Raw genomic sequence first — 115,343 nt, forward strand, 5'->3', positions numbered from 1 at the left:
TGATGATTTCATAGACGAAGCTTTATCATATGCAAAGCGAAATTTAGAGCAATCCAAAGAAACTTAGAGCAATTCTATGAAGATATTGTACTATTTTTTCATATTTAGTTTACAGAGCCGTATAATCTTTTTCGTCTCATTATATCTAATATTTTTAATCTTTTCAATATTATACTATATAACCTTTACTCATCTTCTTCACATTACTTTATCTCATAAAATACATAGTATTACACTAAGTATAACATAATAATACAGTTCTCTTGTCTAAAAATTCTAGAACAAGAGAACTGTATTATCTATGAAAGTATATCCTTAGTTTTAAATTTATATAAACCTATTACAAAAGCTATAACAAATAATACTATACTGAAGGGATAAATAAGCATACTTGATTCAAATAATCCTCCTCCAGAAGTAGCCATTGCAGGATAGGTCCAAGGGTAAAATATCCAATACTTAGTATTAGCCACAAGGAGTGCAGGAAGAGTAAGACCTATTCCTAATCCTAATGGTACTCCTACATGAGAGAAGCTTATACTTATAATATAAATTATTATCATAATAGGAAAAGATACTATATAGGATAAAAGAGGCTGTCCAATAATCATATCATAGGGAATAGGCCCTGGGGCTTTCACCATCTTTCCTGCTATTAATACACTTACTATGAAAACAAGTATATTTATGAAAACTATACCGCTACCTAAGATAAACTTGCTTATATACATATCCTTTCGTTTAACAGGAAGGGTTAAAGCATATTTCCATCCCCCATTATCATTTTCTACTTTTCCCATAATAGACATAATCAAAGTAATCAATATAGGCAGTAATAGGAAGGAATAGAAAATAACACTTTGTGTATATATTTGGCTCCATATATTTTGGCCTTTTTCTGTAAATAGGTCATAATATCTTAAAAAGTTAGAAGCCCCTTGAAAGACTACAAATGCAGGAGCCAAAGCGGCAATCCATAAAACTTTTGAATGTTTTAATTTTAATATTTCTATTTGTAACATTTTTAACATTATATCTTCTCCTTTATTCCAAAATATCTTTTCTTTTAAAATTAACCACACCAATAAAAAGAAATAGCAGCCCAAAAATTATACCGCCTTGTATTGCTATAGAATTATTTTCTCCTTTCAGTGGTATAGAGTAAAGCATGTGGGCATAGGGAATAAATCTTGCAATAAGTTGAGATTGAGCTAAAAATAAAGATACAATAATCCCCACGAAACCTTGAGCTAGTGAAGCTATAATATTGTTAGTTCGAGAGCTTAACCAAAGTTGTAAACTGATTACTCCTAGAAGAGCAACAAATTGATATATGCCATATTTAAAAAATAAATATATATCTAAGGAGTCAGGAAAATTTAATATTTTTCCCACAAGTATTAGCCCTAAAATATTTAATATAATCATAAGGATACTAAAGATTACTACAGTAATCCATTTAGAAAAATATAATTTATTCTTGCCAATAGGCAAAGTTAAAGTATATTTTAGACCTCCATCTTTATAGTCTACATAATATAATAGTGAGCATATTGTTGTAATGGCCAATGGAAAAGTAATAAACCAAAGAGCTGATAAATGATTTTCTAATAATAAGATTTCCCATGTGTCTAAAAGAACCTGTTTTTTTATAAGATAGTCATATCTTAAATAAACATCTACAAAAGCCAAAAAACTAGTACCCAAAGAAAGCAATACAGCTATGCTCCATGTAAATCCTCTTTTCTGCTTGAGAAATTCATTTTTAATACTGGATAGAAAAACTTTCATTATTTTATTCCTCCTGTTAACTCTAAGAAAATATTCTCTAAACTTTTATTTTCTTCACTAATATGTGAAACTTCAAAGCCTTGAAAAACTAATTCTTTATTGATCAGCCCAGGATTTAAGTCTTCTTTTTTCAAGAATAATCTATCATTCTTTTTATCTACTTCATAATTTTTATCTAATAGATACCTTTCTGCCTCTGATATAGGAGAAACTCCTATACATATTTCAGACTGATTTTTATTTTTAAGTTCTCTAAGAGGTCCTTCAAAAAGGAGTTCTCCTTTATTAATAATTCCTACTTGTGTAGCCATTAACTCTACTTCACTTAAAATATGACTGGATATTAGTACAGTTACCCCCAGCATTTCCGGAAGACTAATTATTAAATCTCTTATCTCATGTATTCCAGAAGGATCTAGCCCATTGGTAGGCTCATCTAATATCAATAATTCCTTATTTCCCAACAGTGCTTGAGCTATTCCAAGTCTTTGTTTCATTCCTAAAGAGAACTTCTTGACTCTTTCATTTTTCCATTTCGTTAAATCTACAATTTTTAGTACCTTATCTATCTCTTTTTTATCTGCATCTAATATTTTTCTAGTTATTTCTAGATTTTCTTTAGCAGTTAAATTGCCATAGTAAGATGGAGATTCTACCATAGATCCCACTTTTCTTAATAGATTTATAGAATGACTCTCCATAGGTTTACCAAATAAATAGGATTTTCCTTCAGTGGGCTTTATAAGTCCTAGAAGCATTCTTATTGTAGTAGATTTTCCAGCACCGTTAGGTCCTAAAAATCCATAAATCTGCCCTTTTTCTACTTTCAAATTAATTTTATTAACGGCGGTAAAATTACTAAATTGTTTCGTTAAATTTTTCGTTTCTATAACATATTCATTCATACTTAAAACCCCTTTTTATTTTTTTGTTAATTCAACTCTATCATTCGGACCTTAAGTATATTTTTAGTCTTCCTTAATTAATCCTTAAATCTGTATAAAAAAATAAGCCTTATTTAATTTATAAGACTTATTTTATAAGACTATAGTTATTTTGGTTCCTTGCCCTAGCTGGCTAGTAACTTGAATAGTACCTCCATGAGCTTCAATAATCTCTTTGGATATAATCATGCCTCGTCCAGAACCTTTTTTATTTTCTTTTAAAAGTTTATCATTATAATTTCTATCAAATAGATGATCAAGTTTTTCTTTAGGTATACCCATACCATTATCCTCAATTAAAATGCAAACTCCATTATCATTAGAAGTCGATATATCAATAATAGTATCTTTAGTATTGTGTATTAGTGCATTATATACTAGATTATTTATTGCCCTAGAAAAAAGATGGGTATCTAAGTCGATGAAAACAGGATTTTCTTTATAAGAAAAATTTACTTTCCTATTCTCATATAATGGATGGTTTAAAATATTAACAATAATTTCTACCATAAAATCATTTAAATTAACTTTTTGCCTTTTTAAAGGAATTAAACTATTTTGCAGTTTATAGGTTAGTTTTAAATCATTTAATAAATTCTCTATATAATCTGTTTTCTCTAATATTATTTTCAAATAATTATCCTTTTCCTCATTAGAAGACATATAATTATCATCTAATAATATTTCTCCATAACCCTTAATAGATGAAAGAGGAGTCTTTACATCATGACAAAAATTTTCTATCCAGTTTTCTCGTATCTTATTTAGATTTTCTTTTTCCATTTTATTTTCTTTTAGTTTGAGACTGAGATTATTTATGCTAGAACAAATATCCTTATATATGCCTTTTTCAGGATAGTAAACATTATAATCCCCACTAGCTAAAATTTTAATGCCATTAATTATTTTAAATAAAGGATTTGTAAGCTTTCGACCAAATAAATAACTTATTAAAATAGTTATGAATAAAGTACTAAATAATGTTACAAATATTGCTTGTTTATATGATTTAAATATCTTAGAAAAATTAAAATAGATTATATATCTTGCTACTAAATCATATGGCAGCCCTATTATATAACTATATTTTAAATCATTATTCTTAATCATGCCTATAAAAATACTGGAATCTCCTATAACACCATTATATTTATAAGCATGTACAATCTCCACAGGAGAATAGTGTGTAGGAGCATTATCAGGTTTAAGATCACTGTATACTTCATATCCATTGTTATCCAGTATTTGCACCCATCCATTATTCTTTTTTAATATTTCAATTCCTTCTTCTGATACATTAGGATTATCATCTTTAAATTCTATGAATTGTAAGAAATCTGAAGCAAATTCTTCTGCTCCCATGGGAGTTGAGTAGATTTCATTGGTATCCCTAGCATTTCTAGAAAGCGTATATTGTCCATATAAAAAATAATTTAAGGAGGAGAAAACTAGCAAGAGAACCATCATATTGACAATAGTTATGGTTATGATAAAGCGTAAGGTTATTTTCCAGTTCATCCACCTATACCTCCTTAGTATTTAATTTGTATCCAAGTCCTTTTATAGTTAATAAATACTTAGGAGAGCTGGGAATATCTTCAACTTTTTCTCTTATTTTTCTTATATGGACCATAATAGTATTGTCATCACCGAAGTAGGGTTCTTCCCATATGGCTTCATATAAAGTCTTTTTACTTAATATATGGTTTGGATATTTTGCCAAATATAATAAAAGTTGATATTCTTTTGCTGTTAAGGACAAAACCTGCCCATTTTTTGATACTTCTTTTTTTCCTTCATTTATGGATATTTGCCCAAATTCAATTATATTATTTTCTATAGTATTTAAATATGCTTTCCGTCTAAGTTGTGCCTTTATTCTATAGGCTACTTCTTTAGGGCTAAATGGTTTAGTAATATAATCATCTCCACCCAAACTTAAACCCAATAATTTATCTATATCATCATTTTTTGCGGATAAAAATAATATTGGGCATAAAGTGATCTCTCTTAAAGATTGGCATACTTGAAATCCATCAATATCTGGAAGCATTATATCTAGAACGATTATATCTGGATTTATTTTTTTACACAGTTCAATGCCCTCATATCCAGATAAAGATTTGTATATCTCTTTAAATCCCTCTTTAATCAATGTTGTCTCTAACAAATCTAATATATCCTTCTCATCATCTACTAAAAGTATTTTTTCTGTTCCTAAAGAATTTATTCCAATCAATTCAATTATCCTTTCTAATACAAATATATTTTAAAATATAGTTATATAAAACAGAGTTTATATCTTCAGTATATATTATTAAAACCTTAAATAAAAGCACAAAAAATCTGATAGAGTATTTCCCTATCAGGCTTTAAATGAATTATTGAATATTTTAATCTAAAGCATCTATAATATACATCCTTCTAAAAAGTCCTTAAAATGATTTCTATTTTAAGAAGCTCTTGGGAATGTTGGATTGCTTGGTGTAAAATCCGGGTCATTGTTTATATATTCTTGAATATATTTTTCTACCTCTACACCTATATTTCTTAGACCTTCATTACCAAACATTACATTGTATTCCAATACATATAATCTATCATCAACTACTGCTACATCAAACCCTGCATGGTTTATGTTTAACTCCCTTGCTATATCCTCCACTAACTTAATTGCTTCTTCTGGCACATTATCATAATCATAAGATGCACCCTTTGCAATATTGTTATGAAATTGGCCTTCTCCTGCAATTCTCCAATAGGAACCTATTACTTGATTTCCTACATAGACTATTCTAATATCTCTGTCTATAGGAAGTCTTTCCTGAATATATAAAATTTCATTATTATCTATATAATATCTAAGTTGTTTCCTATCTTCTACAAGAAAAACTCCTCTTCCCATAGAATTCTTTATTTCCTTAGCAACTAATGGATAACTAAATTCTTCCTCTATTGTTTCTATATTTATATTGTCCTTACCTAATATTTGTGTATAAGGTACATTTTTAGGGAATATAGCTTGTAAAGCCCTAGTTGTCTCAATCTTATTATGCCCAAGTTGGTATGTGCTGATATTTGGAAATATCTTTTTTTTCAGTCCATAGACCAATGTATTCACTTGCCAGTATTCAGGAAATAATATATAATCTGCTTCTTTTATCTTCTCTATTTCCTTGAACATATTTTCAGGTTTAATATAAGTAACTTTGGAAATGCCTATCGTTCTAAAAGGGTTAAATGTGATTAATTTCATTAGACCATCCTCTCTAATATTTGACAAAAATATTTTACTCCGAAAAGATGGTTTTAGCAATATTTTTTTATTGGAAAAATATAAATAATATCCAATAATTACTTTTTTCTCATCTTTCTAATAAAAATTCTATATAGCCATATCAATATGCCATAAGCTAATATTATAATTAATAAGTTCATTATCCTCTCATTCATAGTTCCATCTGCAAATATTACAGGACCTATTCCAAAGAATGATATAAATAAAAATAGGATTATAAATGCTATATGACCTATTACTTTTAACATAATAATCACTCCTTAAAAATAAATAATCACTCTTAGAGTATTATTTATACCCTTAAAGAGTGATTATTATTTAATATTTCTTAAGCTGCAAACTGACTATTATAAAGCTCTGCATAGAATCCACTTTTTTGTAAAAGCTCCTCATGGCTACCTTGCTCTACAATATCTCCATCTTTCATAACAAGTATCAAATCTGCATCTCTTATAGTTGAAAGCCTATGGGCAATTATAAAGCTAGTTCTTCCTTTCATAAGATTCTCCATAGCTTTCTGTATCAATACTTCTGTCCTAGTATCTACAGAAGAAGTTGCTTCATCTAAAATAAGAATCTTAGGATCTGAAAGGATTGCCCTTGCTATGGTTAAAAGTTGCTTTTGTCCTTGAGATATATTATTAGCTTCTTCATTTATTACCATATTATATCCATCTGGCAAAGTCTGTATAAATCTATGGGCATATGCAGATTTGGAAGCTCTTATTACTTCATCCTCTGTAGCATCTAATCTACCATATCTTATATTATCCATTATGCTTCCGCTAAATAACCATGTATCTTGAAGAACCATGCCAAAATTATCTCTTAGATCTTCTCTCGTAAAATCATTTATATCATAACCATCTATGAGTATTCTACCTTCATTTAAATCATAAAATCTCATTAGAAGTTTAACTATAGTAGTCTTACCTGCTCCTGTAGGTCCTACTATAGCAACCTTCTGTCCTGGTTTTATATCTGCTGAGAAATTATTGATTATTATCTTGTCTTCATTATATCCAAACTTAACATTCTCAAATGTTACGCTTCCCTCAACTTCTTCTAGTTTAACAGGTACTTCTGATTCCTTAATTTCTTCATCTTCTCCTAAGAACTCAAATACTCTTTCTGCTGCAGCAACTGTAGATTGCAGTACATTGGATATTTGTGCAACCTGTGCTATAGGCTGAGTAAAACTTCTTATATACTGAATAAATGAAAGTATATCTCCTACTTCTATGGTCTTTCTAATAGCATACCATCCACCTAGAATTGAAACTGCTACATAGCCTATATTCCCAATAAAAGTCATAATTGGCATCATCATTCCAGAAAGAAATTGTGCTTTCCAAGCAGAATTATAAAGTTCTCCATTAATCTTACTAAATTCTTCAATTACTTCGTCTTCTGCATTGAAAGCTTTCATTATATTATGACCACCATAAACTTCTTCTATATGACCATTAACTTGACCAAGAGACTTTTGCTGTGCTCTAAAGTATTTTTGAGATTTCTTAACTACTGTCATGACCAAAATCATAGAAATAGGCAATATCAGTACAGCTGCAATAGTCATTTGCCAAGATATAGAGAGCATCATAATAAGAATACCAACTAAAGTAGTAGCTGAAGTTATTATATTACTCATACTTTGGTTTAATGATTGGCTCACTGTATCTACATCATTTGTGACCCTTGATAATACATCACCATGGGATACACCATCAAAATATTTAAGAGGGAGTCTATTAACCTTTTCAGATATTTCCTTCCTTAAATTATAACTTACCTTCTGTGCTACGCCTGTAACAATAAGTCCTTGTATAAAGGAAAACAATGCAGATATTATATATAGCCCTATTAAAAGTAGAATTATATTCAATATATACTGAAAGTCTATTCCTCCGCCTTCTACTCCGGATATCTTTGATATAATTCCTTCAAATATTTCAGTTGTAGCCTTACCAAGTATTTTAGGTCCTACTATGGAAAAAGCAGTACTTCCAATAGCAAATATCATAACTATAATTAGTTTTAATTTATAGGGTCTTAAATAGTTAAGAAGCTTTGAGAAAGTCCCTTTGAAATCCTTAGGTTTTTCAAATCTACCTCCCATTCCCCCCATTGGGCCATGACCCATTGGTCCTCCTCGCCTCTGATTTTTTACATTTCTTTCACTCATATTGCTAATTCCTCCTCTGATAGCTGGGACAAGGCAATTTGTCTATAAACATCACAATTCTTTAAAAGTTCACTGTGAGTTCCTATACCAACTATTCTTCCTTCATCTAAGACTACAATATTTTCAGCATTCATTATAGTGTTAATTCTCTGTGCAACTATTAGTATAGTTCTATCTTGAATTTCTTCACCCATTGCCTTTCTTAAAGCAGCATCTGTTTTAAAATCTAGAGCTGAAAAACTATCATCAAAGATAAATATTTCTGGTTTTTTAACTAATGCTCTAGCAATTGAAAGTCTTTGTCTTTGACCTCCAGAGACATTAGTTCCTCCTTGAGATATTTCAGAGTAAATTTTATTCTCCTTTTCATCTATAAATTCTTTGGCCTGTGATATTTCTATAGCCTTTAAGACATTTTCATCATCAACACCAGCATTCCTACCATATTTTAAATTACTTTCTATAGTTCCTGTGAATAAAATACCCTTTTGAGGAACATATCCTATTCTTTCTCTTAAATCATGGAGTTTTATATTTCTTATGTCTATACCATCAAGAAGAATCTCTCCCTCTGTAACATCATAAAATCTTGGTATTAAATTTATAAGAGTTGACTTTCCACTTCCTGTACTTCCAATAAAGGCTGTAGTTTCTCCAGGTTTTGCCGCAAAAGATATATCTTTAAGAACATATTCTTCTGCTCCAGGGTATTTAAAACTTACATTCTTAAACTCCAATAATCCCTTTATATCTTTATTCAATTCTTTAGAATTTATAGGATCTTTAATTGTAAGCTCCTTATCCAATACTTCTGAAATCCTCTGTGCTGATACGGAAGCTCTTGGAAGTATTATTGAGATCATTGATATCATAAGGAAGGACATGATTATCTGCATTGTATATTGCATAAATGCCATCATATCTCCAACTTGTATTACACCATTATCTATTTCATGTGCTCCTACCCATATGATTAATAGCATAATGACATTCATAATAAGCATCATAGTAGGCATCATCATAGTCATTACCCTTGATACAAAAAGATTAGTCCTTGTTAAATCATTATTTGCATTGTCAAATTTCTTTTCTTCAAATCTTTGAGTATTAAAAGCTCTAATTACCATCAATCCATTGAGTGATTCTCTCATTACAAGATTAACCTTATCTACAAGCTTCTGTAGCTTCTTAAATCTTGGCATAGCTATGGTAAAGAGAACTATAACTAGTGTAAGGATAGCTATAACTCCTACTGCAATTATCCAAGCCATTGAGGTATTTGTTCTAAGAGCTCTTATAATTCCACCTACTCCTAGAATAGGAGCATAAAATACTATCCTAAGCATCATCATACTAAACATTTGTACCTGCTGTATATCATTTGTACTTCTGGTTATCAATGAAGCAGTTGAAAAATCATCAAATTCTCCATTGGAGAATGCAGTTACTTGTCTAAATACCTTATCCCGTAAATTTCTGCCTAGACTAGCAGATACCCTAGCAGATATAAATCCAACACCTATGGATGCTACCATGCTTAAAAGTGCAATTAGTAGCATTATTCCGCCTATATATAGAATATAATTAGATTGAAACTTATTCATATTTAATCCTATAACCTCATACTCTGATTTAACATAGTTAATAGCGGATTGGTTTATCATAGTTTCTGGTAGGTTTTTAAATTGTTCTTCAATATCACTTTTCATAGCATCAAACTGTTCCTCTGGTAAATTCTTTAATACCATAAAAGGATCTGTTCCCTCTGGAAGATTGGCAAAAGGATTCTTCTCTTTATTTTCTGCAGCGATTCCTTGAGGAGCTTCATTTTCAATTCCCCATATAATAAGCATTGATTTACCTAAAAAGGAATTCATCTCCTCTATGTCTTCCTTAGATTTCGTATTTAAAATATATAAATCTTGTTTTTCTAAAGCAGGATATTTCTCTAAATAATCCTTATATTCTTTTTCTGATAAATTTTCTTTGTTTATAAGTCTGTAGCTACTATCTACAAAAACTTTTTCATTATTACTTAAAAATATTTTAATCTTTTCCATTTCTGAAGCCCTAATTACTTCAGGTGCTACATCTTTTATTCCACTTTGCTGTATTCCTACATTTACTATACTTGACATATAGTCAGGAAGAGCTAATTCAGTACTGGCTTGAAATAAAAGCAACACTATAATAATTACTATGGATATAGTAAATGGCTTAAATTCTTTAAATAACTTTAACATATTTCCCTCCTAAGTCCAATTTATTATTTCTCACTACTTACCTGAAGATTATCTCTAACTTGCAATAATAATCTTCTTAGAATTACTTTCTCCTCTACTGTAAAACTTCCAAAACATTCTTTTTCTAAGTTCCACATCACATCTTTGGCTTTTTTACAAATCTTTTTTCCTTTTTCGGTAATATAAACTCTAGATATTCTTTGATCATCTGTATCTTGTCTACGCTCCACTAAATTTGCCTTCTCCATCCTCTTCAGCATTACCGTTATGGTAGCAGGAGCTACTTTTAATTTATCTGCTAATTCTTTTTGGCTCTGTCCGCCTTCTTTACTTAATATAAAAAGCATAGGGGGTTGCCCTGGATATATTCCTATTTCATCAAGTAGCATGTGAGTACGAATATGGTGGAATCTCAACACTTCCAAGAAAGCAAAATATAAGGAATCTTTATCTATATTCTCCATTTCTCTACCTCCATTTTAGTTAGTCGGCTAAGCATATTATTCATAATACTACTATAATCCTTAATTGTCAATATGTATTTTGTCATATTAAATATATCTTTTTAATATTAGCCGACTAATTAGATTCTTAATCTCATACAATTTTTTGTGATGAATTAAAATCAGCTCAATGACCAAAACCTCCCGCATAAACAGGAGGTTTTTTTAATCCGATACTTGTTCTAATTTATATAGTTCAACAGCCCATATTCCGTCAATTCCTTTTTTAATTGGCTGCACAAGCCTTAGTTCTATGAACTTATTATGACCTTCAAACTCATATCTTATAACTTTGTTATCAATATTATGTTCTATTTTAATTCTATTAGCGTCCTCACTGGAATGCCCTATTGAATCTATAAACTCTAAGGATATAGATAAATAACTGTTTTCCCCTCCATCATCTATAGCTTTTTGTAATTCCTCTAATTTTTCCATGTCAAGTTTAACTGGTATCCATTTTACTTCTGCTGGATTGTTATCAAACTTTCCATCTGAGGCAAATACATACTCACAAATGTTATCTCCCCAAGTAGCTTCTATGCTAAATACTCTACCCGTTGTCCCTATATCACTATCTGATGCAGGGGGATTTTTAAATTTATAAATCCCATTAGTATGATGATTTACAGAAACATCCACAATTGGCAATAGAGATTCTATATAACTTTCTGTTAAATAAGCCATCTTTACTACTACATTATCAGGTTTGGAATCTCCAAAATCAACTGTAATTTCTTCTTCTGGCACTAATCTATGGAGACCTGTTAATATACTTGGCTCACTACTCCAAGCTGCTTGATAGAAAGAAGCTCTATCATAAATCATACCATTCCATTTCGTCTTGAGTATTGTATACACTTCTATTGCTTCAAGGTCTGTTTCGTTAGTGATTATAATTGATGGCGGTTTTGTAGGGATACTAGTCGTTATAGTTTCTTCTTCTATTTTACTAGTAGGATTATAATTATCTTTTCTAACTCCTGAACCTAAATATAATCCTCCAAGTATAACAGCTAAAAGTAAAATCCCTGAGATAAATATAACCATTTTAGACTTTTTATTATAGTTCATAATGGCTATAAGTCTATCCTTTAACATGTTTTTATCCTCACTCATTGTCGCTTGTAGCCTTCCTGAGGAACTTTGGATCTCAGATACTATGGAAATCAGAGTATCTCCATATTCTTGCTTTTCCTTATTGCTTAAATTCTTGATCACAGCCTCATCACAGGATAATTCACATATATGATTAATTTCCTTTCCAATGAAGTGTACCATTGGATTGAACCAATGAATAGATTTAGCTATCATGATAACCCATTTTATCATTATATCAAAACGTCTTAGATGGATAAGTTCATGGAGCAATATATTCTTTAGCTGCTTTTCATTATATTCTCTATCTGGAATTATAATCCTTGGTTTGAATATTCCGATAAGCATGGGAGTACTCACTAATGGATTTCGTAATAAACGAATTTTATTTTTTCCATTAATTAAAGAATTTAATAGTAGATTTTCTTCATCTGTAGCATCTTTGTTTTTTGGCTTTAGATGATTTAAAAATCTTAGATAACCTATTGTATTAATAGTTAAAGTAATTATTGCTCCTAATAGATATATGTAAAATATATGATAACTAAGTCTCTGAAACATGTCCTTAAAGTCTCTATTATGATCGGCATCAAAATTATAAACTCCACTTTTTACATTCTCTTTTACATTGGGAGTCTCAAAGAAATTATTTTGTTTAAAGCTTTCGTTACTAATTGATTGTATTTCTTTTTTAGAAGGTAATTGTGTTTGTATACTCTTATTGTAGAAGACCCTATTCATAATACTTTCTTCAAGGGAAAATGGTAAGATTAGTCTAAATACCACTACAATCCAAACATAATATTGGATAGACTTAGATAGCCTATTCTTTATAAAAGGTTTAATTGCAAATAATATCAATGCTAAAATACTTCCTGATAAAGAAAGAGATAGAATTAGTCTAAGTACATCATTCATCATTTTCACCTACTTTAAACATCTTCTGTAACTCTTCAATATCCTTTTTATTAAGTTTTTTATTATCTAATAGAGATGCTACTAAGTTCTTTGCGCTACCATTATATAATTTATCAATTAAATCTTGAGTCGTATATTCATTATATTCTTCCTCTGTGACTAACGGCTTATAATAAAATACTTCCCTTTTTGTTGCTTGAACTACATCTTTTTTTACAAGTCTACGAAGCAAAGTTTTTATTGTAGAACTTTCCCAATCAGTGCTTTCTTCAAGAGACTTTCTTATATCGGTAATATTGAGCTCCAGACCTGCATCCCATAATACACGCATTACTACAGCTTCAGAATCAGTTATTCTTGATATCATCTTCACCCCTCCAGTTTACATTTGTAACCTTTATTATAGTTTACGCCTGTAACCTATAATTGTCAATATAGATAAGTTGAAATGTTACTGAATTGTAAACTATTTTGTTACTGAATTGTAAACCGCTCTTCGACAATTTCCCCTATAATATTACTACATAGAGGGGGTTGACATAATGAAGAAAATATTAAGTTTCATTCTTTTACTATTTATTACAATTAGCCTAATTAACTATATTAAAAAAGATACTGCTCCTATCTATTCGGATAATTTAATCCTAGAGGAAGAAATGGATACTCCATTGCAAACCAGTATAACAAGAACAAAAAGAAAAGATTTAGGTGAGGTTGAAACTATAATTGAATATGGTGACTATTCTTCACTTGCTGCACATTATCCTATATTTGGTATAGACTCAATCGATAGTACCATTAAAGATATGGTACAAGGTTATATTGACAATTTCTATAGAGAAGTTGAGAATAACATCTCCAATAGGAAGTTGAAATCCGAGTTAAATATAGATTTTGACATGTATATTACACAGGATGATATAGTAAGCTTAAAGTTTTCAATTATGGAGAGTATGAGCTACAATGCTCATCCTAATAATTCAATTCAAACCTTTGTAATCAATTTAGGAAAAGAAGAGTTTGTTTCATTAGATGACATATTTAAAGGTGAATATTTATCAATGTTATCTGAAATAATTATTAATCATTTCAGTGATGATGAAGAGTATAAGGAGTATATAGAAACAGATCTCTTTAAAGAAAAACTAGCTTCTGCTAAAGACAACTTAGATAAGTTTGTTGTACAAGAAAATAGCATAATCCTATTTTTCGAGAAATATGAGCTGTTTGCAGGGTCATTTGGGGAACAAGAAGTAGAGATCTCATATAGGGATTTAAGAGGTTTTTTAAAAAAAGAACTTGAAGATTTAGTTGAGGAACCATTAGATCCAATTGTAGAGGAAAATGACATTGAGAAGCCTAAAGAAATTATAGAGGAAGAAACTAGGATAATTGATCCAGAGAAGCCAATGGTAGCCCTTACATTTGATGATGGACCAAATGGGAAAACTACTATACCTATATTGGATACCTTAGAAAAATATAATTCAGTGGGAACATTCTTTGTATTAGGAAATAGAGTATCCCATAATAAAGAGATTCTAGAAAGAATGATTGCAGAAGGAAGTGAAGTTGGTAATCATACCTATAACCATAAAAAATTAACAAGTCTATCAACAAAAGATGTGGAATGGCAAATAAAATCTACACAGGATATAATATTTGATACTATTTCCATCACACCAAAAGTAATGAGACCAACCTATGGAGCTTATGATGACACTCTGAAATCAACTTTGGATATGCCAATGATCCTCTGGTCAATAGACACCTTAGACTGGAAGTACCGGGATACAAATAGAGTTGTGAAAAGTATCTTAGATAATGTAACTGATGGGGATATAATACTAATGCATGATCTTTATGAAAGCACTGCAAATGCAGTAGAAAAAGTTGTCCCTGAATTAATAGATAGAGGATTCCAGTTAGTCACAGTTAGCGAATTATATGAAGCTAGAGGTAAGACATTGGAAAGTGGTAAAACATATAATCATGTTCATAAAAATAGATAAGGTATTTATAATTAGTGGCATTATATTATTTACTTTTATAGTTTCACAGAGAAGGGTCTTGAACCCTTCTCTTATATTTTAGGATAAAAGCAATCTATGAACTTATCTTCCTTGATATCAGATGGTAATGGAGTTTATAAGGTTAATAATAGAGACAGTTAATAATGGACGACTTTAGCCTTGGGTATACTCTAACAGTCTTTTCTGTTATTGTGAGGAGATCTATAAATATTATAAATATATAACATAAAAACCTTGACTAATTTCCCTCCATGTTATATATTTATAACATAGAGGTTATAAATATATAACATGGAGGAGATAATTATGGAAAAGAAAAAAATTAATTTAGTCACACAATACACATTAAAATCATTGCTAATACTTGGGATATTGATTTTATATGTTGTAAGCAGGGAAAATTTTGGTTTCAAACAATATGAACCTATTATCTCAAAGTTCTATTATATAGGATTAATATTTTATGGCCTTATTGGGTTAATAAGAAAAGAGGAAAAGATTGATGAATCAGCAGAAAGAATATTAGGCAGAGTAAATCAAATATGCTTAAATGTTACTATTACAGGACTAATAATATTAATGATTCTCGTAGGAGCTCCGATGTACAAAGAAGTAAATCTTTCTAGGGATATGATTGGATTATTTATGTTAATTTTATTATTTATAATCACCAGTCTAAAACCAGTTTTATTTCACCATTTTGACAGGAAGGGACTCTAAGATGCCCACTTTAAAAACCAATTTAAAAGAATACAGAGAAAATAAAAATATGAAACAAAGTGAACTTGCAGAATTAGTTGGTGTTCGCCGTGAAACAATCGTGCATTTAGAAAACGGAAAATATAACCCTTCCTTAAAACTTGCTATGGATATTGCAAAGATATTTGGAGTTACTGTAGAAAAGTTATTTGAATTTGTAGACTAAAATTATCATATAAGCAATATATACTTTTCTATTCAATAATTTCTCACGACTGCCTTTTTTCACTATTCTCCCATGATCTATTATCATAATTACACCTATATCCTCATAAGGATATAGGTGTAATTATTGCATTGGCTTTATATCAAATTCAATAATTCCTCCCTTTGGGTTATTATTCTCAGCTTTAATATTTCCACCATGTTTTTCTACTATAGTCTTGGCTATATACATACCTAAGCCAGAATGTCCCGTTGTAAATGAACGAGATTTATCTCCCCTATAAAATTTATTGAAAATATTTTTTAAATCTTCATTACTAAAACCCTTTCCAGTATCCATGATGGAAAATTTTATTTTATCATCTTTACATAAGATATTTAGCTTTATAGACTCACCCTTCTCTGTATATCTAATGCTATTGGACATAATATTATCTAATACTTGCTCTATTGATTTAATATCAAATTTATCTATAAATCTTTTTTCTCTTAAATCTATAATATCTACTTTAAAGTAAACTCCTTTTTCTTGGCATAATAGGTTGTAATCCTTTTCCTTTAACTCTAAAAATTCTATAATATTAATCTCTATAGGTTGTAAAGTAAAATTGGGATTTTCAATATTAGATATTTTATTCATATCCTCTAATAAGGCTAAAGCCCTTTCATTATTTCTTTTAATTACTTCTATATAATCCTTAAACTTATCTCCCTCAATGGCACCATCTATTAATGCTTCTGAATAGGTATTTATAATAGTAAGGGGAGTTTTTAAATCATGAGCAATATTTGCTATATTCTCTTGTCTCTTCTCCTCTAAATCCCATTGTTTTATTAAAGAATCTTTAAGATTAATCCTCATATCTTCAAAAGCATCACAAAGTCTTCCAAGTTCATTATTTTCTTTATAATCTATAGAGAAATCTAAGTCCTTATTCTTAATTTTTTCTGATCCTTCCATCAATAGATTAATAGGTTTTACTAGATTTTTAGCCAATTTTTTGGAGTAAAATATTGTAAAAACCACTATATATAAAAAGGGAATAAATATCATCAAATTATTCAATTTATATAGTAAATAATTATTTATCTTTGGAGTGCTCCTAAGCTGGTATTTTAATATAATTGCACCTTTAATATCATTATCCTTATTAAAAATAGGTACAACTTTAGCAAAGTTATTATTTCCCAATCTTAAAACAGAATTTAAATTTTCATATAGTTTTCTTTTATTTTTAATTAAAGGATTTTTAATACTTCCATATATTAAATTCCCCTCATTATCTAAAACTTGATATAATATTCCTTCACTTGGTACGATTCTATTCATTTGGCCCTCAAATTTTTTATCTAAAACAGCTTCATATTTTTCGTTAATCTCATAGATAATCCTAGACAATTGATTTTCGTAATAATTAGCTGGGTATTGAATATAATCAAAGGTTTTAAACCATATTATAAAGCTTATTATAGATAGGATAAGACTTAAAACAATTATCTTTATAAAAGCTACTATAAATTGATATTTCAAACTCTTATCTTTCATGATTTTACATCCCATTTATAGCCAATACCCCAAACGGTAGCTATATATTGATTATCTTCTTCAATAGCCGAGATTTTAGATCTAATCTTTTTGATATGTTCTGTAACAGTAGAGGTGCATCCCATGCCATCAAATCCCCAGACTCTTTCATATATTTGTTCTTTTGAAAAAACTTGTCCTGGATAAAGAGCTAGGAGTTCTACTATTTCAAACTCTTTTTTAGTAAGATTTAAGTCTTCATCATTAATTTTTACAGTCATTCCCTTTATATCTATCTTTAAGTTTTTAAATTGTAAACAATTTTCAAGTCCTTTATTCACATATCTTTTTTCTCGTCTTAGGTGAGCCTTAACTCTTATAACCAGCTCTTTTAGACTAAAAGGCTTTGTTATATAATCATCTCCACCGATAGCTAAACCCTTTATTTTGTCAGCTTCTGAATCTTTTGCGGATAAAAATAAAATGGGACAAATCACATTGTCACGAATTGCATTACATACGTTAAAGCCATCTATATCAGGCATCATAATATCTAGGATTATTAAATCGGGCTTCTTTTTAGATAATTCAATTCCATCAAATCCATTATATGCAGTTAATACATTATAGCCATTACTTTCCAATACGTCTTTTATTACCATAACAATATCTGGTTCGTCATCGATAATAAGAATTGTTTCCATGATTGCCTCCAATTTTAATATATAAATTTATATAATAAGAAAGACAGAGTATACAATATATATATATGTGCAGGATAAAATATATAAAATAAATGCTTCATAGATTTGCCTTTTTCTCCATTATATAAAAATATAAAAATTAATGCAAAAGCACTCATCCACTCATAATAATCAGTAAACATAAGCTTTAAGCTAATGGGTCTAATATAAGCTAGAGGTAAACCTAACATCCAAGCTAATACAAATATTCCATAAGATATACCTTGCAGTTTTCTGTTTTCTCTAAATATATATAGTATAATGCCCGCTATAATTAAATGTAATCCTCCTTCAACTAATAATGGAGAAGGAATAAGAGTAGATACTAGTAAATAAGCATATGGCATCATTGCTTTTGGCAAGAAATAAAAACTATAGCTTATTATAAATGGTAATAAGATTAAGCCAATACCTTTGAACAACTTTTTCTCTCTTATGCAGTCTATTCCTATAAACATAATAATTAAAATTACAAAGGTTGAAAATATACCATTAGCAGGATAGAATCCATCCCCTCTTTGCAGCTGAGGAAAAATCTGAATTAAATATTTTACAATTCCCATAAAGACAGACATTAAATATATTCTTGTAAAGTATTTTTTCTTATTCGACGTATGAGTATAACCTTCCACCATTGTAAACAAAAACAATCCTGCTGCCAATCTCCCAATCCACGAAAATATAACTGGAACTTTACCTGTAAATTCAAAAAAATAATGAATATGATCAAGTAACATAAATATAAGAGCTAAAAATTTAATTTCAAATCCTGTAAGTCCTTTTTTAGTTTTTTCTAAAGTCATTTTAATTCCTCCTTATAAATTCTATATATAATCTACCATCCAATTATAAAGAATTTATAAAGTTTATATAAAAAATGCTTCTAAAGAATCCTTTTTTAGCCACTGTATAAGCAACTTGCACGAAATTAGAGATTTCGGCAATCTGCTTAAAACTCAATTAAGTCAAATTCTAAAATAAAAAATAGAAAAAAGGAATTAATGAAAATGGATATATTATTGATTAGAAAAATTATTTTTTATGTGAGGTCTATATTGACGAAGGTTTTGGAGTCCATAAAAATAATGGGCAGAAAGTTTTAATTCTTGATTATTATATACCTTGTATCAAGCGTTTTTCGAAATAATATGAATTCAAATAGTCTTGGACTTTAATTTAAAATTGGACCTCTTAGAATCCTATCACTGCTAGTTTACTCTTATGTCAGGCATAATTTAAAAAACCTCCACTATTAAGTTAGTGAAGGCTTCTTATATTGAGTAAAATCTACGGCATTGGATTATCAAATGCAGTAATTGTAATATTGGCCTGAGGTCCTGTTATTGAGAGTCCGACACTGGCACCAGTGAAATTAACAATCCTTAGGGTAGAAGGAGCAGCACCTACTTCAATTATTGCCGAAGATGAAATAATTCCAGTTACTATTGGACTTACAAAAGCTCCATATTCCGATCCATCTATCTCAAGGGCAAAAACAGGGGTTTGGATTCCATCTACTCCATCAATTGCAATGGACCAGTTTATTAAATATGTTCTATTAGGAGAAAGTGTGAATTCACCTGTTGCAGAATTATACGAAATATTATTTGAATAATACTCAAAATTAAATAATATTGGGTCTCCATCTGATATTATTATTTGAGGACTTGTTGAACTGCTCACTAAGGCCTCCATTATTCCTCCTGACAATCCTGCTGGTCCTGTTGGTCCCTGCGGCCCTATTGGTCCCTGTGGACCCACTGGTCCCTGTGGTCCTACTGGCCCCTGTGTCCCTTCTGGCCCTTGTGGTCCTACTGGTCCCTGTGGTCCTACTGACCCCTGTGGTCCTTCTGGTCCCTGTGGTCCTGCTGGCCCTTGTGCCCCCTGCGGTCCCTGTGGTCCTACTGGCCCTTGTGGTCCTGCTGGTCCTTGCGGTCCTTCTGGCCCTTGTGACCCTTGTGGCCCCTGCGGTCCTTCTGGCCCTTGTGACCCCTGTGGACCTGTTGGTCCTGAATGGCAACAAGTACACGGTAAACATGCCCAAAACCAATTATTACACGGACAAGGTTTTCTATATATATTGGAACGATTCGAACGATAATTATTATAAGACCTTGGTATAACATAGGAACTTGATTCTATATCCATATTTTCATGGCAGGACGATTGATTGTTTAAAGTCGTATTTTCTTCAAAATACATAATTAGATACTCCCTCTCTCTTATTTTATCATGACATAAGATTATATTGAGATTGAAAGCTAAACAAAATCAATTTGTTACAATCTTAATAACAATATATGTTAAATTATTTTTCTATGTGACATAAAGTTTATCTGTGAATTACACTTGTGATCCAAGTATATAAATCTCTATTCTTTCGATTTTTATATCCATCTTTGCAGCACTCATTATCTCTATGAAAGATACACCAACTATATTTCTTATTGATTTAATATCATTTTTCGTTGCATTTAGCCTATTACTTATGAATATCCATAATAATGTAAAATAAAGGAGTATGTTAAATAACATACTCCTTCTTACAACTTTATAAGATTGTTTTATTAAATACTCTCGTTGGCAAATTGGCTTTGATATAAATTATAGTAATATCCTTTTCTTTCTAGCAGTTCTTCATGACTACCTTTTTCAACTATCTCTCCATGGTCTATTACCATAATTATATCTGCATCTTTAATTGTAGAAAGTCTATGAGCAATAATAAAAGTTGTTCTATTCTCCATTAGTTTTACCATTGCCTCTTGAATTTTTAATTCTGTTCTAGTATCTACAGAGGATGTTGCTTCGTCCAGTATCAGTATAGAAGGATTAGATAATATTGCCCTTGATATAGCCAATAGCTGTCTTTGTCCTTGGCTTAAATTGGTTCCTCCTTCATTTAGATATGTCTCATATCCACTTGGCAGTTTATTTATAAAATCATCAATTCTTGCGAGTATCGCTGCCTTTTCTATCTCCTCATCTGTAGCATCTAATTTCCCGTATTTTATATTTTCCTTTATAGTTCCCGAGAATAGATAAGTATCTTGCAGCACCATACCGAATATTCTTCTTAAAGTATCCTTTTGATAATCTTTAATATTCACTCCATCTATTAATATCTCACCTTTATCTATATCGTAAAATCCAGTTAAAAGATTGACTATGGTAGTCTTTCCTGCACCGGTAGGTCCCACTAATGCGATATTGGTTCCAGGCTCTACTTGGAAAGATATATTTTTTAAAACTGGTTCGTTCTTTTCATATTCAAATGCAACATTTTTAAATTCTACTTCTCCTCTTATTTCTTTTCCCACTATTGCATTAGGAGAATCTTCCCTTTCTTCCTCTTCATCTAGTATTTCAAAAACTCTTTCAGCTCCTGCTATACCTGATTGTAATGTATTAAATGTATTTGCTAATTCATTTAATGGTCTTGTAAATTGCTTTGAATAAGAAATAAAACTAGCTATAACCCCTACAGAAATAGTTCCTTTTACAGCTAATGCTCCTCCAAATATAGCTATAACTCCAAATCCAAAATTATTTATTACATTCATAAGGGGCATAATATATCCCGACCAAATCTGTGCCTTTACTCCTACATCTCTTAAAATATCATTTTGTTCTTTAAATTCATCTATTACTTTCTCTTCATTGTTGAAGGCTTTTACTACGTGAATCCCTGCTATTGATTCTTCAATATGCCCATTTAATCTACCCAATGTTTTTTGTTGCTCTCTAAATAATAGCTTTGTTTTACTAGCAATCACTTTAGTCATAAAATATACCATGGGTACAGTTATTAAGCTAGCCATAGTCATAAGGGGACTTAAATAGATCATCATGACTAAAGAACCTATTATATTCACTACTGATACCATAAGCTGCACCGTTGTTTGAGATATAGTAGTACTTACATTGTCAATATCATTAGTTAATCTGCTCATAATCTCCCCATGAGTATGGATATCGAAGAACCTAATGGGCAAGGACTGAAGCTTTTCAAATAATTTTTCCCTTAAATTATATACAATTCTTTGGGCTATCCCTGCAACAATATATTCTTGCAAGAATGTAAGGACATTATCCAGTATATATACAGATAATAATATCAATATAATAAATCTTAAGTTTTCAAATTCTACTAAGGACTTTCCCGGAAATATAGCATCTATAGCCTTCCCTATTAAGAAAGGAACAGATATACCTAATAGTCCAGAAGCAAGTATTAATAAAAAAGTTATAAAAAGCTCCTTCTTTTCCACTTTGAAAAAACTCCATAATCTACTCAAGGTATGACTTATATCTTTTGCCTTTTCTGCAGACACTCTAGCAGGGCCTGCAATGCCTGCGGGGCCTGTTCTTCTCTGTCTAGGATCCAAAATCTTCTGCCCCCTTTCCTAATTGAGAATAATAAATATCTTTATATACTTCACAATTTCTCATAAGTTCTTGATGTGCTCCTTGACCAACTATCTTTCCTCTATCCAGTACAAGAATTTTATCTGCATCCATTACAGATGTTATTCTCTGAGCAATTAATATGGTAGTAGTATCCTTTAGATACTCCTTCAATCCTTGCCTTATCTTCCTCTCAGTAATTAAATCTACTGCTGATGTACTATCATCTAAAATCAATATACTTGGCTTTTTTATAAGAGCTCTGGCTATTGATATTCTCTGCTTTTGTCCTCCTGATAGATTTACTCCACCTTGCCCTAAGTAAGTATTATATCCTTCATTGAAGGAGAGAATAAAATCATGAGCATTAGCTATTTTTGCAACCTTTTCTATATCTTCAATTGTTGCATTTTCATCTCCCCATCTAATATTATCTTTTATGGTACCTGTAAATAATAGAACTTTTTGGGGAACTATGCCAACTTTCTCTCGTAAATCGGAGATATCTATATCCTTTACGTCCATACCATCAATTTTTATCTTTCCTTTATCTACATCATAAAATCTTGGTATCAAGTTAATTAAAGTAGATTTACCTGAACCAGTTGAACCAATAATTGCCAAAGTTTCTCCTGGATTTATAAAAAAGTTTATGTCCTCTAATACATATCTACTAGAGCTATAATATTTAAAATATACATTTTCAAATTCCAATCTTCCCTTTACATTATTAAATATAATGGGATTTTCTTTAACAGTTATAGTATTCTCTGCTTCAAATACCTCTCCTATTCTCTCAGCAGAAGCTCTAGCCCTGATAAATATATTCAATATCCTTGTCATCATTATAAGGGAAAATAGGACTTGAGTCATATAATTTACAAAGGCCATTATCTTTCCAACTTCCATTTGTCCACTATTTACCCTCAGACCTCCAAACCATAGAACTAGAACAATTCCTATATTAACCACTAAAGTCACAACAGGATTAAATACTGCAACTACTCTCATACCTTTGAGAGTAATATCTTTCAAATCATCATTTACCTTTCTAAAACGAATTTTTTCATATTCAAATCTATTAAATGCCTTCACGACTCTAATCCCAGCTAGATATTCTCTCATCACTCCATTGACTCTATCCAAGGATTTTTGGATTTTGGTAAATATTGGGTAGGATACCTTTAAATTTAATGAAATAATAATAACAACAATTGGAACAACTCCCAATAATATAAGAGCCATTTTAGGATTCAATAAAAATGCCATTATCACAGAACCTATTCCAAGAACTGGAGCCTTTACGAATATTCTCATCATACCATGGGAAAAGTTTTGTATCTGATTTACATCATTAGTAAGTCTAGTAATTAAAGAAGCATCTTGAAAACCATCTATATTATCAAAGGAAAATCCTTGTATTTTAATATATAAGTCCTCTCGAAGGTCAGCTCCGAAACTTTGACTTACTTTGGAGGAAACAATATTTCTAATGACTGCAAAAGTAGCTCCTAAGGCAGTCATAAAAAACATCAATCCTCCTAATTTAAAAACATAGTTCATATCTCCTCTTTTTACGCCATTATCAATTATCTTTGACATAATAGTAGGTTGAATTAAGTCTCCTGTGGTTTCAAGGATTATAAATGTAAGAGCTATTAGAAATTGCTTTTTATATTTTTTTATATACTTTCCTAAATAACTTATATTCATCTCTATTGCCACTCCCCAACTAGTCTTTATTCTATTATAATATTTAGGCACTCGAAATACAATTAAAAACTGAGTTATTAATAACTCAGTTTTCTATAATTATATATGCCTCAATGCATCTATAGGGTTTAACCTACTTGCTTTTCTAGCTGGCATAAATCCAAATATTATACCTACTATTGCCGAGAAACTCACTGCTAGTATTACTGTTGACATCGTAATTGTTAAACTAAACCCTATATAAATAGAAGCAATATATGCTATAGACATTCCCACTATAAGACCAATTATTCCACCAAAAACTGATAGGAAAATTGCTTCAATAATGAATTGTAGTTGGATACTATTAGGCTCTGCACCTAAAGCCTTTCTTAAACCTATTTCGAAGGTACGCTCTGTAACAGATACTAACATCATATTCATTATCCCAATGCCTCCTACAACTAAAGATATTGAAGCAATGCCTGCAAGAAGAAGTGACATCATGCCAGTAATATCTCCTATAGTAGATATTATATCCTCCATATTGAATATAAAGTAAGAGTTATCTTTATAATTAAATGATTGATTTAAAACTTGTTTTAAATCCTTCATAATAATATCAGATTTATTACTATCAGCCATATATACGTCTACATTAGTTATATTTCTATTACCTAATGTTTTCATAGCTGTAGTATAAGGAATAATAATCGTATCATTAGTTGAAGAAAAAGCAAACTCACTACCTGTATCTAATACTCCAACTATAGTAAAAATTAAACCATTTATAAGTATACTTTCACCTATTGGATCTTTTCCTAGGAATAGTTCCTTATTTATGTCACTTCCTATTATAGCAACTCGGCTGCTATTCTCTATGTCTAATATGTTTAATTCTCTACCATTTTTCACAAGTTTTTTATCTGTTTTAAAATGAACTTCATTTTTTCCTTCCACGGTAATATCTGTTTTTGTAATACCATTCCCTGCAATAGAGGTTTTCCCTGTTATTGTAGGAGATAGCCCCTTAATATTTTCTATTTTTGTTAATGATTCTAGATCTCTTTCATTAAGTCCTTGCTTTAAAGGCGTCCCCATAGCTTGTATAGTTATTTTATCAGCACCTAAAGATGACACCTGTTTGGTCACCTCATTTGTAGCTCCTTGAACTATGGTTATCAATGCTATGATGGAAGCAACCCCAATTATTATCCCAAGAATAGTTAAAAAGGAACGCATTTTATTATTTATGATGTTGCTCCAAGACATCTTTATACTATCTTTAAGCATTGTTTTCACCACCTTCAGATATTCTTCCATCGATAATGTTTAATACTCTGTTGCCATAGCTGGCGATATGCTTATCATGAGTAATCATTACAATTGTCCTTCCCTCTTCATTTAATTCTTTGAATAGTTCCATTATCTGTGCTCCTGTTTTTTGATCTAATGCTCCAGTAGGCTCATCAGCTAATAATATTGATGGCTCTGTTACAACTGATCTAGCTATGGCAACCCTCTGTTGCTGTCCCCCTGAAAGTTGAGTTGGCAAATTTGGTAGCTTATCTCCCAACCCTACTCTTTCTAAGATTTTCTTTGCTCTTTTTCGTCTCTCATCAGATGGAACACCTGCATAGATTAGAGGCAATTCTACATTTTGAAGAGTAGACAGTCTTGGCAGCAATTGGAAAGATTGAAATATAAATCCTATTTCTTTATTTCTAACTCTTGCTAATTCTTTTTGGCTCAGATTTGCAACTTTCTGTCCAGCTAAAATATAGTTGCCAGAAGTAGGTGTATCTAAGCAGCCTATTATATTCATTAACGTTGATTTCCCAGATCCCGATGGACCAAGAACAGATACAAACTCACCTTTCTTTATCGTGAAGCTTACTTTGTTAAGAGCCAAAAATTTCTCATCACCTAAATAATAGGCCTTATCTAAATCTGTTATTTTTAATATTTCATTCATTAATTATCGCCCCCTGAGCGCATTGCTCTAATTCCTCCTGGAGGTCCAAAGTCATTTGTTACTTTCTTAGCTACAAATACTTTATCTCCAATATTTATACCCGATTTGACCTCTACATTGACTCCATCAGTGATTCCTAACTGAATATCTACATCCTCCATAGTCTCATCTTTTTTCCTACTTACATATGAGCTATTGTCATCTCTAAATCTTATCGCAGTCATAGGAAGTATAGCTGCATTATTTACACTTTCATTTAATACTTTAGCTTCTGCACTCATACCTACTCGAATATCTCCATCATTTTTAATTGAAATAGTTGTATTAAAGAAAGTAACTCCATTCATATACACGCCTTCCTTAGCCACATCTGTAACAGTTCCTTCGAAATCTTTATTTAGAGCATGAATAGTTATATTTACTTTTGTGTCTTTTTTTATAGCATTTAAGTCGTACTCATCTACCTTTACTTTTAGCTGTAAGTCTTTGTAGTCCACAATTTCAGCAATCTTAGCTCCTGGGATCAGCTGTTCATCTTCTTCAACAAAAATATCAAGAACTTCCCCATCTATTTCAGATTTTATATTTACTCCATTACTAGTCCTGTATAGGACATCATCTTTTTTGACTATATCTCCTTTTTTAACTTCAAACTCCTTTATCCGCATAGCTTGATCTGAAAATATGGTTTGTCTATTTTTCGCTTCTATGCTGCCTGAGAAGCTGTAGTATGTGCTGATATCTCCTGCTTTTACTTCTACTTCATCTCCTGCAATCTGTCTAGGTGTTCTTATCTTTGATAAGACAAGTATTGTAATTGCTGCGATTACTGCAATTCCTAAAACCCATTTAATTCCTTTGTTTTTTCGTTTCATTCTAATATTACACCTCCATGGTATTTTATATATCAATATTAAATCAGATATATGAACTTAAAATGAACTAATATAATATATCTTAAAGTAACAAAAATGACATTTGACCTCTTCCTCTAATATTATTCTAGAATTATTTTTTTTAATACGGACGAATTTACATATTTCCCTAACTTTATTTTTGTTTTACACTACTTTTAAGACGTCATATGCAATAATATTAAAACTTTTTTTAATTTTATGTTGACAATATCACTTTACCGTATTATAATAGTTTTTAAATTTAAAATAGTCTAAAAGTTAAGACGGAGACAAAAATACTTTAACTTTACTAAAGAGAGCTGATGGTTGGTGAGAATCAGTGTAAAAAAAGTATATATAATCACTCCCAAACTGCCTTATTAAAACCAATTGGAAGTAAATGAGGTCGGTGGCCACCGTTATATGGCTAGGGTTCAAGGAATTTACCTTCGACCTGAAGAGATAAGCTATGAAAATAGCTTATAAATTAGAGTGGTACCACGGGAAATTATCTCGTCTCTACGGATATCTTTATATCCTAGAGACGAGTTTTTTTATTTTTAGAAGTCTGGCCAGACCTTATAAAAACATAAATTATTTCAAAATAGGAGGAATAAGGATGGATGGTTTATTAGCTATAACGATAGTTCTGTTAGTATATGCTCTTGGAGACTTTGTATCTTACAAAACTAAGTCAATTGTATCTATGATGTTTGTTGCCTCTGTAGTGTTTATGGTGAGTTTTTGGTTTGGTCTTCCGAAGACTATCTTTGAGGATGCCCAGCTCTTGGGCTTTGGCTCACTTATGATTGCTTTTTTAATTACCCATATGGGCACTTTGATGAGCTTTAAAGATCTTAAAAAACAATGGAAAACTGTTCTAATATCAATAAGTGCAGTAATTGGGATAGGTGTATTTTTATTCTTTGTAGGTACTCCTATCATAGGTAAGGAGTACGCAGTAGCTTCTGCACCCCCTATATCTGGTGGAGTCGTGGCAGCTATCATAATGGGAGATGCTGCAAAAGCTAAGGGTCTTGAAGCAATAGCTGTATTCGCGACATTATTAGTGGTAGTTCAAGGTTTCTTTGGATACCCTGTAGCATCTTTCCTACTTAATAAAGAGGCTAAAAAGCTAATTAAAGTTTTTAGAGAAAATAGCTCAGAAGTTGCTTCAACATTAGATGATACTATAAGTGATATGGTAATGACTAAAAACAAATTAATACCTTCATTGCCAAAGGATTTGCAGACTAGCTTCGTATTGCTAGCAAAACTAGCTTTAGTAGCATTATTAGGTTTTAAATTATCAGATTTTACAAATGGCCTTATACATAAATATGTTATGTGCCTATTAGTTGGTATAGCTGGAAGAGAATTAGGATTTCTAGAAGAAAATATTATGACTAAAGCAAATGCCTTTGGACTTGCGTTGTTAGGACTTATGGCTATAGTAGTAGGAAATTTGTCAAAAGCTACCCCAGAGATGCTATTATCTATTTTGTTCCCCATGGTAATAAGTTTATTATTGGGACTTGTAGGTATAGCTATAGCTTCTATCCTAGTTGGTAAAATACTTGGTTATTCTATAGAAATGTCCATAGCCATAGGAACTTCTGCCTTATTTGGTTTCCCAGGAACCTATATTCTTTCCAATGAAGTTGCAAATGCTAACGGAAAAACAGATGAGGAAAGACAATTTTTATTAAATGAAATACTTCCCAAAATGCTAGTTGCTGGATTTATGACAGTTACAATTGCTTCAGTAGTACTGGCAGGTTTTATGGCAAAATTAATGTAATAAAAAATATAAAAGGAGTGGTTATTTTGACTGATAAAATATTATATAGGAACTTCAGATTAATAGATGGTACTGGAAAAATTCCAGTTGAAGATGCATACTTTATAGTGGAAAATAAAAAGATTGTTAAAGTTGGGAAAATAGAAGATTTAAAGAACTCAGATAAAGTTAAAGAAGTAGATCTATCTGGTAAAACTGTAATGCCTGGTCTAATAAACAGTCATGTTCATATTACAATGGAGCCAGTTGGTGATCCTGTTTCTATTATGCTAAAAGAATCTGACGCAAAGACTGCTTTAAGGGGTACAGCCAATCTTAAAAAACACTTACTATCTGGTACTACATTTTTCAGAGACTTAGGTGCATCTAATGGTATAGATTTTGACTTGAGGGATGCGGTAAATGAAGGTCTAATCGAAGGCTCCCAATTTGTAACATCGGGCAGATGTTTAACTATGACAGGTGGACATGGATGGTTTATCGGTAGAGAGGCTGATGGCGTAGATGAGCTTAGAAAGGCTGCAAGAGAACAGCTTAAAGCTGGAGCAGATCTTATTAAGATTATGGCCACTGGAGGAGTTATGACAAAAGGAGTAGAACCTGGTTCTCCTCAGCTTTCTATGGAAGAAATGGAGGCTGCTATAATTGAAGCACATAAAGCAGGAAAGAAAACAGCTACTCATGCTCAGGGAACCCAGGGTATCAAAAATGCAGTCTTAGCTGGAATAGACTCAGTTGAACATGGTATATTTCTTGATGATGAAGTTATTGAATTAATGGTTAGTAAAGGAGTTTACCTAGTTCCTACTTTAGTTGCACCTTATTTTATAGTCAAAAATGGTGTAGAAGCTGGTATTCCTAAGTTCGCCGTAGATAAATCAAATTATGTAATGAAATATCATTGGGAAAGCTTTAGAAAAGCATATAAGGCTGGTGTTAAAATTGCCATGGGCACAGATGCTGGTACACCTTTTAATCTTCATGATGGGGCTCCTCATGAATTAAAGTTAATGGTTGAATGCGGTATGAGTCCAATGGATGCAATTGTAGCATCTACAAAGTCAAGTGCAGATTTATTAGGAGTTCTTGATGATTATGGAACTCTAGAAGAAGGAAAACATGCAGATTTTCTAATACTTAATGAAAATCCATTAGATAATTTAGATACCTTATTTAATCTTGATTCAGTTTATAAGCTTGGTAAGAAGGTGAGATAGTACTTCTCTATAAATCGTAAAAAATTGTCTATCAAAACATTATTAAGTTAGCTTTTTTGAAAGTCTAAATCGTATTTGAAAGAATGATTTATGAGAACTTTTCTATGAACTATAACAAAATCCCTAGACAATTTTATTTGTCTAGGGATTTTATTATTTTAACATTAATTCTTCTAATTTTAATGGTTCAACATACTCTCCATCTTTATAAGCCCTCATATTTCCACCAGATATTTCATCTATTAGGGCTATATGATTATCATCTCCAACTCTACCAAATTCAAATTTGATATCATATAACTCCATGTCCTTTTTAGCTAACTCATCTTTGACTACCTGGCTAATCTTCTTAGTTAAATCAGCTAAGACTTTATACTCCTCTTTAGTCATTATACCTAACATATCTAATCCCTCGTCAGTTATTAAAGGATCATTTCTATCATCATCCTTTAAAGTAACTTCTACATAGGCGTCCAGTGGCTGCCCCTCTGTTGCATACATTCCATATCTTCTCATAAAGCTACCTACTGCTCTATATCTACAGATTACTTCCACTCCTTTACCAAACATCTTTGCAGGTAATACTGTCATAGTAGCATTTTCTATATCTGCATCTACGTAATGAGTTGGTATCCCCATATTATTTAATTTCTCGAAGAAGAATTTAGTTAATCTAAGCCCTGCTTTACCTGCTCCTTCTATACTTAATCCTACAGTATTAGCTCCTGGATCAAATACTCCATCTGTTCCTGTCACATCATCCTTAAATTTTAATAGATAGTTTCCATTTTCTAATTCATAAACATCTTTAGTTTTTCCTTTATAGACCAAGTTCATAATTTTAGCTCCTTTATATAAAGTTTTTCTAATATTAATATAATCTATAATACATATATTTATCAAGTTTTTTTATTTATTTTATTTCTATGCATTTATAGTTTTCTTCCCATTTACCTTGAAAATGAAATATACTAAGGCTCCTATTGCTACAGCTGCTCCTACAGGATAAGATATTGTAGTAGATAGCTTAAACCCTTCAGGTGCTTGTAGAATATAAGTAGCAGATACTGCAGACATGAATGTTGCTGGTATACTAGTAATCCAATGACTCTTGCCATTTTTAACTAAATAAGCTGCTGCTGCCCATAGCACTATCATGGCTAGAGTTTGATTTGACCATGCAAAATATCTCCAAATAATATTAAAATCTATCCTCGTTAATCCAAATCCTACGCCTAGTAAAGGTATTGCTAATATTAATCTATTTTTTATTGGGCCTTGCTCATACTTAATTGCATCTGCAATAGTAAGTCTTGCAGATCTAAAAGCAGTATCTCCAGATGTAATAGGACAAGCCACAACTCCTAACATGGCTAATACCCCGCCTATTGAACCAAGAAGGCCTTTTGATATAGTATTAACAACACCAGCAGCTCCGCCACCATTAGTTAAGGCATCTTGTAGTCCTGGAATTCCATTAAAGAATGCCATACCTGCTGCTGCCCAAATCATTGCTATTATACCTTCAGCTATCATTGAACCATAGAATATTCTTCTACCATAGCTTTCCTTAGTCATACATCTTGCCATCATTGGTGACTGAGTAGCATGAAATCCAGATATAGCACCACATGCAATTGTAGTAAATAATATTGCCCATATTGGTAAGCCAGCTGGATGTAAGTTGGTTAATGTAAAGGCAGGTACTTGATATCCATCAATCACTAGCTTGCCACCAATACCAAATGCCATTACTAACAGAGATAGACCGAATATCGAATAAAGTTTACCTATTAACTTATCTATGGGCAAAATAGTGGCTAAAAAATAATACACTAATACAATTATAAGCCATATATTGAAACTTCCGAGTCCAAATAACTTTAGGTTAGTTAGTAGATTTGCAGGACCTGTCATAAATACTGTTCCCACTAAAATAAGTAGAATGACTGAAAAAACTCTCATTACCTTTCTTGCACCTTCTCCTAGGTAAATACCTACTATTTCTGATATAGATTGACCATCATGTCTTAGAGAAAGCATTCCTGAGAAATAGTCATGTACTCCACCAGCAAATATACATCCGAAAGCGATCCATAGAAATGCTGCTGGCCCAAATAATGCACCTTGTATTGCTCCAAAGATAGGTCCTAAACCAGCAATATTAAGTAATTGAATCAAGAAAATTCTAGGCCAGCTCATAGGCATAAAATCCACTCCATCTTTAAGTCTTGTTGATGGTGTTTCTCTACTATCATCTGCTCCAAAGTGTTTATCAACTACCTTTCCATACAGAAAATATCCTGCTATAAGTATAATAATTCCAAGAATAAATTGTATCATAAAAAAACCTCCTTTATATTTACTTAATATATTAATATGCTAAAAGGAGGTTATTTATGGGTACTTTAGATAACTTCCATAGAAAAAGAGATGGATTTCTCCACCTCTTTTTAAAACCTAATATGAAACTTATTAAATTAAATTCTTATGCTCTTACTGTTTTTCTTGATTTTATCTTAATAAGGAAAAACATTATAGCTGCAACAGCTATAGCTGCTCCTACAGGATAAGCTATTGTAGTCGATAATTTAAATCCCTCTGGCGCTTGTAGTATATAAGTTGCAGATACTGCAGTCATAAATGTTGCTGGTATAGTTGTTAACCAGTGGCTCTTATTATTTTTAACTAAATAGGCTGATGCCGTCCATAAAACGATCATTGCCAAGGTCTGATTTGACCACGCAAAGTATCTCCAAATAATATTAAAGTCAATTCTTGTTAGTCCAAATGCCACGACAAACAAAGGTAAAGCCAAAGCTAATCTTTTCTTTATAGGCCCTTGCTCATAGTTCATAGCATCTGCAATAGTAAGTCTTGCAGATCTAAAAGCAGTATCTCCTGAAGTTATAGGGCAAGCTATAACTCCTAACATGGCTAATACACCACCTATTGGCCCTAATAAAGTTATAGAAATAGTGTTTACCACTCCTCCAGGTCCTCCGTTGCTTAAAGCTTCAGCTAATCCTGGAAGTCCATTGAAAAATACCATACCTGCTGCTGCCCAAATCATTGCTATTACACCTTCAGCTATCATTGAACCATAGAATATTCTTCTACCATAGCTTTCCTTAGTCATACATCTTGCCATCATTGGTGACTGAGTAGCATGGAATCCAGATATCGCGCCACAAGCTATAGTAGTAAATAGAATTGACCATATTGGCAAACCAGCTGGATGTAAGCTAGATGTAGTAAATGCTGGTAATTGATATCCCTTTACTAATATCATTGCACCAATCCCAAAAGCCATTGTAAGTAGAGCCACTCCGAATAAAGGATAAATTTTACCAATTATTTTGTCAACTGGTAATATTGTAGCTAGGAAGTAATATATGAATACTATTGCCAGCCAAATATCGGCATTACCTAAACCAAATAACTCTATGCTACCCATTAATGTAGCTGGACCTGTCATAAATACTGTACCAACTAAAACAAGTAATATAACTGAGAATACTCTCATTACCTTTCTTGCACCTTCACCCAGATAAATACCAGTGATCTCTGAAATACTTTTTCCATCATGTCTTAATGATAACATTCCTGAATAATAGTCATGTACTGCACCAGCAAATACAGAACCTAAAGCAATCCATACAAATGCCATTGGTCCAAATAATGCCCCTTGAATAGCTCCGTAAATAGGTCCTAATCCAGCTATATTAAGTAATTGAATTAGGAAAATCTTAGTCCAGCTCATAGGTACAAAGTCTATGCCATCCTCTAACCTTGTAGCTGGAGTTTCTTTATTATCATCAATTCCAAAATGCTTGTCTACCACTTTTCCATAGACAAAATAGCCTGCTATAAGTATGATAATTCCAATTATGAATTGTGTCATTAAAAAAACCTCCTTATTAATATTCATTCATTATAATAGTATATCAATTGAATATTAATAAGGAGATTTTCTAGATAAGACGTCATATTTAGTATTTAAAATGCAAATTTAGAAGTTAAGATGCATCCTAGTCTATATTCATAACTTCCTTAAATCCTTTTGCATAACTTCTGCTTACTGGAATTATCTCTTTATATCCTTTTAGATTTATATTGTAAGTAGAGTTGAACCAAGGTTCTATTGACTCTATATAATTTAAGTTTACTATATAAGATTTATGAGATCTAAAAAATATTGAAGAATCAAGTCTATCCATTAATTCATTTAGAGTACAATTAGTTTCAAATTTCCCCTTATTACTGACTATCACAGTATTTTTATCCTCTATTGTTGCATATATAATATCTTTAGTTTCTATTGGAATAAGTTTATTTTTATAATAAAGACATATTCTCTGTGGCGCTACTTTTGTATTAGTTCTTATGTCTTGAATCAACCTACTCAAATTATTATAATCAATTTCTTCGCTATTGTTTCTGGTTGAAGTTATCTTCTCTAATGTTTTTTGTAATCTTTCCTCTGATATGGGTTTTAATAAATAATCTATTGCATTTACTTCAAAGGCCTCCACAGCAAATTGATCATACGCTGTTACAAAGATTATTATTGGATTATACCCTTCTTCTGATAATCTTCTAGCAACATCTATTCCGCTTATTTGAGGCATCTGGATATCTAAAAAAACAATATCTGGCCTAAGCATTTTAATTAATTCTAGAGCTTCTATACCGTTAGAAGCCTCTCCTACTACCTCCATACCTTCAATGCTACTTAAAATATATAACAATTCTTGACGAGCAGGCATTTCATCATCTACAATTAAACATCTTTGCAAATTAACCATCTCCTTAGAATTTAGGAATTACCATAGTAGCTGTAGTTCCTTTGTTAATTTCAGATTCAAGAATCAGTCCGTATTCTTTACCATATTTATTTCTTAACCTCTCATTAACATTTTTAAGTCCTATGCTCTCCTTATTATCGTTTTCTTTAAATAAACAATCTAAGTCTTCCTTAGATATGCCAACTCCATCATCTTTCACCACTAATTTAGTTTCTTTACCATTATCTCTTGCAATTATTTCAACTCTTCCCCCCTCAATCTTGCCTAAAACTCCATGCTTAATTGCATTTTCTACTATTGGCTGAAGGAGTAAGGGTGGAAGTTTACACTCAATATTCTCTGGTATATCATATATAATATCTAATTTATCACCAAATCTTGCCTTTTCAATTTCAATATACGAATTTATATGTTCTATCTCTTTATATAAATCTACTACTTCAATATCTTGTTGTAAATTAGTTCTGAAATAATTACCAAGATGTATCAGAAGTTTACGGGCATTATCAGGCTGCGTTCTAGTTAAAGACACTATAGTATTAATGGCATTAAATAAAAAATGTGGATTTATCTGAGCCTGTAATGCCTTTAGTTCAGATCTTGATAATAATTCTCGCTGATAATCTATCTTACTTAGTTCTATCTGAGTAGAAAACATCTGGGCTAAACCTAAGGCTAACTCTATATCTACCTTAGTTATAGAATTTTCTTGTCCCTTATATAGCTTAAGTGTACCTATAACTTTGTCATCTTCTTTTATTGGAACAATTATAGCTGATTTTAACGGACAGTTACTATTATTACACCCAATTTCTTCTCTTGTATTTGCCACCACATACTTTTTAGCTAATAAAGCCTCTTTTGTTAGATTAGTCTGTATAGTGCTGCCAACCAAATGATGATCTTCTCCTATCCCAACATGAGCTAATATTTTTTCTGTATCGGTAAATGCAACAGCTTTTATTTTGCTCATATCATAAATTATATTTGCTGTATCCCTTGCTGTATCTTCATTATATCCTTTTCTAAAATATGCTAATGTTCTATCAGCAATTTTAAGAGTTAATTGGGCTTGATAAACAGCTTCATTCTCTATCTCTTTAAAGATACTATCTGTTATAGCAATAAATGCAGCTATACCTATTCCATTTCCAACAATCATCGGAATTCCAATTATTTTAACTAAATCTAATGCTTCAGAAAAAGGTCTTGCAACTAAGAGTATTATTATCATTTGTATTACTTCAGCTATAGCTCCAGATATTAAGGCAAAAGTTATTCTATAAGGACTACTTTCAAATTTCTTTTTCAATAATCCTGCCATGGCACCTTCAGATAAAGTCGATATTCCACAAGCAATAGCAGTAAAACCACCTATATCTATTAAAAACCTATGGCCTCCTGCAATAATACCAGACAAAATCCCAACCAAAGGTCCTCCAAGTAGTCCCCCAACAAAAACACCAATAACTCTAGAATTAACTATTGCCCCCTGTAAATGTATCCCTGTATAAGTACCTATTATCCCAAAGATTCCAAAGATAATGGATAACAATATTTTATCTTTAATATCAATATTTTCTTTTGAAACAAGTTTCCTAAATAATCCAATTTTCGAAAGAAAAAGTGCTAAAATTAATATAATACCAACTCTACTTGATAAGTTTTTAAGTAAAATTACTAACACAAAAACACCTCTTTAAATGTTTACTTCCATACAAGTATATCATATGGTCTTTGCGAGATGCCATAAAAAAAGTTGGGTTACTTGACCCAACTTTTGGCTTGCTTATTTAAAACCAAGGAAGCACCTTTATTATCATAGATACCACTATTGTTGTAACTCCCATAGAGGTTACATTTCCAATAGTTGGATGATAATCTTCTGGTAGTTTATCACAGAAATACTCTGCTAAAGGTGGTCCTATTATACCTCCTAATATACCTGCAGTAACAGCTACTCCCACCGATGAACCAAACATCAAAACACAAGCTGGTCCAACACTTACTACTGGTACATAGGTTCCGTACCATCCTTTTTCAACATATTTGTTAAAGTATAAAAATACTCCTACTGATGAGCCAACAAACTGGGATAATATAATTGCTGGGATTGCACCTGAAGCATAGGCACCATGGTTTATATTTAATATCCAGTCTAAACAAGCTCCTATTATGACAAATAATCCAGCTATTTCATTTCCATAAAATTGAGCTTCAGAGAAATCTGCTAAAACTCTTCTTACGGACCATAATGGCTTCTCCATTTCCTTTAGAGTTTCTTCTTGTGATTTCACTGGTCTATTTAATGTCTTGGATGGTACTTTTTTCATCCATGGCAGTGCCTTAGCTATACCACAAACTAATATTCCTGTTATTGCCATAGTAAATACATTTGAAACCACTCCAGGTACTCCTAGCACAGGTATAATATTATTTGTTATCCAAAAAGCCACTGGGAACCCCATAACTCCTCCGAGAATAGAGCCTGTGAGTAAAGCCTTTATACTTGGGCCATATAATAACATTATAGCTGGTGGAGCTCCTACTACTGTAATAAATGTTGGTAACCAAGTATATTCTCCATTTTCAAAGAAAGATGTAAAATTTAGAACAAATATTGCAATGAATAGTGATAATAGCTGAGATGCTAATACCCAAGGCCATAAATTTGAACCATAAGAAACATTGAAACCTGCTAACTTAGAATTTTTAACATCTAATCTCCAAGCTACAAATCCTCCTATAATTACTCCTAGGGAAGCAAAAACTCCTGCATAAAATTGAGCTTCTGTAAAGTTCATTATATACCAAATAAGTTTATAAAATGGATTATGACTTGCATTAGCCACTATTGTGTTATAGTCTAGCCAGCTACTTTGAGCATTTATACTGCTTAGAATAAAATATATTAAAAAACCTATTCCCAGTGATATAATAAGACCCGCTAAAGAACCTGCACTATATTGTTTCTTATTATTCTTAATATTTTCCATATTTATCCTCCAATCTAGAAGTTTATTATATAAGAAATATAAAACTCTATCATTCTTTCAATTGATTCAATTTTTATCCTTTCATTCTTCTGATGGCACATATTTTCCTCACCAGGTCCTAGTATTACAAAAGGAATATCGTGATAAGGGATAAGTTGTGAAGCGTCAGTATAAAAATTTATGCCCTTAAGTTTTACTGGATAAGATAATTTTTCATATACAGATACTATCTCTTTTATAAAGTTATCGTTTTCATCCATTGTTAAAGGAGGTCTATTATTCTCCACATCTACTTCTATGATCATACCTTGGTTTTCATTTTCCATGCCTTTAGCAATTTTATTAGCATTATCTATAATTTCTTCATGAATAAAACCTGGAATAGTTCTTATATCTAAAGTAGCATTTGCATTTTCAGGTATAATATTAGTTTTTACTCCTCCATTAATTGTAGTAGTTGCATAACTAGAATTTCCTAGTAAAGGATGCTTCTTATCTAAATCTAAAGTATTCTTAAGTTTATTTATATACTCGTATAATTTTTCTATAGCATTTATTCCTAGTTCAGGCTTAGAACCATGAGAAGATTTCCCTTTTATACGGATATTTAGCCATAAAGTTCCTTTTTCACAGATACCGATTTCTTCATCAGAAGGTTCTGTGATAAAAACTTTTGATATATCTTGCAATAATCCTTTATCTCTTAAAGCTCGTACACCTAATCCTCCTGATTCTTCGTCAGCTGTAAATACAAACTTTAAGGTATAGGGTGGAATTATATTGTTTTCTAGAAAATACAATGCTGTTAATATCATTGCAGTAACTCCACCCTTCATATCAGAAGTACCTCTACCATACATATAGCCATTTTCAATTACTCCATCAAAAGGAGGATATATCCAGCTAGCTTCATCTGATACTGGTACAGTGTCTATATGCCCTATAAATCCAATTTTTTCATGACTTTTTCCCTCTATTTCTATTACTAAAGATCCTCTATTATTTCCATGATCTACTATTTTATATTCTATATCCTGAGGGAAAAACTTTAGAATTTCATTTACTGCATCCATTTCATTACCAGGTAGATTAGTAGTATTTATATTAATTAATCTTTTTAATATTTCTGTTATTCTGTCCATTAATTTAGCTCCCCTCTACTAAATCCACTATTATCTTCTATATGAGAACATTACTAAGTCTCCTACTCCTATTCTCTTAACCATACCAAATTTACTTACAAATCCACCTGCTCCACTGCCACGTCTCACTGCTCTGTTTTCAAAACCTACTACTTCTCCATTTACTATAGTATAGACTGCTGTTTTTACTTCTCTATTGATAACAGTTATATTAGCTAAAGCACCTTTACCTAAATGACCTATTTTTTCAGTCCACCAAGCATTACCTGTTCTTTTAGCTACCAATCTTGCTGGATTAGAAGTCATAGTGGCAACTGAACTACTTAAGTTTAAAACTCCCATTTCTGCTAATTCTAATATCGCTGGAATATTATCTCTTGTATCTCCGAAACCTTTCATTGTGGCATCATTTTGTCCATCAGATATAAGAACATCCACTATTCCTTTTTCTAAAGCTTCATAAGCTAGTTGTTGAGATTTTTTAGGTAGAATAAGTCCTTCTCTACTTCCTCCACCTTCTCTTAACATTGTAGTTACAAACTCTCCAGTTATATTTTCATTTTTACATAAGTCTAATACTGTCTTCATACCTTCTGCTGCTTCCATATGAGTACCGCATCCCGCAGCTGTTGTGTGACCTAGATGAAGTGGTCTTCCTTTAGATAATTCAAATAATCTAATAGCATGATCTGAGTCCTGAGTATGAGTCATATATAGTAGCTTAGACTTAGAAGTTATTTCAAATATCTTCTCTATATTTTCATCAGACATTATAAAATGTCCCATGTGGTCTTTAATTCCTACTACTAAAGGTGCTGTAGTATTAGTGATTGCATTTCTTGTCATTCTTGATGAAGCTGTTTCTACATCTAATTCACCTTTATATAACTTTATTAGTTCATCTACTGATAACATGGTAGATAATACACTTGCTGCCCCTTGATATAAACCAATGTTTACTGGTAATCCTCTATCTACTTCAGCTCCTAATAAAGCTGGTGCCATAAAAGTATTTCCTGCTCCAGGAGAAAGTCCCATTGTTACTCCATTAGCTACAGCGCCATAGATTGGGTCTGTACTCACTTCAAACAAATCTCCTAAGTGAAGGTGCATATCTACTATTCCTGGCACAACTAAAAGTCCTTCACAGTTTATTACCATATCTCCTTTTTCCACATAAATGTCATTCCCTACTTCTACAATTTCATCATTTAGTATAGCAACATCTTGTACTTCTTCAATTTCATTTTTAGGGTCTACTACTAGTCCCCCTTTTAGAATAATTCTCCCTGTCTTTTCTAAATCCTTAAAAGGATCTGATAAAGTATCATTTTTAACTGAAGCTAACACATCTTTTAACATACCTACTGTTGTTTTATACATGTCTTTTCCTCCTTGTTAACTTTTTGTTTAATATTATTATATAATTAATGCTTTATATACACACTGTCTCTAAGGTATAAAAAAGAAGACTATACTTTAGTCTTCATGTACAAAGAATATTGATTACTCATATCCATTAGTTTTAGGCAAAACTCGATTTTAAACTTACCTTCCCTGCTATTTAAATCTAAATTTACTATTTCACAGATTTTACTAAACCTATATTTAATAGTATTATAATGGATAAACATCTCCTCTGACGTTTGCTTTAAATTCCAATCGTTTTTTACGATAGATCTTAATGTTTTGATATATTCTGAATTATTTTCTATATCATAATCAATAAGATTCTGTAAATATTTACCGCAGAATTTATTTGCATCATCTTCTAAAGAAAGGTTGTAGAGCATTTTATAAACTCCTAAATCTGAGTAAATATGAGTATTATCCCTCTCATAGACTGTTCTACCTATTCTTACGGCTTTTTGAGCCTCCACAAAACTAATATATACGTCTATAATAGATTCCTGATAAGTCCCAATACCTATAGAAACTGTAAAACTGCTATTTTCCTTAATCTCTTTTCTTAACTCCTCTGCAACATTTTTCAAATTCTTTATAAAATCATCTATGGACTTTTTATTTGGTTCCACTAGAAACACTATATTATCACTATACACTGTATAAAAACACTGCTTAAAATTTCTTTTCATCTTACCGTTAGCTAAGCGAAATATCTTATTTTTTTCTTCTTCTAACTCCTGAGTGTTTTTTAGTGATATAAACTTCTCTTTAAAATTATCTATATCTACAATTAAGCAAATGAGTCCATTCTCTATTTTCCAACCATATAATGCGGCCCTATTATTAGCTTCCTCTACAGTCTTTATATTATTTAAAATTAAGTCTTGAATAAATTCATCTCTATACTTTTGCTCTATCTGATGATTTGATATCTCCTTTTGTATATTTAGCTTAAGAACTGTACTAGCATGCTCTATAGAAATATTATCTAAATCACTAAGAATGTCCTTCCCATTTTTTTCAACGACTATATAACCATAAATAGAACTACCAATTTGAACGGGATAATTATAGTATTTATCGAGGTTATCCTTGAGTCCCATATTGTATATATCTTCTTTAAATTCATGGGAATTACCTCGTATATAGTTTCGATTGAAAATTAAATCTATAAAAGCTATATCCTTATCTAATATCTTGTACAATGTATCCATTATATCACTGGTACTCTTTCCTTGTATAACCATCTGAGTAAAGGATTTATGAATATTTTCAGACATCATTAATTTTTTAGCCTGGGAATTGACTATACTTGAAAGAACTGGATTTATAATATCAGTAAAAGCATACCATTTAGGTATGTATATAATAGGGAAGTTTAATCCATCCCCTACTTCTTTTACTTCTTTAGGCAATTCTTCAATAAATCTACCTACCTTTATTCCCAGGGATGCTGCTCCATGCTCATTTAACTTAATGACTAAGTCTCTTAATTCCAATGGATTATCTCGCATTATATATCCCGTAGTAATTAAAAACTCTCCGCCCTTCATCCAATTATATATATCAGGAGCGTCCATAACACTAACTGTACTTACATTCCTATCTAAGCCTCCTGCTCCTGCTAATACTTTAAAATCTTGAAACTGCTCCATTAAATTTTTAACTTTCATATCTGTATAATCCACTCCTTATATTAAGATTATCACCAATGGAGTAATTAATAATATATAATTATACAATTATTTTATATTTCTGTAAAAAAAGTCTTTATCAAAATCTCAGAACCTTTTTTAAGTCCATTGAGGTTACCAAAAAATAATTTACTAGAACTTTCCTATAGACTATAGAACAAGTTAAAATACATAGACTAAGTAGCCTATGTATTTTAATAATAAAACTTCTGAAGTTTTAAATTACTATCTATTCTCTATTTCTTCTGTTAATGAAATTATTTCATCTATTATGTTACCTATATGCTCTATAGTGTTTAGTAAAGGTTTATCTGTGGTTATATCCACCCCTGCCATTTGAGCTAGCTCTACTGGAGTCTTAGTTCCTCCTGCTTTTAGAACTTCTTTCCAATCATCCAATGCAACTTTGCCTTCATTTAAAACTCTCTTACTTACTTCTGTTGCAATTGTCAGCCCTGCACTATAAGTATATGGATATAATCCCATATAATAATGTGGCTGTCTCATCCAAGTAAGCTCTGCACCCTCATTAATCTTTACAGTATCTCCCCAGAATTTTTCTAGAGTTTCTTTCTTTAATTTATTTAATGTAGCAGCTTGAACAGAGCCACCAGCATCGATTATCTTATAAACTTCTCTTTGATAATGAGCTTCCAATAAATGAGTTACAAAATTATGATAATAGGTACGAGATATCATAGATGATAATACCCATCTCTTCATTCTCAGATTATCCATGGTTTCCATCAAATAATTTGCCATAAGCATTTCATTCATAGTAGATGGTGCTTCAACAAAATATGTTGATGGTCTTGTGTCAAATATATTTTGATTTTGTTGAGCCAAATAAAAATGTCCTGCATGTCCTAATTCATGAGCCAATACAAAAACTTCTCTCATTCTTTCAGTCCAAGAAATCAATATAAATGGATGAGCACCGTATGGACTCGAACAGAATGCTCCTGTAGACTTTCCTTTGTTTTGTACAAAATCTATCCATCTTTCATCATAAGCTCTTTTAATTACTTCTAGATAATCATCTCCAAGAACAGATAACGCTCCTTCAATATATTTTTTAGATTCCTCTACAGATATTTCTGGCTCAAAATCAGGATCTACATTTAATTTTAGATCTGCAAAAGTCATTTCCTCTATACCATGAATCTCTTGAAGTAATTTTGCGAACTTTCTCATATGTGGTGCTAAATGCTCCATTATTAAATCAATCTGTCTATTATATAAATCTCTAGTTACTTCTTGAGGAAACAATAGGCTATCGATTACTGAATCAAATCCCCTTAAAGTAGCCATTGTTTTTTCCTTTTGTACTTGAGTTTGATAAGCTCCTGCTATAGTATGTTGATATTCTCTCAATTTCTTAGAAAAAGCTTCAAAGGCGGCCCGTCTTATCTTTGTATCATGCTCATATTCCCACTCGTCTTCAAATAACCCAAAACTTAAAGGATATTCCTTTCCATCTACTGTAAACGTACCAAAATCCATATCTGCTAATTTTGTCCTATTATATATTTGATATGGTGAATTTAAAGTGCTAGAAAGAGCAGATAAAGCTTTCTCTACTTCTGGATGGAGAGCATGCTCTTTTTTCCTCATAATCTCTCTAAGATAGCCTGCATTTTCCACTGACTGCTCTATTGCTTCTTTAATTACATCTTCACTTACCTCTATAATTTCAGATTCTACAAAACTTAGTCTGCTTTCAATATCAGAAGATATGTTGGATAATTTCATCCGTCTTTCTTGATTCTCTACATTTGTTTGATCAACTGCAACTGCAAGATAAGAATATGAGCCTGTAAGAGTAGTTAGCTGATATACTTTTCTCAGTCTATTTAAACATTCGTTAATTGCTTCTGCTGTATTTAATTTACCCTTAAATTTGTCTTCAACTTCTGCTGTAAATTTTTGTGCTTCTTTTACAGTTTGCTCAAACTCCTCTTCTGTCTTAAAAATTGCCGTCAAATCCCAAGTAAATTTTTCATCCACATCTTTTCTTTCCAATAAAACCTTTGGCATCTTACCCCTCCTTAGAATTAATTCGAGTATCTAAGTAAATTATAATACTAATGTATGAATATTACAACAATTGCACTATTAAGTTTTACTTAATTAAAAAATAATATAAAGATATGAATATAGATAATACAAGGAATATAGTACCGTACAAAGGATTAAAGGAAATTATTATAACTGATATTATTAATAGTAAACCGATTATGGAACAGGCTCGAGTATACCTTATATATCCTTCTGTTGGTTCAGGCTCTCCATTATATCTCCATCTATATCCCCAAGATGCCACTTCTTCTGGATTAATTATAGAGTAAATTAAAATTATCAAAAGAGGCAGAGTTGTAATTCCATAAATAAGAAACTCTATCATATTTCCATCTCCTTCGTTAAAATGGCTATCTTTCCAGTATCATCTTAATCTCTTCTTCTACGGATTGCATTTCTCTTTGCATTATATCTAAATTTCTATTTAAATCTGATAATATACTTTCTACTCTACTGTATGCATTCTCTACATTTGATATGGATTCATTTATCTTTGATTGCACAAACCAATCAGCAAAAAGTCCATCAAAGAAAAAGTCAGCAAATGTAGCAAAAGAGCCGATATTAACCTCAATATCTGTAAATTCATTTACATCTGCTAGTTCTTTTTGGAACCTCTTTAAGTATTGCTGTACATCGTAAGAAATCTTATTCGCATCTTCTATTTTAGAATGTTTTATGATATCTGTAAAAAATCCACCGCCTAGCATATCCCATACTCCCCAGCCATGAGCAGATTCCAAAGGTTGCTTCATATCTAGTAGGGCGGTTAATGCATTTTCTCCAGCATGTATAGCTTCTTTCACCTCTTTTATATCTAGCTTTAATTCATTTATTTTATTTAATAAATCACGAAGTTTTCCTCCTCTATGAGTATCTTCATTGATTATCATATCTTGCTTTTTCTTTATTAATTGCTGATACTCCTCTTTTACCTCTGAGTAATTAATTAAATTCTTATTATATTTCTCTATTTCGTTTTCTAGCTCCTTTATAGCTAAAATACATTCGTCATATTGCATTTTGGCCCCTAAATATTCTTTTCTTTCTTCATCAAGTTTATCTTCTTTTTTTCCGATGATATTCAAGAAAAATGAGCTTAAACTCATACCTTCCAGCTTCAATACATCCTTTTCTTCTTTTTGTAATATATTTCTTAATTCTTCTAGATTTTGCTTTTTCTTTCTTAGTTCTTCCATAGCCATAGACCTTAATGACTCAAGTTTTTCTTTAGTTCTAAGCCTTTCTCTTAGGTCATAAATATCTTCATTGATTTCTCTATACATCAGTATCCCTCCCAATACTTTATTGATTTAATTATAACATAAAGAAACTACGATTCTCCTATATCTTTACTTATTTTAAACATAATAACACTCCCCTATTGGTAGCAAATTTTATTTTTTAATCTAGCTACCTTAAGGGGAATATTATTTTGGATTCTCAATTACTTTTTCATATTATATTGTCAAAGATTTTAATAGATAGGTTGCTTGCTTTACCATATTGTCCCTAACAGGATAATCATGCTCTCTATTAACCCATTCTAAAAGATATCCTCTCATTATTACAAAAATCATAACTATAAGTTCTTCTGCATCAACTTTAACTTTGAACTCCTTATCATTAATGCCTTTTAAAATTATTTCCTCCAATATTCCATATAATCGTCTCTTTTTATTATGACTGTATTTGGTTATGTGAGAACGCATGATTAATAGATTGGCATAATAACCCCATCTTTCAACATATATACCAAAATGATTGACAAAATCAATTATTTGCTCTGTAGTCGTAGGGTGTTGTAGAATTGCTTCTTGACTAACTAAAAAAAATTCATCCATTAAAATAAACATCTCATCTACTATGGAATCTTTAGACTGAAAATAATGATAAAAAGCTCCTATTGATATATTAGTTGCTTTACAAATATCTTTAATTGTTACATTTTTAAGTCCTTCTTCATCCATGAGTTCCACAATAATACTTATTAACTCCTCTTTCTTCTTTGAGGATCTTTCCATTTCATAAAACATATAAATATCATCACCCCTAGAAAATTATATCATATAAAAAAATAATTCCCTATTAATTATAGAGAATTATTTTTAAATTATACTTATTTTTCTAGTGCTGCAGATTTTCCAGCTATTTTACCGTATACCACAGTATCTGGTATAGCATTACCACCAAGTCTATTGGAACCGTGGATACCACCAGTAACTTCTCCAGCAGCATATAGTCCCTTGATTATATTACCGTTTTTATCCATTACCTGTGCATCCGTATTTATTTCAATTCCCCCCATAGTATGGTGTATCGTTGGCACACGAATCGATGCATAGAAAGGTCCTTTATTAAACTCATCTTGAAGTAGTTTCTTTCCAAATGGATCAGCTATTTCACCTTTAACAGCTTTGTTGTAAGTATCAACTGTATCTTTTAGTACAGTAGGATCTACTTTCATTTGTTCTGCTAACTCTTCAATAGTATCACCCTTAACAGCAATACCACTTTCAACCAATTTACCTATTGATTCGTTAAAGTCATTTTTTACATCTTCATTATAATATTCATGGGCGTCATGTAGTATCCACATAACTTGATCTGGTTGTTCTAACAATCCTTTTGTAAGGGTATCTCTTCTTGAATCTTCAGCTACAAAACGTTCACCTTTATTATTAATGAAAAGTTGATTAGCAGCATTAATACTAATATTTCCAGACATTCCACCAGTTTCTGGATGCCCCACTGGTAATAATTGAATATATTCCATTCCAACTAGATTAGCATCAACAGCTTCAGCCATTACGATACCATCACCAGTAGCACTAACACTATTTGTGGAATTAAGATTTGATAAATCTCCCCAAAGTTCATCATACTTAGCAACTAATTCTTTATTTCTTGCAAACCCACCAGTTGCTATGACTACACCTTTATTTGCGTTTACTATAATTTCAGTATTCCCCTGTAATCCTTTGACCCCTACAGCCTTACCATCTTTCATAATAATATCAGTTACTTTGGTTTCTAATATTATTTCAGCATCATCACCTTTTGATGATATAAAATCAACATAGGCATCTATAGGACCAGTAGTAAGTGGTTTAATAAATTGATGAGTTCTTGGCCATAATGCTCCTGTAACAGTAGCAATTTCATCTGATATATCCACTCCTAAGCTTTCAAGCCAACTAACAGATTCTTCAGCACCGTATGCAAATTTTTCTATTAGCTCAAGATTACCTTTTTTATCTCCCCCATTAAAAGCTTGTAATGCATGAAGTTGAGGAGAGTCAAACATATAAGTAGATTTATTTTCTTTATATTCTTTAATTTGCTCTGCTAATTCACTCATTAATCTTTTATGTATTTCATTAACAGGCTCTTCTTTTGTAATTGCTTCAATTTGCTTAATTAATTCAGGACGCATAGTAAGATTTTGTTGTCGTTTACTATCAACTGCATTATATTGTCCACCAGCCATTATAGTGGATCCGCCTAATGTAGGCATCTTTTCTAATACAATAACTTTAGCATTGTTCTCTAATGCAGAAACAGCAGCCGCAAGACCAGCACCACCGCCACCAACAATAACTACATCCGTAGTTTTTTCTATTACCTCTCCATCATTTGAAGACTTACTTACTTCTTTTGAAAAATCATCAATATTAGCTCCAGCTTTTTCTAAAGCTTGTTTAGTAGCTTCTAGGATAGCATTACTAGAAACAGTAGCTCCAGATATTGTATCAATATTTAAGCTTTGGTATTCAACTATTTCTTTAGGAATACGCTCTAGAGCAGCATCTGATATTCCAGATGTTTCACTATGATTAGTAACTTTCACCGATAAAATACTTTCTTCATCCACCTCTACTTCAACAGTAAGAATATCACTAATTCCTTTTGCTTCACCAGTATATACTCCCGGTGTAAGTTTACCCGATCCATTATTAGAAGAAGCTGGTGACTTGTCCTTACTACATCCAACCATAGATAATACCATAGCTAATATCAAAAATAAAGCCGTGTATTTTCTGGTAAATTTAGACATAAAAAAACCTCCTTTTAATTTTATAGAATATTTCACTAGAATATTCTGCCAATATATTCTAGTATATCCTAGGTTAAAAAAATGTCAATAGACTTATTAAAAAAATAACAATAACTTTATATAAATAACCTTAATTTGGAAAAATAAAAACTAGGGAATAAGGATTTCAAGAAATAAATATAATATCAATTCTTACCCTACATGAATAATAAATATCACCCAATGGAGGAAATCAGCTACCTTTATAAATTTAAACCTAGAAATTCATCACATTATTTCATACTTTTGTCCTATACTTCCCTATGTTGCAAAAATATCAATATTAAGTTAGAATATATAACTAGAATATTCTGTTTATATATTCTAACACCTAAGATATATAATATTAGCTTTTATAAGGTGAGAAAAATATATAAGCATTATTTTTAAGGGGGTATTAAAGTGAAAAGTATCAAAATAAAGCTTGTGGCATATTTTTCTGTGTTAATTTTATTATCATCTGTTACTATTGGATTTATTTCTATAATGAATGCTACTAGAACCATTAGCACTGAAGTAGAAAATTCTCTTAAAAATATGGCTACTGACAGAGCAGAAATAATAGAAAGTCGAATTGAGATAGAAAAAAGGGTTCTAGAAACTATAGCATGCAGTGAAGGAATTCAAAGCATGGATTGGGAACTGCAAAGAGCTGAAATAATGAGACAGGTGAAAGGTACCAATTTCATTGAAATGGCAATTTCTCACCCTGATGGAACTACATATGCTCAAGATGGAGCTATTGTCCAATTAGGAGATAGGGAATACCTTAGAAAGGCTTTAAATGGTGAACCAAATGTATCTGATTTAACAGTGACCCGTGCCGTAAATGAACTAAATTTATTGTATGCTGTACCTATTACAAAGGATGGCAAAGTAGTAGCTACTTTAACAGCTAGGGCTGATGGCAATATTTTGAGTAATCTCATCGAGGATACTGGTTTTGGAGATACAGGATATAGTTATATGATTAATGATAAGGGAACTATGGTTGCCCATCCAAACAAAGATCTGGTACTAAATCAGTATAATGCAATAGAAAAATCAAAAGAAGATGAAAGCTTCAAAGACGCAGCAGCAATATCTGAAGTGATATTAAATGAAAAACTTGGTGTAAGTAATTATTCCTTTGATGGTAAAAATTTATATGCTGGCTATGCACCAGTTGAAGGTACTAACTGGATATTCGTTATTACAGCAGATGTAGATGAAATATTGGAGTCAATCCCAACGATGACAAAAGGTATCCTTATATCAGCGTCTATAGCTTTATTATTGAGCATAGCGATTACGTACATAATAGGAATTCTTATTGCAAATCCAATAATTGAAGCAACTAGATATTCAGAGACACTGGCTATCTATGATATTACACAAAATATTTCTGAATCTTTTATGTCACGAAAAGATGAAATCGGTGGTCTAGGTAAATCTATGCAAAATATTGCCCATAATCTTAGAAATATGATCAATGAAATTCGAGATTCTTCAGAACAAGTAGCAGCTGCTTCAGAAGAAATGACAGCTACCTTACAGCAATCAGCTATTTCTTCCGAAGAAATTTCAAAAACTGCACAAGAAATAGCAAATGGTGCTTCTGATCAAGCATTAAGTACAGAAACTGGTTCTTCAAAGGCTACTTTATTAGGTGAGATAATTGAAAAAAATTTAAAATATACAAGAGACTTAAAGACCACTTCACAGCAGATAACAGATACTATTAGCAGCGGTATAAAAGAAATTGAAAACCTATATGAAATAACAGAAGAAAGCAATAACGCATCAAAAGCGATTCAAGAAGTTATATTAAAAACAAATGACAGCTCTATCAAGATAGGACAGGCTAGCAGTGTAATTGCATCAATTGCTGAACAAACTAATCTACTAGCTTTAAATGCAGCTGGAGAAGCAGGAAAAGGTTTCGCAGTTGTTGCAGAGGAAATTAGAAAACTGGCAGAACAATCTTCAGCTTCTACAGCATCCATTGATGAAATAGTTGATAGTTTACAGGAAAATTCTAAAAATGCTGTAATAACCATAGGTAGAGTATCTGACATAGTTAATGAGCAAACTCAAAGTGTAACTAACAGTAAAGATAAGTATATGTTAATATATGAAGCTATGAAAAGTGCAGATAGAGAAATTGAACTATTAAATATTTCAGGGACAGAGATGGAAAATATGAAAAATGAAATACTTGATACTTTGCAAAATCTTTCTGCCATAGCACAAGAAAACTCTGCAGCTACAGAGCAGGTAACTGCATCTATTGAAGAGCAAGTTGCTTCTATGAGTGAATTTGTAGGTACCAGTGAAACTTTATCAGATTTAGCCCAAAATCTACAATCAATTATTATGAGATTTAAAATTTAAAAATATGATGAGAAATAAATAATTCACTATAATAAAATTGAGTGTGTTTAAAACACACTCAATTTTATTTTCATCGCCTTTAGCTATACTCAAATATATTTTTGTGAATCGAAAACTTATTAAGATTGAACCTTTATAATTTAATTATTCATACTCTAGTTGGCACTCTCTTCTTCTATTAATTTAATTATAATATAAAAGTCCTAGAGCAAAATCCTAGAATTAGATTTATTGATTATTTAGTTTATTGATTATTATTTTTACATTATCTTTATCTGATAAGTTTAAACTACTATCTATATAAAATACTTCTTTATCCTTTAATAATATTACCGTCCCTTTATTGTCTATATCATTATCATAATTTATAAAGAAAGCTTCATCAAAATACCCATATTCACTATCTGCTGGAGTTATAATTCTATTATATTTTGAAACACCTTCTTTAATCATGCCATCAAATATATATTTAGCAAGCCTGTCATTTACAGTTCTTATATAATTTGTTCTTACATGATATCCATCATTCCCTCGAAAAGTTTCATAATAAGTGGAGTTCTTTGAAAGAACTATGCTTTCCTCCCTATAAAAATTTGTATAACTAGGACTTGGAAGGTTAAAATCACTAAACATTAACCCCTTATATCCTTTTTGTAATTCCTCTGATTCATTTATATTATATAATTTAGGCATAACTATGTTAACTATAATTAATACAGTAATAATAGCGAATGCAAACAACCCAATATTTTTTTCCTTGCTTCTTTTCTTCTTATTTTTATTCTTTTTAAATAAATATCCTACTGTGAGACCTATGGTAGTAGGCAAGATACTTAATAATCCAATAACATTCCGATTTAATAAATCTAATATTAATCCTATTATAATTGATAAACTAAGAATCAGTGCGGGATAAAATAACAATGATTTCCTAACCCTTAACTGCTTATAACTTGCTTGCGGCAAAGGTTCTTCTCTCTTAACAGCTACTTTAGCCTTTAATATCCAAATTATATCAGAAAATATATATACAACTAAAGGAACTATAAATATTGGACCGATCATTGCAATTGCCATAGAGATATTTGAGTTAAATATCCTATAATCAACTGAAGATAATTTACCTAAACTCAATATAAAAATCGGAAGACATATTGCGAATATAATTATTTCAAATAATATAGATTTATTTAATATAGTTTGCTTTATTCTATCATCTGTTTGGATTGGCAGTAAATTATCTTTTCTATCTGAATAAAAAACTTGAATCTTATTTGAGGCTGTTATAAAATTCCATCCTGCATCTATACATAGATTTCTATATTCTACCACCTCATCTTTATCGGGATAATCAAAAACCGAAAGCTTAGGAAATAAGTCAACTGAAAATTTCAATTCTTGAGGCTCTATCTTTTTATATCTAACTATATATTCACCAATTTTATCCAACATCCAACCTTTTCTCGCCATTTTTTCAAAATGCTTTTCTATTGCATTGATATCAGATGCCGCAAATAAGAATAATTCCCTTTTAGTATTTTTTCTCATAACCTACACCCCCTGTTAAATATTATTATTCCTAAAAAAGAATATCATCATCGGGTCTTTTAAATATACTTTTTCTTGTTTTGTAGCCATCTTTTATTTCTTTTTTATCTTCAGTTGTATCATCTTCTTCAGAGATACTGCCATATTTAAGGATACCTTCTCCATCACTGATTAATTGCCTTAGTCTATTAATCTCCCCCTCAAGTATTTCTGTACCCAATTTCGTAATAATATACGTTTTTCTTCTTCCTTCATCTGATACTTGCATAATAATCCCTTCTTCTTGAAATCTGGATAACAAAGAATATAAAGTACCTGGACCTACAACTACCCTACCTTCAGTAAGTTTCTCAATAGTTTGCATAATTTCATAGCCGTGTCTTTCCTTAGTTAGAGTTAATAATATATAATACATAGGCTCTGTAAGATTTTGCAATTGTGTTCTTGCCATATAATCACCCTTATATCCATACTCGATATATCTAGTATCAATATATTATAATAATTAAAATTTGTCAATAAAAAAAGGCAGTTACCTGCCCAGTTCATATATCTTATTGCCATATTTATCTGCAAAATCTCTATCGTGAGTAATTACTATAACACCCATTCCCTTAGATGCTACCGTTTTCAAAATCTCTCCTACACTGTCTCTTAATTTATAATCTAGTGCAGAAGTAGGTTCATCAAAACAAAGATATTGAGGTTCCATTGCAAGAGCCCTTGCAATGGCAACTCTCTGTTTCTGTCCTCCTGATAGCTGATACTCATAGGAATCTTCTAGTCCACTTAAACCTAATAATTCTATTAATTCCTTAGCTTTCTTTATAGCATCTTCTTTAATCATCTTTCTTCCCTTAATCAACGAATAGGTTATATTTTTTATTACACTAAAGTGAGGAAATAGATTAAAGTTTTGAAATACTAGTCCTATAGACTTATCTTCTACTTCATCGTCATGAGAAAATGATATTCTCCCACTATCATAAACTTCCAATCCACATAAGCATCTAATTAAAGTGGTCTTACCTACTCCAGATTCTCCTACAATCATAACTATACTACCCTTTTCTACTTCCAGATTTGTATTAACCAAAACCTTCTTATCCCCAAATGATTTATTTAGATTCTCAACTTTAAGCATCTTGCCACCTACCTATAATATTCAAACTTATTTTCAATATTTCTTAATACATAAGTCAAAACTCCGATAAATATAAGATAAATTCCACCTGCTAAAAATATTGGTATTAGTGAAGCATCTTTATTTGAAAGAGTTTTGGCCGCTCTTAAGATATCTCCAAGACCTAAGACATATACTAAAGATGTATCCTTTACTAAAGTAATAAGCTCATTACTCAAAGATGGTAATACTACTTTAAATACTTGAGGAATAATTATTCCAAGATAAGTAGTTTTCTTAGAAAGTTTCAATACCTTGGAGGCCTCAAACTGACCAATATCTATGGAATTCACTCCTCCTCTAAATATTTCAGCAAAGTATGCGGCATAGTTTAAAATAAATGCAATTGAAACTGCGATTTCTCGATTAAGAACGACTCCTATAATCGGAAGTCCAAAGAATACAAATATTATCTGCAATAATAAAGGCGTTCCCCGCATAACTAATATATAACCTTGTATAATAAATTGGATTATTTTTATTTTAGATAATCTAAGCAGACATACTATAACTCCAAGAGGTATAGAAAATAATGCAGTAATTGCAAATACCCATAGGGTTGTTTTGAATCCACTTAGAATAAAAGGGATAATGCTTAAAATGTAATCCATATTTTCACCTACTACTTAATTATATTTTCTCCAAACCATTTTTCAGAAATAGCCTTTGCAGTACCATCTTTCTTCATCTCATCTAAAGCTTTATTAAGTCTTTCTAATAACACTTCATCTCCAAGTCTTAAACCTACTCCATACTCCTCATCACCAAAATCATCATTAAGTACCTTATATTTTTCTTCTCCTCTTTCAGCTATATAATATCTAGCTAATACTTGGTCAGCCACTACTGCTTCGACTCTTCCTGCTTCTAGGTCCATAAACGCTTCATTATAAGTATCAAATAATATAGCCTCTGCATTTTTAAAGTCTTTAATTGCATCTGCCTTTTCTAAGGCTTCCAAAGAACTAGATGAATTTTGAGTAGCTACTATCCTATTTTTTAAATCTTCTTTTGTATTAATATCAGAACTATTTAGTGATACAATTACTTGTCTATTATCTAAATAAGGTTTAGTAAAATTAACTTTTTTCAATCTCTCTTCACTAATAGAATATCCATTCCATATTAAGTCAATATTACCTGAGTCAAGCTCCTGCTCTTTTAAATTCCAATCTATTGGTTGAAATTCTACCTTGAGTCCCATTCTTAAAGCTGCTTCTCTAGCTAATTCAACATCAAATCCAGTTAAACCTCCATCTTTATCTCTAAACCCCATAGGAACAAATGTATCATCTAGTCCAACAATTATACTTCCTCTTTCCTCTATCTTATTCCATGTATCAATTGACTTATTTTTAACCCCACAACCTGAAAGAATCAAACCTAATATTAACACGGAAATCACTAAAAATTTTAACTTTTTCATACTATCCCTCCATTTAAATTTATGAATATTCTTGTTGGAATTTATCTTGCCAGGTTGTCCCCTTGTATATAATTAAAAAAGCTTTCATCCTCAAAATCAATCAAGGACGAAAGCTATCGCTCACGTGGTTCCACCTAGTTTTATTGATACCTCACGATATCAACCTTAGTAAGTATGCCAACACATACTAATCATTTTAACGGGTGATTAAACCGAAGACTCCTACTTAGATAACTTTTCAGGCCCTACTCAAGGATGTGTTCTGAATGATTTTTATGTCCCTTTTCACCAACTGGGTACTCTCTAAAATAAAATGTTCATTCATACTATTTCCTCTCATCGCTTTATTAGTTTAGTATGATATTATATTAAATCAACTTTAAAGGAATGTCAAGTATATTTTTAAATCTTTTTTAATTTCTAATAAATATTTCTATAACTACTAGAGAAGCTCTTTCTCTATCTTAATCTGAACTTGATCTAGATAGGTTTCAAAAAACTCTTCAATTTATTTATGTTTCTATAAAAACCTCTTTTATTATTAATTAAAACATTTGGGTAATATATTCTTGAGGAGAGTGATGATAATGAGTCAAAAATATATTAAGCCAAGTAAGGAAGAAATCAAATCAAAGTTAAATGATATGGAATATCGAGTAACCCAAGAAAATGCTACAGAAATGCCCTTTTCTCATAAACTTAATGATAATTATGAAGAAGGTATATATGTAGATATAGTATCAGGTGAACCACTATTTAGCTCAAAGGATAAATTCAATGCAGGTTGTGGATGGCCTAGCTTTACTAAACCTATGGAAAGTGATCATATAGCTGAAAAACTAGATACTACTCATGGGATGATTAGAACTGAAGTAAGAAGTAAATATGGTGATTCCCACCTTGGCCATGTATTTAATGATGGTCCTAAAGATAAAGGTGGATTAAGATATTGTATAAATGGTGCTTCCCTAAGGTTTATTAAAAAAGAAGATTTGGAAAAAGAAGGATATGGTGAATATATTAATCTATTTAAGTAATTTATAAGCTATCATTTAAAATTTACTCTTTACAAATGAATCCTTATGACTTATATTATATATACCCCCATATGGTATATATAAAAAGAATTATAAAGGAGGATTTATTATTGAGTAATTATTATATTAAAGTAAATCGTACTTTTACAACTATCAGAAAATATGCTTGGATATTTACTGTTTTAGTAGCCATTGGAGGCCTATGGGAACCAAAGCTAGGTCTATTGGTTATTTTAATTATGATGGGCCTAACCATAACTGCTTTTTTCACAGGAAGATATTGGTGTGGTAACTTTTGTCCCCATGGTAGTTTGTTTGACAAGGTATTTTTAACAATTAGTCAGAATAAAAAAATTCCAAAATTCCTAAAATCTAAACCAATGGTAATTGGATTTTTTATATTTTTCATGTTTAACTTTTCTAGAAAGTTAATAAAAATATCAAAATTATGGGGTACTTTTAGTTTTCTAGATAAACTAGGGCTACTATTTGTTAATACATATTTAATGGTATTAATTGTTGGTGGGCTATTAGCTATCTTTGTTAATCCTAGAACTTGGTGTCAATTCTGTCCTATGGGATCATTGCAAAAGTTATCTTATAAACTAGGAAAAAAATTAGGAGTTACAAAGAAAACTGAAAAGAAAATCACCATATCTAGCAAAGATAAATGTTATTCCTGCGGTAAATGTTCTAAAGTTTGCCCTTTCCAGCTAACACCTTATCTAGAGTTCTCTGATAACAACCAATTTGATAATATTAATTGCATTAAATGTTCAACTTGTGTAAAAAATTGTCCAGCTAATATTCTGTCATTGGAAACCGAAGAAAATGCTATAAAATTAAAGGAAAAAGCTTCTATAAAATGAACTAATTTCTGATAAATCTGTATGGAAATGAAGAGAAAATTCCTATTTAAACATTATAAAAGACCAGAAATTTCTGGTCTTCTATATTTATATCTTAAACAATTGTATTAAGCTATTTAATTTCTCAGCAGTAGCTGCTTGGCTTTCTGCGGCAGCGGCTATTTGCTCTAATGCTGTTACTGTTTCTTTCATTCCAGACATTACCTCATCAGAATTAGCAGAGGCATTATTCATACTACCTGCTACATTCTGTATTACTGATGATATCTCTTCAGTTGATGCATTTAACTCTTCAGCCATTGCTGCTGTTTCTTGAGATAAGTTATTTACAAATACTGCATCTTTCTCATAATTGATTCCAGTATCTATTAATAAATCATAGTCCTTTCTTACATTTCCACCTACAAAATCTAATATATCTTGAGCATTGATAGATAAGTGTGTAAATGCAGATCCTACGTCTCCAACTACCTTTTGAATATCTGCTACATATGCATCAGATTGTTCTGCTAGTTTTCTTATCTCATCTGCAACTACTGCAAATCCTTTACCTGCTTCTCCTGCTCTTGCTGCTTCTATAGCTGCATTTAAAGCTAATAAATTTGTCTGAGATGCAATTGATGCTATGGATTCTGCTATAATGGAAATTTCATTTACTATTTTTCCTTCTTCTATAGCATTTAATATTGCCTGTTCTTTCTCATTTAGTAAATTATCTGCAACTCTTTTTGATTCCTGTCCTTGGATTTTTATTTTCTCAGCTCTTTCCTTAATTTTTGCTGATTCTGCATTTCCATCTGATGAACTAGATGCAAGCTGAGTCACTCCAGAATTTGCTTCCTGTATTGTAGCTGTCAACTCCTCTGTAGCAGCATTTATCTCTTGAATATCATTTACTATATTTAAAGTGTTATTTGATATTGTTTCAAATGTTGAGCTAATTTCCTCAATTGTGGCTGAGAGTTCTTCAGAAGAAGCTGATACATCTTGAGATTCTGATGATATTTTTATTATTGTAGATTTTATCTTTTCTTGAGCCAACTTTAAAGCTTTGATAAGTCTACCTAGTTCATCATTAGACTTAGACTCTTCTATCTCAAATCTTAAGTCCCCATTACCTAGTGCCTCAGCAAAACCTAGACCCTTTCTTGTTGAAGATGTTATATATCTACACAAGAAAAATGCTAATGAAAAAGCTATTGTAAATCCTATTGTAACTATGATAATCATAAATATTTTCGTGGAATTAGCTATATTACTATTACTTTGATCTTGGACTTCCGCCAGGTTCTGATTATATGCTATTAAAGCATTAATTTCATCGAATACTAAGGTACTATATATCTCTAGATTATCAATTGCTTTTGCTGCAGACATTCCACTGCTGCTTTTAACTAGATCTAAAGATTTGTCAAGTTCATCTCTATATTTTTCAGTTTTTTGCTTATAATTATCCCATATCTCTACTTCTTCAGCTAACATTTCCCTAGATTCATATTTATCCATTATTATTTCATTATTATCTCTTAAATCCGTTATAGTTTTTAATAAATCTTCTATTGCACTGCTATTTCTTGCTTGTTTTAAATGCTGAAGAACTATTTCTTGATGTAGCATATTGCCTCTAATTTGATGTAATTCATTAATACTTTGTAAATAATCAGTATACATCAAAAATGCATTATTACCTATTGAGTTCACAGCTAAAGTCCCTAATATCCCTATACTAACTAATAATGTATTAATAATTGTAAAACCTATAATTAACTTTACCCTTATGGAGCTATTTCTTATCCATTTCATTTTACCCCTCCATTATATTGTTAATTTAATATTTATGTATCATATATATAATACTCATATGAGTTTTGTATTTCAATAGGTCTTTTGTCAATGTTTGGAAAATAGTGTCGATTTAAGTATTTGTTCTGTAATCTTTGCAAAACCTTGAAGTTCAGTAGACAAAAGTAAGTAAATACTAAACTAGCTAAAATAAGGAAGACTAGCAAATTTGCTAGTCTTCCTTAATCTTAAATAAGTGTATCAAACCATTTAGTTGCTCTGCAGTTGCAGCCTGATGATCTGCAGCAGCGGCTATTTGCTCTAATGCTGTTACTGTTTCTTTCATTCCCATCATTACTTCATCAGAATTAGCAGAAGCACTATTCATACTACCCGCTACATTCTGTATTACCGATGATATCTCTTCAATTGATGCATTTAACTCTTCAGCCATTGCTGCTGTTTCTTGAGATAAGTTATTTACAAATACTGCATCTTTCTCATAATTGATTCCAGTATCTATTAATAAATCATAGTCCTTTCTTACATTTCCACCTACAAAATCTAATATATCTTGAGCATTGATAGATAAGTGTGTAAATGCAGATCCTACGTCTCCAACTACCTTTTGAATATCTGCTACATATGCATCAGATTGTTCTGCTAGTTTTCTTATCTCATCTGCAACTACTGCAAATCCTTTACCTGCTTCTCCTGCTCTTGCTGCTTCTATAGCTGCATTTAAAGCTAATAAATTTGTCTGGGATGCAATTGATGCTATGGATTCTGCTATAATGGAAATTTCATTTACTATTTTTCCTTCTTCTATAGCATTTAATATTGCCTGTTCTTTCTCATTTAGTAAATTATCTGCAACTCTTTTTGATTCCTGTCCTTGGATTTTTATTTTCTCAGCTCTTTCCTTAATTTTTGCTGATTCTGCATTTCCATCTGATGAACTAGATGCAAGCTGGGTCACTCCAGAATTTACTTCCTGTATTGTAGCTGTCAACTCCTCTGTAGCAGCATTTATCTCTTGAATATCATTTACTATATTTAAAGTGTTATTTGATATTGTTTCAAATGTTGAGCTAATTTCCTCAATTGTGGCTGAAAGTTCTTCAGAAGAAGCTGATACATCTTGAGATTCTGATGATATTTTTATTATTGTAGATTTTATCTTTTCTTGAGCCTCTTTTAATGCTCTCATAAGCTTACCCATTTCATCATTAGATTTAGACTCTATCATTTCAAATCTTAAGTCTCCATTACCTAGTGCTTCGGCAAATTCTAGACCTTTTTTGACAGCTCCAGATATGCCAAAGGATAAAAATATCCCTAAAACAATTGCAACAGCAAAGCTACCTATAAATATTATATTCATTGTAAAGGAAACGAGTTTATACGCTATGTTATTATCACTGGCTTGTTCTCTCGCCATATCTTGATTGATTAAAATCAGCTGATCTATTCTTTCAAACATTTCATTTGTAAAATCTGATAATGCCCTAACTGATACAGTTATGGAAGCTGCACTCTCTCCAACCTTATCTAAAATTTTTTCACGTCTCGATTCATAATATTCTACATCACCTTTTAAGCCTTCCCATATTAACTCAACATCTTCAGCCATATCTCTACTTTCAAATCTATCCATTATTTCTCTATAAGATACTGTTATATCTTTTACTTGCTGTACATATTCTTCTTTACGAGACACACTGTCTTCCCCTGCCATATATTGAAGCATTATGGTTATTTTTTGCAACGTTGATTTAAGCATATGTAAATCATCAATATTTTGCAAATTATAACTATACATCATTTCTGCACTTTTATTAATCTTTCTCATATTACTTGTACCTAACAGACCTATGACACCTACAAAAATAGATATAATTAAAAACCCTGCAATTAATTTAGTCTTTATGGACCTATTATTTATGATTCCTATACCATTACTTCCTAGTTTTTTTAAATATTTAGTCAGTGAATCTTTCTTATCTCTTATTTTCATAGATTTTATTACCCCCTGTCCAATTTAAAAATTATTTCTATGCCCTAATAATTTCCATATTCTAATTGTATATTATATAGGTTGTCAATACAAGGAGAATTTGTCGGATTTCCTCTAAGACTCATAGTTCTAAAGTCCTAAGTCTTAAATTAATATTTTCTCTTTTTTCTATGTTTTCTTTCTAATTTATGATATAATATTATGATGTAAATTTTAAGTAAGGGATGGAAATAAATTGATTAGTGTAAATAACGTAAGTTTAAGATATGGATCACAAAAATTATTTGATGATGTAAATTTGGTATTTACTCCAGGTAATTGTTATGGTGTAATTGGAGCTAATGGAGCTGGAAAAAGTACTTTCCTTAAAATCTTATCTGGTGAAATTGAACCAAACACTGGTGATGTTTCTATAGCTAAAGATGTTCGTATGTCAGTCCTCAAGCAAGACCATTTTGAGTATGATGACTGTGAAGTAATTCAAACTGTAATAATGGGTAATAAAAGACTCTATGAGATAATGATAGAGAAAGACGCAATTTATGCTAAAGAGGATTTTTCTGATGAAGATGGTATCAAAGCATCTGAACTTGAGGCAGAGTTTGCTGAAATGGATGGCTGGAGTGCTGAATCTGAAGCTTCTTCTTTATTACAAGGTTTAGGCATCGGTACTGAACTCCATGAAAAAAAAGTAGCCGATTTAACTGGTAACGATAAGGTTAAGGTATTGCTTGCTCAGGCCTTATTTGGAAAACCTGGTATACTAATACTAGACGAGCCTACTAACCATCTTGATGTAAAATCAGTAAGATGGCTGCAAGAATTCTTGGGAGATTTTGAGGGTACAGTCATAGTTGTATCCCATGATAGACATTTCCTTAATGAGGTATGTACTCATATGGTGGATATTGACTTTGGTAAAATAAAAATGGTTATAGGAAACTATGATTTCTGGTACGAATCAAGTCAATTAGCACTTCAGATGATGAAGGATCAAAACAAGAAGAAGGAAGATAAAATTAAAGAGCTCCAAGCCTTTGTTGCCAGATTTAGTGCTAATGCTTCGAAATCTAAGCAAGCCACTTCTCGTAAGAAACTGTTAGACAAGATAACTTTAGATGATATTATACCTTCTACTAGGAGATATCCTTTTGTTGGCTTCACTATGGAAAGGGAAGTTGGCAATGAAATTTTAACAGTGGAAGATATATCTAAAACAATAGATGGCGTAAAAGTATTAGACAATATTAGCTTTAGAGTAAATAAAGGTGATAAAATTGCCTTTATTGGAGATGAAATAGGTATTACTACTTTATTTAAAATCCTGATGGGCGAAATAGAGCCAGATAGTGGCAGCTATAAATGGGGAATTACTATTACTAAATCATATTTCCCTAAAGACAATTCAGAGTTCTTCAATGATGTGGATTTAAACCTAGTGGATTGGCTACGTCAATTCTCAGTTGAACAGTCTGAAATATATCTAAGAGGATTTTTAGGCAGGATGTTATTCTCTGGAGAAGAAGCATTAAAACAAGCAAAGGTATTATCTGGTGGAGAAAAAGTAAGATGTATGCTATCTAAGATGATGCTAAATAATGCAAATGTTTTAATTCTTGACCAGCCTACAAACCATCTAGACTTAGAGTCTATTACTTCCGTAAATAATGGCTTAAAAGACTTTAAGAGTAATGTACTATTTACTTCTCATGACCATCAATTTATTCAAACTATTGCAAACAGGATAATTGAAATAAAACCTGATGGATTTAACGATAGAACTATGACTTATGAAGAATATATAGAGAAATTTTATTAGAAAAAAAGATCCTTCATTTTATGAGGGATCTTTTTACTTGATTCTTCTAGGACTCCCTCTACTATAATAAATTAATTTATAGATATATTGAATTATGGTATAATCCGCCATAGCCATTAATTGAAGGGTATTGAAAAAACAGCAGCCACTCAAAAATCTTTATCAAATATTCCAGAATAAAGCCACTACCAATAAATAAAGAGAACCTGAAAATCTATGATGGTTATTTCTCTGAACTTATTTCCTAGCTCTTCGATACAAATATCCTATAAATTATTACTTACTCTATAGGATATTTTCTATTACATAAACCTCTTCCTTAAATAATTACTAAATCTATCAATAGCTATTATCATCAATGATATACCTAAGAGTAAAAATCCCACCTGCTCCCAATTTCTCCATGTTATATTCATTGCTAAAGTGGTTCCTATACCTCCAGCTCCAATTACACCTAAAATAGCAGAATTTCTAATATTGGATTCTAATCTATATAATACTAAACTAATAAAAGTTGGAAATGTATGGGGTAAAAGTCCATATCTATAGCTATGAAATTTCGTTGCCCCTGTTACAATTATACTATCTTGAATATTTCTTTCAGCATTTTCTAATACTTCACTATACATTTTTGTAAGTACACCTGTTGTATAAATACTAAGAGCCATGGCTCCAGCTAATGGGCCTGGTCCCACACCACGAAAAAATATTATTGCAGTTATAAGTGGAGGAAAGGTTCTTAATATATTTGCACTTCCTTTAAAGAATAAAGCTATTTCTTTCTTGGGAGATGTATTATATGCAGTTAAATAAGAAAGTACTAAAGAGAAAAATGCACCTACTATAGTAGAAAATATAGCTATGAAAAAACTTTCTTTTACTCCATCTATAAGCTTAGGAAGATATGATATATCTATTTTAATCATCCTTCCTATTATATTCGCCCCTTGATTTAGTCCAATTAGCAATCTATCATAATTTATATCCAATGACTTAAATGCTAAGGATAACAATCCTATAAGTATTATAGGAATACAGATTATCTTTGATATTTGAAACCTCTTATAATTTTCTATTGATTTAAAGTTAATAGATAGACTTTTTAAATACTTTCTAATAAACAAACTTAATAAATCTATTGATAGAATGGTCAAAACCAAAATCAATATTATAGCAGCTAAATTATCATATCTTAAATGATTTAAGTCTCTCCACATAATCTGTCCTATTCCGCCAGCTCCAACTAAACCCAATATAGTTGCAGACCTAATATTAGTTTCTAATACAATAAAAAATACCGAAATAGATAATTCAAAGATATATGGCAAAATACAATATCTTAGTACTTGTATAGAGTTAGCCCCTACAGATTTAATGGAATTCAATTGATTTTCCTTAATCGATTCAATATATTCTCGAAATAGCTTCAAAGACATTAAAAATCCGATAATTATAAGAGCTATAATTCCTGAAAACCTGCCTATACTAAATACACTGACTAATAAAGCTGCCCATATTAAGCTTGGAATAGTTCTAAAAAAAGAGAATAATCCATTTAATATATCTGCTAGATATTTATTAGGTGCAATATTATCAGAGACAAATATAGAAAATGGCAAAGCCAATATTACTCCCATTATGGATGAAATCATGGCAATTTGAATTGTCTCAATTAACCTTTCAAATACCTCCGTTCTATAGGACAGATTGGGACTTAACATCCTTTCAAAAAGGCCAAGCATACTTGGTATACCTTTATACAGCCTAATAAAATTAAAGTCTACCTTATTCCCTAAAAAAATTAGAATAATAATAGCTCCCAATAAATATAAAATTTTATATATTCTTTTATTATTGATATATCTTTTTAAGGAGTTCATCGCTTAAGTCACCTGCTTTTCCATCATATAAGATTTTTCCCTTTTTTAAAGCTATGATTCTATCACAATATCTCTTGGCTAGATTTACATCATGAAGGTTAATTAATATTGTAATGTTGTTCTTTTCATTAATGGTTTTAAAATATTCCATTATAATTTTGGAAGTTGATATGTCAAGGCTTGCAACGGGCTCATCGGCTAATATGATTTTAGGATTCTGGCAAAGAGTTTTTGCAATCGACACCCTTTGTTTTTGTCCCCCACTTAATTGATCTGCCCTTTCAAACATCTTTTCACCTAGCCCCACTTGCCTTAATGCCTTACTTGCACTTTCATAGTCTTCATCATTAAATATACCAAAAATTGATTTAAAAGAAGACTTATATCCAAGTCTTCCTACCAATACATTATCTAAAACTGAAGATCTATCAATCAAATTATAATCTTGAAAAATAAAACCTATGGATCTTCTTATGGTTCTAAGCTGAGAATTTTTAAGCCCTATTATATCTACATCATCTACATAGACCTTTCCCTTTATAGGTCTAACTAGTAGGTTTATAGTCTTTAATATACTAGATTTACCGCTACCAGATGAGCCTATTATCCCTACAAATTCTCCCTGCTCTATTTCTAGATTTATATTATCTACTGCTAATGCCTTTCCATCATATGAAACTGTAATATTCTCTAGTTTTAGCATTAGATCAACTCCTAATTACCCTCTTTTAAATCAACATTCATAGACTCTGCCGTAGTCCTTATAATATAGTAATCATCATCTGTTGCTTCTTCAAATCCATACATATTAAATAATTCCTTCAAAAGCCTTGAACCTTCTTCAGATTTTGCAACATTCAATAAAGCATTTTTTATATTTTCTTGAAGCTCTTTATCCATATTACCTCTCACAGTTACAGATATATTTGGAATATAATCTGTATAACCTAATACTTCTGTTTTTTCCATAGCGTCTGGGAAATCTTCCTTATATCTATCTCTCGCATCTACAAAGGTAGTAGCTACATCAACATCACCATTTAATAGTAATTGTAGGGCTTTATCATGCCCTCCACCATATACATATTCTATATCCTTTTCTATATCTATTCCCTCTTTGATTATATGTGCTCCAGGAAATAGATAACCTGATGTAGAAGACGGATCTACGAATGCTACTTTTCTCCCCTTTATATCGGAGAAATTTTTAATTTGACTATCTTTTCTTACTAGAAATTGAGAACGATATTTTCCTTCTCCAGATTTATTTAATGCGGTTAGTATAACACCTGCATTACTCTCTTGATTAGCTAAAACATAGGCAAATGGAGGAATAAATCCAAAATCAACTTGCCCTGACCCTAATCCTTCTACTACCCCAACATAATTAGTGGCAGTGAATCCTTCTACTTTAACTCCAAGTTCCTTAGATAACATTTCTGTCAATGGTTCTACAGATTCTATTAGCTTATCTCCATCTTGCATAGGAACAAAACCCATTCTGATAACTTCTTCTTTCTTTTCCGTACAGCCAACAATTTGAGTAGCTAAAGCTACAATTAATAATAAAATAATTATTCTTTTCATTGCGTTCCCCCTCAATTTAAATTATTGATTACAGAATACTACACTTTCATATTAATTGCAATACACTTTTAATATATTTTAATTGTGTCACTATATGTATCGTTACGCTTTATTCGTTCATTAAAAAAGATAGCTAATAGCTATCTTTTCTGTTCAATAATAGTTTATTTAATTAATTTTAATAAAACCTCAAGTTTTAATCTATTCATAGGATCTTCCATGTCAAAATTTATTAAATTATTTATTTCTTCTATTCTTTTTCTAACTGTGTTTATGTGTAAGAAAAGTTGCTTTGCCGTAAGACTATAATTCATTTTACACTCTAGATATACTTTTAGAGTTTCTATAAGCTCACTATGCTCTGGATTTTCAATCAAAATTTTAATATCCTTTGACATTATTTCTAATTCATCTTCCTTTATATCCATCCAAGCAAAAACTCCTAAATCAGAATACTTTAGATAATATTCATCGGGATATAATATTTGACCAATCTTTATAGTTTGTTCACATCTTATATAATTTCTTTTTATTTCATATACTGTACTTTCATTATCCGAAATACCAAAAACTATATTTATATCTTCAATCTTTGACTCAATTCTTTTTTTGAAAATCTCAGCTGATTTTTTCATTAACTTTAAGTTTTCTTTTTCAGAAATTCTATTATCTATTGGAAGTAGAAAAACACACCTATTGTCATCTATCATAGCCATTCTAGCTTCCATATGTGATATACTGCTACTTACGGCTTCCTTAAGTTCATTTTTGTAGCTAACTAGATGAGCCTCTTTCCTTTCTTGCTTCATCAAAATCAAATAATAATTTAAATTTATATCTAAACCTAGATCAATAGCTCTTTTAGCTATGGTTTCATCATCTAGCAAGTTACCTGATATGATTTCTGCAATAAATTTTTCAAAACCTATGTCTCCAATGCTTTGTGCTACTAATATTTGTTCATATAGAGATTGAAGAAGTAAAAAACCTATTCGTAATGCAAATTGGTCAAAATAATCTATAAGTCCTGTAGCTTCAACTACTACAAAATAAGCTTTTATCTTATCTCCCACTGTAATAGGTACAGTAATCCAGCTATAGGGCTTATCGTATTTATCGTCATAAAACCTATATCTTATCATTTTAAGGTTATCACATAATATTTCTTTTGTAACCTCAATTGTTGGATTCCAAAAATCTCCTATTTGAATGTCTTCCAATAATTCTAAAAATGTAGGAGAGCTATAATAAGCCTTTTCAGATGATAAATCATAGAGCATTGCAGGAAAATTCATTTCTCCTTCCATTTGTGATAATATCTTATTTATCTTTCTTGATTGATAAGTCAAATTAGAAAAACTCTTTGGGTTAATATTTCCTATCCTAAATTGTCTAATATTTTTATTCATTACAAGTACATTAAGTTGGTTCATAATTTCCATCCATGAAGGACCCATGGGAATATTTATTAAAGGTATATTATATTCATTAAACACATCTGTTATATAATCTGGGATAGTCTTTAAATATCTATCTAACTTAATTCCCATACCTGATATTTCCCTAAATATATCACTATTAATATATTCTTCAAACAGTCTTGGATGTTGTTGAAATACATAACCTGATGATATAACAAATTCTCTACCTTTAGTCCATTTATATCCATCTGGGGCATCGAGGATTGCAATTCCCTGTATCTGCTTATCTAAACCTCCCTGTCCTGCTATGACTTTAAAATCTTTGAAAAATTCTGCTCTAAGCATTTCTCTAATAGTTAAACCCATAGTACCACCTGTTCCTATTTAATGTTAATATTATACCACAAATTTTTTTATGTATGAAAAAAAGAGATTCTTTGCATCTCTTATTATGGAATTACTAGAGATTTCCAAAGAATCTTTTACTAAATTTATTGTTAACTTTAAATTGTTATTATTGAACAATTTAAATCATCACTACTCAATTGGGCTTACATATTTTCTTTTTTCTGTTCTTTTATTAAACTCAGCATTTGCTTCCTCCACTAATTTAGGGTCGTTTAATAAATCATACATCATTCCTGAAAAAATCTCTGCTGCATATATCATACCCTTCATACCCATTGATGATCCAGAAGCTGAAGTTGCTTGCCATGAATGAGCTGGTACTCCTAGTGGCCAAGTAGCAGTTAGGAATAAATTCATTGGCATTATCCATGATACATCACCACTATCAGAGGAACCTGAAACTACTACAGAGTTCACATTTTCTTTTTCCAATACTTCTTGATGTATATATATTTTTTCATCACTATCTGATGATATAAATTTTTTAATTTCAGCCTCTACCATATTTGGATCTAAAGTTTCTTGTATAGCTTTTGCAAATTGAAGTTCTTCTTCTGTATATGTTGGTGAACCAATTTCCACCATATTTTTATGAGTTAAATCAAATAACACTTTATTGGGTAACATCTCATAGCATCCACCTAATACCTCATATTCAACTGTTGTTTCCGTCATCATTGCTGCACCCTTTGCGATTTTAAACAATCTTTCTGTTATTTCTTCCACATCTTTTCTATAAGGTGCTCTGACAAAATACCAAGATTCTGCTTCCTTTGGAACAATATTTGGTGCTCCTCCTGCATTCGTTATGGTATAGTGAATTCTAGCTGAATCTATAACATGCTCTCTTAGATAATTAGCACCTACATTCATTAACTCGACAGCATCTAAAGCAGATCTACCAGATTCTGGTGATTGTGCTGCATGAGCAGATATTCCATGGAACTTAAATTTGATTGAGTTATTGGATAAAAATCCTCTTTCTATTGCTGTATTTGCGTTCATTGGATGCCAGCTAAGGGCCAAATCACATCCATCAAAAGCTCCAGCCTTAATCATCTTTACCTTACCTATCAAAGTCTCTTCTTCAGGACAGCCATAAAATCTTATTGTACCATTTATCTTAGTTTCCTCTAGATATTTTTTAATTGCAAGTACAGACCCTATAGCTGCACTACCTAATAGATTATGTCCACAACCATGACCAGGACCATTTACCTCTACTGGATTAAATTTTGTATCTAAGGACTGAGATAATCCTGGTAATGCGTCATACTCTCCTAATACTGCTATTACAGGAGAACCACTGCCATATTCACCAATAAAAGCATTCTCCACTCCCTTTACTTCCTTTATTTCAAAGCCATAAGATTTTAATATATCTTTATATAAATTAGATGATTCTTTTTCATTTCCTGAAGTCTCTGGATTATTCCATACCTTTAAGCTCAATTCTTTTACTTCTTCACTTATATCCTTTAAATATTCTAATACATGTGATTTATTCAATCTAAACCCTCCCTAACTACTTTTATATAAGTTTTTTCTTATATAGAGCTGTACCTATACCAATAGTTCCAAATACTGCTCCTAATGTAACTATATATGTTGGATTACCCGGCAAGAAACTAAATACTCCTCCTTTTAATGCAAAGGTTAGTGCTAGTGCTATCCCTAATGCGATTGGTGCTAGTTTTAACTTTTTAAGAGCAAATTGGACAAATATTGCTCCAAATAATGCAGGTAATAAATAGTTAAATGAAACAACTACACTTTCTGGTAGTGATTCTAAAATTGCAGCACCAGCAAATACTCCTAAAGCTAATATTACGATATTTACAATAACTGATATAGCCATACCTAATGTTGCTATAATAGTTCCTTCCTTTGTACCAGGCTCTACCCCTGCTACATTCTGGGATACTGCTGCAGCTGGAATTCTAAGATTTGAAATATTTCCAGTTATAAATGCCATATATGTTCCCGGTACTCCAACTATTGGAAAATATGATATTGGTTCAACTACCCAGTTTATACCCGCCGCTGATGCTATAGCTATAAATGCTGTAATTATTGCACTTACAGGGGGAACAAGTTTATATATTACTGCAAGTACCAATGCTGGTCCAAATGATAATAATACGCCTAACCAACCAGTTATCTTTCCCCACTTGATTATATATGGTAAATACACTCCATCATAGTGATTATTTTTTTCCATTGTAATAGCCTCCTCTATTATCTCTGTTTATATTAATGCCGCTATTAACATTCCACCAAATAATGCTAAGGTTAAAGCCCATTCCTTTAGCCATTTAATATTCTTTTTATCTGCTATTGGAAATAGTATCAACATTATAGTTCCACCTACTAATGCTGCAATGGTATTTTTATTCATTGCTACTAGATGTCCTGATACTAATGAACCAAAGGATCCTAACATAGCTGCTACTGATATAATACCTAATAATCCTTTATCACCTTTTGAAAACTTAACTTGTACTTTCTCCATTTTGTCCGCTGTCAATGTAGCAAATACTATCCAACCAATAGAACCAAGTATCATAGTCCAAACTGCATTTGCAAATGCCATATTAGTCATTGGGTCTATTCCCATCTTAACTCCTACTGCCTCTGCTCCGAATCCTGCTGCCATCATCTCAAACATGACAGAGCCTATAAAAGATAATCTCATCCATGCCATAGGGCCACCTACTGTTACTAATAATGATAAAAGTCCTGTTAAGATTACTATTGAAGGCCCTATTGATGTAATAAAACTACTTTTCATTGCACTTTTCATTTGTCCTTCTGTAAGTCCTATTTCTTTTCCTGTATTATAAGATTTTTTAGCAAAGATAATTGCTTGAAATAATGCCAAGGTTATTGCAAGTCCTGCTGCCAACCACATTGGAAAGCTATTTGCAATTTGTAAATAGTCCATATTTATTCCTCCTTAGTTTGTTGTTTATCTAAATCTTATCACTCTCATATATGCCAAACCAATGTAAAAACTTTTCTTATTTAATCAAATTTGTGAAAATATTTTCAAAAAATAAAAAATAACCTATGAGAAGGGGGACTACTCATAGGTTATCTTATTTACAGTTTATCTTATATCTGTAAACTCTATATCAATCTTTTCTTCAGTATTATTCCTCATGATTGTTAATGTTGCTTTATCTCCTTGTTTGTACTTATATAATACTTTTTTAAGTTTACTCATATTGTCTATTTCTGTATTATCTATTTTTGTAATAATATCTCCATTTAATAAACCAGCTCTAGATGCAGGAGTATTTTCTGAGATTTGAATTAGTATTACTCCTTTATCTGTTGTCAATTTAACTCCAAGTCTAGCTTGATAATCCTCAACGGAAACTCCTGATATTCCCATAAATACAGTCTTATATGATCCATTTTTAACTACTTCCTCCACTATTGCCTTTGCTTCATTTATAGGAATAGAAAATCCTAATCCCTCTGCTGTTTTTATCTTAGCTGTATTGATACCTATTACCTCACCTTTACTATTTAAAAGTGGTCCACCACTGTTTCCTGGGTTAATGGATGCATCTGTCTGTATTAAATCTTCTATCACGTTATTTGTACTTACTTGGATAGATCTATGAAGTCCAGAGATTATACCTGAGGTAACTGATCTTTGAAATTCTAATCCTAATGGATTTCCAATGGCTACGGCTATCTCACCAACTTCTAGTTTATCTGAATCTCCTAAAGTAGCTACTGGAAGCCCGGTAGCCTCTACTTTAACTATAGCTAAATCCAATGTACTATCATTCCAAAGTACTGTTCCTGATTTTTTATCACCATTTTCAAATAACACATTAACTTCCTTGGCATTTCCATCTGCTACCACATGGGAATTTGTAAGAATATATCCATTACTGTCTATTATAACTCCAGAGCCTACACCTTCTACTTCTTGTTGAGAGAAGAAATACTGTTGTAACTCTACAGAAGTTATACCTACTACTGAACTCATAGCCTTCTTAGCTACAGCTGATACTGTATTTATATCATCACTAGTTGTAATATTTATCGGTGCTGCTGTATATGCGGTGTTATTTGGATTAGGTAATACCCTGCCATATAGACTTGGTGCTATATATATGGAAGATAAGCCTCCCACAAGTGAAGCAGCTAATGCTATTGCTATATAGGATATTAAACTACCTCTAAAGGATTTCTTCTTTGGCTCCTTTTTTTCTCCACAGCTCCTATATATATGAATATCTTCTGGTATTTTATAGTTTTCTTTACTTCCTATGACTTCCTCAAACTCCTCTGTCTCTCCCGTAATCTTCTCTGTCTTTTCTAGATTCTCATCGATTTCATTTTCTTCTATTCCATAATCTCTATTTTCATCCATAATACTTCCTCCCAATTTTTTAGTTGATAGTGAAGGGTGAAAAGTGAATAGTTTTAGGTAAGGACTTAGGGTCTTTTGTTTTTTTAACTATTCACTATTACTTATTCACTATTCACTGTTCTTTTGTCTTTATTCTAATCTAAGAGTATGAAAATAATATGGTGAAATTATGTTTTTGTTGTGGGATTTGGTTTTTCTTTTTGTATATTTGATATAATATCCTTAAATAAATGGAATTATATAATGGGGTGATTTATATGTCCTATAGAATATATTTAGTAGAAGATGATGAAAACCTGAATTTAGTACTTACATCTTATCTAAAAAAAGAAGGCTGGAATGTGGTTTCATTTTTAAATGGTCTTGATGCAGAAAGATCTATCTTAACTCCGCCTGATTTATGGATTTTAGATATTATGTTACCTGATATTGATGGATATCAATTAATTAAAGAAATCAAATCAGCTACGCCTAATATTCCAGTTATATTTATTTCTGCTAGGGATGCAGATATTGATAGGGTCGTAGGACTTGAACTGGGTAGTGATGATTATCTGCCTAAACCATTTTTACCAAGGGAATTGGTAATTCGTGCTAGAAATCTTCTAGATAGATTTAGCGCCAGTGCTTCTACCATAAGCAACCTACATCCTTATACTATAAATGATAACAGTAGGGTGGTTAAGCTTGGAGAAAAGATAATTGATCTTACTTCTAAAGAATATGATTTATTAATATACTTTGCTAAAAATCCTAGCATAGCATTGTCTAGAGAGCAAATATTAGACCATGTATGGGGAAACGATTATTTTGGCTCCGATAGAGTTGTAGATGATTTAGTTAGAAGACTTAGAAAAAAAATGCCGGACCTAGATGTGGAAACTGTCTATGGCTATGGTTATAGGGTGAATAAATCATGAAAAATTATCCTTTATCTGTTCAGATTTGGATTGTTATCGCCATTATTACCCTATCTATCTCTATACTGTTGGCATTTATACTTCCTTCTACTCTAAGGAGTTTTTTCACAAGGGAGGTCTATGCCTCTATTCATGCTGCTCAAGATTTGGTATTTAATCAATTTGATAGTAATGTATATAGAGACTATATTGGGCCAGATTTCTTTGGTGAAGAGCAAGTATTAGAAAACATTCGAACTGTGAAGCATTTTATAATATATGATGACAACAGACCAATAGCAAGCTTTTCAATTTCTGAAGACTTTCTAAAAAAAGCTCAGGAGCAAGCTATTGTTCAAAGAAACATTAGTCAAGAATATAGTGGCGATATAAATGGAAAAAAAGTATTTTATATTATTTCAAAATGTAAAGTACTAAACCAAGATGCTTTTCTCGTATCCTATATGGGTGATTCTTATAGAGAAGACCTAGTTCAAACTCTATTTAAAAGGCTTATTAACCTTATGGGCTTGGTATTCCTATTCAGCTGGATTCCGGCCATACTACTGTCTAGGTATCTATCTAAACCATTAGTAAATTTAGAAAAGAAAGTAGAAAAATTAGCTAATAATGAATGGAATGAGCCTATTGAGCTAAATAGAAGAGATGAAATAGGAAAATTAGGCTATTCTATTGAACATCTTAGAAAACAGCTTATACGCCAAGATGAAGCTGAACAGTCTTTCCTACAACATGTATCCCATGAGCTAAAAACTCCAGTAATGGTCATTCAAAGCTTTACTCAAGCCATTAAAGACGGTATATATCCAAAAGGTACTTTAGATGATTCTATAAATGTAATAGATAATGAAGCTAAAAGACTTGAAAAAAAGATTAAAAATTTGCTATACCTAACTAAGTTAGATTATCTATCTAATCATGAAATAGATAAAGTCAATTTTTCTCTTGATTCCTTAATCAAAGAAATAATAGAGAGATTTTCTTGGCATAGAACAGATATTAATTGGAATCTAGACCTTATTCCTATATCTATAGAAGGTGATTTAGAGCAATGGAAAATTGCAATTGAAAATCTATTAGATAATCAAATACGGTATGCAAATAATCAAATCCTTATTTCTTTGAAGAAAACTAATAATAAAACTCTCTTAAGAATATGGAATGATGGTCCACATATTGAAGAAAATCTTTTAAATACCATGTTTAATAAATTTAATAAAGGTTATAAAGGCGAATTTGGATTAGGTCTAGCCATAGCCTATAAAATAATTAACGCACATAGTTCTAATATCCTTGCTATAAATGAAAAAGAAGGGGTATCATTTTATATAGAGATTTCTAGTTAGGAGTGATAATATGGATAAATTAAATATAACTGTTGAGCATATATCTCACAGTGGTTTTACTGTGGAAACAAAAAATTTTTATCTAGTATTTGATTATCATAAAGGAGATATTTCTCTAAAAGATAAAAAGACTATAGTCTTTGCCAGTCATTCTCATATGGACCATTTTAACCCTGCTATATTTAAATGGAGAGATGCAAATAAAAATATAAATTATGTCCTAAGCTCAGATATAGATATTGAAGATGAAGAAATTTATAGTATGAGACCCTATGAGGAACTAGCATTAGATGATGTTAAAATAAAAACTTTTGGTTCTACAGATATGGGGGTGTCCTTCCTGGTCAATGTAGATAATATAAATATATTTCATGCAGGTGACCTAAACTGGTGGTATTGGGAAGATGATACTGAAGAGGAGAAACTAAGTATGGAAAAATCTTTCAAGGAAGAGATATCTAAGATTAAAGATTTCCATATTGACTTAGCCTTTTTCCCTGTAGATCCTAGATTAGAGACCGCATTTAACTTAGGAGGAGAATATTTCATTGAAGAAGTAAATCCAAATTATTTTATACCAATGCATTTTGGGGATAAGTTTAGCATAACAACAGATTTTATCCACAAAATGAAGGGAAATATGTGTACAATAATAGAATTAAATAGAAAAAATCAAATAATATCACTTTAATGTAATTCTTTTGTTTGTGAAATGTCATATAACTATTGCCAGGTATTATGAAAAAATATATACTATAATGGTATGGACAGCCATATTGTCCAAAATATGACGGAGGTGTTTTTATGAACAAAAGATTAATCGCATCAGTGAGTTGCGCAGCTCTGCTTTTATCTTCTACAGGCTTAGCTTCCCACGCAAACTCAGCGACAAATTTAGTTGCAGTTGATGCTGTAGCGGCTGCTACTACTTCAGCACCAGCGCCAGCAAAACCAGCTACACCAGCATCAAAACCAACAGCATCAGCAAAAACTACTACAACTACAACACAAGCTACTGCTACATCATCAACGATAACTCGTTTATTAGCATTAGGTTCTGTAGGTGGAGATGTTACACTACTACAAACTTTACTTAACAGCAACGGGTATATACTTAAAACAGACGGAATATTTGGAGAAAGAACTTTAGTAGCAGTTAAAGATTATCAAGGCAAAAATAGCCTTAGAGTTGATGGAATTGTTGGTCCAAAAACTCTGGCAAAATTAGCTCCAGTAGTAGCTGAAGTAGTTAAACCAGCTGAACCTGCTACACCAGTAGTACCAGCTGAAACAGAAAAACCAACTGAAACGACTGAACCTAAATCAGAAAAAACAGAGACAGTAACTAAGCCTGTTGAAGAAGAAGCTGAAGAAAAAGTAGATGCTGTAACATCAGCTTCTATAGTAGATAATGCAGCTGATTTCGAAAAGGCAATATCTAAAGATGGAAAATGGATTATTTGTACCTTAAATGACCTTACTTTTGACAAAGAACTTGTTTTAGAAGGTGAATTTAAAAATGGCAAGAAAAATGCAGATGGTACAGATGCTATTCAACGTAAGATAGCTCCTTATACTCAAGATGATAACAAAGTTGTACTTGAAAGATTTACTATAACGGCTCCAAAATTAACTATCAAGAGTCCTAATGCCAGAATCCAAGGCGGAACTTTCAAAGGTGATATATATGTTGAGGTACCAAACTTTAGAATAGTAGATGCTACAGTTGAAGGTAATATATATTTCTTAAATAATGAAGCTAAGGAAACTTTCAATATCGATGAAAAGAGTACTATAAAAGGAAAAAGAGAATTAATTAATGTTGATGCAACTTCTACTGCTTCAATAGTAAGAGATGAAGCTGATTTTGAAAAAGCAATATCTAAAGATGGTTCATGGATTGCCGCTTTATTAAAGGATTTAACTTTCAATAAAGACCTTACTATGGAGGGTGAGTTTAAAAATAACGATACAGTAGACCGTAAAATCGGTCTTTATAGCCAAAAGACTTTAGAAGATAAAACTAAGGTTTTTACTCATAATTTTACATTAACAGCACCAAGATTATTTATTAAAAGTCCAATGCCTAGAATGCTTAACGGTACATTCAACGGGAACCTTTATGTTTCCTCAGATAACTTTAAGTTAGAAAATACTAAGGTAAATGGAAGTGTTTATTTCACTACAGAAAGTGCCAAGTCTACTTTCAATAATGTAAATAGTGAAATTACTGGAGAACAAGAATTAGTAGAGGTAGATGCCATCGCATCAGCTTCTGTGGTAACTGATGAAGCTAATTTTGAAAAAGCAATATCCAAACATGGAAAATGGATTATTTGTCTTGAATCTGATATCACTACTGATAAAGAGCTTGCTTTAGAAGGTGAATTTAGAAATGGTAAATTTGCTACTGATGGTACACATGCTTTTGATCGTAAAATAGCTCTTTACACTCAAGATGATAAGAAAAATGTAACTGGTGAATTTACTTTAACAACACCAAAATTAATTATCAAAACTCCTAAAGCTAGAATACAAAACGGAACTATCAAAGGTGACCTTTATATTTCAGCACCTGGAGTTAGATTAATAAATACAAAGGTTGAAGGTAATGTATACTTCACTACTCAAGAAGCTAAAGATACATTTAGCCCAGAAGGAACTTACTCAATTTCAGGAGTACAAGAATTAAAAACTAATTAATATAATAAAGAGGATAAAGTCTAGGCTTTATCCTCTTTAACACTTATTAATCTTTCCTTTATAAACCTTATATCATCAGATATATATCTATGCTCTACTTGAGATACATCAAAATTAACAGTTTTGAAAGCAAATTGGAAGAAATATCCTCCAGCTATAGACATTATAGCAGTTCCTATACCAACTGAACCACCTAATAAATACCCTACTACTGTAACCAAAATTTCCACAGAATTTTTTACAAATCTTACAGATTTATTTGTCTTCTTGGTCAGTGCAACCATAAGTCCATCCCTAGGTCCCGCTCCAAAACCTGCTCCAATATAAATATAGCATCCATATCCTAGAACTAACATGCCCAAAAGCATCATCAGTAAACTTGGAAAAAAAGAATTAAAAATAGGGATTAATTTATTGAACATTAGAAAGTCAACGAAAATACCAATAACTATCATATTAAATATAGTTCCCCAGCCTATATTTTGTCCTAAGAATATATCTATTATAGTTATTATAAGTCCAGCAATTATGCTTGCTCTTCCTATAGGTAGATTAAATATATTTCCTAATCCTTGATGAAATACATCCCATGGAGAAACCCCTATATTAGCATTAATAGTCATGACCATCCCTACGGCACATACAAAATATCCTATAAAAAGTCTAATAATTCTTAGAATTATTTTTTTCATATAATTAATTCCACTGGACAATGATCAGAACCCATCACATCTGAATGTATAGCTGCTGACTTTACATTGTCTAAAAGAGTCTCTGATACTATAAAATAATCAATTCTCCAGCCCACATTTCTATCTCTTGCTTGTCTCATATAAGACCACCAAGTATAAGCATCTTCTTTATCTGGATAGAAATGTCTAAAGGTATCAACAAACCCTGATTTTATTAATGCTGTCATCTTTTCTCTTTCTTCATCAGTAAACCCTGCATTTTTTCTATTGGTACTAGGATTTTTTAAATCTATTTCCTTGTGAGCAACATTTAAATCACCACATAAGATTACAGGCTTTTTATCTTCTAATTTTTTGAGATAAGATTTAAACTCATCTTCCCATTTCATTCTATAATCTAATCTTGCTAATTCTCTTTGAGAATTGGGAGTATAGACATTTACTAAGTAGAATTCATCATACTCTAAAGTAATAACTCTACCTTCATTGTCATGCTCTTCTATATCTATTCCATAAAATACGGATACTGGTTCAACCTTTGTAAATACTGCTGTTCCTGAATATCCTTTTTTCTCTGCATAATTCCAATATTGATGATATCCCTCTAGTTCCAAATTAATTTGTCCCTCTTGTAGTTTAGTCTCCTGTATACAAAATATATCTGCATCTACTTCATTGAAAAAATCTAAAAATCCTTTTCCCACACAAGCACGAAGTCCGTTTACATTCCAAGAAATCAACTTCATCTCAAATTCCCCCTTGCTAATTCTTTTTAATATTCATCTAAAAATGAGTGTTTTTCTCCATCTTCTTGCCATCCTAATATTCCGTCCATATTGACATTTTCAGCTGCTCTAAAAATATTAATATCAACATTTACGAAGTCTTTCCTTAATGTTTCAAGCAAATCCTTTATCTCATATCTTTTATTACCAATTTTTTTAGCTGCGACCATACAAGCACAATTTAAAGGCCAGATTCCTGCATTTTGAATAAATCTTTGAATATAAATTTCTTCTATTAGGTATAAAGGTCTTATTAATTCAAGACCTTCAAAGTTTTGAGCCTTTAATTTAGGTAACATAGTCTTAAAATTACCAGCACATAATAGATTTAACATTGTAGTTTCTATAACATCATTGAAATGATGGCCTAAGGCAAGTTTATTACAGCCTAATTCCTTTGCCTTACCATATAGTGAGCCTCTTCTCATCCTTGCACACATATAGCAAGGATAATCCTTAGCTATTTTATCTGCAACTGCAAATATATCCGCATCATATATATGGACTGGTATATTTAAATATTCACAATTATCCTCTAGAAGCTCTCTTATTTCTGAATGATACCCTGGGTCCATGGCTATAAACTCTAATTCAAAATTTTTATTTCCATTCCTATATAATTCTTGAAAGAGTTTCGCCATAAGAAGGCTATCCTTTCCTCCTGATATGGCCACTGCTATTTTATCTCCATCTTGTATAAGATTATATTCTTTTATTGCTTTAATAAATTTAGCCCATATATGTTTTCTATAAGTCTTTATAATACTTCTCTCTATATCAGCTAATGGTTTTCTTTCATTAAAAGGGACTAGTATTTCACATCCTGATCCTTTTATTCCATTATCTTTTTCATCCATTATTATCACTCCATCTAATTCTATTGATTATTATAGTTTATACTAAAAATTATTCTTCTAATAATTCAGTGTGGATTAAAATCTCACAATTATCTCTTTCTCCAAAATATACAGTTCCCCATACTCCTATAAGGATCATAAGAGCTCCAACAAAATCATACCAGAAAAAATCTTCTTTTAATATAAATACTCCAGCCAAAATTGATACTATGGTACAAAGATTAGCAAAAACTGCAGATTGGGATACTGGAATCTTTGATATAGTATAATTAACCATAAAGAACGCAATTATTGATGATAAAATACCTAAATACAATAGAGGAATTATGGCTTGATTATAAGCTAGAGGTGCAAAATAGCTTCCCATTGTACCTTTTATTAAATTAGTAACAATTAATATCATATTAAATGAAATAGCTCCTACCCACATCATTACATAAGTTATTTCAATAGGAGTAAAATTTGCTGATGATTTTTTTGATCCAATGTTATAAAACGAAGATGCGATTATGGCTAGAAATAAAAATATAATTCCTAGAAAATTTCCAGACAAGCTTAGGCTATTCTTCATCATATTGATAAAAACAACTCCACCTACAGATAAAACTATAAATCCTAGTTGGGATGATTTAAGTTTCTCATGTAAGAATATCATACTAAAAATAGCTACAAATACAGGTATCAATGATATCATAAGACCTGCCTCTGATGAAGAAGTCATGCTTATGCCCATAGATTCAAAGAAAAAATATAATACAGGCTCACAAAAAGATGTTAATAAAACCATTTTAATATTCTTTCCTTTTAAATCTACCTTAATAATTTTAAATACCTTTAGTGTAGTCATAGTTAATGCTGCTAATAAAAATCTAAAGGCAATAAGTTCAATTGGTGTCATAACCTCTAATCCTATCTTAGAAAACATAAAAGAAAATCCAAATATAGTAGAATATATAATTGCGGAGATTATAGGCAGATATTTTTTATTCTTCAAAAATAACATCCTCTCTTTTTAAAATAATAGATACAAACTTATTTTACTCCCAATAATATATCATATTTTTATATTTAACTGCAAGCATAGGAAAACCTAGGTCTAGAATAAGACCTAGGTTTTATAATTAATTTTTTTATTGTAAACCTTTATATAGCTTGTCCAATAAGATGCTATTCGGATCTTGTTTTAGTTCCCAAATCATGGCTCCACCTAAACCATTTAACTTAATATATTCTGCTTTATAACCTATGGACTCCTCATCTTCATAGGATATAAAAGTTGTACCATTATAAAGCCATGGCACCATATATTCTGAATGATAGTATCTTATAAAGCCTTGCTTATTTAAATATTTAGAAACAATATCAGCATAGCTAAGGGATGAACCACCATTAAAAGTCTGATACAAACCATTATTCCATACATTCACCATATTATATTGCTTTCCAAAGAAAGGAATTCCCATAACAATTTTTTCTTTAGGAAATCCAGCATTTATCCAAGATTTGACTGCCGTATCTACACTGGATTTAACGTAATTAGGGGAATCACCTCCATATAAAGGAGCATTGAAATCTGTATATTTATCCCATGTTCCATGCATATCGTAAGTCATAATATTTGCAAAATCTAAGTACCTATGGATATTCCACAGCTCAACATTATCAATACCCATAGAACCTGCTCCCCCTGCAATAGTTAATAAATAATGTTTACCATCTTTTTTTCCCTGTACATTTAATTTTTCTCGTATGTCCTTAAGTAAAAGAGTGAAATTTTGTTTATCTTCTTGCCTATATTTATTAGTTGGAGGTCCTCCACTCACTGGAAACTCCCAATCTATATCTATTCCATCAAATCCATATTTTTTTATAAAATCCACACAACTGTTTGCAAAAGTAGTTCTAGATTTGTCCGTTAAGGCTACATCAGAAAACTTATCAGACCATGACCATCCTCCAACGGATATCAGTATTTTAAGATTCGGATTAATTTTTTTAAGTTCATTTAATTTTTTTATATTAGAAGGGTCTATATATGAATCCCCTAAAGTTACCTTTAACTCCTTACTTATATTTGCAAAAGCATAATTGATATGAGTCAATTTAGTTGCATCGATTTTATCTGGAGTAAAGTTTGAATAAGCTGACCAAGAAGTATAATAGCCTACAGTCTTTTTTTGTTCCTTTGGAACTATATTGGCCATAGCATTAGGGGTTGTAGACAGCAAATTAAATGCCAAGAAATAGATAAGAATTGAAAATACTAGCTTTTTTTTATATATAGAATTCATATTCACGAAACCCTCTCCTCATTACAAAGTAACCTATGTGGATATATTATAGAATTTCATTTATTATGTCAACCAACAGAAAATGGCAATTTTAATGAAAAGAGGACTGATAAAATCAGCCCTCTTTATTAAAACATAGTCATGCAAATTGGTTTTTCATCAGATGCAAATATATTATTTACTTTTTTCAAGTAAGACTCATCTGAAATCAATGCCCTTCCATATTTATATAAGCTATTAAAGTTAACTGTACAAGTAATTAAGGAAGAAAAATCTGCTATATCTAAATTTATTTCAACATCATATTCTTTATTATCTACAATGGTAGGAAACCCATTATTGAAATCCACTATTATACTGCCATCATTATCTGCTACAAAGTTATCTCTTATAGTAATCTTCAATTTGCAGCTCTCATTATTAAAATTATGATTCCTTAGTTCATTTATAATTCCCTTTAAATCAATTACTCTATACATTATTCCCGTTCCCTGCATGCTAGATTCATGATATACCGGTGTTAAAATATTCCTAGAATCATTTCTAGGATCTTCTAATATAAATCTAAAGTTTTCATCCTGTATATTAAAAATAACATTATTTATTTGATCACTTTGACTATTTAAAAATGTCATTAATTCCATAAGTGATTCCTGATCTTCAAATAACAATTGATTCACTATAATATCATTTACAAAAATATTTTTATCATGACTTAGTTTAAATTCGAATACCATGTACCCCTTAATCTCATTGTTCTTCTTATATCCTACTACTTTCATCTTTGGATTGTTAAATAGTAATTGGAATTCCCTTTCATATTTTTCTATAAGTCCATTAGTTTTTTCATAGATTCTAGTATAACAATCCAATAATTTCTTGGCATCATCCCCTCTAATATGCTTTATATTTGATTTAGACTTACCCTTAGGAAGGTTAGAAGGCTTTACTCTATATTGATTCATACTGGTTCCAAATCCAAAGCCCATCTTCTTATAAAATTCGGGATTAAATGGATAAAGGATTGCCATAGATATTCCTTGGCTTCTATAATCCTCTATAAATTTAGTCATTATTGCTTTAGCTACCTTTTCCTTTTTATTCAATAAATCTACTCCTATTAAGCCTACTCCTCCGACTTTAATCTTTGTTGACAATAGATTCATTTTAAAATCATGATATCTCATACCACCAAGTAGGTTACCCTCTTCAAATACTCCATAAAATGTAACGAAAGGACTTTCTTCCTGTACTCTCATGGAATTCTCAACAAATTTTTTCTTCTGTTCCCTTGTCTCTATATTAAATCCTGGATAAGCATTCCCTACTATATCTGTAAAATCAGTAAAATCCTTTTCACTTGATAATCTCCTAATTTCCTTCATCCATATACCCCTCTTTCATTCTATTAGATAGTTAAATACATTTCATATTGTGATATATTATCTTTTTGAAAATTCATATGTTTTACAAAACCTTCTATATTAGCATTATTAGGAAAACTTATACTCATACTATTTAGATTTAGATCATTAGTTGCTTTTAGAATAAGACTTCTTCCTATTCCTTTTTGGCGATACTGTGGATTAACCCAAATGAAAAAAACTTTTCCATTTTTACTTATACTCATAGCTCCTATTAATTTGTTTTCCTCATAAACTCCATAATAATTCAATCCTTCAAGTTTTTTCATATAGTCAAAATCATTTTGCCAATTAATATGAATATCCTTTATCTCTTCTGATAAGTTCAAAATAGTATCGAAGGTTACTTCCTCTATATCTATAGCTTCATCTGCTTCTCCCTGTAGCTTATCAATATCTTTAATAGAATAATATTTTATATCATAGACTTTTTCATAACCCAATTTACTATAAAATTTGATAGCTCTATCATTCCCTACTATAACTTCTAAAAACAGCTGTTTACATTTATTGTCTACTGCAGCCCGCCTATGCAGCTGAAATAGATTTTTACTAACTTCTTTTCCACGGTAGTCAGGATGAACACAAAGGGCTCCACATCGAATAGTTCTGATTCCTTCATAATCTTTAACACTTCCTAAAATTAATCCTATTGGATTCCCTTCATCTAATGCTATAAATGAATGTTCTAATTGATTTCCTTCTGGTCCAAAGAAACGCTTCATAAAGTCCTCCTTAGAGATCTCAAGTTTTATTATATAATCTGAAAAACCGATTCTAAAGGCATTGTACACTTTTTCAAATTTGATATTGCTACAATAGTCATATATGATCATCTTAATCTCCTTTTTCGATTTTTTTCAATATCATATCTATATAATTTTTAACTATATCATGAGTCATACTAATTCCCATTACAGAATTCACAAATCCAATACCATCCATTGAAGATAAAATAATATAGACCATAGATTCTATATCTATATCTTCTTTAAACTCCCCATTATTAACTCCTTGCTGTAAAATCTCTGCTAAAATATTATAAAACATCTTATATCTTTCTTTAGCTTTGTCTGCCATATTTGGATTTCTAGAAAGCACAGACCAAAATTCAAAAGTAAAGCGAGACATCTTTTGAATATTTTCATCAAAAAAGCCTGTTAAAGTCCAATTGATATAACTAACAATTTTCTCTTTACTTGATTTTGCATCCTGATTATTATCCATAAGATTCTTTCTCTGTCTTAATCGTTCTTCTGCAATCTCTAAAAATATGTCTTCCTTACTTTTAAAATAATAATATATCCCTCCTTTACTTATACCTGATGCTCTGACAATATCATCTACAGATGTTTCAGAATAACCTTTTTCTGTAAATAAATTAAATGCATGTTTAATTATTTTTTCTTTTTTAGTTTCTACCCCTTTATTGCTAGGTTTTGACATATTACCTCCATACAAACCGACTAGTCGGTTTTTTAATTTTATTATATGTTAAATAATTGTAAGATGCAATATTATATTTAAATTTTATATATAAAAAATAGCCTACAAATCTCTTAATAGTAATCTACCATAATGTTGTCATTGCACTTATAGCTTATATACTGTATAATTTCTTTTTGTGTGGTATTTTTTTAATTTAGTTAAAGTTTAATGGAATATTTTTATCATAGAAAGGACATAGAAAATGAAACTTGGAATTGTAGGCCTACCAAATGTAGGGAAAAGTACACTTTTTAATGCAATAACTCAAGCTGGTGCGGAATCTGCTAACTATCCTTTTTGCACTATAGAGCCAAATGTAGGTGTAGTTGCAGTACCAGATGAGAGACTAGAAAAACTAGCAGAAATCTACTCATCAAAGAGAATTCTTCCGACTGCTATTGAATTTTATGATATAGCCGGACTTGTAAAGGGAGCAAGTAATGGAGAAGGTCTTGGAAATAAGTTTTTATCTCATATTCGTGAGGTAGAGGCTATAGTGCATGTAGTTAGATGTTTTAAAAACGTGGATGTAGTTCATGTAGAGGGAAGCATTGATCCCCTAAGAGATATCGAAACTATAAATCTAGAGCTAATGTTCTCTGACATGGAGCAATTGGAAAGAAGGTTGGAAAGATCCAAAAAAGCAGCTAAAGGAGATAAGAGTCTTTCTACAGAAATCGAACTCATTCAAAGAACAATTAAAGCCTTAGAAGAAGGAAAATCCGTGAGAACATTGGACTTATCATCTGAAGAAAATGAAATCGTGAAATCCTTTAATCTTCTAAGTTCAAAGCCTGTTATCTATGCAGCAAATGTTTCAGAAAATGACTTAGCTGATGGTGGAAGTTCAAATCCTTATGTAGCTAAAGTAAAAGAATTTGCTTCTACAGAAAATGCAGAGGTAGTCGTAGTAAGTGCACAGATAGAGGCAGAAATTTCGTTACTAGATGACGAAGAAAAGGCAGAATTTTTGAAAGACTTAGGTGTTGATAAATCTGGTCTTGATAAATTGATACAAGCATCTTATAGCTTACTAGGACTTATGAGCTTCTTAACAGCAGGACCTATGGAAACAAGAGCTTGGACCATAAAGAAAGGCACATTGGCTCCTCAAGCAGCTGGCAAAATTCACTCAGATATGGAAAGAGGATTTATCAGAGCAGAGGTAATATCATTTGATGATATTATGGCTCATGGGGGTAATTTAGCTTCTGCTAGAGAAAAAGGACTTGTGAGAATCGAAGGAAAAGATTATATAATGAAAGATGGAGATGTAGTATTATTTAGATTTAATGTATAGATGACAAATAATTAAGCATATTCTATAATAACAGATTAATCCACTATATAGAAAACATATAGTGGATTAATTATATATAAGCTTAAATATAATTGATAACTTTATTGCTATAAGTTTTACTTATCTGTTATAATTAAAAATATAAGGAAAATTCTGTTTATTATTTTAAAAAGAAGGTGACCCTTATGAGATATATTAGACTGCCTTGTTAATTTCTCTCATTACAAATAGCAAGAGCACCTCCCCTTAAGGTTTATAGTTTCAAATTTTTTCTATAATATTTGGAGGTGTTATTTTGAAAATTGTAAATATGAATGAATTTAAAGAGGATTTAATTCTTCAAGCTGCACAAATTCTTACTGATAGTCTCCCCATCGGATGGCCAACCCTTGATGATGCAATTGATGAGATTAAAGAAAGGTTGATCCCTGAAAACGTTTTACTTGCTGCTGTAGAGGATAATGAAATTATAGGCTGGGGTGGAATACTTCCCCAATACAATGGTAATGTTTTTGAACTTCATCCATTGGCGGTTAAAGAAAATATGCGAAGGAATGGTATTGGAGCTGTAATTGTTAAAGCTTTAGAAGATGCAGCACGCAGTCGTGGAGGAATAACAATGCAACTAGGTGCAGATGATAAGGTTAATGATAGGGAAACTTCCTTTGCCAATGTTGATCTATATGACAATTTACCTAGGCATATTGAAAATTTTAATCCCGGTACTCACCAAACTGGCTTCTATATGAAAATCGGCTATAAAATCATTGGAGTTATGCCTGATGCCAACGGCATAGGAAAACCAGATATCTATATGGGGAAACGCTTATAGTATGAAATGACTAAGTAATATCAGTTTTAAACCCACCTTTGAAATATCAGAGGTGGGTTTTAGAAATTTATTTATATTTATTTCATCTTAATTCCAGTTAGATTCTGTCCATTTTGATCTAATATTAGACTAGTTACTTTTCCGTCCTCACCTTTTACAAAGGTAATCTTGGCTTTTACTATTTTATAAAAATAGCTTTCCTCTGATTCAGGGAATATTTCATATTTATCTTGTCCTGTAACCATAGCATATATCTTTCCTTCTTCTGCTGTAATGGTAATAGTAAATCCTGGGAATATTACATATTCTCCTACATAGTTATCATATAAAGCCTTATCCTTTATTTGTATTTCTTTAATAGGTTCTGGTGTAGTATATTCCTTACCTAGTGTAATAGAAGCCAATGTATCCGTCAAATTTATAACATCATAACCACTTCTATTTGTAAGTACAATAATGGTTAAATCTTCATCTATAAATTTTGCTATATTAGCCGTAAATCCAAGAGTCCCCCCAGTATGAAAGATTTCCTTTCCATGCTCCGTATCTCTGATAAGCCATCCATATCCGTAATCTCCCATGCCTTGCATATCTATATATCCTTTGAACATCTTATCTAGGCTTTCTTTTTTCACAAGCTGTTCTGTATTTAATGCCCTATCCCATCTATATAAATCTTCTACAGTGGAATACATATTTCCTGCACCATAAGCTTGACTCAATAAAATTTCATCATCTACAGGAATCAAATCCAGATGTCCTGAATATGCAGTGGCATGATGAATTTCTTTATTTTTTCCGTAACATACTCCAGTATCCTTCATATTCAATGGTTTAAATATATTTTCATGTAAATACTCTTCAAATGTCACTCCGCTTACCTTTTCTATTATCTCACTTAACAATGCATATCCTGTATTGCAGTATTTAAATTGAGTCCCTGACTCAAACTCTAATGGCTTATCCTTAATAAGGTTAAGCACATCCTCTACCTTAGGATCTTCTGACTCCAAAGCATAAAATTCTGGCAACTCTGTGTAGTTGACTAATCCAGATGTATGGGTCAATAAATTATGTATTGTTATCCCATCCCCATTTGGGAAATCTGGTAAGTATTTCGATATTTTATCTTCTATATTTAACATTTGCTTTTCATCAAGCTGCATAATTGCCATAGCTGTAAACTGCTTTGTAACAGAACCAATTGCAAATCTTGTCTGAGTTTTATTTTTAATATTTTGATCTATATCTGCAAATCCATAGCCTTTATCTAAAATTACATCTCCTTTCTTAGCTATAAGTATGCTCCCATTGAAGTTTTCATATTTATGCAATAGCTCCATATAGTTATTCAATTCATTATTGACTCCAACATAGGATTGAAAATAATCTTCATTATTCTTTTTAATCTGATTTATTCTTAGACTTTGTGTTTTTGTATCCCAACCTACAACTAAATCCAATGCATCGCTTAAAAATGATAGTGGCACAAAAGTTTTACCATTTACAGCTATTATATTTGTCTCCAAATCAATCTCTTTTTGATCAAGTACAATAATAGACTTTCCTATGTTAACCTGAATATTACTGTTTTCATTAGAAAAAGTAATATTTTGATTACCGTTCCAAGTTATAGAATATCCCAACTTTTCAGCAAGATCACGTAATGGATACATAAGCTTTCCATCTTGATTTAAAAAGGCATTGTTCTCTAATTCAACTACTTCTTCATCTAATATTATCTGGATTTTAGAACCTGCTTCACTTAATGCATTAAATGGTATGCCTAAAATTAAGATAAATGATAATATTAAAGATATTAACCGTCTTGACATATATATTCTCCCCCTCAATTAATATAATTAATTATATTTTATACTAATTTCATGCTATAAGAAAGGTATTCTTCATTTAATTAAAATAGCGTAATAAAAAATAATTACCGCAAAAAGGATCTGTCTCAAAATGACTAAAATAATCATTTTGAAACAGATCCTTATATATTGGCAAACTTTATTTCAATGTATATTTAACTATTATAGATGGGTCTAATACTCTAAAAGTAAAAGACTCTGCAGCAAATAATCTTACCATTTCACTAGTGTGCGTTTGATATCCTATTGTAAAGTCCCTACCAATAGTAAGTTCTAGATCATCATGATTATATGGTAATAAATATGCGCCATCTACTACATGGCTAAATACAATTTTTCCGCCAATTAGATTCTCAATTCTTTCATCTAATGGATATGCTGTTTCTTTCGCTATAATTCTTTTATATGCTTCTTCATTTACAACTAAAGTAAAAGGTCTTTCCACATATGACTTTTTTAGTTCAATTAGCCCCTTAGTTATTGCTTCCATTATAGCTGTAGGATCTTTTCCGAATGGTATTTCCTGCAATTCAACTGAATCATTTATTCCTTTTATTGAAGCACTTTTTAACCCATTATATATTGCATTCTCTTCAAATAATGCAATGCTTTTCATTGCTTTCTCCAGTGGTTCATAGTTAATATCTTTAGCTCCTCGTGCGATATTATCTAATTCCCATCTATGCATTTCAAATTCTACTCTTGCTTCTGTTAAGGGTAAAACCTCATAATTACCGTAATAAACACCTTCTGAATCTTGAATATTAGTTAGTCTACCTTCTGTAATTACGTTATAATCAAGGCCCTTTGGCCCATTTACCTTCACCACTTTTCTAGCAGATAAGTAGGATTTTAGAACTTCTTTTGCCCTTTTATCTATTTCACTCCAAGCTTCATTAGATATAGGTGCTAATTCTCTATATAACATATATTATCCCTCCTATTTTAAATCCCCTATATTTAGATTTGATTCATCCTCAAACACTGATTTAATTTGCTCCTCTAAATGTGAAATAGGTCCTTCTGTAAATAAGTAGGCTCTAAGCTCTTCATCCCATTTATCCATGTTCCTCCTTAGCCATTCTAAAAGCATACAAGCGTGTTCTATCTCTTCATCTCTATTATGTGCCATTATAGCCTTTAACTCCACATCCTTTGAAGCATCAACCCTTTGATTATACCAATCAACAGCCTCTATCTCTTCCTTCAAACTATTTATGGCTCTTGATATGTTTAAAGTTTTTTCGTCCAACTTCCCCACTGGTTCATGATATTCGCTCATATTTAATACCTCCCGTTATTTTATTTTATCATTTTTAAATTACCCTATTAAAGTGTTGCTAAACAATTATAATATGTATGATTATAATTTAGAACTTCCTAACAAATAGCCTGTATAGCATAAATATTAAATACTATACAGGCTGATTTATAAAAAATCTAACGGAGTTGTTGTTCAAGTCTATCTTTTACTTCTTGTGGAGTTAATCCTTTAGCATTTATTACTGGTGCTTTAGTTTCTGTGTCGCTAATCCCTAACATATCCGTATTGTATCCTGCTGTTACAATAGCATCAAGGCCACTTAATTTTGAGATATTGTTATCTATTGATTCACTTAGTGCTTCTACAGAATAACCTTCCTTAATTAGGTAACCTGCTATATTGTTTAATCCTTTTTCCACACCAATTTTTTTCATATTTATCACCTCTAGAGTATTTTGCACAAATTAATAATATAATATACTCTGGATATTAATAACTCTCTTTTGGGTATTGTTGAAAATTATAACTATAATAATAAAATAAATTTGTGGAAAAGTATATATATACTATAATTCATATTGGAGGAATAAAAATGACAGTAAAAGGTTATTTTGGAGAAATAAGTGCCGCAAATGATGCTGTTAAAGAACTTAAAAATTCAGGTTTTAGTGGTGTTTTTGTAGATATTAACGATCATTATATTGGAAATAGAAATATTAAAACAAATAATCCAGGAACAAGTACAGCACCTAGCCTCTCTCAATTAGTTTTAAACTCTGGTTCGACTAGCTTAAATGAAGGAAATTCTCCCTTAGCTGCTGCTAGCCCTATGGTTAGTGGAATGGGTTCTTTTGAAGAAGTTGCAAGTATAAATTATGTTGTTAGTGTGGATGTAAATGGTGAAGATTCTCAGAAGGCTAGAGATATTCTTAAGAGTAATGGTGGATATTTAGGTAATCCAAATGTTAGTAGAGAAAAAGCTATATCTACTGCTGAGATTGATTTAGAAAAGGCTATCTCCACACTAGATGACAACCTATATTAAAAAATACTCCCAAAGGAGTATTTTTCTTATGCAGCTATATTTATACTATTTAATTCTTCTACAACATTTCTTATCCATTTTTTAGAGCGCAGTCGTTTAGCCTCAAAAAATATTTTTACTACCTCCTCCAAGGATATTATAAAAAATACCTTTTCCAACGGTAATTTAAAATATGTTGCTGCAATAAATCCTGCTGGAATAGCAAAACACCAAATTGTTCCAAGTTGCACTAACATGGAATATGTTGTATCTCCCCCTCCTCTAAATATTCCTACTATCATAAGGACATTGAAAAACCTAAGTGGTGCAAAAAAGGCCATGATTTTAAGTACTGTAATTGTAATATCTAATGTATCCTTATTAATCTTAAATAACCCTACAACTGCAGGAGATGCAATCCATAATGATATTCCTGTTATTAATCCTACAATTGGAGCAAATATACCTAACTTTATTGCATAATTAATTGCTATCTTTTCTTCACCTGCTCCAATTTTATTTCCTATCATAATAGCTGCTGCATTAGCAAGTCCTATGGAGAAAACCATAAACAAATTATTGATAGTACTTGCTATCTGCATACTAGCTACCTCACGAATACCTATTTTAGCATATATTATTGAATATACAGACAGTCCTATGGACCATACTAACTCGTTAACTATTACCGATGAAGATGTTTTAAAATACATCTTAACAAATTCATGGTCAAATCCTATAATATTTTTTAGTTTCCTAGGAATAACTGAGTTAGACTTATAGGCACAGACAATTATAAATATCATCTCTACCAATCTAGCTATACTAGTAGCTATGGCTGCCCCTGCTACTCCCATTGCAGAAAATCCAAAATGTCCAAATATAAAAACCCAGTTCAGAAAAGCATTTGTTAATACACCTATTAGACTTCCAAACATTGGTAGTCTTGCAATACCAATACATCTTAATGTTGTAGAATAGGCTTGAGTAATACTAGTAAGTACAAAGGTTACTGAAATAATTCTAATATACTGAACTCCTAAATTTATAACTTCAGTATCCTTAGTAAATATTTTTATTATTTCTCTAGGAAATAAAGATGCTGGAATAAAAAATAAAAATGAAACTATAAGACTCAAAATCATATCTAATCCTAACATCTTCCTTATATTTGAAATATCCTTTTTACCCCAAAATTGGGACATAAATATACCTGCTCCTGCATTAATTCCTGTTAGACATAACATGAATATAAAAAAATATTGATTAACTAAACCCACAGCTGCAATGGAACTTTCTCCAAGTCTTCCTATCATTAAATTATCAACCATATTTAGAGATGAACTAATTAAGTTCTGTAAAGTTATGGGTATAACTAATGTAAGAATTGCAAGGAAAAACCTCTTGTCTTTTAATGTCTTTTTCATTTACGTCATCCTCCTATTTTTTAACACAAAAAAGCAAATGGGTATTGGAAGCCGCCCATCTGCCTTTATATTTATTATATATTTAATTAAATTTACATAATAAATTATACAGAAAGATTATATAACAGTCAATATCTTTCTAAATACTTATAAAGCTTAAAAGCCAGCCTACATTAATAGTAAACTGACTTCTTCATCTTTTGTACTTAAATTGTTCTTTATCTTTTGTATAAGTGTAAAAACTTTATATTAATAATTTACCATGTAAAAGAAGGATTTCATATTCTGAATTTTGTCCCTAAACTAGGTACATTTGTCCTATCTTAAGTTCTTTTTTCTAATCCAATAGCTAGCTGCTTCTGTTCTATTTGAAACATTTATCTTTTTAAAAATATTACTAATATAATTTCGAACAGTTTTATCTGAAATTGACAATGACTCTGCTATCTCCTTATTAGTCTTACCTAAGCTAAGAGCTTGTAATATTTTTGTTTCTCTTGGACTGAACTCCGAACTTTCTTCTATTTTCTGATTGTCTAGCTTTATACTATTAAAAACTCCCTCTGTAACAGAAGGGTCCAGTACTGACTCCCCATTATGTACAGATAATATAGTTTTTATTAACTCTTCTGATTCAATATTTTTTAATAAATATCCATCAGCTCCCGCCCTAATGGTTTCCATGACTATATGTTGCTCCGCATAAGCTGTTAAAATAATGATTTTGATATTTGGAAATAAATTCTTGATACTAATACAACCATTTACTCCGTCACCATCAGGAAGCTTAAAATCTAATAAGACGACATCTGGATTAGTATCAATAGTCATCATAATAGCCTCTTTTAATGTTGCTGCCTCTCCACATACCTCTAGACCATCATTTAATTGCAACAATAGTCTTAATCCGTCTCTAACCACACTATGATCATCTACTAATAAGACTCTTATCTTGCCCTTCATGTCTTGTATCCCCCCAAGGTATCATAATCTCCACTTTTGTACCATTTCCTATCTTATCAATATTAAGTATTCCTCCAATCCTCTTAGCCCTTTCTTCCATGGAACTAATACCAAAATGTTTCTCAAAGTTCATACCCTTCATAGAAATTCCTAAACCGTTATCTATTACTTTAATATATAAAAAATCATACTTACTCTCTAATAAAACTTCTGCATAAGTAGCCTTAGAATGCTTAATTACATTGCTAATAGCCTCTTGAACTATATAATAAATTTGTGTAGATTTTTCTGGAGATAAATGTCCATAGTTTGTTTGAGATGTATTACTTTTAAACTCTATTGGTATATCCTGATTTTCATTAAATTTCCTTACTAATTGTTGAAGATTATAGTTTAAATCCTCCATTTCTATAATTTCCAATGTACTTGATGATAAAAATTCACGAGTCTTATCTATTGTATTATTTAAGTCAATTTTTATTTCCTTCAGCATAGGCTCTATATTATCTTCCGATTTATTTTTTATCAAATATTCTACCTTTAGTCCTGCTGCATATAGGCTTTGTATTATGCTATCATGTATCTCTAGTCCCAGCTTTCTTCTTTCTTCGGAGGCTATTCTACGTTCTTCCAATCTATTTATCTTTTCTTTCTGTTCCCAACCAAATGTATCTATTACTTTAATTAATAGAAAATTAATAGTTATTCCAACAGATGCTTTGAATATTTGAATGGGAAATTGAAAGATTTCTAGAAATAAATTATCATTTATAATATTAGCAGGGAAAAAATTCATCTTTTTTACAATAAGTCCATCTAAAAGACCATAGATTAAAAATATACATGCTAATCCTTTATATCTTTTAGCCATACTATTAGATTTTCTTTTTTCTATGGTTTTACCATTTAAGTATAAGGCAATAGCCGACACTATACCACCTGAAAGTGCCATTATATATCTTAGTACTATAATATTATATTTTGGATTTAATATAAGATAATCTTGTCCATAATAAACAGATAATAAAATAAAACCTGTCATCCACACTAAAAACAATATAATAGGAACTTTAAGAATAATCTTCCGATATCTATGTTTTAATGGTAATAAACTAATCCCAAAAATCATCAAATAGGCAAATGAAACTGCCTTTAAAAAATATTTTATAACAAATAAAAAAATATATAGATTGGAATAAATATCTAGGATTTCAATCATTGTAATCCATTCTGTAATACCATGACTAATACCAAAGTATCCTAAATATTTCAATGATTTTACCAGTGGTAAATCAGTCACTTCTGCATCCTTTCCTTGAATGGAAAATATCCCCATATTGATAAATGCAAATCCATAAATTAAATATAAGAGAAAATAGTCTCTAGCCATATAAAACTCTCCCAAATATGTTTTGTCAGTAAATTTATTTCTATTATAACATAGTGCTGAATTATAATCATATTCTTGAAAACTAATCTATTTTTATTATAATCCTTAATTTTCATTACTGTATTATTTTTTAATATATAGAGAAAATATTAATACAGAATAATTTATATCACAAAATATGAAAGTAGGTAATCCACATGGAGAAGAGATTTCTTGCACCCTCTGAAGTAGCAAAATCGATCATTGCCTCAGCAGAAACAAAAGCAAGTTTATCAGTAACTAGGCTACTAATCCTTGGAATAATGGCTGGAGCCTATATTGGTTTTGGAGCCTTTGGTGATATTGTAATCATGCAAACCTTAGGTAATATAGATGTTGGACTAATGAAATTCGCAGGTGGTTTAGTTTTTCCTGTCGGTCTAATGCTTGTAGTTTTTTCAGGTTCTGAGCTTTTCACTGGAAATAATTTAATGACTATGGCCATAATGGATAAAAAAATATCTGTATATGGATTATTGAGAAATTGGTTCTTAGTATATTTGGGAAACTTCATAGGCTCTTTAACTCTGGCTTACCTTATACACAAGTCATACCTGGTAAGTCAAAGTGTGCTAGATGTTACACTTAATATAGCTAGTTCTAAAATGTCTTTAAGTTTTCAAACTGCACTCATACGAGGAGTACTGTGTAATATATTAGTCTGCCTTGCAGTATGGATGGCTGCAGCGGCACAAGATATAATTTCAAGGATATTTGTTATATGGTTTCCCATAATGCTATTTGTTTTATCTGGATATGAACATAGTGTGGCTAATATGTTTTTTTTACCATTAGCAAAGTACTCAGGACTTAATACTACTTGGTCTAATATATGGTTTTCAAACTTAATTCCAGTGACATTGGGCAATATTTTAGGTGGTGGAGTAATAATACCTATTGCCAATTACATCACCTATATACTTCCGGAGAAAAATAAGTAATAAAAAAAAACATGGGTATCATTCTACCCATGCCTTACTTTACATTCAATTTCATTTACTTGTAATTATTTTCTCTTGCTATTGCCTCATCTTTAATTTCTTCTTTCATTCCCTTTAGAGATTCTTCTCTCCTTTTATTTTTCTCCATTAATGCTTCTTTAGTCTTTTCATCATCTGTTTTTGCAATCATTTCTTCTGCAAGATTGTAATTTTTAATTGTATTGTCAATATTAAATTGTATCTTCTCAACATTATCTCTTCTGTCATCTGGTTTTGGTTTGTTATTCATAATCTGCATCTCCTTATTTTTATTAATTTGTTTTTCATCTAGAAAGGACTACAATCTTATTATTTATCTATAAGCTGTTTTTGTCCCATTTCAACTAATTTCTTAGTCATCATTCCACCTACTGTACCAGCAGTAAATATATTCTCTATAGGGTCTAAATTTGAAAGATTATTTGATAAGCCCATTTCATTGGCTATCTCCATTTTCATTTCTTCTAAAGCTTTTACAGCATTAGAATTCAATGGTCTTTTTGCCAAAATACTCACCTCTATATTAAAGTTTTATTCTTTATTATTTTGTATGTTTTAATGATTTTAAATACTAGGTAATTTAATGAAAGTATAAGATAAATATTTACTGACTTTATTATAATTTACATATTCCAAAGTTTATCTTTATATTATTTATAATAATTTAGTCAAATAAGGAGAGAAGCATATGTCATATGATTTGAGTAAAAGTACTGGAAAATTCAAAATATTTTGGAATAAATTGGGCCAAATCTAAATGTAATTGAATTTTGCGCTTCAACTAAAACTGCTCAAGAGGCGGCAGACGCAGTAAGATATAATGTATCTCAAATAGCTAAATCTTTAATTTTTGAAGGAAAAACATTTCAAAACCTATATTAATAGTTGCAAGTGGTATAAATAGGCTAAATGAGAAAACAATAAAGAATTATATTGAGGAAAAATTAGAAAAGACAAATGCTGGCACACCTCATGCTATATTTAAACTGACTCCGCAAATTTTATTAGAAATAACACGGGAAAATATAATTTGTATCAAATAACTTAGAACCATAAAATATTAAATGTTTTGTGGATTAATTACTCTTTCTTAGTCTTTATCTCAAAGATAAAATAATAATACTTGAAAATTGCTATCAATATTATAAATAATTTAATAAACAGCTTTCCTATAATTATTAATGGAAATAATAACATTAAATCAGAGATCAACATTATTGTTATTTTTCTCTTTAATGTCATTGACCTATCTCTAATAAAATCTTCTGCATAATCTTTGTATAATTTTGTGCTTTTAAGCCATAAATCAAATTTTTCAGATCCCTTTACAAAAAACATAGATGCTAATATCAAAAATGGTGTTGTTGGTAATACAGGTATAATGACTCCTATCATTCCAATTACCATAGAAATAATTCCTAATGTGATGAATATTAGATTATATAACTTCATTGGACTTCTTCTCCTTTATGGATTTGTAATTATAGAATAATTATACCTTATATATAGAAACAAAGATATCTTAAGCTATTTATCATATTAAAAATCCCCTTATATAAGGGGATTTTTAGGTGAATTATATTTATCTTATATAAGGTTTTATATATAAGCTTTTATGAGCATTAAATTTCTTAGCTTGAATCTTCCATCCTCTACTAGCAATTAATGTATATAACCAGCTAGGTATCATTTCTTTTGATACTAGATTTATTGCTTCCAAAGGGATGCTCTCATTCTTAGTTATTGCATCTATAGTTATATCTAAAGATTTTACTATATTTCTAGTCATGCCGCCTAAATTTTTAATTGGCATACTATTTATTGCAGGACCACCTCCTATTGCAAGACCACCAAACCATTGAAATCCAACTTTATCTGCAAAGGTTTCACATATTTTAAGAGCCGTATTACTATGAAATGATTCTGGAAAACCATTATTTACAATAGAAATAAAGCTTTGTTTTTTAGAATTTATCCTTTCCTCTCTGTTTTTCCCTATAAGTTCAAAGGCTCTAATCAAAGGAGATGGCAAGCTGTCTACATATAAAGGAGCAGAGACTATAACTATATCAGCATCATTTACCTTGGCGAATAGACTTTCTATGTCTTCCTTTAGGATAGAGATTATATGGAGTTTGTCACATATATACCCTTTATCATTTAATCCTTCAAGTAGATAATTTCCTAGGGATTCAGAGGTACTGTTTTTCTTTTTAAGACTTCCTATTAGTAATAAAGCCTTTTTGTCATTTAACATATTCTATCCCCTTCCTATCACTCAACTTCTCTCTTATTTGATGTTTAATCTGTTCCTCTGATTTATTATATATCGTTCCTCCACTGAAAGAATTATACCAATTTAAAGAGTTTCTCTTAATAAGATTATTAAATACTTCTTCCATTTCATTGTCTTCTTCTGATATCAAGCCTAATGCTACTACCTCCGGATATGTTTTATATCTCTCCTTATGATGCACTTCTCCGCTAACCTTTTTAAAAAATGGAAGTAATAAAGGAATTATTCTATCTAGAGCCTTTTTAAGTTCAGATGAATATCCTCCATAGACTACGGGTGTAAGATATACTACTAAATCCATATTAATTATAGTTTCTGTAAGCATTCGTCCATAATCATCTATTACGCAAATTCCAGGAGTTTTTACCCAGCAGCCAAAACATCCCAGACACTCTCCTATTTTCTTTTCATTTAGTACAATAGATTCTACTTCATAACCCTGTTCGATAAGTGTCTCTTCAGTAAGCTTATTTATTCTTTCCATACTTTGGTCGTCTTCTAATGCACCATTAAGTATTAATGCTTTCACCTATACATACCTCCCTTATCTATTATTTAAATCCTTTAAGAATTTTTCATACCAACTAGCCATAAATCTTAAATGGTCTATACCAAAATAGAGTGTTGATATTTCAAAATATCCTGCCTCATCCCTAATCTCAACCTCAAGATTTTCAAGCTCCTCTAACTTTTTATTAATATCTTCAATTAACTGCTCTACAAGCTGTGAAACTTTTTTCTTTGGAAGTTTTTCATAGAAAAATATTTTGGCAAGAATATCCTCATAAGATCTCATAAAATCTATAGGCTCTTCTAGCCATTTAATAAACGCATCATTTCCAGCTTCATTGATACAATATACCTTCTTGTATTTTCCATCCTCTATAACCTTAGTAGAGTTTATTAAACCATCTCTTTCTAATTTATTTAGCGCAGGATAAATACTTCCAAAACTTGCATTAGCAAAATTTGATGTACTTTGAATCATAATTTGCTTTATATCATACCCTGTGAGGTTTTTATATGTTAAAAAACCTAAAATTATAAATTTTATCATTAATATCACCCTTTCTTAATGCTTATATATCGTTTCGATATATATCATATAGCTATATATGTTAGAAGTCAATATAATATATTAAACTTATAAAACTAATCTAACTATAAGTCAGGAAAATCTTTAATTAATATTATGATTACTCAAAGAATAATGCCTTTATACAAAAATAAAAATGCTAAATATATATTTAGCATTTTTATGGCAATAAAATAATCTCAAAAAATATTCATAACTCTAACTATGCTATTCCATTCTACCCCATTTCATCTCTACGCCTTCTTTATCATACTTCTTTCTTTTTCCAGTAATTCTTTCGATATCAATACGTATTACACAAGTAATCTTTAAAGAACCTTCAATAGCTGCTTCAAAATATGGCATATTCCAAGGACTATACTTTTCTGATAACAGCCTTAACCCTAAGATTTTTTCCTTCTCATCTTCAATAATATTAGCCCTACCAAAAACTACTGTTGATTCAAATTCAGTGGTAAACTTTTGACTTGCTATCTTGCTAAATGTTTGAGGATCTTCCATAGCTTTTTCTAATTCTCCAGAAGGTCCTGGTGGTGGAACATTCACATCCCCAACAAAAGACATACATATTTGGGAATTTCTTTTTATATTTTCTATTTTACTACCCTGATACGCAGAATGGATATATATTTTATTCTCACATCTAGCAATGGAAACTGGAATACAATAAGGATTTCCCCCTTCATCAATAGTAGCTAAAGTTCCAAATTTGGCTTTATCTATAATGGAGTAGGCAAAATTCTCGTCCATTTCTCGATCCTTCCTTCTCATTTCCTTCATACAAATCCCTCCCTTACTTTTACTGCTACTCTCCTCTAAAATTATATATATTATAATTCAAATTTTAATTCGCCTCAACTATAAAGACTAATTTATCTATTCTAGTTACTTCTAATTTCTTTCCATGAACTTTAAATTGTTCTCTTAAAAAATCAATATTTGAATAATATTCATCCTCTATTTCTTCAATTTCACCCTTAGTTAAAGTTTCCATAATTTCTTCTTTATCTTTTTGACTTTCAAACATTAAATCTCCTATGATTATCTTTCCATCTAATTTTAAAACCCTAAGCATTTCATTGATTGCAATTTTTTTTTCCTCTTCATCTAGATGATGAAACGCATAAGTTGATACTATAACATCAAATTTATTATTTTCAAAAGGAATCTTTAGAAAATCACCTAACCTTAACTTTAACTTTGGAAACTTTTCCTTCGCTACATTTAACATTTCTCTTGATTGGTCAATACCAGTTATATCATAATTTTCATCTAAAAATCTTCTTGATAGATTCCCTGTCCCCACACCTATTTCCAATACTTTAATAGTCATTTTCTTATCTACAACCGCTTTTTCAAAAACAGTATCTAATAACTTATCATAGTTTTTATAAAAATTTAATGTGCTACAATCTTTTCTTATTGATTCATCATACGTTTTAGCCCAACTATTAAAATCCCATTTATCCTTCCATTCATTTTTAACTTTCCATATTTCATTCATTGATTCTATTACTTTTATTATTTCTGCTTTATAACTTTCATTTTCACTCTCATATACATTATCCATAATGTCTTCCAAAGACCCCTTTATCAGCTGCATCTTATGAATTTGGTTATTCACAACTTCCCATTGAGTATAGAAATGATTTAATAAATTGTTTTTACTCTCATCCTTAAATATATCTCTAATACTTTCAATTGGTAAATTTAATTCCCTATACATTAGAATTGTATGGAGTTTTATTAAATCATTTTCATTGAAATACCTATAATCATTTTCAGCATTCCTCTTAGGATTAATTAATTCTTTTTTCTCATAGAATCTAATCTTATTTGTAGATATATTAAATATCTCAGATACTTCTTTTACAGAATAAGGTTTCTTCATTGTATAACCTCCATTTTTTTATCATTCTATATACACTATAAACCTTAGTCTAAGGCTAAGGTCAAGAAAAATAAAAAGAATATTCATATAATATTTGACATTAAAGTATTACATATATATTTGTCCTACATTTTTCGATATGGATTTACTTTAATATTGGAATCATTATAGGAATTTTGCACTATTTTGTTGTCCCTACTTTTTGCCTATAATTAAATGGATAGAAGTTTTATTATGCCATTTATATAGGAGGATGATATTGTGACCAAAGAGAGTACTAAAAAAAAGGGCATTAGTTGGTTTAAAACTACTAATCCTAATCAAAACCTTTTAGATCTAAACAATATAGAACAACAAGTAGAAGTAACAGAAGCTATTAAAGAAGAAAAATTTCCTAATTTAAAAGAGTCTGAGCAAATAAGTACACAAAACAATAATCCCCTATTTTCAAAAGATAATCAAGACAAAGTAGTTCTAGATTTAATTGTTTCCATGGAAAATATCATAAAAGATCGTCAATTGATATTCTATAAAAATAAAGGCCTTGAGGAACAATTATATGCTGCTAATGAGGCAATTAGTCGTATTAAGCAAGATTTAATGAAAAAAGATCAACTTTTACAGGAGAAAAATAAAGAAATTCGCGGACTAGAAAATAGCTTAACAAACAAACAAATGAACTACGATCAATTGCTGGAAGACTATAAAGAGTATCAAAACAATTCAAATATGGAATATGAAAAGATTTCAAATCAACTTGAAACTGAAATTAATAAGTACAATAAACTCAATGAAGAGTCTATGAATGCTCAATACCAAAGTATGTTAAAAAGCAATGAACTTGAAGAAAATATTAGAAGGCTAGAAACAGAAAACCAACAATATGTACAGCAATATGAAAAAATACTTCATGAGAAATCTGAATTGATGAAAACCATAAATGATTTTACAGAGCGAATGTCTTTCTCTTTTTCTCCAAAGGCAACTAATCCTAATATATCTGATTCAAAGTAAACAATTATCAAAACCTTATTTTAACCTAAAGAAAGGGGGCCAACTATGTCAATTTATAGCGGAAAACTACTTGAACTAAAAGAAATTAAAAATGAATATGATAAATTTTTTTTACAAGTAAGGCTCTCATTTGAACAAGATATTGAAATGTTTTGGGAAATTGATAAATATACAGCTGAAAATTTAAAAGACCTTATTCAATTTGACGAAAAACATAAATATAGATTATCCTTTAATAGCTCTTGGGACGTAATCCAAAAACAACATAAAAGTGTATTGACACGAACATATCGTGATCAAAGTGATATAATAAGTTTTTCATGCTCAGAAGATTATATAAGTAAATTAAATACTATTAAACATTGTCAAGACATTGCTGCTTTGGACAAGCCAATCTTCATACCTATAAATTTAGAATCAACTGATGAACTGCATAAAGATGAGGAAAAGATATCAAAGAATTACATTGGTAAATTTAAAATGACATCTATTGCTATTATGAGTGTAATATTCGTCATATTATTTGGATATTTAAGCCGTCTTTATCTAAATAAAACCGCATTTGATGAAAAGGCATTGGCTCAGTCAATTCAATTAAATAATGAAATGACGGAGAAACAAAGTGAAAACTTAGAATCAGAGAATAGCATAACAATCGAAGACCTTTTTTCTATTGAGTCTGTTATTCCTTTTATAAAACTTGAAGAATCAATAACATATAGCGTTCCAGAAGGAAATGTTGCTCTTACCTTCGATGATGGTCCTTCTCAATATTCTATAGGAATTATGGATGTACTAAAAAAATATGGAGTTGGTGGAACATTCTTTTTTACTGGACTTAATGTGAAGAAATATCCCGATTACGTTCAGTGTATTCAATCTAACGGCTATTCTATTGGCAGTCATTCGATGAATCATATTAATATGCCTACTCTTTCTTATGATAAACAAAAAAGTGAACTTATAGACTCTATTGAATTACTGGAAGAAGTAACCAATCAAAAGATAACTCTCTTTAGACCACCTTATGGTTCTCTTAATAAACAGATAAAAGATTTAATATACAATCAGCAATATAAAATAGTGCTTTGGAATAATGATCCAGAAGATTGGAAAACCCGGGATGCAGATAAGATATTCTATTCTATTCAAAACTCCAATGTATCAGGTTCCATCATTCTTCTCCATGAATCTCAAGCTGTTATTGATGCTTTGCCAAGAATAATTGAGTATTTGCAAGAACTTAATTTGGAAATCATAAGCCTGAAATAAAGTTTAAATTAAAGAGCGGCAGATTTTTATCAAAATCTACTGCTCTTCCATTATATAAAATATAATCTTATTCCAATATTGGTATATCATCTATACTATCGTTACCAGATAGTATATTATATAACCTTGCCATAGTAGCTTCTTTATAAGGATTTACAAAAATCCCTCCTATACCAAAGAAAAACAAACCCAATATATACCAGCCTAAAAATGATAAATCTAGTACAAACATATCCATCTTATGTCCATCTGTCATCCTTCTGCTTCTACTTATGACTTCATCAGATGGTAAATTAGGCTCTTCAGACAAAATATATGGCACCATGCTATATTCATATGCTTTTATTATTCCTGGTATTATTAATAGTAATGTCCATAATAAATTATATAGTCCTCTTATGAATTGTGTTTTTACAATTCCAAAATACTCATTAGAGTTAAAGGTTGAAAATAAATTATTTATGCTAACATCGTCCTTGAATCCCCTGAGAAAAAATCTATTTTTTCCTACTTCAAGAGCATAACCTACTGTTATTAAAAGTATTATAAAAAAGATGATCATTGCTATAATTAGGCCCTTTGATATGTAAAATATAGGAGATCTACCAAGTTTTCTAATAGTAAAATTTAATACAGGATTATTAGATTCTAGAGCTATTTTATTTCTAACTCCGTTAATTGTCTGATTCTGAGAATATTCAGTAGAAAGCCTCACTTGTCCATTACCACTACTATTTCCAATTATAGCTACAATAAGGCATACTAAAAATGTTTTCCAATAATATTTTCTCAAAAAATCCTTTGCATAATTCTTAATAGATTCTCTTGACCACATAAAATCACCCCTTAAGTTATAATAAACATCATTAATGCAACCCTTTTCTAATTATATATCATCTCCTTTTAAACTTATATTTTATTTATACTTACCCCTTATTTTATAATACTATCAATCAATGGCTTATTATGATATAAACTTATCAAATTGTATAATAAATTAGATATTATGTTATCTACTTAACAGTAGAAAAAATTGTAAGCATATTATAATTAATAACAAAAAAGGCCTCTAAAGAAACATTTCAAGGAGGCCTTTTTTGTCCACTGCATAAGCGACTTGCACGAAATCAAAGATTTGGAAAATCTGCTTAAAACTCATTGAGATTAAGTTCTAAAATGAAAAAGAGAAAAAAGTAGAACTTTACTATGAATTATAAAAAAGACTAAAAATATTTTTAGTCTTTTAACTCCAGTAGGATAATTTTAAAAACATATTCATAATTTTAACTAATTCATTATATTCTTCCTTAGATAGCACTCCATAATTCTCGCCATAAATACCTCTGGATTCTAAACTCCACAAAAATGACTTATAATTAGGATGCTTATTAATATTATCCCTTAATAAATATATAAAATCTTCTAGCTTTTGATAATTTATTGTATTATAACCTTTCTCCTTTTCATATAAGGACAAGTCTAATATCAATTCTAAAGGTTTAGTGACTATATACCGATAATCATTAGTATTATTGGGTAGAAAATCATTTTTGTAATTTTCATAGCTTTCACATACTATCCTATACATGATATCTCTCCCTAAACTTTGGTAATTGTCTTATAAATTGTTCTTTTTTTGATTCATATAAATCATTTCTAGCTAAGACTTCGTCTATGATTTGATTTATTAATCCTTCATTAGATACTTTCATAAGCTCATTAATATCTTCTATATCCTTTTGCTCCAACCTTATTATTTTACTTACAATTATATCTTCTACTGACAGCAAATACACATTTATATATTTAAATTTATCTAATCTTATTGATCGTTCTTTATATTTAGGTGATATTAAAGTACTTTCATACTCCAGCATATCAAAATCCCTTAATTGTACAAAAGCTCTACCTAATTTAGAAGAATAGTTTAAATCTATAAAGTCAAAATCTCTTGTAGCTCTTTCTGTATAGTTTCCTAATACACATGCAGAACCACCTAGAAAGTATATATCAAAGGGCTCAATATTGAAAACCTTCGCAACCTTTTCCATATCAAAAATTCTCTCTTCTAACTGTTTCTTTATCCCCATAAGTATCACCTTTAATACTTTATATATTCTAATACTATTATACTACATTATGTTATAAACATCTATTTTTAATGAATCTATAGTACTCACAAAATATCACTTTTCTGCTACAACACAGATTGTTTTAGATTCTTCATCATATTTTTTTCCTGAAACATCGGAATAAATTTTAATGTTTTTAAATCCTACTCTTCCAAGTTCATCAATTATCATTTCTTTAGTATAACAACGATCCCATACACGAATAACATCTACCTTGCTTTCCTGATCAATAATGACATATTGATCGAGTCTAATATTATCTTCATAAATATAGTGAGCTTGTAAACATAAATGAGTCTCTGGTTTCCAAAATCCACTTCCATGATGCAAGTACCAATTGCTACTTTCTTGCTTCCTCTCGTAGTTCTTTGGTGTAAACACATCAAGTATAAACTGGCCTCCTACTTTCATAGCAGAATAAGTTTTTTGTAATAAGATTGCTCTATCATTATGTGATAACACCCCATAATCACAGTAAATTAGCAGAACTAGGTCATATATACTATCATAATCTATATCAAGGTAATTTTTATAGATATATTCAATATTATATCCTTGTTTATTTGCTTGTTCTTTAGCATATTCTATAGATCTTTTTGAAAAATCTATCCCTGTTACTGAATATCCTTTATAACACAATTTCTCTGCATATATTCCAGGTCCACATCCCAAATCTAAAACTCTCCCTTTAGTTTCTGAAGGAGCTACTGTTTGAATCCATTCCACTGACTTATGGATAAAATCATGACTTCTGCTTGCAGCCTCCATTGTTGGATGTAGATGAGCCTTTAACATCTCTTTTGAAATATGTTTATCATCCCAAAATTTTCCGCTACTTGGTGCATATACTTCTGGCTTTTTTGTATATTCAAATAATTTATTTATCATTTTATAATCACCTAACCCTTTCAATCAATTCTTATTGTTTAAATCTTTATTCTAATTTTCGTAAAATATAAATTCATCATAAATTTTCTATTAACGTTCTCTTATAATCCCTTAGTATATTCTAACGCTGTTTCGAAAAATTCTCTTAACACTTTATTGATAAGAACTCCATAAAAACTATTCAATATTATCTCTTATATATTGTATCTGTGAAATCTCCTCTTCTTTTATAAATACATGTAACAATATGATTATGGTATAAATAAAAAGAGCCATAGTTTTAATCTACGGCTCCTTCAAATATTATAAGGTGCTATTGCCGTGAAAATAAAAATAAAATCTTCATTGATAAATTAGATACAACAAAAAACTGTTATAATCAACAGTGATGTCCATCTATTCAACTCAAGATTTTATCTTTCTCTTCCACGTCTCACTTATGCTATATGATTATTTAACATCAAGTGTGCTGGATAGCACTCCACCTTTCACCATCATATTGTTACAAGTAAATCATATAATAATATTGCTGTCATGTCAATTCAAGTTGTTTCTTGATTATTATCTATTTTTTAAGAATATCCTTAAGTTCCATCAAATTAGAAATCTCATAGGTAGGTTTTATTTCCGTTTTATTCATAATCTTATTAGGATTAAACCAGCATGTATCTATGCCAAAATTTATTCCACCTTGTATATCAGATGTTAGACTGTCTCCTACCATCAATACCTTGTTTTTATCAGTATATTTTATATTATTTAAAGCCAGTTCAAATATTTTAGGATCCGGTTTCGATATCTGAACCTCCTCAGATACTACTATATCCGCAAAGTATCTTGCTATAACAGATTTTCTTATTCTATTATCTTGGACATCACTAAGACCATTAGTGATTATAATAAGTCTATAATCTTTATGCAGACTATCTACAAGGTCTACACTATCATCATATAGAAATGATCCGTAAGATAAATTTTTCATATATGATTTTGCAAATTCACTCTCATCAAGTCCAGCACTTAATCTATCTGATAATCTCTTAAATCTTTCAATCTTTAATTTTTCCTGAGTTATAAGTTCATCTTCAAACTCTTTCCATATAGCCGTATTTATATCCTTATATACGTTTAAATGATAATCTTCATCATACTCTATATTAAATTCAAGCATAGTGCTCTTAAGAGCTTCTCTTTCAGATTTTTTGAAATCAAATAAAGTCTCATCTGCATCAAATATTATAACCTCATACTTCATAATAATCTCCTCCATATGTTTATCTTTTATAATTATAACATACAAATTTTTATGATTTATATACTTAATAATAATTCTTACAATTTTATCCCTTTATAAATAGATTATCTATTTATTTAGCTGAGCATATAACAGATAAAAATTATATCATCTCAAGCTCAAATTCCTCTATTTTTAGGAACAACTTATGAACACCTAAATAGAGCTTTTAAAGAATTTGAATCTCAATCCATTATAAAATCAGTATATATTAGATGAAAATAACCTTCGAGAATTGTGCATAAAACCTCTATAATACTGAATTTAAAGCTTTGATGTCATAATTAGCAAATACAAAGAGAAGTCCTACATCTCCTTATAAATCAAGGAAAAGTAGGACCTCGTATACTGTAAGCCACCATATATAATTTAGATATACTAATGGTCTGATATTAAAATATTTTATCTCGCTATTACTTAAATAGTAGTCTCTATAAAAAATACTATTACTAGCAATTGTCCATCTACATATTATACTTATTTTCTCCCATAGGTAATTAATAGTCCTTGTACTTTTAAAAATGATTTTTTATTCTCAGGATTTCTAAAATATTCTGCTATCTTATCTTTCATTTTTATATAATTCTCTGCCTCAGCTCTATCAATTCCTCGATTCATGAATAGTTCAATAGTATTTTCTTGACTGCCAATATCAAAAGATTCATCCAATCCGTTGATTTCAATAAAATCTTGCACTTTTTCTTCATAATCTTCCATTTCAGAATTTACATACATTACCCTATCATTCATACGAATGTCAATATCATATAAACCTAATTCTTGCATATAAAATGGCAGCCTCATTCCAATTGCATAGTCTCTGCCTTCATACTCTAATTCTTTCTTCCATACTTTATGAAAATCAAATGCTGTACATAGATAATCATAACTAATATCATCAATATATAATCCGTCATTTTCAAATTCTCTATTAACATCTACACAGACGACAAAGCCTTCTTCCTTAACTGAACCCACCATTTTTCTTAATACTCCCATAGGTTTATTCATATGACGTAATCCAGCTTGGCAAATAGCCATATCATATCTTTTATTTGTCTCCAGAGAATATATATCTGATGGAATGAACCTTACATCAAATTTAGTATTATTAAAATTTAATTTAGCTTTATTAATGAAATATTCATTATCAACCCCTGTATAAGTACTTCCCTTAGGTAAAATCTCAAGTAATTTCATTCCTAAGTAACCATCTCCACATCTAAATTCAATAATATCCTTTGGAGATTCTATATGCCAAACATCTTTTACAAGAAATCTTAGATAGTCATCATTCCAAAAATATTTTCTATTTTTATAAAGTTTGTCAGTCTTTCCATTCCAATTATCTCGGTTATCTGTATCTCTTGGCACATATGCTTGCTGGCGTAATGGTTTTAAACCTAATAATTCATCTACAGAAACGTCAAAATACTCAGCTATACTTGGTAGCAAGGTTATATCAGGCATTGTTATACCAGTCTCCCATTTACTAACTGACTGAAAAGATACTCCTAATACATCTGCTAGCTCCTGTTGTCCTATTCCCTTATCTTTTCTCAATTGTGCAATCTTAAGTTTAACTGTTGTCATATAATGACCCCCTTGAGTTTAATAACTTAATGCTAACATAACCATCCAATCAAACCAATAACGTGATATGCGAATTAATTCTCATATTAGTTGAAAAAACAATCTTTACTCTATGCTGTTGGATGATATTATCCTATAGTAACTGCTTAATGTAAAGTTTTCCTTTTATTTCAATTAGTAATTTTATCTATTATTGATATTCTCCGGATTCATATCATGGTAAAATAATCTCTTTTCAGCTACATCTCTCCACTTTGTTCCTTCCTTACCATAATTACAGTATGGATCAATAGAAATTCCCCCCCTTGGAGTAAACTTTCCCCACACTTCGATATACTTTGGATCTAAAAGGCTTATTAAATCTTTCATTATTATGTTCATGCAGTCTTCATGAAAATCTCCGTGATTTCTAAAGCTAAAAAGATAAAGCTTTAAAGACTTGCTCTCCACCATAAGCTTTTCCGGAACATAAGATATATACACTGATGCAAAATCAGGCTGCCCTGTTTTAGGACAAAGACTTGTAAATTCCGGACAATTAAATTTTACAAAATAATCATTTTCCTTATGTTTGTTCTCAAATGTTTCTAAAACAGATGGATTGTAATTATAATTATAGTTTGTCCCTTGATTTCCTAATAATGTTATTCCTTCTAATTCGTGTTCTTTTCTTCCAGACATATTTATATCCTCCATTTCTATTAAGTTTATATTCTGTTTCTTAATTGTTTAACAAGAATAACTCCCGATATTCCTGGAATAATTTGTCCAATACATAGACTGGCTGCCAACACCTTATAAGGTATATTTAGTATAAACGAAAGCCATATAGGAACTATTAATCCTGGGCCAAAGATTATTGGAATGGCCATAAACCAATCATTTAACTTAAATTTCTTTATCAAATAAATTGCCCCTGAGGTAACGAACCCTACTATTAAACCTCCTAATGCATCAAAAATCCCTAGTCCCCCCATAAGTATATTACTTACCATATTCCCTACCGCTAATGGAAGTACTAGAAATGGGTAGATTCCGCTTAAAGCGTAAAATGATGTTGCTATTCTTATCTGATATTGTCCAAAGGCAAACCCTTGGGTTAAATACATCAATACAACATAAAGCCCTACTGTAACCCCTGATATAGCTGCCTTCTTAGCCATAGTTTCTTCCCCTATTGCTGACGATTTGATATTCATTCTTATCACTCCTTAATTTTAGTAAATTCTAAATAAGAAAGGTTCTTCATATCCCTTAAACAATAGACTAAGAAATTATTAATATATTTTATACAAATAAAAAAAGGCACAAAGTGCCTTATAAAAATAGAATATTCTTATTTACAGACCCTTAGTTTTATTTATAGACAGGATGGTTTCGAACTGTCTTATTTAGTTTTTTCTCAATATAGTATAATAGCTACTAATAAATATGTCAAATAAATTAAATTTGGATATATTTTAAATCTATCTTACTTAATCCTCTAATTTTTTTGAATATACTTCTGCCCATGCAGGAAAAAATCCAGCACTTATAGCAATATTTTTAGAGATTATATGAGACACTGCGGTTCCATAAAAAGGTACCTTCCCACGCTTTAAGAGTTCCTGTTTTAGTAATGCAACTAGATTTATACCAATACCTTTTCCCCTATATTTAGGCAACACATTAATGCCAATTTGATATAAGGTTTTACTATCTTCACTAGCTCCTGCCATACCCATTATAATATCACCATCAAAAGCGGCAACTCCAAGAACATCTGGATAATTCTCACTAAAAACAAAAGCTTCATCAAACCTGCTATCATCCCCAAATTGTAATATCTCTTGCTTTTCAAACCATTTTATTGGAGCAATGGGCTTTATATCACAAGTAACAGGATTAGGTAGATAAAAGTGGGGCATCTGATCAATTTCATGACCAAATTCTCTTAATTTATTATCTATAGCCCTAAGTTTATCATAGTCAAACAACCAGTTAGCATCTCGCTTTAGAATCTTTTCTTCAAGCCAAGGTCTTATTTTTTCATCAGCACAGATTATTGCCCTTCCCCCTATACTAATTATCTTTAGGAAACATCCATCACTTTCATAGATACGTCTACCCTCTAGAAGCTTATTTTCAGTAATTGTATTTCCTTCTTTTTCAAAGTCTGAGAGTTGACAATTATAATCAAGGGCCAATTGTCTTTTTGCTATGCTAAGTATTTTAGTTTTTGTATACATATTTTCACACTTCCAATCTCTAATCATCATTTTCCACATCAATATACTTTAAAGTCTTTTAAATTTTACTATTACTTTACATATCAATCAATACTTTTAAGTAAAGTCTGCATCATTTATGATAAGGCTCACCGTAATTATTATAAAGAAGGTTAAAATGAAGATAGCTTTATTCAGCTATTTCTCGTAGTTTTAGTTAAAAGGTTATTCCTAAAAACATTAAACTTTTTCATTTCTACGTGAGCATAGACTTTATCCATCTAACTAAGACTATCTTATCTATTTATTTTTTAGAATCATCTTTATGGATATAACAATATTTGTAGCCGATACTATGCCACGCCCTGAGTTCCATATTGCCATATATTATCACCTAAAATTTTGATTTATCATAATTGTATGGAATACTTGTACCAACTACAACATCTTCAATTTTTTCGATAATCAACCAATCATCCATATTTCCTTGGTGGTCAAAATCTAAAGCAGCAATTTCCTGAACATTTTCAAATTCAACCAAACATAAACATTTTTTATGCCAACGACTTTTTTGTTTCTCAGATAAATTTAACTTAGATTGATTTTCTCCTAAAATTTTTAAAATTTCCTCATCTGATAATTTAATATAATTTTCTACATTCTTTACAATGCCTTTAGCAGTAATCTTAGCAGTTCCTTTTTCCATAAAATAAAGGGTTTCTCCTGCAAATACTCTGCTGTGTGGTATTTTTCTACCTGCTGCACCTCGGACAACCATAGTTTTTGTTCCTACCAAAATCTTATCGAGAATCCTTTCGCCCTTTTTTCCAACATTATCACAATAAACTAAATGTACCATTCTCTATTCCTCCTCAATAATCGGTATCCATATTTGACTTAAATAGTCTTTATCATAAGAATTACCTGCACTATACCATTCCAACTCTGGACATAGGGCGTGCCTAAATGGATATTTTATTAGCCATTCTTCGTTAAGGTATTTCCATCCATTTTGAATTGCCTGTGGAACAGCACCTTTACAATCAAAAATAGCCCATGTAGCTTCTGGAATAATGATTTCCTGAAATTCCTCTGGTATCTTAAAGTTTGAATTTACCATGATTGCATATTCAATTTCCTTAGTTATTTCATCATAGTTTCCAAACAAACCAAATATTCCATTAGGTATACCTGTATCCATGAAAATTAGTTTAGAAAAAATACCATTTCTTTGACATTCATTCCAAAACTCAGGTATCTTTATATAATGTATTCCATCTTCACATGAAATCCTAATACTTTTTCCTATTAGCCTCAATGATGATTTGTGTTCGATCCTCCACGAATATCTCTGCTTTTTTGAAACCTGCATTTTAGGAAAAACTTGTAATTCAACTGTTGCATTTCGTGCTTCTTTTGGAGAAACACCATGAAATTGTTGAAATGCTTTCGTAAATGATGTAGGGGAATCGTACCCGTATTTATAACTTAAATCAATAACTTTAATATCAGTGCTTTTAAGATCATATCCAGCTAAAGTCAATTTCCTGAATCGAATATATTCAGCCAAACTTATTCCATTCATATATGAAAATACTTTTTGGAAAAAATTATAGGAACAACCTGCAATTTCAATGATTTTTTCAGCGTCAATAGGTTCCTCTTTTCTTTGTAAATGATTTTCCACATAATCAATAATTTTTTGTAGTTTTTCATTCCATTCCATATTACTGGTCCTTTCCTTAGAGATATTCATATCTTATCATTTATCAAGTATGTTTTCATCTCATTTTATGTACTGGCTGGATAGTAACTTTATTTTTTTAAATGACATGTCCTCATAAGGATATTGGGTATTTTAAAGAAGAATAACAAGCATAGACAGTATATATACACAAGCTGCAACCGTTGGTGATAATGAAATTTCACAATCCGCTAGCATTAAGGATTTACTATCAAAATTATTGTAATAATCTCATTTCCAATCGTCTGTACTCCAAGCTCTTAATCTCACTAAATCATTTTGCCAATAATAATTATCATCTATTATACCTCTCATAATAGATATTCCTCCTTTGACTATATTCAAGACACAGAATTTTATCTGTACTTTAATTGTACATATCCCCTATTAATAATATCCTTTTACATTTATTTGATATGCTATATGAAAATTTAGCTAGTAAGTTACCTTATTCATAATATCTAGTATTTAACAACAAAAAAACCATAAGAAGAAATAATCTACTTATAGCCTAATATCAATCATAAAATATTACATTAAAACCATGCAAGGATAAATATATAGCTTTAAAATCAAAACAATACATTATGCTATACAACGATTTTAATTCATTATAATAATTATTTATAGTTAAGTAAATGACCTTCTAAATTGTTAATTCCATTAAAAGCATAACAATTAAGCCTAAATAATGCAAAATCCATGCTTTCCAAGAAATACATATTAATCTTTAATTAATATTAACAATTTAATATCATTACGTACTTTCCTCCTTAAATTAATATTTCATAATTATGATAGCTTAAAATCATTTCTTCGTCAATATACTTATACTATAAATTCTCTATATTCAATTTAAAGCTATAGCTTTTGACAACTTGAATATTAATCCTCTCTGCTTATTATTATTTTGTTCTATAAACTTTGCATCAAAATATGATGCTCCTTTAAATTTAATAACTTAATACTAATATGACTATTCAGCCAAATCAATAATATAATAAGTATTTATCCCCTCTAATAAGAGATTTTGCTTTAATTTTTTTAATTAGCAAGATAGGATAAGAAAATAATTCTCTTAAATGGTATTATTAATTTAAAGGATATTATCTAAAAAGAAGATATTTCTACTATATGCTTAAATTAAAATAAAGCATTTCTTTATAACAATCATAAGGAGGCAAAATAATATGTTTAGTTTTTATAGTAAGCTTTCTACAGAGGTATACAATATAGATAAACCTATTGGACATTCATTTGGAGATGTGGAATTTTATATGGAAAGACTTAAGGGTATCAAAGGAAGGATTCTTGAACCAGCAGTAGGAACAGGTCGTATCTTAATACCCTTACTAGAGAAAGGATTTATTGTAGATGGTATAGATTCTTCTCCTGAGATGCTAAATTTATGTAAACTTCATTGTGAAGAAAGAAATCTTAGGCCTGATCTCTATGAGGAAAACATGCAATCTTTTTCTCTGCCCCATAAATATGAAGCAATTATTATTCCTACAGGTTCTTTTCTATTACTTGAAAATTCAATAGATGCCATTAATGGATTAAAGTGCTTCTATGAACATCTTTCCATAGGTGGACGCCTTATTGTTGATATATTTATGCAATCAGATTTTAATATTGGACATACTTCAACGAGAACCTGGGGAACTCCTAATGGGGATTTAATCACCTTAAACGAGTCACTTGTAGAAGTTAATTTTATTAACCAATATACAGTTTCTCATTTCCGATATGAAAAATGGCATAAGAGTCAATTGATACAAACTGAATTAGAGCGTTTTCCATTAAAATGGTATGGAGTAGAAGAGTTTAGACTGATTTTAGAGAAGATTGGATTTAGTGATATTACTATTTCTTCTGATTATAAATTTGGTATCTATCCTACAGATAATAATCAGGTCATTACTTTTGAAGCCTATCGTAAATAAGGCAATGTCTGAAAAATGGATAATATATAACTTTTACAGTTAAGATATTATCCATTTATATGTTTTTAGAAATATATTAGTAGAAATCTCTTGATTCTAGTTTAGTTACAAATGCCGCCTCTGATTAAGTCTAATTTCTTATTAATTCTTCTTCTTAAAACATCAAATAAAAATCTTTTTAATTTGCTGCTTGTATTATTATATTTAAGAAAG

Annotated in this window: 106 protein-coding genes and 2 other annotated features (1 of these 108 running past the window's edge); of the genes, 20 read left to right on the forward strand and 86 right to left on the reverse strand. The window is 30.7% G+C overall.

The annotated features are described in order from the left end of the window. Positions 1 to 299 precede the first annotated feature (299 nt). The 12 genes from KQI38_RS04320 to KQI38_RS04375 all read right to left on the reverse strand — a co-directional run bounded on the left by KQI38_RS04320 (position 300) and on the right by KQI38_RS04375 (position 13,347). Positions 300 to 1,031, reverse strand: a complete 732-nt coding sequence (locus tag KQI38_RS04320) for an ABC transporter permease (RefSeq protein ID WP_216556294.1) — start codon at positions 1,029 to 1,031, stop codon at positions 300 to 302. Positions 1,032 to 1,044: 13 nt separating this feature from the next. Next, positions 1,045 to 1,791: an ABC transporter permease gene (locus KQI38_RS04325; protein WP_216556297.1), complete on the reverse strand. Its 747-nt coding sequence runs from the start codon at positions 1,789 to 1,791 to the stop codon at positions 1,045 to 1,047. Further along, positions 1,791 to 2,696, reverse strand: a complete 906-nt coding sequence (locus KQI38_RS04330) for an ABC transporter ATP-binding protein (protein ID WP_094901814.1) — start codon at positions 2,694 to 2,696, stop codon at positions 1,791 to 1,793. Before KQI38_RS04330 ends, KQI38_RS04325 begins: the two co-directional genes overlap by 1 nt. 132 nt (positions 2,697 to 2,828) lie before the next feature. Then, the gene (locus tag KQI38_RS04335) at positions 2,829 to 4,253 is read right to left on the reverse strand and encodes a HAMP domain-containing sensor histidine kinase (RefSeq protein ID WP_216556300.1); all 1,425 of its coding nucleotides are present in this window, start codon (positions 4,251 to 4,253) and stop codon (positions 2,829 to 2,831) included. Positions 4,254 to 4,257: 4 nt separating this feature from the next. Then, on the reverse strand, positions 4,258 to 4,974 hold the full coding sequence (locus KQI38_RS04340) for a response regulator transcription factor (protein ID WP_246565581.1): 717 nt from the start codon (positions 4,972 to 4,974) through the stop codon (positions 4,258 to 4,260). Positions 4,975 to 5,187: 213 nt separating this feature from the next. Continuing rightward, positions 5,188 to 6,018, reverse strand: a complete 831-nt coding sequence (locus KQI38_RS04345) for an ATP-grasp domain-containing protein (protein WP_216556302.1) — start codon at positions 6,016 to 6,018, stop codon at positions 5,188 to 5,190. Positions 6,019 to 6,089: 71 nt separating this feature from the next. Next, positions 6,090 to 6,281 carry a DUF6954 family protein gene (locus KQI38_RS04350; protein ID WP_216556305.1) on the reverse strand — a complete coding sequence of 64 codons (192 nt, stop codon included), beginning with the start codon at positions 6,279 to 6,281 and terminating at the stop codon, positions 6,090 to 6,092. Positions 6,282 to 6,361: 80 nt separating this feature from the next. Then, on the reverse strand, positions 6,362 to 8,218 hold the full coding sequence (locus tag KQI38_RS04355) for an ABC transporter ATP-binding protein (protein WP_216556308.1): 1,857 nt from the start codon (positions 8,216 to 8,218) through the stop codon (positions 6,362 to 6,364). Further along, the gene (locus KQI38_RS04360) at positions 8,215 to 10,461 is read right to left on the reverse strand and encodes an ABC transporter ATP-binding protein (RefSeq protein ID WP_216556311.1); all 2,247 of its coding nucleotides are present in this window, start codon (positions 10,459 to 10,461) and stop codon (positions 8,215 to 8,217) included. Before KQI38_RS04360 ends, KQI38_RS04355 begins: the two co-directional genes overlap by 4 nt. 23 nt (positions 10,462 to 10,484) lie before the next feature. Then, positions 10,485 to 10,925, reverse strand: coding sequence for a MarR family winged helix-turn-helix transcriptional regulator (locus KQI38_RS04365; protein WP_216556314.1), 441 nt, complete (start codon positions 10,923 to 10,925; stop codon positions 10,485 to 10,487). 204 nt (positions 10,926 to 11,129) lie between these two features. Continuing rightward, positions 11,130 to 12,983, reverse strand: coding sequence for a M56 family metallopeptidase (locus KQI38_RS04370; RefSeq protein WP_246565599.1), 1,854 nt, complete (start codon positions 12,981 to 12,983; stop codon positions 11,130 to 11,132). Further along, positions 12,973 to 13,347, reverse strand: coding sequence for a BlaI/MecI/CopY family transcriptional regulator (locus KQI38_RS04375; protein ID WP_216556321.1), 375 nt, complete (start codon positions 13,345 to 13,347; stop codon positions 12,973 to 12,975). Before KQI38_RS04375 ends, KQI38_RS04370 begins: the two co-directional genes overlap by 11 nt. A 175-nt stretch (positions 13,348 to 13,522) precedes the next feature. Between KQI38_RS04375 and KQI38_RS04380 the strand changes: the two genes are divergently transcribed. The 3 genes from KQI38_RS04380 to KQI38_RS04390 all read left to right on the forward strand — a co-directional run bounded on the left by KQI38_RS04380 (position 13,523) and on the right by KQI38_RS04390 (position 15,938). Beyond that, positions 13,523 to 14,992, forward strand: a complete 1,470-nt coding sequence (locus KQI38_RS04380; protein WP_216556324.1) for a polysaccharide deacetylase family protein — start codon at positions 13,523 to 13,525, stop codon at positions 14,990 to 14,992. 327 nt (positions 14,993 to 15,319) lie between these two features. After that, complete coding sequence (locus tag KQI38_RS04385) at positions 15,320 to 15,733, forward strand: hypothetical protein (protein WP_216556326.1); 414 nt, start codon at positions 15,320 to 15,322, stop codon at positions 15,731 to 15,733. 1 nt (position 15,734) lies between these two features. Next, positions 15,735 to 15,938: a helix-turn-helix transcriptional regulator gene (locus tag KQI38_RS04390; protein WP_216556329.1), complete on the forward strand. Its 204-nt coding sequence runs from the start codon at positions 15,735 to 15,737 to the stop codon at positions 15,936 to 15,938. Positions 15,939 to 16,061: 123 nt separating this feature from the next. On the opposite strand, the gene KQI38_RS04395 is transcribed toward KQI38_RS04390, so the two are convergent. From KQI38_RS04395 to KQI38_RS04440, 10 genes are all read right to left on the reverse strand, one after another. Continuing rightward, positions 16,062 to 17,483, reverse strand: coding sequence for a HAMP domain-containing sensor histidine kinase (locus tag KQI38_RS04395; RefSeq protein ID WP_216556332.1), 1,422 nt, complete (start codon positions 17,481 to 17,483; stop codon positions 16,062 to 16,064). After that, positions 17,480 to 18,166 carry a response regulator transcription factor gene (locus tag KQI38_RS04400; RefSeq protein WP_216556335.1) on the reverse strand — a complete coding sequence of 229 codons (687 nt, stop codon included), beginning with the start codon at positions 18,164 to 18,166 and terminating at the stop codon, positions 17,480 to 17,482. Before KQI38_RS04400 ends, KQI38_RS04395 begins: the two co-directional genes overlap by 4 nt. A 14-nt stretch (positions 18,167 to 18,180) precedes the next feature. Then, a complete protein-coding gene (locus KQI38_RS04405) occupies positions 18,181 to 19,008 on the reverse strand; it encodes a TraX family protein (protein ID WP_216556337.1) in 828 nt (275 codons plus the stop codon). Positions 19,009 to 19,492: 484 nt separating this feature from the next. Beyond that, entirely contained in the window at positions 19,493 to 20,407 is a 915-nt protein-coding gene (locus tag KQI38_RS04410; RefSeq protein WP_216556339.1) for a collagen-like domain-containing protein, read from the reverse strand. A 141-nt stretch (positions 20,408 to 20,548) separates the two neighbouring features. Next, a complete protein-coding gene (locus KQI38_RS04415) occupies positions 20,549 to 20,740 on the reverse strand; it encodes a hypothetical protein (RefSeq protein WP_216556341.1) in 192 nt (63 codons plus the stop codon). A gap of 32 nt (positions 20,741 to 20,772) precedes the next feature. Continuing rightward, a complete protein-coding gene (locus KQI38_RS04420) occupies positions 20,773 to 22,593 on the reverse strand; it encodes an ABC transporter ATP-binding protein (protein ID WP_216556344.1) in 1,821 nt (606 codons plus the stop codon). Continuing rightward, positions 22,583 to 24,325: an ABC transporter ATP-binding protein gene (locus KQI38_RS04425; protein WP_216556346.1), complete on the reverse strand. Its 1,743-nt coding sequence runs from the start codon at positions 24,323 to 24,325 to the stop codon at positions 22,583 to 22,585. The genes KQI38_RS04420 and KQI38_RS04425 overlap by 11 nt, the downstream gene beginning before the upstream one ends. A gap of 99 nt (positions 24,326 to 24,424) precedes the next feature. Continuing rightward, positions 24,425 to 25,597 carry an ABC transporter permease gene (locus KQI38_RS04430; RefSeq protein ID WP_216556348.1) on the reverse strand — a complete coding sequence of 391 codons (1,173 nt, stop codon included), beginning with the start codon at positions 25,595 to 25,597 and terminating at the stop codon, positions 24,425 to 24,427. Further along, positions 25,590 to 26,279 (reverse strand): ABC transporter ATP-binding protein, encoded by a 690-nt coding sequence (locus KQI38_RS04435; RefSeq protein WP_246565582.1) that lies wholly within the window; start codon positions 26,277 to 26,279, stop codon positions 25,590 to 25,592. Before KQI38_RS04435 ends, KQI38_RS04430 begins: the two co-directional genes overlap by 8 nt. Then, on the reverse strand, positions 26,279 to 27,154 hold the full coding sequence (locus KQI38_RS04440; protein WP_216556350.1) for an efflux RND transporter periplasmic adaptor subunit: 876 nt from the start codon (positions 27,152 to 27,154) through the stop codon (positions 26,279 to 26,281). The genes KQI38_RS04435 and KQI38_RS04440 overlap by 1 nt, the downstream gene beginning before the upstream one ends. A 293-nt stretch (positions 27,155 to 27,447) precedes the next feature. Further along, positions 27,448 to 27,699 (forward strand) — a binding site (T-box leader). Positions 27,700 to 27,794: 95 nt separating this feature from the next. On the opposite strand from KQI38_RS04440, the gene KQI38_RS04445 reads away from it, so the two are divergent. Together KQI38_RS04445 and KQI38_RS04450 are read left to right on the forward strand one after the other, a co-directional pair. After that, a complete protein-coding gene (locus KQI38_RS04445) occupies positions 27,795 to 28,976 on the forward strand; it encodes a hypothetical protein (protein WP_216556352.1) in 1,182 nt (393 codons plus the stop codon). Between the two features lie 17 nt (positions 28,977 to 28,993). Next, positions 28,994 to 30,193, forward strand: coding sequence for a metal-dependent hydrolase family protein (locus KQI38_RS04450; RefSeq protein WP_256312876.1), 1,200 nt, complete (start codon positions 28,994 to 28,996; stop codon positions 30,191 to 30,193). 153 nt (positions 30,194 to 30,346) lie between these two features. Here the strand turns inward: KQI38_RS04450 and KQI38_RS04455 are convergent, their stop codons facing one another. From KQI38_RS04455 to KQI38_RS04520, 14 genes are all read right to left on the reverse strand, one after another. Then, positions 30,347 to 31,030, reverse strand: coding sequence for a phosphoribosylaminoimidazolesuccinocarboxamide synthase (locus KQI38_RS04455; RefSeq protein ID WP_216556356.1), 684 nt, complete (start codon positions 31,028 to 31,030; stop codon positions 30,347 to 30,349). An 87-nt stretch (positions 31,031 to 31,117) separates the two neighbouring features. Continuing rightward, positions 31,118 to 32,536 carry a carbon starvation CstA family protein gene (locus KQI38_RS04460; protein ID WP_216556358.1) on the reverse strand — a complete coding sequence of 473 codons (1,419 nt, stop codon included), beginning with the start codon at positions 32,534 to 32,536 and terminating at the stop codon, positions 31,118 to 31,120. 145 nt (positions 32,537 to 32,681) lie between these two features. Further along, complete coding sequence (locus KQI38_RS04465; RefSeq protein ID WP_216556360.1) at positions 32,682 to 34,097, reverse strand: carbon starvation CstA family protein; 1,416 nt, start codon at positions 34,095 to 34,097, stop codon at positions 32,682 to 32,684. 127 nt (positions 34,098 to 34,224) lie between these two features. Continuing rightward, positions 34,225 to 34,992, reverse strand: coding sequence for a LytR/AlgR family response regulator transcription factor (locus tag KQI38_RS04470; RefSeq protein WP_094901767.1), 768 nt, complete (start codon positions 34,990 to 34,992; stop codon positions 34,225 to 34,227). Positions 34,993 to 35,005: 13 nt separating this feature from the next. Next, positions 35,006 to 36,688 (reverse strand): sensor histidine kinase, encoded by a 1,683-nt coding sequence (locus tag KQI38_RS22575; protein WP_216556362.1) that lies wholly within the window; start codon positions 36,686 to 36,688, stop codon positions 35,006 to 35,008. Between the two features lie 106 nt (positions 36,689 to 36,794). Continuing rightward, positions 36,795 to 37,997: a hypothetical protein gene (locus KQI38_RS04480; RefSeq protein WP_216556364.1), complete on the reverse strand. Its 1,203-nt coding sequence runs from the start codon at positions 37,995 to 37,997 to the stop codon at positions 36,795 to 36,797. A gap of 14 nt (positions 37,998 to 38,011) precedes the next feature. Beyond that, a complete protein-coding gene (locus tag KQI38_RS04485) occupies positions 38,012 to 39,139 on the reverse strand; it encodes a M20 family metallopeptidase (protein WP_216556366.1) in 1,128 nt (375 codons plus the stop codon). A 30-nt stretch (positions 39,140 to 39,169) separates the two neighbouring features. Beyond that, positions 39,170 to 40,522, reverse strand: coding sequence for an amidohydrolase family protein (locus KQI38_RS04490; RefSeq protein WP_216556368.1), 1,353 nt, complete (start codon positions 40,520 to 40,522; stop codon positions 39,170 to 39,172). Positions 40,523 to 40,611: 89 nt separating this feature from the next. Next, positions 40,612 to 42,219: a PucR family transcriptional regulator gene (locus tag KQI38_RS04495; RefSeq protein WP_216556370.1), complete on the reverse strand. Its 1,608-nt coding sequence runs from the start codon at positions 42,217 to 42,219 to the stop codon at positions 40,612 to 40,614. Positions 42,220 to 42,465: 246 nt separating this feature from the next. Next, the gene (pepF, locus tag KQI38_RS04500; protein ID WP_216556372.1) at positions 42,466 to 44,277 is read right to left on the reverse strand and encodes an oligoendopeptidase F; all 1,812 of its coding nucleotides are present in this window, start codon (positions 44,275 to 44,277) and stop codon (positions 42,466 to 42,468) included. Positions 44,278 to 44,362: 85 nt separating this feature from the next. Beyond that, the gene (locus KQI38_RS04505) at positions 44,363 to 44,644 is read right to left on the reverse strand and encodes a DUF6199 family natural product biosynthesis protein (protein WP_216556374.1); all 282 of its coding nucleotides are present in this window, start codon (positions 44,642 to 44,644) and stop codon (positions 44,363 to 44,365) included. A 25-nt stretch (positions 44,645 to 44,669) separates the two neighbouring features. Beyond that, positions 44,670 to 45,605 carry a hypothetical protein gene (locus KQI38_RS04510; protein ID WP_216556376.1) on the reverse strand — a complete coding sequence of 312 codons (936 nt, stop codon included), beginning with the start codon at positions 45,603 to 45,605 and terminating at the stop codon, positions 44,670 to 44,672. Between the two features lie 174 nt (positions 45,606 to 45,779). Beyond that, positions 45,780 to 46,355 carry a TetR/AcrR family transcriptional regulator gene (locus KQI38_RS04515; RefSeq protein ID WP_216556378.1) on the reverse strand — a complete coding sequence of 192 codons (576 nt, stop codon included), beginning with the start codon at positions 46,353 to 46,355 and terminating at the stop codon, positions 45,780 to 45,782. Between the two features lie 83 nt (positions 46,356 to 46,438). After that, positions 46,439 to 48,376: a flavocytochrome c gene (locus tag KQI38_RS04520; protein WP_216556380.1), complete on the reverse strand. Its 1,938-nt coding sequence runs from the start codon at positions 48,374 to 48,376 to the stop codon at positions 46,439 to 46,441. Positions 48,377 to 48,817: 441 nt separating this feature from the next. On the opposite strand from KQI38_RS04520, the gene KQI38_RS04525 reads away from it, so the two are divergent. Further along, complete coding sequence (locus KQI38_RS04525) at positions 48,818 to 50,788, forward strand: methyl-accepting chemotaxis protein (RefSeq protein ID WP_338114441.1); 1,971 nt, start codon at positions 48,818 to 48,820, stop codon at positions 50,786 to 50,788. Between the two features lie 228 nt (positions 50,789 to 51,016). On the opposite strand, the gene KQI38_RS04530 is transcribed toward KQI38_RS04525, so the two are convergent. The 5 genes from KQI38_RS04530 to KQI38_RS04550 all read right to left on the reverse strand — a co-directional run bounded on the left by KQI38_RS04530 (position 51,017) and on the right by KQI38_RS04550 (position 54,945). Next, positions 51,017 to 52,336, reverse strand: a complete 1,320-nt coding sequence (locus tag KQI38_RS04530) for a DUF2812 domain-containing protein (protein ID WP_216556382.1) — start codon at positions 52,334 to 52,336, stop codon at positions 51,017 to 51,019. A 31-nt stretch (positions 52,337 to 52,367) separates the two neighbouring features. After that, the gene (locus KQI38_RS04535) at positions 52,368 to 52,787 is read right to left on the reverse strand and encodes a PadR family transcriptional regulator (RefSeq protein ID WP_216556384.1); all 420 of its coding nucleotides are present in this window, start codon (positions 52,785 to 52,787) and stop codon (positions 52,368 to 52,370) included. Positions 52,788 to 52,868: 81 nt separating this feature from the next. Further along, on the reverse strand, positions 52,869 to 53,480 hold the full coding sequence (locus KQI38_RS04540; protein ID WP_216556385.1) for an amino acid ABC transporter ATP-binding protein: 612 nt from the start codon (positions 53,478 to 53,480) through the stop codon (positions 52,869 to 52,871). 8 nt (positions 53,481 to 53,488) lie between these two features. Then, positions 53,489 to 54,130, reverse strand: coding sequence for an amino acid ABC transporter permease (locus KQI38_RS04545; protein WP_216556386.1), 642 nt, complete (start codon positions 54,128 to 54,130; stop codon positions 53,489 to 53,491). 11 nt (positions 54,131 to 54,141) lie between these two features. After that, complete coding sequence (locus KQI38_RS04550; RefSeq protein WP_216556388.1) at positions 54,142 to 54,945, reverse strand: amino acid ABC transporter substrate-binding protein; 804 nt, start codon at positions 54,943 to 54,945, stop codon at positions 54,142 to 54,144. A 99-nt stretch (positions 54,946 to 55,044) separates the two neighbouring features. Next, positions 55,045 to 55,294: a binding site (T-box leader), on the reverse strand. Between the two features lie 238 nt (positions 55,295 to 55,532). On the opposite strand from KQI38_RS04550, the gene msrB reads away from it, so the two are divergent. Both msrB and KQI38_RS04560 read left to right on the forward strand, forming a co-directional pair. Further along, positions 55,533 to 55,982, forward strand: a complete 450-nt coding sequence (gene msrB / locus KQI38_RS04555; protein ID WP_246565584.1) for a peptide-methionine (R)-S-oxide reductase MsrB — start codon at positions 55,533 to 55,535, stop codon at positions 55,980 to 55,982. A gap of 110 nt (positions 55,983 to 56,092) precedes the next feature. Next, positions 56,093 to 56,851 carry a 4Fe-4S binding protein gene (locus tag KQI38_RS04560; protein ID WP_216556392.1) on the forward strand — a complete coding sequence of 253 codons (759 nt, stop codon included), beginning with the start codon at positions 56,093 to 56,095 and terminating at the stop codon, positions 56,849 to 56,851. An 87-nt stretch (positions 56,852 to 56,938) separates the two neighbouring features. Here the strand turns inward: KQI38_RS04560 and KQI38_RS04565 are convergent, their stop codons facing one another. Beyond that, the gene (locus tag KQI38_RS04565) at positions 56,939 to 58,654 is read right to left on the reverse strand and encodes a methyl-accepting chemotaxis protein (RefSeq protein WP_216556394.1); all 1,716 of its coding nucleotides are present in this window, start codon (positions 58,652 to 58,654) and stop codon (positions 56,939 to 56,941) included. A 211-nt stretch (positions 58,655 to 58,865) separates the two neighbouring features. Continuing rightward, complete coding sequence (locus KQI38_RS04570; RefSeq protein ID WP_216556396.1) at positions 58,866 to 60,650, reverse strand: methyl-accepting chemotaxis protein; 1,785 nt, start codon at positions 60,648 to 60,650, stop codon at positions 58,866 to 58,868. Between the two features lie 235 nt (positions 60,651 to 60,885). On the opposite strand from KQI38_RS04570, the gene KQI38_RS04575 reads away from it, so the two are divergent. Beyond that, positions 60,886 to 62,469: an ABC-F family ATP-binding cassette domain-containing protein gene (locus KQI38_RS04575; RefSeq protein WP_216556398.1), complete on the forward strand. Its 1,584-nt coding sequence runs from the start codon at positions 60,886 to 60,888 to the stop codon at positions 62,467 to 62,469. Positions 62,470 to 62,771: 302 nt separating this feature from the next. Here KQI38_RS04575 and phnE read toward each other — a convergent pair whose 3' ends face one another. From phnE to htrA, 8 genes are all read right to left on the reverse strand, one after another. Continuing rightward, a complete protein-coding gene (gene phnE / locus KQI38_RS04580) occupies positions 62,772 to 64,349 on the reverse strand; it encodes a phosphonate ABC transporter, permease protein PhnE (protein WP_216556400.1) in 1,578 nt (525 codons plus the stop codon). Further along, the gene (gene phnC, locus KQI38_RS04585; protein WP_216556402.1) at positions 64,321 to 65,052 is read right to left on the reverse strand and encodes a phosphonate ABC transporter ATP-binding protein; all 732 of its coding nucleotides are present in this window, start codon (positions 65,050 to 65,052) and stop codon (positions 64,321 to 64,323) included. The genes phnE and phnC overlap by 29 nt, the downstream gene beginning before the upstream one ends. 11 nt (positions 65,053 to 65,063) lie before the next feature. Beyond that, the gene (locus KQI38_RS04590; protein WP_216556404.1) at positions 65,064 to 65,936 is read right to left on the reverse strand and encodes a phosphate/phosphite/phosphonate ABC transporter substrate-binding protein; all 873 of its coding nucleotides are present in this window, start codon (positions 65,934 to 65,936) and stop codon (positions 65,064 to 65,066) included. Between the two features lie 164 nt (positions 65,937 to 66,100). Next, the gene (locus KQI38_RS04595; protein ID WP_216556406.1) at positions 66,101 to 67,723 is read right to left on the reverse strand and encodes a PucR family transcriptional regulator; all 1,623 of its coding nucleotides are present in this window, start codon (positions 67,721 to 67,723) and stop codon (positions 66,101 to 66,103) included. A 171-nt stretch (positions 67,724 to 67,894) separates the two neighbouring features. Then, positions 67,895 to 69,274 carry an amidohydrolase gene (locus KQI38_RS04600; protein ID WP_094902946.1) on the reverse strand — a complete coding sequence of 460 codons (1,380 nt, stop codon included), beginning with the start codon at positions 69,272 to 69,274 and terminating at the stop codon, positions 67,895 to 67,897. 22 nt (positions 69,275 to 69,296) lie between these two features. Next, positions 69,297 to 69,986, reverse strand: coding sequence for a hypothetical protein (locus KQI38_RS04605; protein ID WP_094902944.1), 690 nt, complete (start codon positions 69,984 to 69,986; stop codon positions 69,297 to 69,299). Positions 69,987 to 70,013: 27 nt separating this feature from the next. Then, a complete protein-coding gene (locus KQI38_RS04610; protein ID WP_094902942.1) occupies positions 70,014 to 70,709 on the reverse strand; it encodes a DUF5058 family protein in 696 nt (231 codons plus the stop codon). A gap of 165 nt (positions 70,710 to 70,874) precedes the next feature. Beyond that, positions 70,875 to 72,158 (reverse strand): serine protease HtrA, encoded by a 1,284-nt coding sequence (htrA, locus tag KQI38_RS04615; protein ID WP_216556407.1) that lies wholly within the window; start codon positions 72,156 to 72,158, stop codon positions 70,875 to 70,877. 257 nt (positions 72,159 to 72,415) lie between these two features. Between htrA and KQI38_RS04620 the strand changes: the two genes are divergently transcribed. The 4 genes from KQI38_RS04620 to KQI38_RS04635 all read left to right on the forward strand — a co-directional run bounded on the left by KQI38_RS04620 (position 72,416) and on the right by KQI38_RS04635 (position 77,127). Beyond that, a complete protein-coding gene (locus KQI38_RS04620; RefSeq protein ID WP_216556408.1) occupies positions 72,416 to 73,078 on the forward strand; it encodes a response regulator transcription factor in 663 nt (220 codons plus the stop codon). Next, positions 73,075 to 74,424 carry a sensor histidine kinase gene (locus tag KQI38_RS04625; RefSeq protein ID WP_216556410.1) on the forward strand — a complete coding sequence of 450 codons (1,350 nt, stop codon included), beginning with the start codon at positions 73,075 to 73,077 and terminating at the stop codon, positions 74,422 to 74,424. The genes KQI38_RS04620 and KQI38_RS04625 overlap by 4 nt, the downstream gene beginning before the upstream one ends. A 10-nt stretch (positions 74,425 to 74,434) precedes the next feature. Then, positions 74,435 to 75,115 carry an MBL fold metallo-hydrolase gene (locus KQI38_RS04630; protein WP_216556412.1) on the forward strand — a complete coding sequence of 227 codons (681 nt, stop codon included), beginning with the start codon at positions 74,435 to 74,437 and terminating at the stop codon, positions 75,113 to 75,115. Positions 75,116 to 75,228: 113 nt separating this feature from the next. Next, entirely contained in the window at positions 75,229 to 77,127 is a 1,899-nt protein-coding gene (locus tag KQI38_RS04635; protein ID WP_216556414.1) for a peptidoglycan-binding domain-containing protein, read from the forward strand. Between the two features lie 20 nt (positions 77,128 to 77,147). Here KQI38_RS04635 and KQI38_RS04640 read toward each other — a convergent pair whose 3' ends face one another. The 8 genes from KQI38_RS04640 to KQI38_RS04675 all read right to left on the reverse strand — a co-directional run bounded on the left by KQI38_RS04640 (position 77,148) and on the right by KQI38_RS04675 (position 84,622). Beyond that, on the reverse strand, positions 77,148 to 77,819 hold the full coding sequence (locus KQI38_RS04640) for a YczE/YyaS/YitT family protein (RefSeq protein WP_216556416.1): 672 nt from the start codon (positions 77,817 to 77,819) through the stop codon (positions 77,148 to 77,150). Then, positions 77,816 to 78,565 (reverse strand): exodeoxyribonuclease III, encoded by a 750-nt coding sequence (locus tag KQI38_RS04645; RefSeq protein ID WP_216556417.1) that lies wholly within the window; start codon positions 78,563 to 78,565, stop codon positions 77,816 to 77,818. Before KQI38_RS04645 ends, KQI38_RS04640 begins: the two co-directional genes overlap by 4 nt. A 26-nt stretch (positions 78,566 to 78,591) precedes the next feature. Continuing rightward, on the reverse strand, positions 78,592 to 79,461 hold the full coding sequence (locus tag KQI38_RS04650) for a tRNA 2-thiocytidine biosynthesis TtcA family protein (protein ID WP_216556419.1): 870 nt from the start codon (positions 79,459 to 79,461) through the stop codon (positions 78,592 to 78,594). Between the two features lie 49 nt (positions 79,462 to 79,510). Next, positions 79,511 to 80,455, reverse strand: coding sequence for a DMT family transporter (locus tag KQI38_RS04655; RefSeq protein ID WP_216556421.1), 945 nt, complete (start codon positions 80,453 to 80,455; stop codon positions 79,511 to 79,513). A 136-nt stretch (positions 80,456 to 80,591) separates the two neighbouring features. Continuing rightward, the gene (locus KQI38_RS04660; protein ID WP_246565607.1) at positions 80,592 to 81,752 is read right to left on the reverse strand and encodes a glycoside hydrolase family 18 protein; all 1,161 of its coding nucleotides are present in this window, start codon (positions 81,750 to 81,752) and stop codon (positions 80,592 to 80,594) included. A 128-nt stretch (positions 81,753 to 81,880) separates the two neighbouring features. Continuing rightward, complete coding sequence (locus tag KQI38_RS04665) at positions 81,881 to 83,137, reverse strand: GNAT family N-acetyltransferase (RefSeq protein ID WP_216556425.1); 1,257 nt, start codon at positions 83,135 to 83,137, stop codon at positions 81,881 to 81,883. 23 nt (positions 83,138 to 83,160) lie between these two features. Continuing rightward, complete coding sequence (locus KQI38_RS04670) at positions 83,161 to 83,901, reverse strand: GNAT family N-acetyltransferase (RefSeq protein WP_216556427.1); 741 nt, start codon at positions 83,899 to 83,901, stop codon at positions 83,161 to 83,163. A gap of 112 nt (positions 83,902 to 84,013) precedes the next feature. Further along, entirely contained in the window at positions 84,014 to 84,622 is a 609-nt protein-coding gene (locus KQI38_RS04675) for a TetR/AcrR family transcriptional regulator (protein WP_216556429.1), read from the reverse strand. A gap of 244 nt (positions 84,623 to 84,866) precedes the next feature. On the opposite strand from KQI38_RS04675, the gene ychF reads away from it, so the two are divergent. Together ychF and KQI38_RS04685 are read left to right on the forward strand one after the other, a co-directional pair. Beyond that, complete coding sequence (ychF, locus tag KQI38_RS04680; RefSeq protein WP_216556431.1) at positions 84,867 to 85,964, forward strand: redox-regulated ATPase YchF; 1,098 nt, start codon at positions 84,867 to 84,869, stop codon at positions 85,962 to 85,964. Positions 85,965 to 86,259: 295 nt separating this feature from the next. Next, entirely contained in the window at positions 86,260 to 86,796 is a 537-nt protein-coding gene (locus KQI38_RS04685; protein ID WP_216556433.1) for a GNAT family N-acetyltransferase, read from the forward strand. 77 nt (positions 86,797 to 86,873) lie between these two features. On the opposite strand, the gene KQI38_RS04690 is transcribed toward KQI38_RS04685, so the two are convergent. From KQI38_RS04690 to KQI38_RS04705, 4 genes are all read right to left on the reverse strand, one after another. Further along, entirely contained in the window at positions 86,874 to 88,631 is a 1,758-nt protein-coding gene (locus tag KQI38_RS04690) for a serine hydrolase (RefSeq protein WP_216556435.1), read from the reverse strand. 178 nt (positions 88,632 to 88,809) lie between these two features. After that, positions 88,810 to 89,598, reverse strand: coding sequence for a family 1 encapsulin nanocompartment shell protein (locus tag KQI38_RS04695; protein WP_216556437.1), 789 nt, complete (start codon positions 89,596 to 89,598; stop codon positions 88,810 to 88,812). A 12-nt stretch (positions 89,599 to 89,610) separates the two neighbouring features. Continuing rightward, positions 89,611 to 89,952, reverse strand: a complete 342-nt coding sequence (locus tag KQI38_RS04700; RefSeq protein WP_216556439.1) for an encapsulin-associated ferritin-like protein — start codon at positions 89,950 to 89,952, stop codon at positions 89,611 to 89,613. Between the two features lie 158 nt (positions 89,953 to 90,110). Beyond that, complete coding sequence (locus KQI38_RS04705; RefSeq protein WP_094902912.1) at positions 90,111 to 90,368, reverse strand: YkuS family protein; 258 nt, start codon at positions 90,366 to 90,368, stop codon at positions 90,111 to 90,113. A gap of 158 nt (positions 90,369 to 90,526) precedes the next feature. On the opposite strand from KQI38_RS04705, the gene KQI38_RS04710 reads away from it, so the two are divergent. Then, positions 90,527 to 90,979 (forward strand): hypothetical protein, encoded by a 453-nt coding sequence (locus tag KQI38_RS04710; RefSeq protein ID WP_216556441.1) that lies wholly within the window; start codon positions 90,527 to 90,529, stop codon positions 90,977 to 90,979. A 26-nt stretch (positions 90,980 to 91,005) separates the two neighbouring features. On the opposite strand, the gene KQI38_RS04715 is transcribed toward KQI38_RS04710, so the two are convergent. From KQI38_RS04715 to KQI38_RS04725, 3 genes are all read right to left on the reverse strand, one after another. Then, the gene (locus KQI38_RS04715) at positions 91,006 to 92,385 is read right to left on the reverse strand and encodes an MATE family efflux transporter (protein WP_216556443.1); all 1,380 of its coding nucleotides are present in this window, start codon (positions 92,383 to 92,385) and stop codon (positions 91,006 to 91,008) included. 318 nt (positions 92,386 to 92,703) lie between these two features. Continuing rightward, positions 92,704 to 93,348, reverse strand: coding sequence for a response regulator transcription factor (locus tag KQI38_RS04720; protein ID WP_216556444.1), 645 nt, complete (start codon positions 93,346 to 93,348; stop codon positions 92,704 to 92,706). Then, positions 93,314 to 94,738, reverse strand: a complete 1,425-nt coding sequence (locus KQI38_RS04725; RefSeq protein WP_216556446.1) for a sensor histidine kinase — start codon at positions 94,736 to 94,738, stop codon at positions 93,314 to 93,316. Before KQI38_RS04725 ends, KQI38_RS04720 begins: the two co-directional genes overlap by 35 nt. Positions 94,739 to 94,935: 197 nt before the next feature. Between KQI38_RS04725 and KQI38_RS04730 the strand changes: the two genes are divergently transcribed. Continuing rightward, entirely contained in the window at positions 94,936 to 95,718 is a 783-nt protein-coding gene (locus KQI38_RS04730) for a formate/nitrite transporter family protein (protein WP_216556448.1), read from the forward strand. Between the two features lie 55 nt (positions 95,719 to 95,773). Here the strand turns inward: KQI38_RS04730 and tlp are convergent, their stop codons facing one another. The 8 genes from tlp to KQI38_RS04770 all read right to left on the reverse strand — a co-directional run bounded on the left by tlp (position 95,774) and on the right by KQI38_RS04770 (position 101,040). Further along, positions 95,774 to 96,007 carry a small acid-soluble spore protein Tlp gene (tlp, locus tag KQI38_RS04735; protein ID WP_216556450.1) on the reverse strand — a complete coding sequence of 78 codons (234 nt, stop codon included), beginning with the start codon at positions 96,005 to 96,007 and terminating at the stop codon, positions 95,774 to 95,776. Positions 96,008 to 96,066: 59 nt separating this feature from the next. Next, on the reverse strand, positions 96,067 to 96,273 hold the full coding sequence (locus KQI38_RS04740) for an alpha/beta-type small acid-soluble spore protein (RefSeq protein ID WP_338114402.1): 207 nt from the start codon (positions 96,271 to 96,273) through the stop codon (positions 96,067 to 96,069). A 564-nt stretch (positions 96,274 to 96,837) separates the two neighbouring features. After that, positions 96,838 to 97,209 (reverse strand): YbaN family protein, encoded by a 372-nt coding sequence (locus KQI38_RS04745; protein WP_216556452.1) that lies wholly within the window; start codon positions 97,207 to 97,209, stop codon positions 96,838 to 96,840. Between the two features lie 130 nt (positions 97,210 to 97,339). Next, on the reverse strand, positions 97,340 to 98,014 hold the full coding sequence (locus KQI38_RS04750; RefSeq protein ID WP_216556454.1) for an NAD(P)H-dependent oxidoreductase: 675 nt from the start codon (positions 98,012 to 98,014) through the stop codon (positions 97,340 to 97,342). Then, the gene (locus KQI38_RS04755) at positions 98,004 to 98,582 is read right to left on the reverse strand and encodes a flavodoxin family protein (RefSeq protein WP_216556456.1); all 579 of its coding nucleotides are present in this window, start codon (positions 98,580 to 98,582) and stop codon (positions 98,004 to 98,006) included. Before KQI38_RS04755 ends, KQI38_RS04750 begins: the two co-directional genes overlap by 11 nt. A gap of 15 nt (positions 98,583 to 98,597) precedes the next feature. Next, positions 98,598 to 99,110, reverse strand: a complete 513-nt coding sequence (locus tag KQI38_RS04760) for a PadR family transcriptional regulator (protein ID WP_216556458.1) — start codon at positions 99,108 to 99,110, stop codon at positions 98,598 to 98,600. A gap of 246 nt (positions 99,111 to 99,356) precedes the next feature. Then, positions 99,357 to 99,929, reverse strand: coding sequence for a pyridoxamine 5'-phosphate oxidase family protein (locus KQI38_RS04765; protein WP_246565588.1), 573 nt, complete (start codon positions 99,927 to 99,929; stop codon positions 99,357 to 99,359). Positions 99,930 to 99,993: 64 nt separating this feature from the next. After that, positions 99,994 to 101,040, reverse strand: a complete 1,047-nt coding sequence (locus tag KQI38_RS04770; RefSeq protein WP_216556460.1) for a MerR family transcriptional regulator — start codon at positions 101,038 to 101,040, stop codon at positions 99,994 to 99,996. Between the two features lie 261 nt (positions 101,041 to 101,301). Here KQI38_RS04770 and KQI38_RS04775 point away from each other — a divergent pair, with 261 nt between their 5' ends. Together KQI38_RS04775 and KQI38_RS04780 are read left to right on the forward strand one after the other, a co-directional pair. Continuing rightward, positions 101,302 to 102,054, forward strand: coding sequence for a hypothetical protein (locus tag KQI38_RS04775; RefSeq protein ID WP_216556462.1), 753 nt, complete (start codon positions 101,302 to 101,304; stop codon positions 102,052 to 102,054). Positions 102,055 to 102,099: 45 nt separating this feature from the next. After that, positions 102,100 to 103,326 carry a polysaccharide deacetylase family protein gene (locus tag KQI38_RS04780; protein WP_216556464.1) on the forward strand — a complete coding sequence of 409 codons (1,227 nt, stop codon included), beginning with the start codon at positions 102,100 to 102,102 and terminating at the stop codon, positions 103,324 to 103,326. A gap of 67 nt (positions 103,327 to 103,393) precedes the next feature. On the opposite strand, the gene KQI38_RS04785 is transcribed toward KQI38_RS04780, so the two are convergent. The 11 genes from KQI38_RS04785 to KQI38_RS04835 all read right to left on the reverse strand — a co-directional run bounded on the left by KQI38_RS04785 (position 103,394) and on the right by KQI38_RS04835 (position 113,166). Continuing rightward, the gene (locus tag KQI38_RS04785; RefSeq protein WP_216556466.1) at positions 103,394 to 104,161 is read right to left on the reverse strand and encodes a DUF975 family protein; all 768 of its coding nucleotides are present in this window, start codon (positions 104,159 to 104,161) and stop codon (positions 103,394 to 103,396) included. Between the two features lie 408 nt (positions 104,162 to 104,569). Next, positions 104,570 to 104,914 (reverse strand): hypothetical protein, encoded by a 345-nt coding sequence (locus KQI38_RS04790; RefSeq protein WP_216556468.1) that lies wholly within the window; start codon positions 104,912 to 104,914, stop codon positions 104,570 to 104,572. Then, positions 104,907 to 105,416, reverse strand: coding sequence for a DUF6036 family nucleotidyltransferase (locus KQI38_RS04795; RefSeq protein WP_216556470.1), 510 nt, complete (start codon positions 105,414 to 105,416; stop codon positions 104,907 to 104,909). Before KQI38_RS04795 ends, KQI38_RS04790 begins: the two co-directional genes overlap by 8 nt. A gap of 96 nt (positions 105,417 to 105,512) precedes the next feature. Then, complete coding sequence (locus KQI38_RS04800) at positions 105,513 to 106,346, reverse strand: class I SAM-dependent methyltransferase (RefSeq protein ID WP_216556472.1); 834 nt, start codon at positions 106,344 to 106,346, stop codon at positions 105,513 to 105,515. A gap of 565 nt (positions 106,347 to 106,911) precedes the next feature. Next, positions 106,912 to 107,601 carry a YjjG family noncanonical pyrimidine nucleotidase gene (locus KQI38_RS04805; RefSeq protein ID WP_216556474.1) on the reverse strand — a complete coding sequence of 230 codons (690 nt, stop codon included), beginning with the start codon at positions 107,599 to 107,601 and terminating at the stop codon, positions 106,912 to 106,914. A 516-nt stretch (positions 107,602 to 108,117) separates the two neighbouring features. Then, entirely contained in the window at positions 108,118 to 109,233 is a 1,116-nt protein-coding gene (locus tag KQI38_RS04810; RefSeq protein WP_216556476.1) for a class I SAM-dependent methyltransferase, read from the reverse strand. Positions 109,234 to 109,416: 183 nt separating this feature from the next. Then, on the reverse strand, positions 109,417 to 109,914 hold the full coding sequence (gene queF, locus KQI38_RS04815; RefSeq protein WP_216556478.1) for a preQ(1) synthase: 498 nt from the start codon (positions 109,912 to 109,914) through the stop codon (positions 109,417 to 109,419). Positions 109,915 to 109,940: 26 nt separating this feature from the next. Next, the gene (locus tag KQI38_RS04820) at positions 109,941 to 110,432 is read right to left on the reverse strand and encodes a QueT transporter family protein (protein ID WP_216556480.1); all 492 of its coding nucleotides are present in this window, start codon (positions 110,430 to 110,432) and stop codon (positions 109,941 to 109,943) included. 276 nt (positions 110,433 to 110,708) lie between these two features. Beyond that, complete coding sequence (locus KQI38_RS04825) at positions 110,709 to 111,461, reverse strand: GNAT family N-acetyltransferase (RefSeq protein ID WP_216556482.1); 753 nt, start codon at positions 111,459 to 111,461, stop codon at positions 110,709 to 110,711. Positions 111,462 to 111,834: 373 nt separating this feature from the next. Then, on the reverse strand, positions 111,835 to 112,299 hold the full coding sequence (locus tag KQI38_RS04830) for a hypothetical protein (RefSeq protein ID WP_216556484.1): 465 nt from the start codon (positions 112,297 to 112,299) through the stop codon (positions 111,835 to 111,837). 3 nt (positions 112,300 to 112,302) lie between these two features. Then, positions 112,303 to 113,166, reverse strand: coding sequence for an AraC family transcriptional regulator (locus KQI38_RS04835; RefSeq protein WP_216556486.1), 864 nt, complete (start codon positions 113,164 to 113,166; stop codon positions 112,303 to 112,305). 1,208 nt (positions 113,167 to 114,374) lie between these two features. Here KQI38_RS04835 and KQI38_RS04840 point away from each other — a divergent pair. Continuing rightward, the gene (locus tag KQI38_RS04840) at positions 114,375 to 115,130 is read left to right on the forward strand and encodes a class I SAM-dependent methyltransferase (RefSeq protein WP_216556488.1); all 756 of its coding nucleotides are present in this window, start codon (positions 114,375 to 114,377) and stop codon (positions 115,128 to 115,130) included. Between the two features lie 101 nt (positions 115,131 to 115,231). Here KQI38_RS04840 and KQI38_RS04845 read toward each other — a convergent pair whose 3' ends face one another. Continuing rightward, a protein-coding gene (locus KQI38_RS04845) for a transglutaminase-like domain-containing protein (protein ID WP_216556490.1) crosses the window boundary here: on the reverse strand, positions 115,232 to 115,343 show its 3' end. Its footprint extends 593 nt past the window's final position; only the last 112 of its 705 coding nucleotides appear in the window; its start codon lies beyond the right edge, outside the window; the stop codon is at positions 115,232 to 115,234.

Origin of the sequence: Tissierella carlieri, from assembly GCF_018917285.1 — a bacterium.
GTDB classification, from domain to species: Bacteria; Bacillota; Clostridia; order Tissierellales; family Tissierellaceae; genus Tissierella; species Tissierella carlieri.

Bases quoted from the DNA above. Each gene is read 5' to 3' on its own strand.
- KQI38_RS04320 (WP_216556294.1), bottom strand. From the start codon at position 1,031: ATGTTAAAAATGTTACAAATAGAAATATTAAAATTAAAACATTCAAAA.
- KQI38_RS04325 (WP_216556297.1), bottom strand. From the start codon at position 1,791: ATGAAAGTTTTTCTATCCAGTATTAAAAATGAATTTCTCAAGCAGAAA.
- KQI38_RS04330 (WP_094901814.1), bottom strand. From the start codon at position 2,696: ATGAATGAATATGTTATAGAAACGAAAAATTTAACGAAACAATTTAGT.
- KQI38_RS04335 (WP_216556300.1), bottom strand. From the start codon at position 4,253: ATGAACTGGAAAATAACCTTACGCTTTATCATAACCATAACTATTGTC.
- KQI38_RS04350 (WP_216556305.1), bottom strand. From the start codon at position 6,281: ATGTTAAAAGTAATAGGTCATATAGCATTTATAATCCTATTTTTATTT.
- KQI38_RS04355 (WP_216556308.1), bottom strand. From the start codon at position 8,218: ATGAGTGAAAGAAATGTAAAAAATCAGAGGCGAGGAGGACCAATGGGT.
- KQI38_RS04360 (WP_216556311.1), bottom strand. From the start codon at position 10,461: ATGTTAAAGTTATTTAAAGAATTTAAGCCATTTACTATATCCATAGTA.
- KQI38_RS04365 (WP_216556314.1), bottom strand. From the start codon at position 10,925: ATGGAGAATATAGATAAAGATTCCTTATATTTTGCTTTCTTGGAAGTG.
- KQI38_RS04370 (WP_246565599.1), bottom strand. From the start codon at position 12,983: ATGATGAATGATGTACTTAGACTAATTCTATCTCTTTCTTTATCAGGA.
- KQI38_RS04375 (WP_216556321.1), bottom strand. From the start codon at position 13,347: ATGATATCAAGAATAACTGATTCTGAAGCTGTAGTAATGCGTGTATTA.
- KQI38_RS04380 (WP_216556324.1), top strand. From the start codon at position 13,523: ATGAAGAAAATATTAAGTTTCATTCTTTTACTATTTATTACAATTAGC.
- KQI38_RS04385 (WP_216556326.1), top strand. From the start codon at position 15,320: ATGGAAAAGAAAAAAATTAATTTAGTCACACAATACACATTAAAATCA.
- KQI38_RS04390 (WP_216556329.1), top strand. From the start codon at position 15,735: ATGCCCACTTTAAAAACCAATTTAAAAGAATACAGAGAAAATAAAAAT.
- KQI38_RS04395 (WP_216556332.1), bottom strand. From the start codon at position 17,483: ATGAAAGATAAGAGTTTGAAATATCAATTTATAGTAGCTTTTATAAAG.
- KQI38_RS04400 (WP_216556335.1), bottom strand. From the start codon at position 18,166: ATGGAAACAATTCTTATTATCGATGACGAACCAGATATTGTTATGGTA.
- KQI38_RS04405 (WP_216556337.1), bottom strand. From the start codon at position 19,008: ATGACTTTAGAAAAAACTAAAAAAGGACTTACAGGATTTGAAATTAAA.
- KQI38_RS04410 (WP_216556339.1), bottom strand. From the start codon at position 20,407: ATGTATTTTGAAGAAAATACGACTTTAAACAATCAATCGTCCTGCCAT.
- KQI38_RS04415 (WP_216556341.1), bottom strand. From the start codon at position 20,740: ATGTTATTTAACATACTCCTTTATTTTACATTATTATGGATATTCATA.
- KQI38_RS04425 (WP_216556346.1), bottom strand. From the start codon at position 24,325: ATGAATATAAGTTATTTAGGAAAGTATATAAAAAAATATAAAAAGCAA.
- KQI38_RS04430 (WP_216556348.1), bottom strand. From the start codon at position 25,597: ATGCTTAAAGATAGTATAAAGATGTCTTGGAGCAACATCATAAATAAT.
- KQI38_RS04435 (WP_246565582.1), bottom strand. From the start codon at position 26,279: ATGAATGAAATATTAAAAATAACAGATTTAGATAAGGCCTATTATTTA.
- KQI38_RS04440 (WP_216556350.1), bottom strand. From the start codon at position 27,154: ATGAAACGAAAAAACAAAGGAATTAAATGGGTTTTAGGAATTGCAGTA.
- KQI38_RS04445 (WP_216556352.1), top strand. From the start codon at position 27,795: ATGGATGGTTTATTAGCTATAACGATAGTTCTGTTAGTATATGCTCTT.
- KQI38_RS04455 (WP_216556356.1), bottom strand. From the start codon at position 31,030: ATGAACTTGGTCTATAAAGGAAAAACTAAAGATGTTTATGAATTAGAA.
- KQI38_RS04460 (WP_216556358.1), bottom strand. From the start codon at position 32,536: ATGATACAATTTATTCTTGGAATTATTATACTTATAGCAGGATATTTT.
- KQI38_RS04465 (WP_216556360.1), bottom strand. From the start codon at position 34,097: ATGACACAATTCATAATTGGAATTATCATACTTATAGCAGGCTATTTT.
- KQI38_RS04480 (WP_216556364.1), bottom strand. From the start codon at position 37,997: ATGGAAAATATTAAGAATAATAAGAAACAATATAGTGCAGGTTCTTTA.
- KQI38_RS04485 (WP_216556366.1), bottom strand. From the start codon at position 39,139: ATGGACAGAATAACAGAAATATTAAAAAGATTAATTAATATAAATACT.
- KQI38_RS04490 (WP_216556368.1), bottom strand. From the start codon at position 40,522: ATGTATAAAACAACAGTAGGTATGTTAAAAGATGTGTTAGCTTCAGTT.
- KQI38_RS04495 (WP_216556370.1), bottom strand. From the start codon at position 42,219: ATGAAAGTTAAAAATTTAATGGAGCAGTTTCAAGATTTTAAAGTATTA.
- pepF (WP_216556372.1), bottom strand. From the start codon at position 44,277: ATGCCAAAGGTTTTATTGGAAAGAAAAGATGTGGATGAAAAATTTACT.
- KQI38_RS04505 (WP_216556374.1), bottom strand. From the start codon at position 44,644: ATGATAGAGTTTCTTATTTATGGAATTACAACTCTGCCTCTTTTGATA.
- KQI38_RS04510 (WP_216556376.1), bottom strand. From the start codon at position 45,605: ATGTATAGAGAAATCAATGAAGATATTTATGACCTAAGAGAAAGGCTT.
- KQI38_RS04515 (WP_216556378.1), bottom strand. From the start codon at position 46,355: ATGTTTTATGAAATGGAAAGATCCTCAAAGAAGAAAGAGGAGTTAATA.
- KQI38_RS04520 (WP_216556380.1), bottom strand. From the start codon at position 48,376: ATGTCTAAATTTACCAGAAAATACACGGCTTTATTTTTGATATTAGCT.
- KQI38_RS04530 (WP_216556382.1), bottom strand. From the start codon at position 52,336: ATGAGAAAAAATACTAAAAGGGAATTATTCTTATTTGCGGCATCTGAT.
- KQI38_RS04535 (WP_216556384.1), bottom strand. From the start codon at position 52,787: ATGGCAAGAACACAATTGCAAAATCTTACAGAGCCTATGTATTATATA.
- KQI38_RS04540 (WP_216556385.1), bottom strand. From the start codon at position 53,480: ATGCTTAAAGTTGAGAATCTAAATAAATCATTTGGGGATAAGAAGGTT.
- KQI38_RS04545 (WP_216556386.1), bottom strand. From the start codon at position 54,130: ATGGATTACATTTTAAGCATTATCCCTTTTATTCTAAGTGGATTCAAA.
- KQI38_RS04550 (WP_216556388.1), bottom strand. From the start codon at position 54,945: ATGAAAAAGTTAAAATTTTTAGTGATTTCCGTGTTAATATTAGGTTTG.
- msrB (WP_246565584.1), top strand. From the start codon at position 55,533: ATGAGTCAAAAATATATTAAGCCAAGTAAGGAAGAAATCAAATCAAAG.
- KQI38_RS04565 (WP_216556394.1), bottom strand. From the start codon at position 58,654: ATGAAATGGATAAGAAATAGCTCCATAAGGGTAAAGTTAATTATAGGT.
- KQI38_RS04570 (WP_216556396.1), bottom strand. From the start codon at position 60,650: ATGAAAATAAGAGATAAGAAAGATTCACTGACTAAATATTTAAAAAAA.
- phnE (WP_216556400.1), bottom strand. From the start codon at position 64,349: ATGAACTCCTTAAAAAGATATATCAATAATAAAAGAATATATAAAATT.
- phnC (WP_216556402.1), bottom strand. From the start codon at position 65,052: ATGCTAAAACTAGAGAATATTACAGTTTCATATGATGGAAAGGCATTA.
- KQI38_RS04590 (WP_216556404.1), bottom strand. From the start codon at position 65,936: ATGAAAAGAATAATTATTTTATTATTAATTGTAGCTTTAGCTACTCAA.
- KQI38_RS04595 (WP_216556406.1), bottom strand. From the start codon at position 67,723: ATGGGTTTAACTATTAGAGAAATGCTTAGAGCAGAATTTTTCAAAGAT.
- KQI38_RS04605 (WP_094902944.1), bottom strand. From the start codon at position 69,986: ATGGAAAAAAATAATCACTATGATGGAGTGTATTTACCATATATAATC.
- KQI38_RS04610 (WP_094902942.1), bottom strand. From the start codon at position 70,709: ATGGACTATTTACAAATTGCAAATAGCTTTCCAATGTGGTTGGCAGCA.
- htrA (WP_216556407.1), bottom strand. From the start codon at position 72,158: ATGGATGAAAATAGAGATTATGGAATAGAAGAAAATGAAATCGATGAG.
- KQI38_RS04620 (WP_216556408.1), top strand. From the start codon at position 72,416: ATGTCCTATAGAATATATTTAGTAGAAGATGATGAAAACCTGAATTTA.
- KQI38_RS04625 (WP_216556410.1), top strand. From the start codon at position 73,075: ATGAAAAATTATCCTTTATCTGTTCAGATTTGGATTGTTATCGCCATT.
- KQI38_RS04630 (WP_216556412.1), top strand. From the start codon at position 74,435: ATGGATAAATTAAATATAACTGTTGAGCATATATCTCACAGTGGTTTT.
- KQI38_RS04635 (WP_216556414.1), top strand. From the start codon at position 75,229: ATGAACAAAAGATTAATCGCATCAGTGAGTTGCGCAGCTCTGCTTTTA.
- KQI38_RS04640 (WP_216556416.1), bottom strand. From the start codon at position 77,819: ATGAAAAAAATAATTCTAAGAATTATTAGACTTTTTATAGGATATTTT.
- KQI38_RS04645 (WP_216556417.1), bottom strand. From the start codon at position 78,565: ATGAAGTTGATTTCTTGGAATGTAAACGGACTTCGTGCTTGTGTGGGA.
- KQI38_RS04650 (WP_216556419.1), bottom strand. From the start codon at position 79,461: ATGGATGAAAAAGATAATGGAATAAAAGGATCAGGATGTGAAATACTA.
- KQI38_RS04660 (WP_246565607.1), bottom strand. From the start codon at position 81,752: ATGAATTCTATATATAAAAAAAAGCTAGTATTTTCAATTCTTATCTAT.
- KQI38_RS04665 (WP_216556425.1), bottom strand. From the start codon at position 83,137: ATGAAGGAAATTAGGAGATTATCAAGTGAAAAGGATTTTACTGATTTT.
- KQI38_RS04670 (WP_216556427.1), bottom strand. From the start codon at position 83,901: ATGAAGCGTTTCTTTGGACCAGAAGGAAATCAATTAGAACATTCATTT.
- KQI38_RS04675 (WP_216556429.1), bottom strand. From the start codon at position 84,622: ATGTCAAAACCTAGCAATAAAGGGGTAGAAACTAAAAAAGAAAAAATA.
- ychF (WP_216556431.1), top strand. From the start codon at position 84,867: ATGAAACTTGGAATTGTAGGCCTACCAAATGTAGGGAAAAGTACACTT.
- KQI38_RS04690 (WP_216556435.1), bottom strand. From the start codon at position 88,631: ATGTCAAGACGGTTAATATCTTTAATATTATCATTTATCTTAATTTTA.
- KQI38_RS04695 (WP_216556437.1), bottom strand. From the start codon at position 89,598: ATGTTATATAGAGAATTAGCACCTATATCTAATGAAGCTTGGAGTGAA.
- KQI38_RS04700 (WP_216556439.1), bottom strand. From the start codon at position 89,952: ATGAGCGAATATCATGAACCAGTGGGGAAGTTGGACGAAAAAACTTTA.
- KQI38_RS04705 (WP_094902912.1), bottom strand. From the start codon at position 90,368: ATGAAAAAAATTGGTGTGGAAAAAGGATTAAACAATATAGCAGGTTAC.
- KQI38_RS04710 (WP_216556441.1), top strand. From the start codon at position 90,527: ATGACAGTAAAAGGTTATTTTGGAGAAATAAGTGCCGCAAATGATGCT.
- KQI38_RS04715 (WP_216556443.1), bottom strand. From the start codon at position 92,385: ATGAAAAAGACATTAAAAGACAAGAGGTTTTTCCTTGCAATTCTTACA.
- KQI38_RS04720 (WP_216556444.1), bottom strand. From the start codon at position 93,348: ATGAAGGGCAAGATAAGAGTCTTATTAGTAGATGATCATAGTGTGGTT.
- KQI38_RS04725 (WP_216556446.1), bottom strand. From the start codon at position 94,738: ATGGCTAGAGACTATTTTCTCTTATATTTAATTTATGGATTTGCATTT.
- KQI38_RS04730 (WP_216556448.1), top strand. From the start codon at position 94,936: ATGGAGAAGAGATTTCTTGCACCCTCTGAAGTAGCAAAATCGATCATT.
- tlp (WP_216556450.1), bottom strand. From the start codon at position 96,007: ATGAATAACAAACCAAAACCAGATGACAGAAGAGATAATGTTGAGAAG.
- KQI38_RS04745 (WP_216556452.1), bottom strand. From the start codon at position 97,209: ATGAAGTTATATAATCTAATATTCATCACATTAGGAATTATTTCTATG.
- KQI38_RS04750 (WP_216556454.1), bottom strand. From the start codon at position 98,014: ATGTTAAATGACAAAAAGGCTTTATTACTAATAGGAAGTCTTAAAAAG.
- KQI38_RS04760 (WP_216556458.1), bottom strand. From the start codon at position 99,110: ATGATAAAATTTATAATTTTAGGTTTTTTAACATATAAAAACCTCACA.
- KQI38_RS04765 (WP_246565588.1), bottom strand. From the start codon at position 99,929: ATGAAGGAAATGAGAAGGAAGGATCGAGAAATGGACGAGAATTTTGCC.
- KQI38_RS04770 (WP_216556460.1), bottom strand. From the start codon at position 101,040: ATGAAGAAACCTTATTCTGTAAAAGAAGTATCTGAGATATTTAATATA.
- KQI38_RS04780 (WP_216556464.1), top strand. From the start codon at position 102,100: ATGTCAATTTATAGCGGAAAACTACTTGAACTAAAAGAAATTAAAAAT.
- KQI38_RS04785 (WP_216556466.1), bottom strand. From the start codon at position 104,161: ATGTGGTCAAGAGAATCTATTAAGAATTATGCAAAGGATTTTTTGAGA.
- KQI38_RS04790 (WP_216556468.1), bottom strand. From the start codon at position 104,914: ATGTATAGGATAGTATGTGAAAGCTATGAAAATTACAAAAATGATTTT.
- KQI38_RS04795 (WP_216556470.1), bottom strand. From the start codon at position 105,416: ATGGGGATAAAGAAACAGTTAGAAGAGAGAATTTTTGATATGGAAAAG.
- KQI38_RS04800 (WP_216556472.1), bottom strand. From the start codon at position 106,346: ATGATAAATAAATTATTTGAATATACAAAAAAGCCAGAAGTATATGCA.
- KQI38_RS04805 (WP_216556474.1), bottom strand. From the start codon at position 107,601: ATGAAGTATGAGGTTATAATATTTGATGCAGATGAGACTTTATTTGAT.
- KQI38_RS04810 (WP_216556476.1), bottom strand. From the start codon at position 109,233: ATGACAACAGTTAAACTTAAGATTGCACAATTGAGAAAAGATAAGGGA.
- queF (WP_216556478.1), bottom strand. From the start codon at position 109,914: ATGTCTGGAAGAAAAGAACACGAATTAGAAGGAATAACATTATTAGGA.
- KQI38_RS04820 (WP_216556480.1), bottom strand. From the start codon at position 110,432: ATGAATATCAAATCGTCAGCAATAGGGGAAGAAACTATGGCTAAGAAG.
- KQI38_RS04825 (WP_216556482.1), bottom strand. From the start codon at position 111,461: ATGTATACAAAAACTAAAATACTTAGCATAGCAAAAAGACAATTGGCC.
- KQI38_RS04830 (WP_216556484.1), bottom strand. From the start codon at position 112,299: ATGGTACATTTAGTTTATTGTGATAATGTTGGAAAAAAGGGCGAAAGG.
- KQI38_RS04835 (WP_216556486.1), bottom strand. From the start codon at position 113,166: ATGGAATGGAATGAAAAACTACAAAAAATTATTGATTATGTGGAAAAT.
- KQI38_RS04840 (WP_216556488.1), top strand. From the start codon at position 114,375: ATGTTTAGTTTTTATAGTAAGCTTTCTACAGAGGTATACAATATAGAT.